The organism is Candidatus Rhodoblastus alkanivorans, assembly GCF_022760755.1.
Taxonomy (GTDB): Bacteria; Pseudomonadota; Alphaproteobacteria; order Rhizobiales; family Beijerinckiaceae; genus Rhodoblastus; species Rhodoblastus alkanivorans.
The window spans coordinates 1,953,100-2,062,669 of the sequence record NZ_JAIVFP010000001.1 but is presented as its reverse complement, the minus strand read 5'-3'; the positions used below and the strand labels follow the sequence as shown (position 1 = coordinate 2,062,669).

The following is a 109,570-nucleotide window of genomic DNA, read 5'->3' as shown; positions in this document are numbered from 1 at the left end:
CGGCCGCGTGATCGATTGCTCGATCGACGGCTTCACCCAGGCCATGCAGGTGTCGTGCTATTCCTTCATCGAAATGGCGCGCCTCGCCGAACCGCTGATGACCCGGGGCGGCGCCCTGATGACCATGAGCTATTACGGCGCCGACAAAGTCGTGAACCATTACAATGTCATGGGTCCGGTCAAGGCCGCCCTGCAAGCGACGACCCGCTATCTTGCCGCCGAACTCGGCGACAAGAACATCCGCGTCTACGCCGTGTCGCCCGGTCCCTTGAAGACCCGCGCGGCCAGCGGCATCGCCGAATTCGACGAGCTGATCGACATGGCGGTGAAGCGCAGCCCCACCCATCGTCTGGTCGATATCGCGGAGGTCGGCCGCGTCGTGGCCTTTCTGGTCGGCGGCGCGGCCTCCGGCATCACCGGCGACACGATCTATGTGGACGGCGGCCTGCACAACGTGGCGTGACGGCGCCTCGCACATCGACTTCCCCTCCGCCGCATGATAGGAGGCGAGAAACTGTCGGCGCGCCGACGGATCCCGTCTTGCCCAAGCGCCATGCTCGAAGGTTTGCCCCCCAACAACGCCGCTTTCCTCATGCGCCTGCGCTGCGGCGAGGACCAGGCGCGCTCCGTCGCCGATCTCGTGGTCGAAACCTTCGACCCCGCCGAAACCGCCGCCGCCGCCTTCGAGGAAAAATCCTCGACCGAGAGCTGGGCCGCTACGCCGTGGGTGGTCGAAGTCTATTTCGGCCATGCGCCTGACGAAGAAAATGTCCGCGCTCTGGTCGCGGCGGCCGTCGGCGAAGAATTGGCGCAACGGGTCGAATTCGGCCGGGTCGAGCAGAAGGATTGGGTGGCGGCCTCGCTCGAAGGCCTTTCCGCCGTGCGCGCCGGGCGCTTCCTGGTCCATGGCTCCCATGACCGGGCGCGCGTCAGGGCCAACGACATCGGGCTGGAGATCGAGGCGGCGCTGGCGTTTGGCACCGGCCATCACGGCACGACGCGCGGCTGCCTGCTGTTCATCGACGACATTCTCAAGCGCCGGCGTCCCGGCGCCGCGATCGACGTCGGCTGCGGCACCGGCGTCCTCGCCATGGCGCTGGCCCGAGCGTTGCGCGAAAAAGTGGCGGCGGGCGACATCGACGGCGGCGCGGTCGCGGCGGCGCGCGGCAACGCTTTGCTCAACGGCGCCGGCCCCTGGGTTCGCCCGGTCGTCGCCAAAGGCGTGGACCATCCCGCGCTCGACCGGCCCGGGCATTACGATCTGATCCTCGCCAATATTCTGGCCAGGCCCCTGCGCCGCCTCGCGCCGTCGCTTGCCCGCATCGCCGCGCCCGACGCCGAGATCGTGCTGTCCGGCTTGCTGGCGCGCGACGTGCCCGGCGTGCTGTCCGCTTATCGCGCGCAGGGCTTTTCCCTGTGGCGGCGGCGCGACCTCGAAGGCTGGGCGACCCTGTTGCTGCGCCGTTCCGGCGCCGCGCCGAAACCTGTTCAGGATTGAGTCGCGATCCGCACGTTGTAAGTCAGGGTCGAGGTCACTTCCGTCCCATCGAAATAATAGCCGCCCTCGACCGGCATGGTCGCCATTTGATCCGGCGCGGCGCAGAGCGCGACATGGCCGTCGCTCACCGGCAGGCCGTGGGTCGGATCGTAGCCCCGCCACCCCACACCCGGCAAAAACACTTCCGGCCAGGCGTGGAGATGGCGCTGGCCATCGGGCGTATCCGCCTCGGCCTGGTAGCCGCTAACGAAACGCGCGGGCAACCCGAGGCTGCGCGCGGCGGCGATGAACAACAGCGAAAGATCGCGGCAGGCGCCCTCGGCCTTCAGGAGCGTTTCTTCCGGCGACTGGGCATAGCCGTCGATCCGGATGCGCCGGTCGGTGCGGGCGAAGAGGGTCTGCGTGAGATCGTCGAGAAAGCCGAGAGCCCAGCCGCCCTGCCGGGCGGAGATTTCCGCTGCGAAGGCGCGAACGCTCGGATGGACGCCGCCGTCGCGATAGATCTGAAAACCATCCTCCGCCGCCCCCCATGGCAAGGGCGAAAGCAGCGCGCCCGGCGCCGGGACCGAGAAGGTTTCGACCTCGAATTCGCTGACGATGATGAAATCACGGGTCGTTCCCGCGAAGGCGACCTGCGTGACCGGGTTGCCGAACGGATCACGGAAATTGTCACGCTGGACCGGGCCCGGCTCGATGTGGAGCCCTTGCCTCCGAACAGCGACGTCCTCCGGCCTCGGCGAGAGTCGAAGAATATGGGGTGCGAGGGCGACCGGCGTCGAATAGGAATAATGGGTCTCGTGACGAACCTGAAAGCGCATTGGCCAAATCTTTGCTTATCGACAAACCGTTCGGCATTGACAGCTTTGCCGCTTTCATTCGCCTTTCGCCAGAAATTTGTTAGGCTGAAAAAATGTTCGACTCCCATTTCCAGACCTACGAGGAAGCCGCCGACCCCTCGCTCGGCGCGCCCCGCCTGAAGATGTTGCGCGCGCGGTTGAAGGCGATGAAGCTCGATGGCTTTCTCATCCCGCGCGCCGACGCCCATCAGAACGAATATGTCGCGCCCTGCGAGGAGCGGCTGGCGTGGCTGACCGGCTTTACCGGCAGCGCCGGCTTCGCCATCGTTCTCGCCGACAAGGCCGCTATGTTCGTCGATGGCCGCTATACGATCCAGGCGCGCGAACAGGTGGACGCGAAAGCTTTCGCGCTCGTCCCGCTCGGCGAAACACCGCCGAGCGAATGGCTGGCGAAAAACGCCAAGAAAGGCGCGCGGATCGGCTACGACCCCTGGCTTCACACCAATGGACAGATCGCCCGTTTCGAAACGGCGGCGAAAAAGGCCGAGGCCAGGCTCGTCGCGGTTGAGGAAAACCCGCTCGATTTGTTGTGGGAGGATCGCCCCACGCCACCGCGCGGCCGCGTCGTCCTCCATCCGCAAAAACACGCCGGCGAGGCCGCCGCGAAGAAGCTGAAGCGCGTCGCCGAAATGCTGAGCGCCGACGCGCTGCTCGTCAGCGACCCGCATGCGCTCGCCTGGGCGTTCAACCTGCGCGGCGGCGATGTCGCCCATACGCCCATCGCGCTCGGCTATGCGCTGATTCCGCGCCGGGGCAAGCCGCGCCTCTTTCTTGATCCAGAAAAGCTCAACAGCCGAACGGCCAATGCGCTCGGAAAGCTGGCGCATCTGTCGCCACCCGACTTTTTGCCCGACGCGCTGAAAGAACTCGGGGCCAAAAAGCAGAAAGTCCTGTTCGACGCCGGGACCGCGCCGGAACGCCTCGCCCGTCTTTTCACCGAAGCCGGCGGACAGGCCGAAATCGGGAACGACCCCATCGCGTTGATGAAGGCGCGCAAGAACGCGGCGGAACTCGCCGGCGCCCGGGCCGCCCATCTGCGCGACGGGGTCGCCATGGCGCGATTCTTATGCTGGTTCGACAAGACGGCGCCGAGGGGCCGGCTGACCGAAATCGCGGCGGCGCAGGCTCTGGAGACTTTCCGGCGCGAAAGCGGGGAATTGCGCGACATTTCCTTCCCCACCATCTCCGCCGCCGGCTCCCATGCCGCGTTGCCACATTACCGCGTCACCGAAAAATCCAACGCCCGCATTGGCAAGGGCGTCTATCTGGTCGATTCCGGCGCGCAATATCCAGACGGCACCACCGACGTCACCCGGACGCTTGCGGTCGGGCGCGCCAGCAAAGCGGCGTCGCGCGCCAACACACTGGTGCTCAAAGGCCATATCGCCATCGCCCGCGCAATCTTTCCCGAGGGGACCAGCGGCGCGCAGATCGACGCCTTCGCCCGCCGTCCGCTATGGGAAGCCGGGCTCGACTTCGACCACGGCACGGGCCATGGCGTCGGCTCCTATCTCTCGGTGCATGAGGGGCCGCAGCGCATTTCCAAGCTCGGCGGCGCGGCGCTTGAGCCGGGCATGATCCTCTCCAACGAGCCGGGCTATTATCGCGAAGGCGCCTTCGGCATCCGCATCGAAAATCTCGTTGCGGTCGAAAAGCGCAATATAGCCGGGGCCGAGCGCGAGATGCTCGGTTTCGAAACCCTGACCCTCGTCCCGATTGACCTGCGCCTGGTCGAGCCCAAGCTCCTGACCAACGAGGAAAAAGCCTGGCTCAACGCCTATCACGCACGGGTGCGCGCGGCCTTGTCGCCTTTCCTCGATCCCGCCGAACGCGCCTGGCTGAAAAAAGCCACGAAGCGGATTTCATAAGAGCGCTGGAAATGGCCGGGCCAAGTTCTATATTATTCAATGCGCCGCATATCTTCGGACTCTCGCGGATGCCCGCGGCGCCGAAAGCCGCGCTGAGTTTTTTCTGACGCGGCAGGCTCGCCTTGCCGTCCCCTCGCATGGGAGATGTTTGTTGGACGATCTGGTGCACTCCGCTTTGGCCCGGCCGCGCCGCCGCGCCGCCGCCAAGTCGCGCTCCCGGGCTCCCGAAGAGGGCGTAAAGACAATCAAGGCCAAGGCCCCCAAAGCAGAAACGCTCCTGCGTCCGAGCCGGGAAGAGGCGGAAGCCGCGGTCAAAACACTGCTGGCCTGGGCCGGCGACAATCCCGACCGCGAAGGGCTGCGCGACACCCCTGCGCGCGTCGTCAAGGCCTATGAGGAAATTTTCGCCGGCTACAAACAGGACCCCAGCCCCATTCTCGACACCGTATTCGAGGAGGTCGAGGGCTATGGGGAAATGGTGCTGGTGCGGGACATCCCGTTCTTCTCGCATTGCGAGCACCATATGGCGCCCTTCTTCGGCAAAGCCCATATCGCCTATTACCCGGACGGCGGCGTGTTCGGGCTGTCCAAGCTCGGCCGGCTGGTGGACGTCTATGCCCGCCGCCTCCAGACCCAGGAGGCGATGACCGCGCAGATTCTGGCGGCCCTCGATGCGCGCCTCCATTCGCGCGGCGCGGCGGTGCTGGTCGAGGCCGAGCATATGTGCATGTCGATGCGCGGCGTGCGCAAGCCCGGCGCGCTCACCGTCACCATGCAGTTCTCGGGCCCCTTCAAGACCGACCCCGCCGAACAGGCCCGCTTCCTGAGCCTCGTGCGCGGCCGTTGAAGCACCGCCCTGCCCCCTCTCCCCGCAAGCGGGAGAGGGGGTAAAATCATCTTTCGCGAACGAAAACCATGCCCTTCCCCCCACCCTCCGCCGACAAGAAAATCCTCGAAGAAGGCGCGGCCTTCACGCCGAAATTCGACGCTCACGGACTCATCGTCTGCGTGACGGTCGAGGCTGCGACCGGCGAAATCCTTATGCTGGCCTATATGAACGCGCTGGCGCTGGAAAAGACGCTCGAGACCGGGGTCGCCCATTATTGGTCGCGTTCCCGCAATGAACTCTGGCGCAAGGGCGACACCTCGGGGCAGGTCCAGAAAGTGGTCGAAATCCGCGCCGATTGCGACCAGGACGCGCTGCTTTTGCGGGTCGAGGCAGGCGGCGACGGCAAGGCCTGCCACACCGGACGCAAGTCATGCTTCTACCGCAAGATCGAGGCGACGCCGGAAGGCGTCAGCCTCCGGACGATTTAGGTTTCTGAAGCCGCCGCCGGCAACAGCGGCGCCGAAACGATCCATGGTTTCCCTGGCGCCATGGTCGGTCCCTCCATGCTCATGAGCTATTCCTCGAGCAGAAGCTCGACGATCGCGGCGAGATCGTCGGCGATGAGCGTTGGCGGCGTAAAGAGACCTTTCTCCTGCCCGGCGCGGTATTTTCCCGTCTTCACCAGGACGCCGAGCAGGCCGGCCGCCATGGCGCCGCCGACATCGGCCTCGGCGTCGTCCCCGACCATCAACACATTCCGCTCCGGAACGTTCAGGGCCTCGACGGCGGCGTGAAAGAATTCCCGCGACGGCTTGCCGATCACCGTCGCCTCGCGCGCGGAAGCGTATTCCAGCGCAGCGACGAAGCCGCCGACGTCGAGGCTCAATTCGCCGTCGGCGTCGAGGAAATTGCGGTTGCGCGCGAGCGCGAAAAATTCCGCGCCGTGACTGAGCGCGCGAAATGCGCCGTTGAGCGCGTCATAGGTGAAATTTTCGCCCGCGTCGCCAATCACCACAGCGTCGGCGCCCTCCGCGACCCCGACGAAATCTTCGCGCAGATCGGGATGGATGACGAGAAGCGGCGCGCGGCCCCGCTTGCCAAGCAGGTCGCGCGTAAGGCTGGCCGGAGTGAAAAGCTCGTCTTCCGCCACGACGAGGCCGAGGGCGAAAAGGCCCTCGACGATCTTGCGGCGCGGGCGGCGCGTGGTGTTGGTGACGAAGCGGAACGGGATTTTGGCGGCGCGCAGGCGGCCGATGGCCTCAAGCGAGCCGGGCACGGGCTTGTCGCGGACATGGACCACGCCGTCGAGATCGAGCAGCAGGCCCTCGACCTTGGCGAGATTTTTCGGAGCAGGCATCGCGGGCGCCTCCGGCGCGAAATTCCAACCGCAAATGTCGCCGAAAAACCAAAAACGCGCGACCTGAAATTGGTCGCGCTTCCGCTTCCGCTGCTTCCGTCAGGCCGCGCGAACCCGCGCCAGGAACGAGTCGCATTCGCGGCGCAGGGCGTCGGTCTGGCGGGTGAGATCGGTGACGGATTGCAGCACCTGCTCGGCGGAATCGCCCGACTGGCGCGAGGCCAAGCGCACCTCTTCGATGACCTGGGCGAGTTCCTTGGTGCGATTCGAAGCGTCCTGGACATTGCGCGCAATCTCGCGGGTCGCGTCGCCCTGCGAGCCGACCGAATTCGCAATGTTCGACGCGATCGAACTGACCTCGTGAGTCGCCCCGGCCATGCTCCCGATGCAGGCGCTGGCCTCCTGCGAGGCGCGCTGAATCTGGGCGATCCGGTCGGCCACGTCGGAAGTGGCGCGAGCCGTCTGCTCGGCGAGCGATTTGACCTCCTGGGCCACGACGGCGAAGCCCCGCCCCTGCTCGCCCGCGCGCGCCGCCTCGATCGTCGCGTTAAGCGCCAGCATGTTGGTCTGTTCGGCAATGCCGGCGATCATGGCGACAATGCCGCCGATATGGTCGATGGCGCCGACCAGCTCGCCCATGCGGGCGCGGGTGGTTTCGGCCTCGCGCGCGGCTTCCTCCGAAACGCTGCGCGAGCGGGCCGCGCTGGCGCCGATTTCGGCCACCGAAAAGCTCAGCTCCTCGGCCGCCGAGGCGACGGAAAGCACGTTCTGCGAGGCGATTTCGGACGATTTCGCGCCAATGTCGGCCTGATCGCCGGAATAGCGCGCCTCCTGAACGAGCGCGCGGGCGTGGTTTTCCAGAAGGCGCGCGGCGGCGGTGACGCCCGCGACGACCCCTCCGACCGCCGTTTCGAAATTCTGCGCCAACGCCCCCATCTCGTCCCCGCGGGCGCGGTCGGCGGCCTCGCGCCGCGCGGCGCCGTCGGCGTCCTGCTCCTGCGCCGCGCGGCGCAGGCCTTGCTTGATCGCTTCGACGGCCCGCGCCATGTCGCCCAGTTCGTCGCGAAGCTCCAGCCCCGGCAAGGCGATGTCGAAATCTCCCCGGGCCATGGCGTCGAGTCCTTTGGTCAGGGCCTGGAGACGGAGGCTGATCGTGCGGCCGATCAGAAAAGCGACGGCGACGAACAGGATCAGCAGCGGTGAAACCGCCAAAGAGATGGCGCGGGCGATCTCGACCAGATCATGGAAGCTGTCGTCGCGATATAGACCGGAGCCGACCATCACGCCCAATTCGGGAAGAGCCTTCACATAGGAGGTCTTCTCGCCGGGTTCGTTCGATCCCGGTTTTGGATAGGGATAGGTGATGAAGCCGGCTCCGTTCTTGCGGGCCATCGCGATCATCGCCTCGAACGGACGGCCGCCGGCGCTGTCGTGGATGGCGAGCAGGCTCTTTCCCTCGGCCTTCGGCGTCGTCGGCGCGAGCATGGACACGCCGTCGTCGGAGAGAACGAAGAAATAGCCGTGTTCGCCAAAACGCACAGGCCGTAAGCCCTCCAGCGCGTCGCGGATGTCGGCTTTCCTGCCGTGCGTCGCGCTCTCAAGCCATTTGGAGGCGATTTCGACCTCGGCGCGCCGTTCGGCGCGGCGCAGGTCGAACATGGCGCCGTTGAATCGAAAAAGCGCCACGCCCGTGCCCAGCGTCATGGTGACGAGGGCGAGCGCCGCCATCGCCCAGACGCGACGGTTCAATGTCAGATGAAAATCGAATTTCGGCACGGGCTTCGTCTCTGCGGTCGGTTCGCATGCGCCTCCGCGCCATGGAGCGCCAAGGTCGCAGTCACGATCTGGACACGTGAGACTTGCCCGAGCCTTTCGCCGCGCCGTCAGGCGCGCGCCCGCGCCTCGATCACATTATGCAGCGTATCTTCGGCGCCGTCGAAGAAGCGGCGAATTCCGCGCGCGGCCTGGCGTATACGCTGCTCGTTCTCGACCAAGGCGAGGCGGACGTAATCGTCGCCATGCTCGCCGAAGCCGACGCCCGGCGCCACCGCGACGTCGGCCTTCTCGATCAGCAACTTGGAAAACTCCAGGCTGCCGAGCGGGCGGAACCGCTCGGGAACAGGCACCCAGGCGAACATCGAGGCGGCCGGCGCCGGGATCTTCCAGCCGGCCTGCGAGAAGCTCTCGACCATCACGTCGCGCCTTTTCCTGTAAATGGCGCGCATCTCCTTGATGCAATCGTCGGGGCCGTTGAGCGCGGTCGCCGCCGCGACCTGAATTGGCGTGAAGGCGCCGTAGTCGAGATAGGACTTCACCCGCGCCAGCGCCGCGAGCAGACGCTCGTTTCCCACGGCGAAGCCGATACGCCAACCGGCCATCGAAAAGGTCTTCGACATCGAGGTGAATTCGACGCAAACGTCGACCGCGCCGGGGACCTGAAGCACCGACGGCGGCGGATTGTCGTCGAAATAGACCTCGGCATAAGCGAGATCGGAAAGAATATAGATGTCGTGCCTCTTCGCGAAGGTCACGAGGTCGCGGTAGAAATCCAGCGAGGCGACCGTGGCGGTCGGATTCGAGGGATAACACACCACGATCGCGATCGGCTTCGGGATGGAGTGCTGGACGGCGCGCTCGGCGGCGCGGAAAAATTCCTCGTTCGGCTCGATCGGCACAGAACGGATCACGCCGCCCGCCATCAGGAAGCCAAAGGCGTGGATCGGATAGGATGGATTGGGCGCCAGAATCACGTCGCCCGGCGCCGTGATCGCCTGGGCCATGTTGGCGAAGCCTTCCTTGGAGCCCAAAGTCGCGACGACCTGGGTCTCGGGATCGAGCTTCACGCCGAAACGGCGCTCGTAATAGGCCGCCTGGGCGCGGCGCAGTCCGGCGATGCCCTTGGAGGCGGAATAGCGGTCGGTGCGCGGCTTGCCGGCGGTCTCGACCAGCTTTTCGACGATGTGGCGTGGCGTCGGCAAGTCGGGATTGCCCATGCCGAGATCGATGATGTCGGCGCCGGCGGCGCGGGCTTTGGCCTTCAGACGATTGACTTGTTCGAACACATAGGGCGGCAGCCGCCGCACGCGATAGAAATCGCTCATCAGTTTCGTCCCTGCTTCGTCATCCGACCGGCGACACGCCATGGAAACGCCGTGATTAGCATGCGTTCGAAGCTGGTGTCAGCGGCCTTGCGATCAAAATTATTCGTCTTCGATGGGCGCGACCTTGGTGGGCGCGACGGGATCGACCTTGACGGCTTCGAGCTTCTTGCGCTGGGCGTCCGCCTTTTCGCGATCGGAGATGAGCGCCGCCTGATCGGCCTTGAGCTGATCCGGCGTTTTCACCGGAACGCGCTTCTTGTCCACGCCTGTGAGATTGGAAAAGCCCATCGTCTTGGTATCCGGACGGGAGTCGCGGACGAAATCCGGCCCGTCGCCCGCCGTCGCGGTCCAGCCCAGCGCGTTGGTCAGGCCGCGCAAAGGGTTCTGCTGCGCGCGCGCTCCGCTCGCCGAGAGGATCGCCGCAAAGGCGAGCGCCAATGCCGTAGCCACGCGCGCCGCGCGGCGGCCAGAAGCTGTGAGGGCCTTCATTTCCACGGACTTTCGTCAAGTGCGGCGCGCATCATCACAACGAGGCGCCACCATCGGATCATTGCTCAATCTGCCGCATAAAGTCTTATTATGTCGGAAACGGGACGACGGAGCGCATTGAAACGCGAACCCCGCCTGACATAAAAGGAAACGCCAAGGGGAAGCAAATGACCGCCAGTGAGGAACCGCGGCGCCAGCGCGCCGCCAAGGGCGTTGCCAAGGGTGTTGCCAAGGGTGTTGTCAAGGGTGCCGCGCCGCGCCCGAAGGCGGCGTCCGAGAATGAGGCGCCGCTCAAGAAAACGCCGGCAAAAAGGACCGCCGCGCCGAAAAGGCCCATCGCGCCACAGGAATCCGCCGCGCCCGCCTTGCCGGTCGAGGCCATCGCCGCGCCGCCCGCAGCCGCGCAGGCGAAAAAGCCGGCCGAAAAGCCCGCGGCCGCCAGCAGTGGCGCGCCAATGCCCAATTTCGAGCGCATGGCCGACAATTTCGCGATCGCCATGGAGCATGGCGGCAAGGCCATCGCCGCGATGATCCGGCCCGTCGAGGAAGGCAAGGTGAAGCCGACCTTCTCGGAGGATATCACCGACGCCGTCAAAACCTTCAGCCGCGTCGCCGAATATTGGCTGGCCGATCCGAAGCGCACGCTCGAAGCCCAGACCAGCATTTCCAGCAACCTGCTCGGCCTGTGGTCGAACACGCTGCTACGCCTCGCCGGCGACACGAAAGAGCCCTATATCGCCTCCGACCCGAAGGACAAAAGATTCGCCTCGCCGGACTGGCGGGACAATCCCTATTTCGATTTCCTGCGCCAGGCCTATCTGATCGCCGACGCATGGGCGAACAACATGGTCGAGAGCGCGGACCTCGACAAAAGCACCCATGACAAGGCGTCGTTCTACCTGCGTCAGCTTTCGGGCGCGGCGTCGCCGTCGAACTTCCTCCTCACCAATCCCGAGCTGCTGCGCACCACCTGGACGGCGGAAGCGGAAAATCTCGCCCGCGGCATGAAGATGCTGGCCGAAGACATAGAAGCGGGCGAAGGCAATCTGAAAATCCGCCAGACCAATGTCGATCAATTCGTCCTCGGCGTGAACATGGCCACGACGCCCGGCAAGGTCGTCTTTCGCAACGATCTGATCGAACTGCTGCAATATGCGCCGGCGACCGAGGAAGTCTATCGCCGGCCCTTGCTGATCGTTCCGCCCTGGATCAACAAATTCTATATTCTCGACCTCAACCCGGCGAAGAGCTTCATTCGCTGGGCGGTGTCCAACGGTCTCACGGTGTTCTGCATCTCCTGGGTCAACCCGACCGCGCGCCACGCCGACAAGGATTTCTATGCCTATATGACGGAGGGCATTTTCGCGGCGCTGGAGCAGATCGAGAAGATCACCGGCGAACGCCAAGTCTCCTCCATCGGCTATTGCGTGGGCGGCACGCTGACTGCCGCTACCTTGGCCTATATGGCCGCCACGGGCGACGACCGCATTGCGGCGGCGACCTTCTTCACCACCCAGGTCGACTTCTCCGACCCCGGCGATCTGAAAATTTTCGCCGATGAGGACCGGATCAAGAATATCGAATCCGAAATGCAGATGGCCGGCTATCTCGAAAGCCGCTCCATGGCCAACGCTTTCAACATGCTGCGGCCGAACGACATGATCTGGTCCTATGTCGTCAACAACTATCTGAAAGGCGTCGAGCCCATGGCCTTCGACCTGCTGGCGTGGAACGGCGATTCCACCCGCATGCCGCGCGCCAATCATTCTTTTTACTTGCGCAAGTGCTACCTCGATAACCTCTTGCCCAAGAAGAAAATGGTGCTGGGCGACGTCACCCTGGACCTCGGCAAGGTCAATATCCCGGTCTACAATCTTGCGGCGAAAGAGGACCATATCGCTCCGGCGCGTTCGGTCTTCAACGGCGCCAAGCTGTTCGGCGGCGAGATGCGCTATGTGCTTGGGGGCTCCGGCCATATCGCGGGGGTCATCAATCCGCCTGGGCCCAAGCCCAAATATCAATTCTGGACCGGGCCGCGTCCGTCCGGAACCTACGAGAACTGGGTCGCCCAGGCCGAGGAGCATCCTGGCTCGTGGTGGCCGGACTGGCTTCAATGGATCTCCGCCCAGGCCCCGGAAAAGATCCCCGCGCGCGAGCCGGGCGGCGGCAAGGTTCCTCTCCTCGGCGACGCCCCCGGCGAATATGTCCGCGTGAAATCTTGAACTTTTCCGCGCGCCGCGAAGTTATGCCATCTGGCGATTGACCGCGGCGCGGCGCCCTTCTTGCCCGGCTTTTGCCGGTCGCCCCGCCGCGGCCCAAAAATTTCCCTTTTTGGGGGGCGTCAGCGCCGGGGCCGTCTCGTTTCGGGACAGGAGTGCGAAAATGGGTCAATTCTTCAAAATCGGCGCCCTCGCTTTTGCAGGCGCGCTTCTGGCCGCGACGCCGCCTGCGCTCGCGGGCGGCCATTTCGGCGGCGTCCACATGGGGGGCGTTCATTACGGCGCCGGAATGGTTCCGGCGAGGCCCGTCGGAACGGGAGTCCGGCCCAACGCCGTCTATCGGCCCCACATGGCGCCCGGCGTCCGTGCGCCGGCCGTGACCGGCTATCGGCCCGGATTTTATGCCGGCAATCGCGCGGTCGCTAATGGATACCGCCGCGGATATTACGGCGCCAATGGCCAGCAGCGCGGCTATTATAACGGCTATGCCTATCCCTTCACCCGCTATTACGGCGCCGGTTATCGCCGAGGCTATTATGGCGGCGGCTATGGCGGCCTCGGCTATGGCGGGACCTATTACAATGGGGTGTATGGCGCCTGGCCGGCAGTCGGGGCGGCCATCGTCCTGCCCATGACCACGGTCTATGATGATTATCCCCCCTATCCCGTCGGCTATAACGGCGCGAGCTACACCCCGACGGGCAATGGCGTGATCTACAACCTTCCCCTCACGCCGGAACGTCTCGGGCCCAAGATCATCTATGTGTCCGGCCATCATCATGCGCATGGCTGCAAGGGCCGGCATCATCTGACCGTGATCCGGGGCGGCGAAGTCTCGTGTGAATGACAGCAGCCCCCGGCCAGTCCGGGGGCGTCCGCGTCACAACCCGAGCATCAGGTCCATGTTCTGCACGGCGGCGCCAGAGGCGCCCTTGCCGAGATTGTCGAGACGCGCCACGACCACGACATGCCGGCGCGTTTCATTGGCGAAGACGCGGATTTCCAGATCGTTCGTGCCGTTCAGCGCCTCCGGTTCCAGCTTGCCGTCTTCTTCCGCCGCGACCACCCGGACATGGGTCCGGCCGGCGTAATGGTCGGCCAGAACGGCTTCGAGATCGCCGGCATGCGGCTTGGTCGGGAGATCGTCCAGGGATAGCGGCAGGCTGACCAGCATGCCCTGGCGGAAGTTGCCGACCGAGGGGACGAACAACGGCCGCATCCTTACCCCCCCATAGGCCATGATCTCCGGCACATGCTTGTGTTCGAGGCCGAGCGCGTAAAGCTCGAAGGCCGGAGCGCGGCCCGCCTCGTAAGCCTCGATCATCGGCCTGCCGCCGCCGGAATAACCCGAGACAGCATTGATCGCCAGATAATGGCCGGGATCAATCAGCCCCGCCTCGACCAGCGGATGCAAAATGGCGATGGCCCCCGTGGCGTAGCAGCCGGGGTTGGCGACGCGCCGCGCGGCGGCGATTTCCTGCGCCTGCCCGGGGCTGAGTTCCGGAAAGCCATAGGTCCAGCCCGGCGCGACGCGATGGGCGGTCGAGGCGTCAAGCACGCGCGGACCTTGGGCGCCGAGGGAATCGGTCAAAGCGACGCTTTCCCTTGCGGCAGCGTCGGGCAGACAGAGGATGGTCAGATCGACCTGGCGCAGAATTTCGGCCTTGGCGGCGGAATCCTTGCGCTTGTCTGGATCGATCGAGACGATCTCGACATCCGCGCGCTGGGCGAGTTTTTCCCGGATTTGCAAGCCGGTGGTGCCAGCCTCGCCGTCGATGAAGATTTTTTTGGGCACGTCGGTCATGGCAGAATCCCCTGGGCGGATGGACGGCTTTAACTCAACATAATGACGGACAAAACAAAACGGCGGGCTTTTGGCCCGCCGTTTCGCGAAAGGATCGAAACGATCAGCGCTTCGAGAACTGGAAGCTGCGGCGGGCTTTGCGCTTGCCGTATTTCTTGCGCTCCACCACGCGCGAGTCGCGGGTGAGGAAGCCTTCCTTCTTCAGCGCCGGGCGCAGGCCCGGCTCGTAATAGGTCAGGGCCTTGGAAAGGCCGTGCCGCACCGCGCCGGCCTGTCCGGACAGGCCGCCGCCGGCGACTGTGACCATGATGTCATACTGGCCTTCGCGCTGGACGACGCCGAGCGGCTGCTGGACGATCATGCGCAGCACCGGACGGGCGAAATAGACGTCGAGTTCGCGGCCGTTGACCGTAACCTTGCCGGCGCCGGGCTTGATCCAGACGCGAGCGACGGCGTTCTTGCGCTTGCCGGTCGCATAGGCGCGACCGAGCTTGTCAAGCTTCTGGACGTGGACGGGGGCTTCCGGCGCCGGGGCGGCAGTCGCGCTTTTGAGGTCCTGGAGGGAAGAAATGGTTTCGGCCATGGTCAGTCGTTCCGCGAATTCTTGGAGTTCATGGCGGCGACGTCGAGAACGACAGGGTTCTGGGCCGCGTGGGGATGTTCGGCGCCCTTGTAGACGCGCAGATTGCCGAGTTGCTTCGCGCCGAGCGGACCGCGCGGCAGCATGCGCTGCACCGCCTTCTCGACGATGCGCTCAGGGAACCGGCCGTCGAGAATGAACTTGGCCGAACGCTCCTTGATGCCGCCCGGGAAGCCGGTGTGATGGTGATAGACCTTCTGGTCGCGCTTGCGGCCGGTGAAAACCACCTTGTCCGCATTGATGACGATGATGTTGTCGCCATCGTCCATGTGAGGCGTGAAGGTCGCCTTGTGCTTGCCGCGCAGGCGCAGCGCGATGATCGAGGCAAGGCGGCCGACGACCAGCCCCTTGGCGTCGATCAATAACCATTTCTTCTCGATTTCGGCGGCCTTTGCCGAATAGGTCTTGCCGTACATTGTCTCTTTTCCGGATTGACCGGGACGCTGGCGCCCGGCGGGAAGATGCGGGCTTTTACGGGCGCAGAGTCCCGTTGTCAACCGCCCTTTCGCGCCATCTCTACTGAATTCTCAATGGAGTCATGGTATAGGTATCAGGATACCTTATGCTTCGCCGCCGGGATGGAATAGGTTCCCACGGCATGGGCGACCGGCGCGTCCGCGCCGTCGGCGAAGAGCGTCGCCTCGCCGACCGCGAGCCTCTTGCCCAATTTCAGCAGGCGGCATTCGACGATCACATCGCCATGGGGCGGTTTACGCAGGAAATTGATGTTGAGATTGGTGGTCACCGCCGCCAGGGCCTCCTGCCCCATATGGGAGAAGATCGCGACCCAGATGCCGACATCGGCGAGAGTGAACATGGCGGGGCCGGAAACCGTCCCGCCCGGACGCAAATGGCGCTCATGAGCGATCAGCCGTAGCCGCGCGGTCATCGGCGCAACCTGCTCGACCATGATGGTGCGGCCGCCGTGGTGAAGCTGTGGGAAAACCTCGTCAAGAAGCTTTTCGATTTCGGCGACGGTCAGGACCGGCTCAGAAAAAGCGGATTTCGGCATGGAACGGACTCGGAATGGGAATGATGGAGAGCGTCATTCGGCGGAGGGCGGCAAGGATTGCGCAAAAGGTCGCGCTTTTCCAGCCGCGCCGCGCGCTCTCCAGGCGCACATCGGCTAGAACGCATATTCATCTTTCTGTTTCAATGCGATAGCGATAATTCTTGAAAGCAGCGCCCAACTTCATCCATTGCAGCAGGCATAGAAATTAATTGTTTGATCTTGAGTAGTTTTACTCCGCCGCGGCTCCTGACGAGGCGAGCATCAGGCCGCGGTCGAACTGGGTCTTGTGCAACAAGGCGTAAATGCCCTCGCGAGCAAGCAATTCGTCCTGGCGGCCGGTTTCCACCACGCGACCGCCCTCGATCACACAGATGCGTTCGGCGTTCGCGATCGTGCTGAGGCGGTGGGCGATCACAATGGTGGTGCGTCCGGCGCAAAGGGTTTTCAGCGCCTCCTGCACCGCCCGTTCGGATTCGGTGTCGAGCGCCGAGGTCGCCTCGTCGAGCAGGATCAGCGGGGCGTCCTTGAGGAAGGCGCGGGCGATGGAAATACGCTGGCGCTGCCCGCCCGAAAGCTGCATGCCCTGTTCCCCGACCGGCGAATTATAGCCGTTCTCGAAGGACATGATGAAATCATGGGCGAAGGCGGCCCTGGACGCGGCGATGATTTCCTCGTCCGAGGCGCCGGGCTTGCCGAAAGCGATATTTTGGCGGATCGAGCCTTTGAACAAAAAGGTGTCCTGCCCGACATAGGCGATCTGGCTGCGCAAGGAACGCCGCGAAAAGGCCGCGATTTCCTGGCCGTCGATGAGAATCCTGCCCGCGGTCGGCTCATAGAAGCGCAGAATCATGCTCATGGCGGTGGTCTTGCCGCCGCCGGAGCGGCCGACCAGCGCCGTGGTCTCGCCCGGTGCGGCCACGAGACTGAGCTTGTTCAGCACCATTTCGCCCGGACGATAGGAAAATTCGACATTGTCGAACTCCACCCGCCCCGCTGTGATCTGCAGCGCCGGCATGTCGTCCGGCTCGGTTTCCGGGGTCTTCTCATCGAGGAATTGATAGAGCATTTCGACGCCGAGCAGCGAGGTGCTGATGTCGACATGCAGGCGCGCGACGCGCTTGGCCGGTTCGGTCGCCAGCAGCATCGCGGTGATGAAGGCAAAGAAATTGCCCGGCTGCGCGCCGGAATTGATCACGCGATAGCCGCCATAGACCACGACCATCGCCACCGCGACGCCCGCGAGCGTCTCCATCAAGGGGCTCGAACGCGACTGCACCCGCGTCAGTTTGTTGGCCGCCGTCTCGAAACTCCGAATGGCGGCGACTTGCCGCTCGCGCATAAAGGGCTCGAGGGTAAAGGATTTCACCACGCGGATGCCCTGAGCGGTCTCTTGCAGGGATTCGAGAATGGCGGCGAAACCGTAAAACTCGGTCATGATCACGCGGCGGGCGCGATTGCCCAGCTTTCTGACGCCGACAATAGCGAGCGGCATGATCAGGATCGCGACCGAGGCCAGCACGGCGTCCTGCTGGAACATCGCGAAGGTCAGGCCGAGCGTGGTCAGCACGTCGCGGCCGAAGGCCGTGACCAGAGTGTTGAGGGCGCTGCCCGCCGATTGCGAAATGAACGCCTGGCGAGCGAGGAATTCGGTCGAATGGCGGGCGTTGTAGAAGCTGACGTCCATCGCCAGCATCTTGTCGAAGATCTTCGCCTGACTTTCCGCGATGATATTGTTGGCGATTCGCGACAAAATCACCTGCTGGCCATAAGTGGCGAAGCCCTTGGCGATATAGATCACGGTGATCGCGCCGCCGATCGCCCACATCGCCTCGATATTGCGATCGACAAAGATGCGATCGACAATATATTTCATCATATAGGCGGAAAGGGTCGTGGTCGTTGCGATAACGCCCATCATCCCGAAGGCTAAGACATAGCCCCAGAAATGCTTGGAGCCCTGCTCGCGCATCAGGCGCTCGATCAGGTGCATTTGTCCGGTGGTGAACCACCGCTTCCGTAACTTTTGCTTCAGGGCAGAGAACAAAATCCGGCCTCTCGGCGCTCGGCGGCTTGCAAATGGGCTTCCGCGTCTCCCGCCGCCTGTGGAACGCGCGCCCGGACGCTCCGGCAGCCTCCCCGTCGGGCGCCCACGCGACAAGACCCCTCTGTTAAAGGGAATGGCCGCTGTGTCAATGCCGCGTTCCCCCATGCGGCGCGGCGGCGGCGACGCCATTGCAAAAATGTCACGCGGAGCCCGGTCGCGCTCAAGCGGGGGCGTCAATGCCCGCGAACGAAGATGATTTCGAACAGGGAAATGGCGATTTCCGCGAGAATCAGCAGCACGATCGCCATTTCCATGAAGGACGAGCGGTCGGCGTCGATGATGTCGGTCAGGGCGCGGACGGTTTCGACGATGACGTCCAATTTGCGCTGGAGGGTCTCGCCGCGCTCTTTCAGCTCATATTCGTCCTCCAGCCGGGCGTAGAGGCGTTCGAGGTCCGGCCGGTCCCACAGAACGTCCGGCTTGTCGTCGACCGCGACGCGGCCCGAGACGCGATGCTGCACGCCGAGCGCCTGGCCGATCAGCTTGAGCATTTCCTTGCGGTTGCGGTTGGGCCTGCCAAGCCGCCCCAGAACATTGGCCAGAGGCTCGACTTTGTCAAAGACGATATTGACCTCGCGCTCGTCGCGCGCAAGCGCGACGCTTTTGGCGATGGCGTCGGCAAAGACGAGGAAACGCTCGTTGGACAGGTCCTTGAGCGCGATCTGCCCACCCGGCGTGATGCGCTCTTCTCCCTCCCCGACCAGCAGGGTCGCGATTTCGTCCTCCTTCCGCAAGGGCGAGCCGACCACCCGGCCCTTGAGCCGGGCGAGCACGTCCTCCTCCTCCAGGGGGGTCAGGCCGGCCATGACGGCGACGCCATAGCGGTAAAGCGCCACCTTGCCGTTCTGCCCGACGTGAAAGGCCAGGGGCGAGGGCGACGTCGAGATCGTGTCGGTCCGCTCCAGCCCGCCGAGGTCGATCCGGTCGCCGAGAAGGAGGGCGCGGGCGGTGAAGCGCAGGGGCGCGACGGGAGGCTGAGATTCGCTCATCACCTCCTTTTACCGCAGTTTCGCGACATTTGCGCGCTTCGCTTAAGGAGCTTGAACGCGGATTGACGTCCCCGGGCTTGACGGCGCTTCACGGCCCGGATTCGGAGCCCTGGATTGGCGTTAAATCGGGGGGTGGAAATCAATTCGACAGGAAAAACCCACTCGGACTTGCGAAGTTTTGTTCTTGTTTTGTTTCATGTGAAACATCCGCGACGAACCGCTGGCTCGGCAAGGCTGAGGCGATCAAGACCACTTGTTGTCGCAACATATTATTCTGACGAGAATTTTCGTCGGCGTGCGGGAATGGGAAACAAGCGCGCCCCCTGTTTCGCCGTACGCAAAAATTCGCTTGCCACGGGCGATGCGCGCACAACCGCGCGGTTGCAGGGGGTGGAAATCGAGGGGTTTTTTGCAACAAAATGCCCGGAATCTGCAAAAATCGCGCGATTTTTCACTGCATTTTCACGCCGTTTCACAACCAATGATTGAATTTTTCGCAGCACCAAAGAACCCCAGACGCCGCGACGACGACAACTGCCCCGCCTCCCTCCACGCCGCCGGAACGAGCCTCGCCTGCCACCAAAGCTTACACTTGCGGTAATTGGTGAATTAGTATCACGTCCCCGTAACTCCCGTAACTCCGGATGAAGGCGGGCTCCGGTCCGCCTTTTTTCGTTTCAATTGCATTACGGCGCCTGCCGGTCTTTCTGGTCCCCGCCATTTTCCACCTCGTCGGAATACCCTGGCATTACCGGCATTACGGCATTACGGCATTACCTGCATTACGGCATTACGGCATTACGGGGACATGATACGAAATCTCCAAATTATTTTGACTGCAGCCACATGAAATGAATCTCCTTCGGCTAATTTTACAATTCGCATCACGTCACGGTAATCCACGTCGCCGTAACCCCGAAACCGGCAGCGGGCCAGCCATCACCGCCACGGGTTGTTGCTGATCTGCGGTCGATGCGGCCGCTGGGATGAGAGCGAAAGCCCGCAGATCGACGCCCTTCTGGAGGAGGAAGCGATCAAGGCCGGCATTTCGGGGTGCCGTCCACACCGTCCCCGTAACCGCGAGGACGCGGGGTCAACTTTGTACCCTGCGAACAACAAAGCGCGTGCGGACTTCTTAGGGGAGACCAAATAGCCGAAGATCGAGGCGGCGAAAGACGCGGCGAAGGCGGCAGAACGCTAAAACTGACTTTTTAGCCTGGGTAGTTTCCGGGGGTGCTGTCTGAAATGAGAGTTTCGTAAAGTCGAGACGTCACACCCTCGCCAATTGGGCGAATATCGCAGTACACAGCCCCCTTACCGAGATCAAAGCCATGAATCGCGGCGCTATATTCTATCTGGTCATCGGCGGCCTCGTCGTGATCGTCAGCGTGCTCGGCTATCAGCTTTACCAGGACCGAAAGCAGCCACAGGGCGTGCAGATTCACGTCGGCCCCAAAGGGGTATCAATCGAAAATAAATAGCGTCAAGCTCCGTGTCGACGGTGTTGATCCCAGATCGTGGCGCAGCCTGGCGAGTAGCATCGCCGCTCGCGAAGCATTCTTCCCAAAGGCGTCGCCGGGAAAGAAAAGGCTGTGGAACAGCGTGAATAAGCGCGTTCGCGTGATCCGTCTGTTGATCGATGAGGACAAACCATGCGACACACGGAAAATAGAACAAAGCTCAAGGAAAGCATGACTACGACCGTGGAAGTCGAAGGCCGTGCGCAATTGCTCCAACATACCTTCGACGCGTTGAAAAAAAGTTCGCCGTGACCGACGACATGGTCCATATCACTCGTCATGGGTACGACGACAGGATCGACCGGGACAAAATCGTCGACGACCGCTTCGCCGCCACGCGCCATCTGAGTTTGACCAATTTCGACGATTCCGGCATGGCGCAGGCGGAACCAGCAGCCCGCATCGTCGTTACGAGAGCGCCGCCTCTCGGCAACGAGGCCGGCGCGAGGAGAGGATCTTGATCCGCCTTTTTCCGGAAATGATCCTGCGCCTCGTCTTCCTTCTCTGCGCCTTGTCCCTCCCCGAATGTTCCGCCGCCGCGGCGCCTGTTCGGCCGGCCGCACCCGCCTGCGACTATTCGTCGCTCGAACTGGGGCCGGCCTTCCAGCTGAACGCCGACGAACATGTGTTCGTCGATCAGGCCCGCGAGCGTCTCGCCGTTTCGTGGGACGGCGTCACCATCGGCTACGATCTCGACCGCGGCGGCCCGACCTCGGCCAAGGAGCCGCAACGCTTTTCGCGCGAAGCGGAAAGGCGGTTCGGACGGAAGGCCCGTCCGCCCGCGAGTCTGGCGCGCGCCGGGGAGGACGTGCCCATCGAGGGCCTCGCCGGCTCCGCGTGGCGAAAGACTTTGCCCAACGGCCGCAGCATTTCGATCTCACGGCTTTACGCCAACAACTACGTCATCAAGGTCGGCCCGAAGGACTCCGAAGTCTATCGGTCATTCGGCGACGCCCTTCTCGCCGGAAGCCTATGCGGGCGTCCGATCGCCCTCATGCCGCGTCCATTGAAGCGGAAGCTCAAGCCTCTCGTCGCCTATTTCCTGATGGACGCGCTGTCGTCAGGACGTCTCGACGACTATGCCGGATGGGTGGAGTACAGCCGCGTCTTCAAGGCCTTCATGTCGCGCAAGGAGATCGAGGCGTACCTTTACATCTATGGATACAGGTCGGCGGAACGCATTTCGAATGGGCCGGCCGCGATCACGATGGGGCCATATAAGGGGTGGGTGTTCGCGTGGAACGCAGCGACGCTGTTGTTCCATAAGAAGGATTCGATCAATTTCACTGACGTGTCCTCGTATCAACGGGACGGCAAGGTGACGTTCAAACTGCTAGGATCGCAGCCGATCCAGGGCGGCGCCGAAAACAGGTTCGGATTCTATACGAAGCCGCTCGGCGAGATCGACGTTCGCACGGCAGGGAGCGTGAAGAAATTTCACTGGAGCTGGAGGCAGGGCGATCGGGACTATGCCGCCGACATCAATGTCACCCCAGTCATGAACGACGGCGAGACCCCGCCGTCCGCCTTCCCAGGACACACGCGGCGCGGACTGGTTGCGCTCGACGCGACGCTCGCCCCCAACGACGTGCGGGATCTCGTCGCCGCCTATACGTCCTATTTCAGGTCTCTCGGGTTCAGGTTCACCAGGCGAATGGCCGTCGCCGTCGCGCCCGCCTTCGTCGAGAACGAAATCGCGAAAGGAAAGCTCGACTTTCTCGTCCGCGACGGCCATTCCGACGGCGACGACGACGACGCCATGGTCCTCTATCGAACGGGGTTCGATCTGGAGGGACGGAAAGTCGAGAAGGGAAGGACGATGAGAATCGACATCCTGTTCAACCTGAAAAAAAAGCCGCATCTTTGGCGCCTGCCCTATTCGAATTTCGCCATGCTGCTCGAAAGGCGATCCAGGGAGGCGAAAAATCCGCTCGTCTATCTCGACGGAAGCTGCTGGGGAGTCGAGAAGGCCAAGTTAGCGATCGCGCATGTTCCGGCGTCCCAACTCATGGAAATCGCCGCCAGTTCGCCGGTGAATTTCTTCCGCAACACCGGTCGCAACGCGATGCGAGCCGTTCTCGACGGCGTTATGCAAGGCGCATCCTTCGCCGGATTAAGCGCGCGCCTTTACAAGCTCGCCGGCTACGCCAGCGGCCGCGAGGACCGTTTCGTCCTGCCCGACGATCCGCTTTACCCGCGTTCGGAACCGCTGGCGCGCATCGACCGGCGGCTGCAAATGCGCCGCGGCCGCGCGCCCTTCAAGCCCTACACGCCCGATGGCTACATCTGACGCTGGCACATGTTCACCGTCTTGGACACGGTTGGTGAACGGGAATTACGGTGATGGGGTGGACGGCGGGAACAGCCCGCCCCCGCTATTTCCGAGCGGCAACCAGCAGAACAAAGCGCAAATCCCCGATGTCACCGGCGCCTCAGTGATCTCAACCGGCCCTTTACGGGCCGCATGAGTAGTTTCCGATTCTGCCGCCGAACGTGAGCTGGAGCAAAACTAACCCCTCATTGCACCGAGCGCGCCGCCTCAACATCGGCGCTGCGGCGTTAAAGAGGAAGAGCGAAAACTCATGCGAACATTCATCCTTGCGGCGGTGTCCGCGATTTCGCTTACGGGTGGCGCCAATCTCTACGCCAAATCTGCGGAAGCCGCGCCTTTGTTCAATGGGCTGCGCGGCGCAGTTCCCGTGAGCAACATCGAAAACATCCAGTATCGCTTCGGCGGCCATCGCTACTGCTGGTACCCGTTTGGGTGGCAAGGACCCGGTTGGTATTGGTGCGGCTATGCGAAGCGGCGTGGCATGGGTTGGGGCGGCGGCTATGGCTGGCAGGGCTGGATCTCTCCTGGTCATCGGAAAGGCGTCGATACGCGCCACAACCCCGCACGCGGGGTTGTGGCGCCTGGCGCTCCGAGAGGCGGCCTTGGCGCCGGGCCTGGAGCAGGCCCTGGAGCAGGGCCTGGAGCAGGGCCTGGAGCAGGCCCTGGCGGCGGCGCGAGAGGCGGTCATCCAGGAATCGGGCCGGCAGGAATCGGGCCAGGCGCTGGCCATGGCCGCGTGCCCGGAGGCGGCGGTCACGGAGGCGGCAGTCCAATGCGAGGCGGCGGCCCCGCTGTCGGCGGTCCAGGTGGTGGCGCCGGCCCAGGCGGCGCCGGGGGTGGCCCTGGCGGCGGGGGCGGAGGCCCCGGCGGCCAACGCTGATGGGACCTGCAGGCGCCGGAGCCTTTCTCCGGCTCCGAACCGCGAGAGGATGAGCCGCGAATGCGCGCGACAATGAAGCGGATATGCCGGAAATCAATATGGACAAAGTCTGTTTCATCGTGGTCAAGGCGCGCGAACTCCTGTCGGAGGACGAAGGCGTCAGACCTGATGCGTCCAATCCGTCAGACGATTGCTCGACCATCACCCTGACCGATGCCGCCGACCGGCATTTCATGCAGGAATTGCGGGAATTCATCGACGCCCTTGACGCGACGAGATGGACGCCCTCGTCGCGTTCGCCTGGATCGGGCGGGGCGATTTTACCCCCGAATGGCGCTCGGAGGTTCGGAATCCGGACGGAGCCGGGAGACGAATACAGCCGGCTATCTGCTCGGGACGGCGCTGCTGCCGAACTATATCGAGGACGCGCTTTCGGCCTTCGACGGCTCCTGCGGCGATTTCGAAGAGCGCGAGGTAACCGGCGTTCCTCCGGCGACAGGCGGCCTGGACTGAGCGCTTCGCGCGCAACGGAAATTGTGCGCGCAGGCGCGATGCACGAATGAAGGAGAATCTGAATGAAAACGATGTTGAGCGGCGCGCTGATCGCGCTTGGTCTGACTTTGGCCCTCCCTGCCGGAGCCATGCCTCTCGCGCCTTCATCGGGCGTGGTTGCGGGCCAATCCGAGGCGATGATCACGCAGGTTCATGGATATTACGGGCGCCAAGGCCGGCATGGCGGCTGGTCCCGTGGCCACCATTACGGCTGGGGGCGCGGGCATGGCTATGGCCATGGCTATCGCTATGGTCACGGGCATGGTTATGGGCGTGGCCGATACTGAACCCGGTTCACGAACACGATTTCGAACAGGCCCGCGCCCCACGTTTCCCTCGCCGCGCTGGCCCGACATGGATGGGTATTTTCCGAGCCTGTTCGCGATCCGTCGACGCCTCATATTGTCGGACCCGCGAACAGCAACCCAGGAGGCGATGCGCGGGAACGCTTCGCCTCAATCCCCGAGGAGATTGATCATGGGCAGTATGAGCGACAAAGTTAAGGGCGCAGCCAATCAGGTCGCCGGCGCCGTCAAGGAGGCCGCGGGCCATGCCGTCGGCAACCCGAACCTTGAAGTTGAAGGCGCCGCGCAGAAGCTCAAGGGCAAGACGCAGGAGGCCGTTGGCAAGACCAAGGACGCGATCAAGGAAATCGTAGACAAGGCTTGATCGGGGCCTCAGGCCAGTCGTGAAAAAGGGCGGCTCATTCGCGCCGCTTTTTCACGATAGCGCGTTCGGGCGAATGCGTCTCCCGCCGACTCCTTCGCCCGATCTCAGGATTGTCCAATTTCATTTGAGACAAGGTTATCGGCGAGGCGACGCCTGATCCGGATCGTCGCTTCCATAGAGGGCTGTGTGAACGGCATCATCTATATCGTCGGCCTCATCGTGGTCGTCATGTTCATCCTTTCATTCCTCGGCTTGCGCTGAGCAAGACAAGAAGAAAGACGCGGCCATGACCGACACATCAACGCCAGCCAGTCCAATTGCACGCGGTCCGTCCGGGGCGTCCTACGTCGAATGGTCGGCAATCTTTGCGGGGGCGATTCTTGCTTCCGCGATCATCGTGCTGATGACTGCCTTCGGCTCCGCTATCGGCCTTTCGCTTGTTTCCCCTTATCACGGCCCATCGCCAGCAATATTTTACGTCGCTCTGGCGCTTTGGTTCACCTGGATCACGGTCTCCAGCTTCGTCGCGGGTGGATATGTCACGGGCTGTTTGCGCCGTCCCATCGATGGCGCGACGCCCCATCAGGTCCATGTCAGGGATGGCGCGCATGGCCTTGTCGTCTGGGCAGTTGCAGTGGTCATCGGCACGTCGCTCGCGACATTTTCACTTTCATCCGCTGTCACCACGATGTCCTTGTCGTCCGCGATCAAAGGCGGCGCCGATCATGGAAAGTCCGCGTCATCGGCCATTGCGTCGAGCATCTCGCCTGGGGTCGATCCCATGGGCTACGAAGCCGACGCCCTGCTGCGAAACGATGGAGCGACGATGGGCGGGAGCGGGAACTCGGACTCGTCGCGTCAGGAAGTCGCGCGAATATTGAGGAAGGGCGCGGCCGATGGTTCTCTGAACGCCGATGATCGCGCCTATCTGGCGCGTATTGTCTCGGCGCGCGCCGGCCTCAAGCCGGCTGACGCCGAAAAACGCGTCGATGCAATTTCCGCTCAGATCAAAACTTCAGCCGACAAAGAGCGGGCAGCGACTGAAACCGCGCGCAAAGCCGGGATCCTCCTCGCATTCCTGACCGCCGCCTCGATGGTCCTCGGCGCTGCGGCGGCCTGGTGGGGAGCCAGCGTGGGCGGTCGCCACCGTGACGAAAACTTTGACGCCAGCCATCTGACACGCTGGCGAAACGCCTCCAACGCGGAGAAAAGTCATGGGCCGTTCCATCTTGCTCTGGATGCTCGGCGTTCCGATCCCGATCATCATTCTTCTAGCCCTGATCCGTCACTGAGGACCTGATTTGGCATTGCCCGGGGCCCGCGGGCATTACCGGGCATCAAGGGCATTAAGGGGACATGATACGAAATCCAACAATTATTTTGGCTGAAGCCACATGAAATGAATCCCCTTCGGCTAATTTTACAATTCGCATCACGTCGCCGTAACCCCGAAACCGGCAGCAGGCCAGCCATCACCCCCACGGGTTGTTGCTGATCTGCGGTCGATGCGGCCGCGGCGATGAGATCGAAGCCCGCAGATCGACACCCTTCTGGCGGAGGAAGCGATCAAGGCCGGGTTTCGACCGCAGCGGCAAGTATCTGAGATAGAGGGGCTTTGCCGCGCTTGCAGCGAAGTCGACGCCGCCCATGAATTGGCGTCCGGCGCAAGTCCCTGTTTCGTGTTCCCGCCCGACGCCGAACGAGTTGACAGGCCGTGGTCTCGATATGTTATGTTATAAAATAACATGCGGGCGACGGACTGGGACGGCAATGAAATACACGCGGGCGACCGGATGGCGACAATTGTTGATGCTGGGTGGTTCGATGGCGGCCTTGAGTTGGCATTGTGCCGCGCGCGCCCAGACCAACCTTCCGGAAGTCACCGTGCGCCAGCAAAAGCCGGCCGCGCCGAGGAGGAAGATCGCGGTTGCGCGCAAGCCGGCGCCGCATCCGAATATTCGGCGCATCGCCCATCGAGCGGCGGCGCCCCTGCCCCACCCGCGACAGCCAACGCCCGAAGCTGAAACGCCCGCAGCGGCCGAAGCGCGCGCTCTCGCTCAAAACACAACGGGCCTGAACAAAGCGCGCGCCAACATCCTCCCGCCGCTCGGCGTGAGTCCCTATGACATCAGCGGCGCGGCGATCGCACAGGCGCCGCAGGGCGCCAACGCGCCGCTCGACAAGGTCCTGCTCCAGGCGCCGGGCGTCTCGCAGGATTCCGCCGCGAGCGGATCGCTGCACATCCGCAACGAGCACGCCAATGTCCAATACCGCGTCAACGGCGTGCTGCTGCCCGAAGGTGTGGCGGGCTTCGGCACTCTGCTCGACACCCAGTTCATCGGCAATATGTCGCTGCTGACGGGCGCCCTGCCGGCGCAATTCGGCCTTCATACCTCGGGAATCATCGACGTCACCAGCAAGAACGGCGTCTTCGACGGCGGCGGCGCCGTCGGGGTTTACGGCGGCAGCCATGGAACGATCACGCCAAGCTTCGAATATGGCGGGTCGTCGGGCCAGACCCAATATTTCTTCACCGGCCAATATTCCCAGAGCAATCTCGGCATCGAGAACACGACGCCGGCCTATAATGCGATCCACGACCGCGACGCGCTGAACAAATTCTTCGGCTATGTCTCGACCATTCTCGAAGACGGCTCGCGGCTGAGCTTCCTCACCGGGAGCGCCGTCGGAACCTACCAAATTCCGGCGACCCCCTGGCAGACGCCTTTTCCCGGCGTCGCGGCGCTGCTGCCCAACTCGGCGGCCTTTCCGTCGTCGGCCGTCGCGGAAAACCAGTATGAGGCGAGCCTCTACAACGTTCTGGCGTGGCAGAAATCCGCCGGCGCGCTGGATTTCCAGTTCGCCTATTTCTCGCGCTACAGCGAGCTTCACTTCATGCCGGACACCTACGGCGACCTGCTTTACAACGGCGTCGCCTCCGACGTGCTGCGTGACAGTTTCCTGAATGGCGTCAGCGTCGACGCCGCATATCATTACAACGACGCGCACACGATCCGCGGCGGCCTCTACGCCAGCGGCGAAGACACTTATGTCCGCAATTCGTCCTTCGTCTTCGCCACGGACGCCGGTGGCGATCCCTATGGCGCGCCCTTTCCGGCGCCGGTCGATAAAAGCTCGAAATTCGGCTGGCTCCTCGGCGCCTATCTCCAGGACGAATGGAAGATCAGCCGGCAACTGACGCTCAACGCCGGGCTGCGTTTCGACCAGATGTATCAATATGTCGACGCCAATCAGTTCAGTCCGCGCCTCAGCCTGACCTATGCGCCGTTCGACAGCACGAATATGCACATCGGCTTCGCGCGCTATTTCACGCCGCCGTCGCAGGCGCTGAGCGCCCCCGTCAATCTCGCCGATTTCGCCAATACCACCGCCGCGCCGGCGGTCAGCCAGTCCGGTTCGGTCCTGCCCGAACACGGGACCTATCTCGACGCCGGGATAGAGCAGAAGGTCCTCCCCGGCCTGACCATCGGAATCGACGGCTATCTGAAATGGGCCCAGGACCTGCTCGACGACGGCCAGTTCGGCCAGGCTCTGGTCCTCACCGCATTCAATTACGCCAAGGGTTTCAACCAGGGCCTCGAATTCAAGGTGAATTACGAACAGGGCGACTTCCGGGCCTATGCCAATCTCGCGCTCGCCAAACAGATGGCGACCAATGTCGTCTCGAACCAATATCTGTTCGACCCGGATGAACTCGCCTTCATCTCGAACCATTACATTTATACCGATCATTCCCAGACGCTCACGGCGTCGGCCGGCGCCTCCTATCGCTGGCAGGGAACGCGATTCAGCGCCGACATGATCTATGGCAGCGGCCTGCGCGCCGGCTTCGCCAACACCCAGACCTCCGCGCCCTATGTGCAGTTCAATCTCGGCGCCATGCACCAATTCAAATGGGCGCCGGACATGAAGCCGGTGACGATCCGCTTCGACGTCGTCAACCTGTTCGACACGATCTACGCGATCCGCGACGGCAGCGGCATCGGCGTTTTCGCGCCGCAATACGGGCCGCGACGCGGCTTCTTCATCGGCATCTCGCAAAAGATCTGACGTCCATGACCCCTTTCCCCTCGCGCGCCCGCCTTCGGATGGCTGTTGCCCTGGCTCTTGCCGGAGGCGCATTTTTTGGCGCGGCCGCTCTGGCGCTTCCGGCGAATCCTCCTTCGCCGGAAGCGCCGGAGCTTGCCCGGGCGTCGCTTTTGCCCGACGGCCTGTCGCCTTGGAGCATGTTCCTTTCGGCGCATATCGTCGTCAAGGCGGTGATGGTCCTGCTCGTCCTCGCCTCCCTCGTCACCTGGACGGTCGCCATCGCCAAAGGGCTCGAACTGTGGAGCGGAAAACGCGCCGTAAAGCGCCAATGCCGTCTCCTTGCGCGATCGTGGTCGCTGGCCGAGGCGAATGACGCCCTCGCCGGTCAGGGCCGCCTCGATGAGGCGACGCGGGCGGCGCTGGAGGAAATCGCGCTTTCGCAAGGCGTGCGCGACAAGGGGGCGATCAAGGAGCGGATCGCCTCGCGCCTTGAACGCATCGAAGCGGGCCTTGGCCGCCGCATGGGAGCGAGCGCCGGCGCGCTCGCCACCATCGGGTCGATTTCCCCTTTCGTCGGCCTGTTCGGCACGGTCTGGGGCATCATGAACAGTTTCATCGGGATATCGCAACAGCATACGACCAATCTCGCCGTGGTCGCGCCGGGCATCGCCGAAGCCTTGCTCGCCACAGCGATGGGCCTGGTCGCGGCGATTCCGGCCGTGGCCATCTACAACGCCTTTTCGCGCGGGCTCGCGTCATATCGCGCGCTCTGCGCCGACGGCTCCGCGGAAATCCTCCGCCTCGCCAGCCGCGACCTCGACCGCGCGGAACAGGCGCTCCCGTTCCCTCGCCCCGTCGACGCCGCGGCGGAGTGAGCCATGAGCGCGCGTCTCGATCATGGCGGCGACGATCTGACCGAAATCCACGACATCAATGTCACGCCCTTCATCGACGTCATCCTCGTGCTGCTGATCATCTTCATGATCGCCGCGCCGCTGTCGACGGTCGACGTTCCGGTCAATCTTCCCTCGGCCAATGGGCAGCCGCAGCCCAAGGCCGACAAGCCGGTCACGCTCACCTTGAAGGCGGACCTGTCGCTCGCGCTCAGCAATCAGACCGTCGCGCGGACCGACCTCGCCGCGGCGGTGGCGCGGGCGACCGAAGGCGACAAAGATCCGCGCCTCTACCTGCGCGCCGATAAATCCGTTCCCTATGGCGAAGTCATGCGCCTGATGAACGAATTGCGCGCCGCCGGCTATCTCAAACTGGCCCTGGTCGGGCTCGAATCCGACGGCCCGCCATGACGCCCCGCCCCAGAGCGCCATGCGAAAAAGTGGACGCCGGTTTTTCGCAAAAACGTCGCGAAAACAGAGGACTCGAGAGTCGATCGCGATTTGAGGGAATCGCGATCGACTCTCGAGCCGGCTTGCGATGGGCGCTCGCCGTCGCCATCGCGGTTTTCGCCCATGGCTGCGCCGCCTTCATCATGCTTCCGGAGATGGCGCCGGCCGATCCCGACGCCGGGTCGCCGGCGGCCTTCATCGAACTCGCCCCCGTCGCCGTCGCGCTCGACTCGAAACGCGAGGACATCGAGCCGGGACCGCCGCAGGCGGAAGCGGAAAAACGCGACCAGATCGACGCCCGGGACCGGCAAAAGCCGGACCCCACGCCGCCGCTCCCGCCCGCCCCCGGGCCAGACCAGGCGCAACCGCCGCCGAAACCCGCGCCCGCCGAAACGCAGCAACAGGCGCCCCAACAGGCGCCCCAAGACGAAAGCGCGGCGACGGCCCCGCCCGAGGCCACGGAACACGCCGACCATGCGGCGGCTCCGGCGGTCGGCCGCGCGACCCAAAAACCCTCGGCGGCCGAGCTTCGCTGGGAGAGGCGGATCGCCGTGCGCCTGGAGCGCGCCAAGCGCTACCCTCATGACGCATCCGGGCGATCCGGCGTCGCCAAAGTGATGTTCCGCATCGACCGCGACGGCCGCCTGCTGACCAGCAGAATCGTGGAAAGCTCGGGCAGCGCCGCTCTCGACGCGGCGACCCTGGATTTGCTCAAACGAGCCGAGCCGTTCCCGAAGCCTCCGCGCGACCTCTCTGACGATCGGCTCGTCTTCATTGCCCCGATCCGGTATTTGGCTTCAGCGTCCCGCTCGTGATTACGCAGGCCTCAAAACCTGAAGAACCCGTCCTCTCAACAGGCGATCGATCACGGTCGAATCGGAACAGCCGCTGTCCCTCGTCAGATGAAATGGGCCAGCCCGCGGCTTTTACGGCCCGGACTCATAACCAGTAGGCGACAGTCGCCGCGATGGATACGGCGGCGAGGTCATTGCGTTACAGTGGCATGATACGAAAGCTCCAAATTACTTTGATTGCGGCCACATGTTAGGAATTCTCTTCAGGCCAATTGTGCAATTCGTATCATGTCAGGTCTGGACGGCGCCCCTTGATCAAGGGTTTGCTTGAAGCGGCGTGAAGTTATAGGGTGCGGTCATGTCTCCGGCCTGTTGACGCAGGTGTCTTCCCGCTGGCCCTGATGGATCGTCCGCCAGGCTCTTTGCCGGAATCACCGTAGCGCGCTCGTCTTGGCGCCGACACGATATCTGGCTTCCGAGCCTTTTCCGTTATTTCACATCACCTCGTGGTCACCCTCGATTCCTTCCCGTCGCAACGCGACGAACGCGAGAAAGCCGCTCGCGAAGCGCGCCCTACATAGCGCCGAAGCGAGCGAGCGGCTTTCGGCGGCGTTGGCCTCCTCACGCCGCCGCCGGACGGCCTTCGTAAACGCCGCCATGGCTCATCAGCGCGAACACGATGCGCGCAAGCTTGTTGGCGATCGCGACCGCCGTCAGCTTGTATCCGTATTTCTCCGGCCGGCGCGCCAGCAACGCCTTGGCCCAGCTGCGCAGCCCGTCGTCATGGCCTTGGGCGTGGCGCAGCACCGAGGTCGCGCCGACAACAAGGAGCTTGCGCAAGTAGCGGTCGCCCATTTTGGTGATGCGCCCGAGCCGCTGCTTGCCGCCCGTCGAATGCTGGCGCGGCGTCAGGCCGAGAAAGGCGGCGAACTCCCGCCCGTTGGCGAAGGCGCTCGTATCCGGCGTCGTCGCGACAAGCGCCGAGGCGATCACCGGCCCCACGCCGGGAATGGTCATCAAGCGCCGCGCCGTCGCGTGCGCCTTCGCCTCGCTCGCCAGTTCGTCGTCGATCGCGCCGATCGCTTCGTCCAGCGCGTCGATTTGCGCAGCCAGCGGCAACAGCGCGGCGCGCACGCAATCGGGAACGACGATTTCGCCGTTCTCGTCGGCGCGCCGGTCGAGAAGCGCTTTAAGCTCATAGGCGCGCTGCGCGCCTTGTGGGAGGATGACGCCGATTTCGGCCAGATGGCCGCGCAGAGCGTTGAGCAGCGCCGTGCGCTGGCCGGAAAGCCGCTCGCGCGCGCGATGGCGCATCAGCGCCGCTTGGTTCTCAATCGTGCGCACCGCCACGAAACGCTGGCCGGGGCGCTGAGAGGCCTCGCAGATCGCCGCCGCGTCGGCCGCGTCGTTCTTGCCCCGCCGCACATAAGGCTTGACATGCCCCGCCGGGATCAACCGAACCTCATGGCCCTGCGCGATCAGCAGCCGGCCCCAATGATGCGCCGAGGAACAGGTTTCCATGGCCACGACGCACGGCGGCAGGCGCGCGAAGAAATCAAGCAAGGCGCCGCGCCGAATCTTGCGCGCCACAATGATTTCGCCACCCGCATCGATCGCGTGAACCTGAAAGACGTTCTTCGCCAGATCGACGCCAACCCGCGTGACAGCGGCGGATTTCCCGTTAGACTTCACCATGGACGGCTCCCCGTTCAATGGTTGCGGCAACGACCACCATCATGGCGCATCGATCCCGCTCCGGGACGCCGTCCACCCCATCACCGTAACACCAAGGGCCTCTGTAGGCCCGTTTTGCCTTACCCCTTGCTGAGGATGATCCCAACAGCCACGAGAATCCCTGCTGCAAGCGCGACAAGACTAAATCTGCGCGGCTCGCGTTCCGCCCGCGGCAGAAGATGAGTCGCGCCCACGTAGATCAGGGCGCCGGCTGAAAACGCGAGCAGCAGGCCAAGCAGTGGTGGATGGATCTGGCTTATGAAGGGGTAGGAGGCGAGCGTGCCGACTGGCGTCGTCAGCGCTGCGGCAAGAAAGGCGAGGAGAAAAGACCGCCGCTCGGAGAATCCGCTGCGAATGAGCAAAGTATAGGTGACGATGCCTTCGGGGAACTCATGCAATACCATCCCGACCGCCACGAGCGCGCCCGTAAACATGCTGACGCTGAAGCTGATCGAGTATACGACGCCGTCGAGAAAGGAGTGAAAGCCAATCCCGATGAGAGGAACAAGCCCGAGAGCATACTCGGCAGTCTCCGGCTTGTCGCAGACATAGGCGGTCAGAAACCGGTTGAAGACGAGCATGAACAGATAGCCCGCAAACAGGTAGAACGGCGCCTGCGGGCTCATCGCGAATGACGTCGGAATAATGTGCAGAAAAGACACCGCAATCAGCACGCCGGCCGCAAAGCAGACGAAATATGTGATGTTCTGACGAGCCCATCCTCCGAAGCGGCGAATGGCAAAGATTCCGCTCGTCGTTACCCCGCCGGCGATCAGGCTGGCGGCGAACGCTATCCAAAAATTCTGATCCATATCGGCTCACCTTGTCGCCCAGAGCGCCTTCGCGCTGTTGACCGGAATGAACCCACCCCCTATTTCATGACGCGGACACTCGCGGTTCGGACCGCATTCAAACTAGGATGCCGACGATCACGGCGAAGGAGTTGGCGGCCTTTGAGCCCTGCGGTATCGACGGTTGTCGGGACGTCCGGTTCGGCTTCGGCGGCCCGCATCGCGCGGTAGCTGTTCGTTACTTTTCGCTTGATTACGCAGGGACGGAGCCTGCGTTCCGAGGCGTTGTTGGTGACGTCGACCTCGCCGGGATAGTCGCAAAAGGTGAGAAGCTGGTTTCGCGCGCGGCCGATTTTGGCTTGCAGTTCTCGCGCCAGACCGCACCCCGTCGGCGCGGACAGAAAGGCTTCGCGCTGTTTTTTCCAACTCCCGTTTCTTCCTCGCCAGGGTTGAGGCGGCGAAACCGGCAGCAGGCCAAGGCGGTCATTGTGGTGGAACGCGCCGTGCGTTACCCGGCGGGAGATCGCTGGAAGCCGCTCCAAGGCCCGCCGGCATGCATAATCTCGCTTCGATGTGATGAGGAGGAAAATGAATATGAGCAGTCGCCTCGCGTACCGCATCGTGAGCCGTGGCGGCATTTACCTCCCACTGTTCATGTGCTTCAGTCTCATCTTCAATCCACGTCGCCTTAACTAACCAGAGCGGCATGAGTGTTTCATCCCTTGCTGACGCCCTTAGGGAGCCGGATTGGTCGCTGGCATATGCATCGCAGGCCACCAGCCTGATCGCCACAATGCCAGAAAATGTCAGCTTCTTCCTTGACGAGCATCAAATCTGAACTTGCGGCCGGGAGCGTCAGCAGCGTCGGGTGGGATCAACATGAGGCGATCTTCGTAACCTCTCGCCTTGCTTTCGGCTCGTCGGAAGCGAGGCCGATGGCGCTTTTGGCTCAAGCCTTGCTTGCAATGGTTCGGCGGTCGCCAAAAGCCGACATTCCTCGGACCTTGCGCCAGCGCCGCGACGGATTGCCGTCGGAAAGGCGTCATGCGCGCGTTCATCCGCTCCCGTAACATGTGCGATTGGGAGGATTTCGACCAGCGTCAGGACTATGTCCGCGCGCGTCTGGCGGAACCCGAGGGCGAACGCCTTTCCCCTTTCCTGCTTCTCGCCGAGCCCGGCGTCACCGCGGCCGAGCAGCGCATTTCATCCGAACAATGGATGCGCCAGCGAATCGCCGCGGCGAGGCCTGAGCGGGAAAGGCTGGATTTCCAATTCCCGGACCGGCGCAGGAGCGGCGGCCCGATCAGACTGGGCTATCTGTCCAACGATTTTCACGACCACGCGACAGCGCTTCTCCTGATCGAAATGCTGGAGGCGCATGACCGCGCGCATTTCGAAACCCATGCTTTTTCCTACGGCGCGGACGACGGCAAATCCATGCGTCGCCGATTGGTTCAAGCGTTCGACCATTTCACCGACATCGGTCCGCTTTCCGACGTCCAGGCGGCCACGGCCATTCACGACGGCCGCATCGACATCCTCATCGATCTGAAGGGATTCACGCGAGAGTCGCGAACCTCCATCCTGGCCCTGCGCCCGGCGCCGGTCCAGGTGAACTTCCTTGGCTATCCCGGCACGCTGGGGCCTGGCCTGTGCGATTACATCGTCACCGACGCCTTTTGCACACCCGCCGCCAGCGCGCCGGATTTCGACGAATGCTTCGCCTGTCTGCCGCATTCCTATCAGCCGCGCGGACGGCGTTGCGGCCTTGGCGCCGCGCCGTCGCGCAGCGCACTCGGGCTGCCGGAGCAGGGCTTCGTCTTCTGTTGTTTCAATCAGGCTTACAAATTCACCCCGGCGGTCTTTCATCTCTGGCGACGACTGCTCTCCGCCGTTCCGGACAGCGTTCTCTGGCTTCTGGCCGCGCCTTCCGCCGAGGGCAATTTGCGGAACATGGCGCTCGCCCATGGCGTCGCCGGATCGCGCCTGATCTTCGCGCCGGACGTCTCTCAGGCCGATCACCTCGCCCGCCTGCAACAGGCCGATCTGGCGCTCGACACCGCCCCCTATGGCGCGCACACGACGGCCAGCGACGCGTTATGGGCCGGCGTTCCGATCGTCACGCTGCCGGGCGCGACCTTCGCTTCGCGGGTCGCCGGCAGCCTGTTGCACGCCGTCGGCATGCCCGAACTGATCGCCCGGGACGAAGACGATTTTTTCGCCCTCGCCTTGAGTCTGGCTCAGGAGCCCGCCACTCTGGCGCACAGCAAAGCCAAGCTCGCGAACAACAGGCTCAAGGAGCCGCTCTTCGACGTGGAGGCCTATACGCGGGCCATCGAAACCTTGTTCGCCACGATGTGGCGGCGATTTCAGGACGGCTTGCCGCCGGTCGCGATCTGAATGACGAGCGTGCGTTCAAAAAAGGCCCATAGAGCGGACTGCTTTTCCGTTGAACCGGGGGATTCCTCAATTGGTTGAGTTTTGATTCAACATGATGGCTGGGGAGAATCTCATTACTGTTACGGTGGGATGATATGAAAACTCTAAATTACTTTGGTTGCGGCCACATGATATGATTTCCATTCAGGCTAATTGTGCAATTCATATCATGTCACTGTAACCCCAGAAAGAACTCAGAACCCGACTCGAATTTCAATTCTGACTGGCTTTTGCCCTCGCCAGCCTTCGCATGAGAAGGAAAGCCAGGGCCAATTGCAGCCACGCGAGGGCGGATTCGATGGTCGCCTCGAAGTCTTTTGACAGACGGCGCGCGCGATTGATCCAACCGAGCGTCCTTTCGACGACCCAGCGTTTCGGCAGCACCGTAAATCCTTTCACCTCTTTATCGGTTCGCTTGACGACGGTGATGGAAATGCGGCTCGCCTCGAAGGCTGCGCGCTTGGCTTCATCACCCTGATAACCCCCGTCGACGAAGGACATTTTCACCCACGGGCTCTTGCGATGCACGGCCTTCAGCAACGGCGCGAGAGCGTCGCGGTCCTGCACGTCGGCGGTCGTGATCTGGCATTCGATGGGCAGACCGATCGTGTCGACGGCGAGATGGCGCTTGCGCCCCTTGACCTTCTTGCCCGCATCGAAACCACGGGGGCCGCCGGCTTCCGTCGTCTTGACAGATTGGCTGTCGACGACGACAGCCGTCGGCGCGGCCTCACGGCTTTCCGCTTCGCGGGCGTCCATCACGAGAACGCTGATGATTTGCGCCCACACGCCGCTGTCGCGCCACGCGTAGAAGCGGTTTTGCACGGTCGTGAACGGCGGAAAATCCTTCGGCAGATATCGCCATGGGCAGCCGCAGCGGATCAAATAAAACAAGGCGTTGAGAATGATCTGGGCATCTGTCGGCTTGCGTCCGCGCCGTTTGGGCGGCGGCAACAGCGGCGAAATCAGCGCCAGTTCGGCCTCCGACATATCGCTTGAATAGCGCGCCCGAATGACTTCATACTTCGCGCGATCGGCCTCGCTCCACGGCATCGCGAATCTCCCAAAGTTGTTGCAAACCAAGGGAATCAAGGGCCGCGAGGCCGGTCAACCAATTTCAGGTCAGGCTCTCATGTCGGAAAACAAGCTTCCGCCTTGAGCGGCATGGAGGCTGATTCGAAGACATTCGAGAAAAAGGGATAAGTATAGGAAGCCGAGACCAGGTTGCCGCAAGTTGACTGGCTATATGAAAAGGTCGATGCGGGCAGGTTGAGACCATAGGCTTGCGTCGCCGCATAAGCCTGAATCTCCGAGGCGCTGCCGCATGTCGAGGCGTTGACCGCCGAGCAGCGCGCCGCCGCTTCGACGGCGTGTTCGAGACCAAGCTGGGTCCAAAGCATCATGCCTCCCTGAAAGATCGCCAGCATCAGGCTGATGAAGATCGGGCCGACCATGGCGAACTCCACGGCCGAGACGCCGTCGCGCCGACGGAGGAAATTCAGGACTTTCATTGCATCCTCACTGTGGCCAAGCCGTTGAGACTGAAGCTGCTGGGAACGAGAGGATAGGGCAGCGCGGTCCTATATTGTCCGGACGCCCTGACCGTGAGATAGGTCCCCGCCGCCGTGCCATCGCTGCAGGTGGTTCCGCAGGTCGCCTTGACGACGCCGGATGCGGATGCGCAGCCGCAGAAAGAGCTTGGCGCCGGGTTGGCGGTAACGCCGAAAATGCTCGCGTTGGCCACGGCGTTCGAAATCGCTTGGGGCGAACTCGGATTGGGCAAAGTGGCGTTGGGGGTGAACCCGTGAATAACGGCATATTCCGCGCCGACCTGCGCCGCCTTGTTCACTTCCATCTTCCGATACAGGCCAATGCCGTAATCGACGACGCCAATGAAGAGATAGACCGCGATCGGGAGGACGAACGCGAACTCGACAGCGGAGGCGCCGCTGTTCGCGCGCGCAAATCCACAGACCGAGCGACAAGAAATTTCGGCTGGCCGGGCAGTCGGAAGTCGGGGGAGGAATTTCATCGGATTACTCGACAAGTTGCGCTATGGCGCCGATCTTCTTGATGCCCAGCGACGAGCAATTTGTCGCGAGCCCCGAATTTCCGACGAAGTTGACGGTGTCGCCGACGACTTGAGAGCAACCGTTGAAAGACGACGCGCCGCCGGCAAAAGACACCGCGCCCTTCGGGAAATAAGTGACGCCAGTGAGAATTTGCGAGCTGCCGCCAGCCAAATTGAAAGATGTCCCCACGGGCATATTTCGATCCCCATATAGAACGATTCCAGCGGTCGGTCCGGAGGTTGGCGCGGTCAGATTGATACTGGCGCCGCCGGCGATATTGGCCGTCGCGTAACTTTTGGGAGAGCTGGGGGTGCTCGACGTGAAAACGATGGTCACGCCGGTTCCGGTGAGCGTGGCGCTGCCGTTGACGGTGAACGATCCCTGATCGATGTAATAAATGCCGGGCGACATGGTGACATTGGCGCCGGCGTTGAGCGTCAGGCCACCGCAATAGACTCCAGGAGAAATGGTTTCGGTTTTCTTCGAACTGAAATTGTGTTCATCGCATCCCGAAAACATCGGGGGCGTGACATAAGCATAAGGATCGGCGATGACCGCGCCATGGGTGAAGCCATCGACCGTGGTCATGTTGCTCTGACCTGAAAAGTCGCCTACGGCGCCGATTTGCTGGGCTGAGATCCGCGCCGATCCGCCCGCGTTGACTGAGGTTGAGCTGTTGGAATCGCTGTAGATTGAACAGCCGTTGGCGTTGACGGCGACCGAACCTTGCGCAGAAATCGCGTTGGAGGCGGTTTGATCGAGCGCCAGGATGCATGCGTTGGAGGTTTGGAGCGCGACGGCGCGGGCGCGCTCGGCGACCGATTGCCCACCCAGAAGCGCGGAAAACATGCGCGCCTGCGGCTGGCTTATGATGACTTCGACTGCGGCGCTGTTGCCGGCGTAAGCGCCCCATTGCGGAGGGCGGTTCGCCGTCACCGTGGTTCCCGCGACGCCACTGACGAAATGGTAGCTCGCCGCCACGGCTTTGGCCTGAGTTGGAACGTCCACCCCCGCCTGAAAGCCGACAACGGCGCTGATCGCGGCCGAGTCGGCGGCGCTTTGGAGGCGCCTGTGGGCGGCCTCCCAACTACCGACGTCAGCGGCGAGGCCGACCGCGAGGATAAGGATGGGAGCGCTCAAGCTGAACAGCACAAGTACATTGCCGCCTGACTCCGCGCGGAAATTCCCAAATATCTCTGTGTTAACCAACCTGCAATCAGCCCAAGGCCGTCGCTTCGGCCCAAACTTTAGGGAACGGCGCATGGCGCAACCTCCGCGAACTAAAATTTTATATTTCGTTCTGACTTGCTAAAACGATATTTAACTCTGAGATGAGTGTTGGAATTTAAAATAATAATTAAAATTATATGGAAACGCTTTTAAGTTTTAGGACGATTGTATGATCTTCGCGCCAGGATTGAAGACCTATCCAAGCCCTCGCGGCGGACCGCAACTCTATGGGTTTCGGGAATTTCATCGCGGCGATCGCTGATCGCAGCGCCTCGCAATCGGCGCGAAATGGCTCGATATGCGCTCCGTGGAATTACGGAATTCCGGTGACATGATACGAATTCCCCAATTTATTTGCGCGGCTCACAATGATACGAATGAGCTGATTTCTTGTCTGGCATGCTGTCATGGCCCGTATTGCTCGCATCATCGCTCCCGATCTGCCCCATCATGTCACCCAGCGCGGCAACCGGCGGCAAAAGCTGTTTGTCGAGGAAAGCGATTATGCGCTTTATCGCGATCTGCTCGCCGAGTGCTGCCGCGCCAATGGCGTCGCCTGCTGGGCCTATTGCCTGATGCCCAACCATGTCCATCTCATTCTGACCCCGTCGAGCGAAACTGGACTGTCGCGCGCGGTCGGCGAGGCGCATCGGCGCTATACGGCGTTTTTCAACGCTCGCGCGCGGGTCACCGGCCATTTGTTTCAGGGGCGTTTCGCCTGTTCGGTCATGGACGAAGACCATTTGATAAGCGCCTTGCGCTATCTCGCGTTCAATCCCGTTCGCGCGAGGCGGGTCAAACGGCCGGAAGACTGGCCGCACAGCAGCGTCGCCGCGCATTTGGCGGGCAAGAACGACAAATTGGTCGATGTGACGCCGGGGTTGGCGCGGGCGCCGAAATTTCGGCAATTGCTCGGCGACAATTTACGGCCCGCCGAAGCGGCAGCCTTTGAACTCGCCGGCGCAAATGGCCGGCCCATGGGCGGAGAGGCATTTTTGAACGAAATCGAAGCCAGACTCGGGCGAATGGTGCGGCCACAGAAGCGCGGTCCGAAACCTGGCGCCATCGATAAATGAATCGGCCTGCCGCTGCGCCAACAGGTCACCTGCCTTGCGCGCGGCGCATTCGTGGCGTCCGGTTGCATTTTGGACGGCTTGGCAGAGATTTCCGATGCTGAATTTGAGCAATCGATTGAATTTTCGGCTGTTCCCGTTCCGCGCCGCAGATTCTGCAATTCTCCCGCATTCCGAAGATCGACGACCGCCGTTGCGCCTCCGTTGCTTCCCTTTTTCAAATTAGGGGATTCGTATCATCACCGTAACCGCCGAACCGCCGGCCGGGCACCGTAACCGCAACTACAGCCAATTAATTCCCGCCAGCGGCAACACCCGATGAAGTATGGCCGCCAGGCAAATCAGCCCCACGAGGAGTTTGAGAAGATTTGCCAACCGGCCATCATCAACAAATTTATCGATGGCCCAATAACAAATTGCGCCGACGACGATGATAATCAAAACCGCGATCAAAACCGAAAGCATAGACCCACCTGCGCTGGTAAGGTAGCGACACTCTTTCGCCACCGAGGATGAATGGAAATAGAAAGCCCTTGGTTTGGGTGTTGATGGCTCAAGAGTTCATGAATTGCAGGGGCGATGACGCCGCTGATGCGGTACAATGAGAAAACTGCGCCAGAACGGAGAAAAATCACAATCTGCCGTGTCCGAACAACAAATATACGACAAGCACGATCAGCAAGACACCGCCGATACCGATGCCGCCCCCATATCCCCACCGAGAATAGCCAAACCCGCCCCCGAAAAGGAGAAACAGTACAAGAATAATCAGGATCAGGTCCATCTGCTCCTCCGTTGAGTTATATCAACATCCGTTTTGCCCCCACGCGGGGAGGTACAGGCCCCCCTTGTGGGGGCGCCCTGCCAGCCAGATTAAACCGAAACATTTTGGACTCCAGCGGAAAGTTCGTCCCGCTGGTTACGGTGGCTACGGGGTTACGGTGACATGGGTTACAGTGGACGGCGCCCCGAAATAGCCCACGCCGGCGCGGACGTTTCATATTGAACAAACAAACAACAATGATCCGCAATTCCAGACGGGTTTTATCCTGTCCAAATGATTTCCACCCCCGCCGCTTTCGCCGGAATTGGCGCGCCGGGCGGCGAGACGAGCCAATCAGGACTTCGCCAAAGCCTCGATCATTACCTGCGCCTGGGCGAGCGGATATTCGTCGGTGAGCGTCAGATGGACGCGGGCCTCATGGCCCGGCGGCGTGAGACGCGCCAAGCGCTCGGCGGCGGCGCCGGACAGCTCCAGCGACGGCTTGCCGAAAGCGTCGTTCACCACGCCCATTTCCTGCCAGCCCACGCCCTGCCCCAGCCCGGTGCCGAGCGCCTTGGCGCAGGCTTCCTTGGCGGCGAATCTTTTGGCGTAGGTCGCGGCGCGGGCCTTGCGGCCGTCGGCCTTGGCGCGCTCGATGGCCGTGAAACAGCGGCGGGTGAAGCGGTCGCCATATTTCTCCAGCACCCGCTCGACGCGGCGGATGTCGCAAAGATCGACGCCAAGGCCGACGATCACAGGCCGCGCCCTTCCCCCAATAGCGGCGATGTTTCGCCGCGTCCCTCCGCCGATGGCGGCGATGTTTCGCCGCGTCGCTCCCCCAATTGCGGCGACGTTTCGCCGCGTCGCTCCCCCAATTGCGGCGACGTTTCGCCGCGTCCCTGGGAAATCGCCGCGATCATCCGCTGGATCGCGGCGTCGAGGCCGATGAAGATCGCCTCCGCGACCAGGAAATGACCGATGTTCAGCTCGACGATCTGGGGAAAGGCGGCGATTTCCCGGGCCGTGTCGAAGTCCAGCCCATGGCCGGCGTGACATTCGATGCCAAGCCGCTCGGCTTCCACAGCCGCGGCCCGCAGCCGCGCGAATTCGGCTACGGCCTTCTCCCTCTCACCGATTTCAAGCGCGTGGCACCAGGCGCCCGTATGCAGCTCGACCACCGGCGCCTTCACCTCTTTGGCGGCGGCGAGCGCCTCCATGGAAGGCTCGATGAACAAGGACACGCGCACGCCGGCGCGCGACAGCTCATCGACGAAAGGGGCGAGGCGGTCACGTCCGCCAACGACGTCCAACCCGCCTTCGGTGGTGCGCTCGGTGCGCTTCTCCGGCACCAGGCAACAGGCGTGAGGCCGGATTTTCAAGGCGATGTCGAGCATCTGCTCGGTCGCCGCCATTTCGAAATTCAAGGGCGCGTTGATTGCCTCCTTGAGGCGGCGCATGTCCTCGTCCTGAATATGGCGGCGATCCTCGCGCAGATGCGCGGTGATCCCGTCGGCGCCCGCCGCCAAGGCGATCTGCGCCGCGCGAACGGGATCGGGAACGGCGCCGCCGCGCGCGTTGCGCAGCGTGGCGACATGATCGACATTGACGCCGAGGCGGATTTTTTTCGCGGAACTCATCGCTTGGGCCTTTCGGACATTTTCAGCCGATCACCCTCTCGACGCTGTGGACCATCGGCAACATGCGCAGGCGAGAGAGAATATCATTGAGGTGTTTCAGGTCGAAGACCTGAACGTCGAAGCTGATCTCGCGGAAGTCCGGGGATTTCTTGTTGAATTTCACATCGTCGATATTGGCGCCCTGTTCGCCGATCAGAGCCGCCACCGCGCCGAGGCTGCCCGGCTCGTTGATCGCCGCGACCATGATCCTGGCCGGAAACAGGGCCTGGGCGTCCTCGACGTCCCAGCGCACATCGAGCCAGCGCTCCGGCTGGTCGTCGAAGGCTTCGAGCGCCGGCGACTGGATCGGATAGACCGTGATCCCCTCGCCCGGCGTCATGATGCCGACGATGCGGTCGCCCGGCACCGCGCCGTTGGGCGCGAAACTCACCGGCAGGTCGCCCTGGAGACCGCGGATCGGCACCGCCTCGCCATTATGTGGCGACTTGAACTCGACGCCCTGGGCCTTCTGCATGCGGAACCAGCCGGGCTCGGAGCGGTCGGGCGCCGGCGCCTTCCGCTCTTCCTTGAAATCGGGATAGACCGCCTTCACCACGTCGCCCGAGAACATTTCCCCCCGCCCGACCGCCGCCAGTACATCCTCGATGTTGGAGTGCGCAAGGCGCGGCAGGGACGGACGCAGCTTGTCCTCGGAGAATTTCTTGCCGGCGCGCTCGAAGGCGCGCAACACGATCTGGCGGCCGAGGCCGGCATATTGCGCGCGCACGGCGTCGCGGGTGGCGCGCCGGATCGCCGCGCGCGCCTTGCCGGTGACCGCGATCGTTTCCCACGCGGCCGGCGGGATCTGGCCTTCCGCGCGCACGATCTCCACCTCGTCGCCATTGTCGAGCGGCGCGAGCAAAGGCGCGATGCGCCCGTTGATCTTGGCGCCCACCGCCGAATTGCCGACGCTGGTGTGGACAGCATAGGCGAAGTCGATCGGCGTCGCGCCGCGCGGCAGCGCGATCAGGCGGCCCTTTGGAGTGAAGCAGAACACCTGGTCGTGGAACAGCTCCAGCCTTGTGTGCTCCAGAAACTCTTCCGGACTCGACCCTTCCGCCAGCATGTCGATCGTGCGCTTGAGCCATTGGTAGGCGCTGCTCTCGTGCGAGAGCACGGGCGCCGGCGCGTCGGGCTGGTCCTTGTAGAACGAATGCGCCGCAATCCCGTAGCGCGCGATCTCGTGCATCTCGCGCGTGCGCACTTGCAGTTCGACGCGCTGGCGGCCCGGCCCGACCACCGTGGTGTGGATCGAGCGGTAGTCGTTCTGCTTGGGCGTCGAGATGTAATCCTTGAAGCGGCCGGGCACCATGGGCCATTTGGTGTGGACGACGCCGATGACCCTGTAGCACTCGTCGACGTCGCCGACGACGACGCGGAAGCCGAAAATGTCCGAAAGCTGCTCGAAGGAGAGCGACTTGCGCTCCATCTTGCTCCATACCGAATAGGGCTGTTTCTGGCGCCCGTGGACCTCGGCCTCGATGCCGCGCAGCGCCAGCTCTTCGGTCAGTTCGTCCTCGATGGTCTTGATCAGCTCGCGGTTCGTTTCGCGCAAATCCTCGAGCCGCGTCGACACCATCGCGAAAGCTTCGGGCATCAGATATCTGAACGAGAGATTCTCCAGCTCGTTGCGCAGATTCTGCATGCCCATACGCCCGGCCAGCGGCGCATAAATGTCGAGCGTCTCCTGGGCGATCCGCGCCCTTTTGTCCGGCGAGACGTAATGCAGCGTGCGCATATTGTGCAGCCGGTCCGCGAGCTTCACCAGCAGCACGCGCACGTCCTCGGCGATCGCCAGCAGCAGCTTGCGGAAATTTTCCGCCTGCGCCGCGCGTTTGGAGACGAGATCGAGCTTTTTCAGCTTGGTCAGGCCATCGACGAGACGGCCGATCTCGTGGCCGAACAGGGAATCGATTTCGGCCTTGGTGGCGCCGGTGTCCTCGATCGTATCGTGCAGAACGGCCGCGACGATGGTCGCGTCGTCGAGCTTCAGTTCGGTGAGGATCGCGGCGACTTCGAGCGGATGGGTGAAATAGGGATCCCCGGAAGCGCGCTTCTGCTGGCCATGGGCGCGCATGGCATAGACATAGGCGCGGTTGAGCAGGTCTTCGTCGGTGTGCGGATTATATTTGCGAACGCGATCGACGAGTTCGTATTGCCGCATCATGCCGACGAAAATCTCCAGGACCGGAGTGGAAAAGCGTACTTCAGCAATATCAGCGGAGCGACGGTCCGCGGCAAGCGCGGCGCGCGCCGGAACGCTAAAAAAACTGATGGAAACCACACGACGGGGCGCGGGAAACAAAAAGCCTCCCGCGCGGCTTGCGCGAGAGGCGGCTGCGGCGCAAGCGACGCCTTATTCGGAATCGTCTTCGGTTTCCGCCGGCGGCACCAAGCCTTCCAGTCCGCGCAGCAGATCTTCCTCGGTCATGCGGTCGAACTGGACATCGCCAGCGGCGTCGCTGACCGGCGTGACAAGAGTGGGCACGACTTCCGCCTCGGGCTCGTCCACCTCGACATGCTGCTGCAGCGAATGGATGAAATCTTCCTTGAGGTCTTCGGGCGCGACGGTCTCGTCAGCGATCTCGCGCAGCGCGACGACCGGATTCTTGTCGTTATCGCGCGAAATGGTGATTGGCGCGCCGGATGAAATCATCCGCGCACGATGGCTGGCGAGTAGAACGAGGTCGAAGCGGTTGTCGACCTTGTCAATGCAGTCTTCTACGGTGACGCGAGCCATTCGGCCACACTCCTGGAGAACAGACGATGTAGGGAATTTGCCTGCATACATGAAAGGGGCTGTCAAGGCAAGTCCCGCGAATCTCCGCGTTCCTGGCGCTTTCGCAAAATAGCCAGATTCGAACTTTAGGCTCGAGCAGCGCCTCGCCATTGACAAAACGATTGACAAATCATTGTAGGAACACAATCTTCAGCGATATTCAATCATGTTGGCGCGGTTTCGACGCGAAGGCGGCGTCGGGCGGCCCCAAGCGACGGGAAACGGATTGCAGCAGCCTTGGCCCCGAATTTCCGTAAAATAACGACTCCGAACTTGCCACCTCCGATTTTTGGCGCCATCGCCGAAACTTCATAAAAACGTAACTTGCATTTCCCGTTTTTTGCGATAGAGCAATGTCAAAACATGAACCGCAAACAAACTGATTATCCATCAACTTCAACTAGAAGTGGAAATTGATAATGGCTGAACCGGAACGCATCGCGCTATTCATTGACGGAGCAAACCTTTACGCAACTGCGAAATCGTTAGGTTTCGACATTGATTACAAGCGCCTCCTGAAGGAATTTCAGTCCAAGGGACGTCTGCTCAGGGCTTTCTACTATACTGCCCTGGTCGAGGATCAGGAATATTCCTCGATCCGGCCACTGATCGACTGGCTCGACTACAATGGCTATGCCGTCGTCACCAAGCCGGCGAAGGAATTCGTGGACGCTCTGGGCCGCCGCAAGGTCAAGGGCAACATGGACATCGAACTCGCCGTGGACGCCATGGAAATGGCCGATCACATCGACCATATGGTGCTGTTCTCGGGCGACGGCGACTTCCGTTCGCTCGTCGAGGCCGTGCAGCGCAAAGGGGTGCGTGTTTCGGTTCTCTCGACCATTACGACGCAGCCGCCGATGGTCGCCGACGAATTGCGTCGTCAGGCCGACGAATTCGTCGACATCGTCCATATCGCCAACAAAATCGGCCGCGACCCGGCGGAACGCACCGAACGCATGCAGCGGTTCCAGGAACGGCGCCCGGCCAATGTCGCCTCGCCGCAGGAGCAGATGGCGGACGACGACGAGTGACGCGCGCGAGCAGCGCGAAAGCAGATCGACCAAACAGCACGAGCGCGGAACGACAAGGAGGCGCGCCGACGACGACCGCGGCGGCGCCTCTTTCCTTTTTGGAGCCCGATGCGGATTGCGGCCTCTGCCCGCGTCTCGGTGAATTCCGCCTTGAGAACCGCCGCGCGCTTCCCGACGGCTTCAATGCGCCCGTGCCCGCCTTCGGACCGCTCGACGCCGAACTGCTGATTCTCGGCCTCGCCCCGGGCTTGCACGGCGCCAATCGGACCGGGCGCCCTTTCACCGGAGACTGGGCCGGCGACCTGCTCTATCCCGCGCTGCTGCGCCACGGTTTTGCTGAAGGCGCTTATCGCGAACGCGCCGACGACGGATTGCAATTGCGTTCAAGCCGCATTTCCAACGCGGTGCGCTGCGTCCCGCCGCAGAACAAGCCGACCTCTCAGGAAATCGCGACCTGCCGCGAATTTCTGGAGCGCGAGATCGCCGCCATGCCTCGCCTGCGCGCGCTTCTCTGCCTCGGACGCATCGCCCATGACAGCGCGTTGCGCCTGTTCGGCGAAAAGGCCAAGGCCCTGCCCTTCGCCCATGGCGCCGTTCATCGCCTGAAATCGCGCGCCATCACACTTTACGACTCGTATCATTGCTCGCGCTACAACACGAACACTGGCGTCCTCACGCATGAAATGTTCGAGGCGGTCTTCGCGCGGATCGCAGCCGATCTGCGCGCCGGCTGAACCAACGCCTCACTCCCTCGCGGCGACCGTCTGCCGGAGGTCGCCCGCGACGAGATCGGGCGCCGGATCGTCGAGGCGCGCGCGATAGATGTGCAGGTTTTCGATGATCTTCTCGACGTAATAGCGCGTCTCGGTAAAGGGAATGCGTTCGATCCAGTCGATCGGATCGACATTGGCGGCGCGCGGATCGCCATAGGCCTTGATCCAGTCGCCGACATTGCCGCCGCCGGCGTTATAGGCCGCGAAAGCGAGAATATAATTGCCGCGATATTCTGTGAGCAACTGGCCGAGGTGGAAGGCGCCAAGCTGGGCGCTGAAGGCGGCGTCGCTCTTCAGCTTCTGCTCGTCATAGGCGACGCCGGCGCTCTGCGCCGCCTTGCGCGCCGTCGACTCGATCATCTGCATCAGGCCGAAAGCGCCGGCGCCCGACTTGGCCACGGCGTTGAAGGCGCTTTCCTGCCGCGCGATCGCCAGCACCACCGGACGGCTCGCGGAATTGGCCAGCTCGGAATATTGGGGCACGCCATTGAGGGGAAAAGCCAGGCTGTCGATGGCGAGGCCGCGGTGCAACGCCGCCTTGCCGGCGATCAGCGCGGTATGGGCGTCGCTGTGAGCCTCGATCAGTTGCGACAACGCCGCCATCTGGGTCGGATCGGTCAGCGTCGAGGCGCTTTCAAGCGCGAGCCGGCGCGCGGCGTCCTGCTCGCCCAGGTCGAACAGCAGTTGGACCGCACGCACGACCTCGGCGCGCGATTCGCCCTGGGCCGCCGTCGGCGCCGGCCGCAGCATCACCGGCTCCTCGCCGAGTTTTGCCCGCGCCATCTGGCCATAGAAGGTCTCGGTTTCATTGGCCGCCCGCGCGTAAAACCGCTTGGCGTCCTGGCCGCGCGCCTCGGCGGCGCGGCCCTGCCAATAGGTGGCGCGGGCGATGGAATGCGGCGTACGCGCGATCTGGGCCAGCTTGTCGAAATGCGGCGCCGCGAGCGCCGGATCGTTGAGGAAGCGCAGCGCGATCCAGCCGGCGGTGAACTCGGCCTCGACGTCGGCGGCGTTGGACGCCGGCGCATGTTCGGCGGCGATTTGATAGGCGCGACGGTTCTCTCCGGCGTCGAGCAATTTGCGCGCGAGCAGGCGGCGCTCGACCCACCAGTCGTCGGGGCTCGCCAGCACGGCGGGATCGCGCGGCGCGGCGAGCATGAGTTTGGCCGCCTCGTCGATATGATTGGCGTGGCGTTCCGAATGAATGCGCATGTAAAGCAGGCCGGGATCGCCGCGCAGGCTGGCGGGCGCGCGCCGCGCAACCTTGGTCCAGGAGGCGCCATGAGCGAGATCCGATTCGGCGCGATAGAGCGCCCGTCCATCCTTGCCGGCGAGCGCGGCGGCGCGCGACGCCGCCGAATATTGCTCGCGCTCCATCAGGCGGTCGAGCCGAAAGATTTTGTCCGCAACGGTCAGCGCGCCGGAGAAATTCTTGAGCAGGCGCTTTTCCAGGGCCGGCCCCAGATCGCTGCCGCGCCACAGATCGCGAGCGATCTGCGCCGCTTCGTCCGCCCGCGCCGGATCGTTGCGCAGAAGCTCGGCATAGACGAGACGACCGCCGGCGGTGGTCGGCGGAAATTCGGCGAAATAAGCCGCGGCGCGATCAGGCTTGGCGCCTTGCGAGCCGGCGAGTTCTTCAGCGCGCTTGCGCAACTGGGCGGTTGGCCAGTCCGGGTGGGAGCGCAGGAACGCGACGACCCGGTCGAGCCCCGCCTTGTCGGGATGGAATCGAATCAGGGTCCATTCCACGGCGTCGCGAACCATCGGATCCCTGGTCGCCAGCGCCGCGTCGCCGGACCTGACGTCGCCTTGCCCGTAATAGCGCAGCGTGTCGGCGACGCCAGAAAGATCATGCGCGGCCGCCTTCTCGGCGCCGGAATCGTCCTTCCGGCTCCCGGCGAATTTCGACGGATCGGGCGGGCCCCAATGGCCGTCGTCCTGCGCCGAGGATGGCGACTGCGACGGAAAATAGACGGGAAGCGACGGAATGATGGGGCGGCGGGACGCGTAATATTGCATGACCGGTATCGTCAGACAGCAGGTCGCGGCGAAAGCCGCGCCCGCCAGTCGTCGATCCATGGGCAATATCCGCATTTAAACGCCTTCTGCTTCGTGACGCCGGCAGCAGCCTGCGCCGATGAAATTAACGACGGGTTAACCACTCGCCTCGGCGCGAATTTCCTTCGCATCGCCCGAGCAGGATTTTCGGAAAGTTCGCCGGCTTTCGGACAAAATCCTGCTGAACAAGGAGCCTTCCGCATGTATTGGTTGGCGAATCAACGAATTCATGTTGCGGGCGCGACGCGCCCCTTTTCGTCGCCGTTTTCAGCCGCTATGAGTGACGCAGGCTAATAACCTGCCAAAAGCGGCGCCGGTTGGGCCACAAAGCGGCGATAAGCAGGACGGAAAATGGCGATGGCGACAGCAACGCGACTTCGGGGATGGATGACGGCGCTGGTGACGCCTTTCAAGCAGGGCGCCGTGGACGAGGCCGCGCTCCGCGCCCTGATCGGCTGGCAGATCGAGAGCGGAATCCATGGGCTCGTGCCGGTCGGGACGACAGGCGAGAGCCCGACGCTGTCGCATGACGAGCACAAGCGCGTCGTCGAGATCGCTGTCGCCGAGGCGAAAGGCCGCGTTCCCGTGATCGCCGGCGCCGGCTCCAACAATACGCGCGAGGCGATCGATCTCGCCGTCCACGCCGAAAAGGCGGGCGCCGACGCCGTGCTGGTCGTGACCCCCTATTACAACAAGCCGAACCAGGAAGGCCTGTTCCAGCATTTCAAGGCGATCGACGAGGCTATCGGCATCCCGATCGTGATCTACAACATCCCGCCGCGCTCGGTGATCGACATGTCGGTCGAGACGATGACGCGCTGTTACGGCGAATTGCGAAATATCGTCGGCGTCAAGGACGCAACCGGCAATGTCGCGCGCATTTCCATGCAGCGCCAGGCGATGGGGCCCGATTTCCTGCAGTTTTCTGGCGACGACATGACGGCGCTGGCCTGTTTCGCCGCCGGCGCCGTCGGCTGTATTTCGGTCGTCTCCAATGCGGCGCCGCGCCCCTGCGCCGACCTGTGGAAGGCGGCGCAGGGCGGCGACTTCGCCAAGGCCCTCGTCATTCAGGACAAGCTGACGCCCCTTCACGCCGCGACCTTTCTCGAAGCCGGCGTCACCGGCGCCAAGACCGGTCTGAGCCTGCTCGGCAAGGCTTCCGAGGAAGTCCGCCTGCCCCTGGTCGGCTCGACCGACAAGACGCGCGATGCGATCCACGCCGCGATGATTCACGCGGGCGTTCTCGCGGCCTGAGGCCTCACTGGCGGCGCCAATGCGCCGCCGCACCAACGGAGCGGGACGACCCGACAGCAAGTGGCGGAAAAACCGAAATCCAATTTCAAGATCGTCGCCGACAACCGCAAGGCGCGTTACAACTACGAAATCGGCGAGACTTTCGACGCGGGACTCGCCTTGACCGGGACCGAGGTGAAAAGTCTGCGCACCGGCCGCTCCAATATCGCCGAATCCTACGCCAGCGTGGACAAGAATGGTGAAATCTGGCTGGTGAACGCCAATATTCCCGAATATTTCGCCGGAAACCGTTTCAACCATGAACCCAAGCGGCTGCGCAAACTCCTGCTGAAACATCGAGAGATCGCCAAACTCGCGCAGGGCGTCCAAAGAGAGGGCATGACGATCGTGCCGCTCAAGCTATATTTCAACGACCGGGGCCGCGCGAAAATCGAGATCGCGCTCGCCCGGGGCAAGCAGACGCACGACAAGCGCGAGACCGAGAAGCAGCGCGACTGGAACCGCGAGAAAAGCCGGCTCCTGAAGCGGGGCGATTGAACGCCCGCGCCGGCCGACCGCATAGAAGACTTCGGGGGGCGCCGCGGATGAGCGGGAAACTGCAGAGCCTTTTCTTCCAATCCAGCGACGGGCTCAATCTTCATGCCCTGGTCCAGGAGGAGGAGCCGGGCCGGCGCAGCGGCGCCCCGCCCGTCGTATGCCTGCCGGGCCTGACCCGTCCGGCGCGCGATTTCGTGGTGCTCGGAAGCTTTTTGCGCGCGCGCTCCAATCGGCGGGTGGTCAGCCTGGATTATCGCGGCCGCGGCGGATCGGACTGGGATCCCGACTGGACCCACTATAATTTTCCGACCGAACTCGCCGACATTCTTACGGTTCTGGAGGCGCTCGGAATCGGCTCCGCGATTTTTGTCGGGCTGTCGCGGGGCGGGCTCCACGCCATCATTCTGGCGAACCAGCGGCCGGACATTGTGAAGGCGATGGTCCTCGCCGACGTCGGCCCGCAGATTGAGGTCGACGGTCTGGCGCGCATCCGTCAATATGTCGGCAAACTACCGCTACTGCGCGATCTCGACGCCGCCGTCGCGCATTACAAAAGCGTGTTGGGACCGTTCTTCCCGAGCGTCCCGGACGAGCACTGGCGATTCTATGCGCAGAACTCGCTGAACCAGACGCCGGAGCGGCTGCGCCTGTCCTATGACCCGCAACTGGCGCGGACGCTCGACAATTTCGACCCCACGAAGCCGCTGCCCGACTTCTGGCCGCAGTTCGCCGCCGTTCAGGCGCCGATTCTTGCCCTGCGCGCCGAACATTCCGACGTGCTGGCGCCGGAGGTTCATGCCGAAATGGCGGCGCGCCACCCCTTGTGCCAGACCCATGTCGTGCCCGGCCAGGGCCACGCGCCGTTCCTGCTCGATTTTCCGACGCTTGAACGGATCGCCGAGTTCATCGACGAAACCGACTCCGCCGCTTGATCTTTTTGCTTTAGCAGGATTTTTTCCGAAAACCGGCGACCGCTTTTCGGAAATCCTGCTTACGCCTCGCGCTGACCGGAAAAATCCGTCGCGCCCAGCGGCGAGGTGAAGGTTCCCGCGAGCGCGTCGCCGTCCGCTTTGACGCTGAAGCCGATCGCGAATTTCCCCATCGGCGTCGGAACCTGGGCGGTGAATTCGGCCGTGTCGTCGGTGATTTGCAGATCGTTCAGCGGCGCCTCGCCGATCGGCGAGATCAGTCCGCCGGTTCCGTCGGCATTGATGCGCAATGAAGGGGTCTGGACGCCAAAGGGCGTTTCCAGGTTCAGTTTCCAGATGCCGACAATTCTCATGCTGCCGTCCTTGGGCAAGTGCTTCCGCCGACGCCTCCCATCGAGGCCGGGCGCGCGGATCATAGCGGGGAGCGGAGCGCGCCGCCAGTTGCGGAAAAGCGAATCACCAGCCGGCGATGCGGGCGCAGGAGCGACCGGCGGCGCCAAACTCGTAGCGATCGCCGCAGGCATAGGCCACCGGCGGAATATGAGTGCGCTCGAATATGTCATAGCCCTGCTTGAGATTTCGCCAGAAGGCCGACCAGTCCTGATGCGGCCGCGCATTGCCCGGCGCGAGGAAGGAGAGGAATGTACGCGGCGCGCTTTCGCGCGCGATCGCCTGGTCGGTCATCCGGAACGGGAAGATATGCACCGGCACCTCGCGCTCGCCATCGCGCAGAGCCGCCGCGACGATCGGATAAATCTGGTCGATCCCGGCGTTGGTCATCGCGAAACAGCCGACCGATTTGCAGTCGCCATGGACCATGACGGCGTTGCCCGTGGCGCCATGGCGACGGTCATAGGCGTTGGGATAGCCGAGGTCGAACGCCAGATGAAAATGGGAATGCGGGTTCAGCTGGCGGGCGGAAACTTCATAAAAGCCTTCGGGGGACTGGTAATCCGCAAATCTCAACTTGGGCCCGAGCTGGCCCGACCATCGGCAGACGGGGAAGGTTTTGTAAAGCGCATAGCCGTCGCCGCGCTTCATCCAAAGCTCAAGCACGGATTCCTTCTTGAAGATACGGATATAGACGGGGTCGCCCATCTTGAAGCCGCCGCGCGCGACTTCCGGCGGAGCCGGCTCCAACTCGGCGGGCTTCATGACGGAACTGGCGCCGCCCACCGACGAGGTGACCGCGGCCAGGGCGTTGGCGAAGCCGGTAAACCCGCTCTGCGGCGCGGCGGCGGAGGGCGCGGCCGCCGGGGCGGAAAGGACCGGCGCGCGCCCCTGGCCGGGAACGGGCGGCGGCGCGGGCAGATTGGCGGCCGCAGGCGTGAGGGCCGCCTCAAGTTGCGACGCGGAGGAGGCGTCCAGCGACGTCGGACGGACTGGCGGCAGCGGCGCGGGCTTGCCATGGAACAGTTCGTTTTCGGCGGCGGCCTCGGGCGCCGCCGGGATCGGCTCCGGATTGGTCGGCGTCGCCATATCGCTGGCGGGAAGCGACGCCTCGACCACCGTCGCGTCCTCGCCCATGCGCAGGTCCAGCGGCAGGGCCAGAGCCATCGATGGGGAAAAGACCGGCGGCGCATCGGATTCGAGGCTCGCGACGATGGGGCCGCTCGGCCGCGCGGGAGCCGGAGCGGGCGCAGGCTCGGATACAGGCGCTTGGACCTCGGAAACAGGCGCTTGAACGTTGGAAGCTGGCGCTTGGACGGCGGCGAGCTTTTGAGGCGCCGGAACGGCGGGCGCCGCCGCCGCGACGGGCGCGCGAAGCGCAACCTGCGTCTCCAGCGGATTGGCCGCCTGCTGCTGCTGAATGGCGGCCTGATAGGACAGAAACGCGCCAAGGCAGAGCGACGCCGCGCTAGCGACGGCAAGCCCCAGGAAACGCGCCCATTTGCGATGTTTCACGGTCAACGCCTCCGATATCCGAACGAATCGAAAAACGCTGCAACCTGCCTGCCGCAGCCGGCTCAGAATCGAAGCCGAAACGAAGCATTTGCATCTTGCGCGACGCTTGCCTTGGTTCAAATCAATTCCTGAAAAATCCGTGACCAGAGCGGCGCTTTTTTGATAGGCGTTGTTTTTCTGCAACAGGCTTCACGGGATGCCGATCAGCTTGTGGGTCTGGAGGCTCAGGCGCCAGCGCGGATGCGCCAGGCAGAAGGCGATCGCGGCTTCGGTGGCGCGCGCGCGACCGGGGCCGTCCATCGGCTGAATGAAGAAACGTTCGAACTCCAGCGCTTCGAACTCCCGCGGGTCCAGGCCGGGCTGGGGGAACACCAGTTTCAGTTCCTGCCCTCGCCGCGCGCGCAAATCGGCGCCCGCCTTGGGGCTGACGCAGAGCCAGTCGACCCCAGGCGGCGGCGCCAGCGTCCCATTGCTCTCCACCGCGACGAAGAAGCCTTCGTCATGGGCGGCGGCGATCAGCGCGGGATCGAGTTGCAACAAGGGTTCGCCGCCGGTGAAGACCACGCAGCGGCCCTCCCTGCCCTCGCCCCAGGTTTCGGCAAGTCGGCGGGCGAGCGCTTGCGCATCGGCGAACTTGCCGCCGCCCCCGCCATCGGTTCCGACGAAATCGGTGTCGCAGAAGTCGCAAATCGCGGCGGCGCGGTCCTCCTCGCGACCGCTCCACAGGTTGCAGCCGGCAAAACGGCAGAACACGGCCACCCGCCCCGCCTGGCCGCCTTCGCCCTGCAGGGTCTTGAACATTTCCTTGACGCTATAGGCCAAGACGCGCCCTCGCCACATTGGCGTGAATTGATTGGCTCGCCAAAAGATTCACGCTTGGAATTCTACATTCTAGCAGGATTTTGACGCCGGAACCGGCGGCCGCCTTTCAGAGGTCCTGCTCAGCAATCGGCGGGGAAGCCGCCCGCGAAAACGATTTCCTCGATTTTCTTGCGCCGGTTGGGCTTTTCGAAAGCCCGGCGCTCCTCCGGCAGCAGCAACGGGTCGCCGCGCTTGCCGATCGCGATCATGGCTTCGAGTTTCAGGCTCTCGGGCGCTCCGGCCGCGGCGCGGGCAAGGTCATGGTCGAAGCCGCCCATGGCGCGCGTGCTCCAGCCCAGAAGCGCCGCCTGGAAGGCGAGGCTCGCCCAAGCCGCGCCGGTATCGAAGGAGGAGGAGCCGGACACGCGCGGTTCGCTCCCGCCCTCCGGCGTGAATGCGGCTTTGCTGGCGACCAGCGCCAGCGCCGACGCCTTGGAGGCCCAGACCCGGTTGGAATCGCTCAGGCAGGCATGAAATTTGTCGAATGCGGGCTTGCCGCGCCGCGCATAGGCGAAGCGCCAAGGCTGCGAATTATTGCTCGATGGCGCAAAACGCGCCGCCTCGAACAAGGCGAACAGCACCTTGTCCGGGATCGGCTCGCCGGTCATGGCGCGCGCCGACCAGCGGCCGATGAACAGCGACGAGACCGGCGTTCCGGCGGCGCGTTCGCCCGCCTGCGAGACGAGGGAGACAAGCAAGGGATTAGGCTCTGACATCAAGGCGTTCCGAGATTTGCGTTCCGCGATTGTCGCGGACCTGGTTCCCATCCGGCGCCGGTCGCGCGCGGACATTGCTGGCGCGGCCTTGACGATGACCGCAGACAATGCGGCGATTTTGTAATTTAATCCGAATTGACGCCACCTTACTCGCGAGAAAACCGTGACCGCCCTTTTTGTCGGACATTCCTACATCGATATGACGATGATCACCGATGACATGCCTACCGGCGACGAGAAATCCGTCGCCACGGATTACGCTGTCTCTTTCGGCGGCAATGCGGTCACCGCCGCCTTCGCCTGCGCCAAGCTCGGGATCCAGACCGACCTCCTCACGACCATGTCCGACGATTGGCTCGGCCAGATGTTCTGGGAAATGGCGCACAAATACGGGGTGTCGATCTATCCACGCAAGGTCGAGCGCTCGTCGCTTTCCTTCGTCCTGCCCAAGGGCGGCAAGCGCGCCATCCTGCGCGCCCGCGACAACAAATATCTGCGGCCTTTCATGAAGCTCGACGTGTCGAGCTACCAGGCCCTGCACCTCGACGGCCACCAGGCCGACGCCGCGCTCTTTTACGCCAAGGCCTTCCGCCAGCGGGGCCTGCTGACGTCGCTGGACGGCGGCGCCGTGCGCAGCAATACCGAAGAAGTGCTCCACAATACGGACGTGGCGGTGGTGGCCGAAGCCTTCTGCGAGCAACTCAAGCTGACCGCGCTCGATACGCTCGCCTATCTGGCCGCGCGCGGGGTCAAGATCGCGGCGGTCACCGAGGGCGAGCATGGCCTTTTGTGGAGCGACGAGAACGGGCTGATCTCGCGCATGCCGGCGCTTCCGGTGCCGTCGGAAAAAGTCATCGACACTTCGGGCGCCGGCGACGTCTTTCACGGCGCTTATCTCGCATCATATTTGCGTAATCGCACCGGGCGCTGGGCGGATCATTTCGATTTCGCCCGCGCCGCCTCCGCCTTCAAGGTCCAGCATCTCGGCAACGAGGCCGGCCTGCCGGCGGAAAGCGACATCGCCGAAATGCAACGCCTTTACGGCGAAAGCGCGGTTGCAATATGATCGGCGCGGCCGCCACGCCGGAGGGCCTGAATTAATACCTGTCGCAAAGAGGCGGAATCATGTCGCGCGTCTTCATCCCCACCCTGTTCTCGTTGGCCGGTCTCTGCGCCATGGCGGACACGGCGCAAGCGCAGACCAGAACATGCCAAAGCGAAATCACCCGCCTTCAGGCCCTGGTCGACCGGGCCGAGGCCGGCGGAGCGCCGGTGACGGACATGAGCGAGGGCGCCTTCGCCACCATGCACCATCAGCCGACGGCCGCCAGCGTGCTCGCCGCGGACAAGGACGCCATGGCCAGGGCCAAATCCTCGCTCGACCGCGCGCGCAAATTTCAGGCGCAGGGCAAGGACGCCGCCTGCCTCAAGGCGCTGGACGAAATCCCGTTCTGACGCTTTAGCCTTACAGCCCCGCCCAGGCCAGGGCGCCGCCGCTGACCGGTTCGCGGACGCCGGTTGTGCTCGGGAAGGTCAGCGGCAGCCCCTTGACCGAGCGCACCGCGAGAAAGGCGAAGGCCTGGGCTTCGATCGCCTGCGAGGCCCAGCCGAAATCCTCGGCGCAGCGCACGGCGCAGGGCGCGTGGTCGCCGAGCGCCCGGACGATGGCCGGATTGCGCGCGCCGCCGCCGCATAAAACAATCATGCGCGGCGGTTCGGGCAAAAAGGGCAAATGGGCGAGTATGGCGCGGGCGGTGAAGGCGGCAAGCGTCGCCGCGGCGTCGGGCGTCGACAAAGCCGCGACCGGCGCGGCCGAAAAAGCGTTGCGATCGAGCGATTTCGGCGGCTTCTGCGCGAAAAACGGATTGGCGAGCAGGACATCGAGCGCGCCCTCGTCCACCTTGCCCGAGAGCGCGCAGGCGCCGTCGGCGTCCATCGCCGCGCCGGTGCGGGCGCGCATCAGGTCGTCGAGCAAAGCGTTGCCCGGCCCGGCGTCGCAGGCGATCGGGTCCTGCCCGTCCGCCACATAGGTCAGATTGGCGACGCCGCCGATATTGACGAAAAGCAGGGGCAGGACGGCGCCCGAGGCTTCGGCCAGGGCGCGGTGATAGACCGGCACCAGCGGCGCCCCCTGCCCTCCAGCGGCCATGTCCGCCGCACGCAGATCATAGGCGACATCTATGCCGACGGCGCGGGCCAGAGCGGCGCCGTCGCCGATCTGCACGGTCAGGCCCCGGTCGGGACGATGCAGCACGGTCTGGCCATGGAAGCCGATGAGATCGACCGTTTCCGACCTGACGCGCTCGCGCGCCAGAAAATCGTGGATCGCCTCGATGTGGCGGCGGGTGACCAGATCCTCGGCCGGCTTGAGCGGACCGGGCCGGTCGTCGCGGCCGACGAGATATTTCGCGGCGTCGACCGCCGAGCGCAGCATCGCGCGCTCCCCGTCCGAAAAGGGATAGGACGCCACCGGACCGAATTTCAATGTCTGCCGGCCGTCGGTCTCCAGAAAGGCGAGATCGACGCCATCCATGGACGTGCCCGTCATTGCGCCGATGGCGCGGAAGATTTTCGGCATTGCAAACCCCGCCGGGAACCTCAACCCTTATCTTTAGGCGCAGGCTAACCCCAAATGGCGGGAAAGGCGAACATGATCGAGCTGTTTTACTGGCCGACCCCAAATGGTCACAAGATCACTATTTTCCTCGAGGAATCCGACCTTTCCTACCAATTGCGCCCCGTCAACATCGGCGCCGGCGACCAGTTCAAGCCCGACTTCCTGAAAATCTCGCCCAACAACCGCATGCCGGCGATCATCGACCATGCCCCGGCCGCTGGCGGCGCGCCGCTTTCCGTTTTCGAATCCGGCGCCATTCTTCAATATCTCGCCGAAAAGTCCGGAAAATTCCTCCCTCAGGCCCCGCGCGAAAAATATGCCGTCCTGCAATGGCTGTACTGGCAGATGGGCGGCCTCGGCCCGATGGCGGGGCAGAACCATCATTTCGCGATCTACGCCCCGGAGAAACTGCCCTACGCCATCGACCGCTATGTGAAGGAGACCAACCGCCTCTACGGCGTGCTCGACCGCCAGCTCGCCAAGACCCGAGACCAGGGCGGCTTCATCGCCGGGGCCTATTCCATCGCCGACATGGCGAGCTATCCGTGGATCGTACCCTGGAAACAGCAGGGCCAGAACCTCGACGAATTCCCCGACCTGCGCCGCTGGTTCGATACGATCCGCGCCCGGCCCGCGGTGCAGCGCGCCTATGAGATCGGCGATCGCATCCGGCCGCCGGAGCCGATGAGCGAGGAGGCGAAAAAGGTCCTGTTCGGCCAGACGGCTGAGAACACCCGGGCGAAAGCCTGACGAAACGCGGTCCGAAGGCGTTCCGATGTTCTATGAAACCGACCGGCGCGACCGCGCCCTTCTGCCGCATGACCCGTTCAAGGCCATGGTCGCGCCGCGGCCGATCGGCTGGATTTCCACGCGCGGCCTTTCCGGGGCGGTGAATCTCGCGCCCTACAGTTTCTTCAACGCCATCGGCGGCGCGCCGCCGCTCATCGCCTTTTCGAGCGAAGGCGCCAAGGACAGCGCGACTTTCGCCGAAGAGAGCGGCGAATTCGTCTGGAATCTGGCGACCTTTCCCCTGCGCGACGCAATGAATGCGACGTCCGCCTCCCTGCCGCGCGGAAAAAGCGAATTCGAACACGCCGGGCTCGCGAGCGCGCCCGGCGTGAAAGTGAAGGCGCCGCGCGTGGCGGCGAGTCCATGCAGCCTGGAATGCATGGTGACTGAAATCGTTCGGCTCAAGGATATTTCCGGCCAGCCGATGGGCGCGATCCTGACCATCGGCCAGGTTGTCGGCGTCCATCTCGACGAGGCTTTCATCCGCGACGGCAGATTCGACCTCGTCGCCGCCCAGCCGATCCTGCGCTGCGGCTATGCGGCGGATTACGCGACCATCGGAGCCTTGTTCCAGATGGCGCGACCAGGGTGATCGGCGCTCAGTGCAAAAGGCCGAGGCCGAGCACGCCGATGATGATCAGGTAAAACGCGACGATATAATTGAGGAGGCGGGGCGCGATCAGGATCAGGACGCCCGCGATCAGGGCGACGCCCGGCTGAAGATGTGTGATCGATAAATGCATGCCTTGAACTCCGGATTGGGACGTCTGCTGACGCTTACGGTATGAACGCCGCCGAAACGTTTCTGTACGATGCCGGTTGGATTCGTTGTTGGACGCCTCGGGCGGAGGCGCCGAAAGCGCCGCTATCCCCCGATCACGCTCGTAATCACCTGGCCGTCCCGGTTGATCTGGAGCTTCCAGACATAGGGATTTCCGCCGGCGACGCGCTGCAGGTCGCGGGTGTTGTGGATTTTCTCGCCGTTCAGCGAAAGAACGATATCGCCCTTCTGGACGCCCACGACCGATGCCGGAGTGTCGTCCGCGACGCCGATTACCGCCACGCCTTCATGGGCGTGAGCGATCGAGAATTCCTCGATCGTCGCCGGCGAAATATTGACCACCGTGGCCCCGGAGAAGGGCGACGAGCCGACGATGGTGAGCTGATCGCGAGGCGGACGCTCCGGCGCCGCCATCAGCTTCAGGGGTACGACCAGCTTCTTGCCGTCGCGCAGAATCGAGAGGGACGCCAAACCGCCGATCGGCTTGGCGCCGAGGCGATAGCCGACGCTGCCCGAATCGTAAACCTCCTTGCCGTCCACCGCGGTGATGACGTCGCCCTGGCGCAGTCCGCCTTCGGCCGCCGGCCCCTTCGGATCGACATCGGTGACCAGCGCGCCGGTCGGACGGTCGAGCCCAAGGGAATCGGCGATGTCGCGGTTCAGGTTCTGCAGACTCGCCCCGAGCCAGGGCCGATGGACTTCCTTGCCGCCCGCCCTGGCCGTGGCCACCACGTCCTTGACCATATTGACCGGAATGGCGAAGCCGATGCCGACCGAGCCGCCCGACTGTGAGAAGATCGCGGAATTGATGCCGATCAGCCGACCGTCGATACCGACCAAAGCGCCGCCGGAATTGCCGGGATTGATGGCGGCGTCGGTCTGGATGAAGAAGCCGTAATCGGAAATGCCGATCTCGGTGCGCGCCAGAGCCGAAATGATGCCCTGGGTCACGGTCTGGCCCACGCCGAAGGGATCGCCGATGGCCAGCGCGATGTCGCCGACTTGAAGCGTGTCCGAATCGCCCATTTCCAGCACGGGAAAGGTGGCGTCCTTGGGGGCCTTGATGCGCAGGATCGCGAGGTCGCTGCGCGGGTCGCGCAGCAGGATTTCCGCAGGAAATTCGCGGCGGTCCGACAGCGCGACCTTCACGTCGGTCATATTCGCGATGACGTGATTATTGGTCACCACGAGGCCTGACGGATCGACGATCACGCCCGAGCCGAGCGATTGGGCGGTCGCGCCGCCGGATCTTTGGCGATCGCCGAAAAAGCGACGGAAAATCGGATCGTCGAACAGGGGATTGCGCGGCCGGTTCCGTTCGACGCGCTGCGCATAGACATTGACGACCGCCGGCGCCGCCTTCTTCACCACCGGCGCGAAGCTCAGCTTGATCTGCGCGGCCGATTGCGGAACCACGCGCGATTCTTCCGCGCGCGATGGCGCGGACAGCGCGAGCGCGAGCCCGAGCGCGGCTAGAACGATGCGAGCGGACAGCAATTTGATCGGCGCCATGCGATTCCCCGGTTGAGTCGTCGGAATATAGGCGCGCGTTTGCCAATGAAAAAGGGCGACCGAATGGCCGCCCTTTGCGCGAAAGTTGTCGGAACTATTCCGCCGCTTCAGCCGGAGCGGCGCCCGCGCCCTTGGCGTTGACGTCGCGATCGACGAATTCGATCACCGCCATGGCGGCATTGTCGCCGTAGCGGAAGCCGGCCTTGAGCACGCGGGTATAGCCGCCATTGCGCTCCTTGTAACGGGGCCCAAGCACATCGAACAGCTTCCTCACCAGATCCACGTCCTTGATCTGGGCGATGGCCTGGCGGCGGGCATGCAGATCGCCGCGCTTGCCGAGCGTCACCAGCTTTTCGACCACCGGACGCAAATCCTTGGCCTTGGGCAGAGTGGTCACGATCTGCTCATGCTTGATGAGCGCCTGCGACATATTGGCGAACATCGCCTTGCGATGCTCGGCGGACCGATTGAAACGGCGTTTGGAACGACCGTGATACATGTGGCTTCTCCATATTGATTACGGCCGCCGTGCCAAGGAACGGCCGTCCTGTGCTTTGCCCTGGCGGGCGGCGAACCCGGCCCCGTTTCAGGGCCGTGGTAAAACTCAATAATGCTCCTCGAAGCGCTTCGCGAGCTCGTCGATATTCTCCGGCGGCCAGCCCGTGACTTCCATGCCGAGGTGCAGGCCCATCTGCGCCAGCACTTCCTTGATCTCGTTGAGTGACTTGCGGCCGAAGTTCGGCGTGCGCAGCATTTCCGCTTCGGTCTTCTGGATCAGGTCGCCGATATAGACGATATTGTCGTTCTTCAGGCAGTTGGCCGAACGGACCGACAGCTCCAGCTCGTCCACCTTCTTGAGCAGCGCCGGGTTGAAGGCGAGTTCGGGGATCGACGGCGCGTGCTCCTCGCGCTTCGGCTCCTCGAAATTGACGAAGACATTGAGCTGGTCCTGCAGGATGCGGGCAGCGAAGGCCACCGCGTCCTCCGGCGAAAGGGAGCCGTTGGTTTCGACCTGCATGGTCAGCTTGTCATAGTCGAGCACCTGGCCCTCGCGGGTCGGCTCGATCTTGTAGGAAACCTTCTTGACCGGCGAATAGATCGAATCGACCGGAATCAGCCCGATCGGGGCGTCCTCGGCGCGGTTGCGATCGGCTGGAACATAGCCCTTGCCGGTGTTGACGGTGAATTCCATGCGGATTTCCGCGCCCTCGTCGAGGGTGCAGAGCGGCAGGGTCGGGTTGAGCACCGCAATGTCGCCGGTCACGCCGATGTCGCCGGCATAGACCACGCCGGGGCCGACCTTTTTGAGGGTCATGCGCTTGGGGCCATCGCCATGCATCTTGATGGCCACGTCCTTGATGTTCAGGACGATGTCGGTGACGTCCTCGCGCACGCCGGGGATCGACGAAAACTCGTGCAGCACGCCGTCGATATGGACGGAAGTGATGGCGGCGCCTTGCAGCGACGACAGCAGAATGCGGCGCAAAGCATTGCCGAGGGTCAGCCCGAAGCCGCGCTCGAGCGGTTCGGCCACCACGGTCGCGACCCTTTTGGGGTCATCGCCGGAAGTGACCTGCAGCTTGTTCGGCTTGATGAGTTCTTGCCAGTTCTTCTGAATCATCTCGTTTCTTCCTTCGGCCGCCGGGCATATCGGTTCGTCAACCATGGCGCCGGGGCCGTTTGTCAGGAAAACACGCGACGCCTCCGTCGAGGCCTCGCGCGGCCTTCAAAAAATCAGACGCGCCGGCGCTTGCGCGGACGGCAGCCGTTATGCGGGATCGGGGTCACGTCGCGGATCGAGGTGACGGTAAAGCCCGCCGCCTGGAGCGCGCGGAGCGCCGATTCACGGCCCGAACCGGGGCCGGACACTTCGACTTCCACAGTGCGCATGCCGTGTTCGGCCGCCTTGCGGGCGGCGTCCTCGGCGGCCATCTGCGCCGCATAGGGCGTGGATTTGCGCGAGCCCTTGAAACCCATCGTGCCGGCCGAAGACCAGGAGATGGTATTGCCCTGGGCGTCGGCAATGGTGATCATCGTGTTGTTGAACGAGGAATGAACATGGGCGACGCCGGAGGCGATGTTCTTGCGCTCCCTGCGGCGAACGCGGGTGTTGTCCTTGGCCATTCTTTTTCAGTCCTTCTGGCGCGTCCGTAATTCCAGACGCTGGGGTGAGCGGGCGCTATAATGCAAAACGCCCTTATGATCATCCGATCGACGGGCGCTCTAAACGAGCGCCCCGCGGATATCGAAGCCGCGAGGCCCCGAACCTTATTTCTTCTTGCCGGCGATCGGCTTGGCCTTGCCCTTGCGGGTGCGGGCGTTGGTGTGGGTGCGCTGGCCGCGAACCGGGAGCTGGCGGCGATGGCGCAGGCCGCGATAGCAGCCGAGATCCATCAGGCGCTTGATGTTCATCGCGACTTCGCGGCGCAGGTCGCCTTCCACCATATAGTCGCGGTCGATGGTTTCACGAATCTGCAGAACTTCGGCGTCGGTGAGTTCGTTCACCCGGCGCGCGGCTGGAATATTGACCTTTTCGCAGATCTCTTCCGCCTTCTTCGAGCCGATGCCATGGATGTACTGAAGCGCGATGACGACGCGCTTGTTGGTCGGAATATTGACGCCGGCTATACGAGCCATTCTTCTCTCCATATCGGGCCGTGCGGCCCAGGGTTCGCCCGCGTCCGGTGGAGGCCGGCCCTTGCGGGAATTGGGAACTTCCGGGGTACAGAAAAACAGCGCTCCAGCCTTTTCAAGCCGGAGCGCGGAGTGAAGCCGATCCCATATAACGGCGACGGCTTTCCGTCAACCGCTCTTCAGGAAATTTTTACTTGCCGAGAATGGCGTCGATCTCGGCGGTGACGGCGTCGATCGCCGCCATGCCGTCCACCGTGCGCAATTCGCCGACCGAGCGGTAATAGTCGGAAACCGGCGCGGTCAGTTCGTGATATTGCGCCAGTCGCTTCTTGAAACTCTCAGGATTGTCGTCGGCGCGGACAGCTCCGCCCGCCGCAACCGTCTCCTTGGCGCGGTTTTCGATGCGCGACAACAGGATCTGGTCGTCAACGACCAGTTCAATCACCGCGTCGAGCTCCTTGTGATGGCGCTTGAGCATGGCGTCGAGCGCTTTGGCCTGGGCGACCGTGCGCGGAAAGCCGTCGAGAATGAAGCCCTTGGCGCAATCAGGCTCCGCGATGCGCCCCTCGATGATGCCGACGACGATTTCGTCGGACACCAAGCCGCCCGATTCCATGACCGCCTTGGCCTGCAGGCCGATCGGCGTTCCCGCCTTGACCGCCGCACGCAGCATGTCGCCGGTGGAAAGCTGCGGAATGCCATATTTCTGTTCCAGCCGCGACGACTGGGTTCCCTTGCCGGCCCCGGGCGGTCCGAGCAGAATCAGCCTCATTTCTTCTTCCCCCTGAGTTTGGCCTTTTTAACCAGCCCCTCATACTGCTGCGCCTGGAGATAGCCGTGAATTTGCGCAACCGTATCCATCGTGACGCTCACCACGATCAGCAGTGAGGTCCCGCCGAAATAGAACGGAAGCGCAAATTGGGAAATGAGCATTTCGGGTAGGAGGCAGATCAGCGCCAGATAGCCGGCGCCGAGAACCGTGATTCGAGTCAGGATGTGGTCGATGTAATGGGCGGTGCGATCGCCAGGACGCACGCCCGGGATGAAGCCGCCATGCTTCTTCAGATTGTCCGCCGTCTCGACTGGATCGAACACGATCGCGGTGTAGAAGAAAGCGAAGAAAACGATCAGCGCCACATACATGAACATGTACGCCGGCCGGCCGTGGCCGAGATAGGTCGCGAGAAAACCGAGCACGCCCCCGGCCCCGCCATTCGCCGCGAAATTCGCGATCGTGGTCGGCAGCAGCAGCAGCGAGGAGGCGAAGATCGGCGGAATGACACCCGAAGTGTTCAGCTTGAGCGGCAGGAATGAGGTCTGCCCCTCATAGATGCGGTTGCCCTGCTGGCGCTTCGGATATGTGATCAGCAGGCGGCGCTGGGCGCGCTCCATGAAGACGATGAAGGCCACCACCGCCAAGGACATGACCAGCAGGCCGAGCAGAACCAAAGGCGAGATCGCGCCCTGGCGCGACAGCTCCAGGGTGTTGCCGATGGCCGCCGGGAAAGCCGCGACAATGCCGGCGAAAATGATGAGCGAAGAACCGTTGCCGACGCCGCGCGACGTGATCTGCTCGCCCAGCCACATGAGGAAGAGAGTCCCACCCGTCAGGGTCAGCACGGTAGAGACGCGGAAGAACCAGCCCGGATCGGTCACGACATTGGCCTGGCCCTCAAGCCCGACCGCGATGCCATAGGCCTGGAACACCGCGATCACCACGGTGAGATAGCGGGTATATTGGTTCATGACCTTGCGGCCCTGCTCGCCTTCCTTCTTGAGCTGCTCGAGCGAAGGAATGACGGAGGTCATCAACTGCACGATGATAGAGGCCGAGATATAGGGCATAATGTTCAGCGCGAAGATCGCCATGCGCTGGACGGCCCCGCCCGCGAACATGTTGAACATTTCCAGCACGCCCTGCTGATGGCTCTGGAAATGTGCGGAGAAGGCGGCGGGATCGATGCCGGGCAGCGGAATATAGGTGCCCAGGCGATAGACGATCAGGGCGCCGAGCGTGAACCAGATCCGCTTCTTGAGCTCCTCGGCTTTGCCGAAGGCCGCAAAATTGATGTTAGCCGCAAGCTGTTCAGCTGCCGAGGCCATATTGTCGCTCCAGGATGCGCATGGGGCGCATGAGAGTTGGGCGGACGCCGCCCCGCCAGGGAGTTGAAAGAAACGGGGCGGAGACTCGTCGTCCGCCGCCCCGTGTAAATCTTCGCTACGGCAAAATCACGCCCTTTTCGACGAAATTTGCCGCAAAAAATTTCAGGCGCCGGCCGTTTCGACGGCTGCCGGAAGCTTGATCGCGCCGCCAGCCTTCTCGATCGCGGCAACCGCCGATTTCGACGCGGCGGCGACCTCGAAGGTCAGCTTGGCGGTCAATTCGCCGTTGCCGAGGATCTTCACGCCGTCGCGCGGCTTGGAGATCACGCCGGCGGCGAGCAGGGTTTCGAGCGTCACGGGCGCATTGGCGTCGAGCTTGCCGGCTTCGACGGCCTGCTGGATGCGACCGAGATTGACTTCATTGTAATCCACGGAGAAGGGATTCCAGAAGCCGCGCTTGGGCAGACGGCGATGCAGGGGCATCTGGCCGCCTTCGAAACCCTTGATGGCGACGCCGGTGCGGGCCTTCTGGCCCTTGACGCCGCGGCCGCCGGTCTTGCCCTTGCCGGAGCCGATGCCGCGGCCGACCCGCATGCGCTCCTTGGAGGCGCCGGGATTGTCGGAAATGCCGTTGAGCTTCATGTGCGTCGCTCCCTTCAGGCTTCGACGCGCACGAGATGCGCGACTTTTTCGATCATGCCGCGAATGGCGGGCGTGTCCTTCAACACCGCCTTGCGGCCGATCTTGTTGAGCTTGAGGCCGACGAGGGCCTGGCGCTGATGGGCCGGACGGCCGATCGGGCTCTTGGTCTGAACGACCGTGATGGTCTTGGCTTCAGTCATGGATCGCTCCTCCCTCAGCCTTCGGCCGTTCCATCCTCGCCGCCGGGGCGACGGGATTGCAACACCGAAACCTTCAAACCGCGGCGCGCGGCGACGGAGCGGGGCGAATCCTCGGCCTTCAGCGCGTCGAAGGTGGCGCGGATCATGTTGTAGGGGTTCGACGAGCCCTGCGACTTCGCGACCACGTCATGGACGCCCAGGGTCTCGAACACGGCGCGCATCGGGCCGCCGGCGATGATGCCGGTGCCGGCAGGCGCCGCGCGCAGAATGACGCGGCCCGCGCCATGGCGGCCGTTGACGTCATGATGCAGCGTACGGCCTTCGCGAAGCGGCACGCGGATCAGGCCGCGTTTGGCCGATTCGGTCGCCTTCCGGATGGCTTCCGGCACTTCGCGCGCCTTGCCATGGCCGAAGCCGACCCGACCCTTCTGGTCGCCGACGACGACGAGCGCGGCGAAGCCGAAACGGCGGCCGCCCTTCACGACTTTCGCGACGCGATTGATGTGGACCAGACGATCCACGAATTCGCTGTCGCGTTCTTCATCCCTGCGATCGCGCCCGCGACCGCCTTCACCTTCACGAGCCATTTTTCTGTCCGTCACTTGCGCGGGACGTTCTGCCGAACGCCCGCTCGCTGGGATTGCTCAAAGCCTGAGCCCGGAACGCCAGGCGTCCCGGGCGAAGGCTTTGAGCTGTTAAACCGGCGGGATTCCCGCCGATCAGAACTGCAGACCTCCTTCGCGCGCGCCTTCGGCCAGAGCCTTGACGCGGCCGTGGTACATATAGGCGCCGCGATCGAACACCACCTCGGTGACGCCCGCCGCGACCGCGCGCTCGGCGAGCAATTTGCCGATCGTCTTTGCAGCCTCGACATTGGCGCCGGTCTTGAGCGCGGCGCGATTGTCCTTCTCCAGCGTGGACGCCGAAGCGACGGTGACGCCCTTCTCGTCGTCGATGACCTGAGCGTAGATCTGCTTCGACGAACGGAAGACCGACAGCCGCGGCTTGCCATAGGCGCGGGCGCGGAGGGTGCGGCGAACGCGCGCCTTGCGGCGGCTTTCGGAGGATTTATCCTGAGCCATGACGCGGGTTCCTTACTTCTTCTTGCCTTCCTTGCGGAAGATGAATTCGCCGGCATATCTGACGCCCTTGCCCTTATAGGGCTCGGGGCCGCGATAATCGCGGATTTCGGCGGCGACCTGGCCGACCTGTTTCTTGTCGATGCCGGTGATGGTGATTTCCGTCGGCTTCGGCGTCGCGATCGCGATGCCCGCCGGTATCGGATAACTGATGTCGTGGCTATAGCCGAGCGACAATTGCAGGTTCTTGCCCGCGACCGCCGCCTTGTAGCCCACACCGGTGATTTCGAGCTTCTTCTCGAAGCCCGAGGTCACGCCGACCACCAGATTGTTGATCTGGGCCCGCGCCGTGCCCCAAAGCGCGCGCGCGCGCTTGGTTTCAAAGCGGGGGTCGACCTTGATCTGGTTGTCGTTCATTTCAACCTGAACGTCGTCATGGACGACGAAGGACAGTTCGCCCTTGGCGCCCTTGACGGAGACCTTCTGGCCCTCGACCTTGGCGGTGACGCCGGCCGGGACGGCCACGGGCTTCTTGCCGATACGAGACATGGTTTGCTCCTCCTCGTCTTCGGATCAGAAGACCGTCGCGAGCACTTCGCCGCCGACATTGGCGTCGCGCGCGGCATGATCCGCGAGAACGCCCTTCGGGGTCGAAATGATCGCAATGCCAAGGCCGTTGGCGACACGCGGCAGTGCGCCCACCGCCGCATAGACGCGGCGGCCGGGCTTCGAGACGCGGCTGATTTCGCGGATGACCGGCTGACCGTCGAAATATTTCAACTCGATTTCGAAATCGGTGCGGCCGTTGCCATATTCCGTGACGCTGTAGCCGCGGATATAGCCCTCGTCCTTCAGCACGTCGAGGACATGAGCGCGCAGGCGCGACCCCGGCGTGGAGACGGAAGACTTGCGACGCATCTGGGCGTTGCGAATACGGGTGAGCAGATCGCCCACAGGATCATTGATCGCCATGTCGGTCTCCTTACCAGCTCGACTTCACCAGGCCCGGGATCAGTCCCTTGGAGCCCAGTTCGCGAAGCGCAATGCGCGACATCTTCAGCTTGCGGTTATAGGCGCGCGGACGGCCCGTCACCTCGCAGCGGTTACGCACGCGGTTGATGCAGGAATTGCGCGGCATTTCCGCGAGCTTCAAGGTCGCCTCGAAGCGCTCTTCCACGCTGAGCGAGCGGTCTTTGGCGATCGCGCGCAGGCGCAGGCGCTTGGCGCCCTTCTGCACCGCGAGCATCGCTCGCTTCTTGTTGTTCTCGATCTTGCTTTTCTTGGCCATGGATTACCTCTGGTCTCCGCGTTTGAGGACGAGCCTCACTGCCGGAACGGGAAGTTGAACGCGCGCAGAAGAGCGCGCGCCTCGTCGTCGGTCTTGGCCGTGGTGCACACAATGACGTCCATGCCCACAACCGTGTCGACCTTGTCGTAGTCGATTTCCGGGAACACCAGGTGCTCCTTGATGCCCATGGCAAAATTGCCGCGACCGTCGAACGACTTCGGATTCAGGCCGCGGAAGTCGCGAACGCGCGGCAGCGCGACCGTCACCAGGCGGTCCAGAAATTCGTACATGCGGGTCTTGCGCAAAGTGACCTTGGCGCCGATCGGCATGTTCTCGCGCACCTTGAAGGTCGAGATCGCCAAGCGGGCGCGGGTGATCACCGGCTTCTGGCCGGCGATGAGCGCAAGATCGGCGGCCGCGGTCGTCACCTTCTTGGTGTCGTTGACGGCTTCGCCGACGCCCATGTTGAGGACGATCTTCTCGATCGACGGAACCTCGTTCGGATTCTTGTAGCCGAACTCCTCGATCATCTTGGGACGCACGACTTCATCGTAGTGCTTGCGCATCCGCGCGACATAGCCCTCGGGCGCGCCGGCGACCGCGCCGGCGGCGGCGACGGATTCGACGCCCTTGGCCTTCTCGGCCTTCTCGGCGCCCTTCTTGGGGGTCTTCGCCTCAGCCATCGATCATTTCTCCGGAACGCTTGGCGACGCGGACCTTGCGGCCATCGTCGAGAGTCTTGAAGCCGACGCGGGTCGCCTTGCCGTCCTTCGGATCGGCAATCGCGATGTTCGACAGTTGGATCGGCGCTTCCTTGGAAACGATGCCGCCTTCCTGGGTCTGGGTCTGTTTCTGGTGACGCTTCACCATGTTGACGCCCTGGACCACGGCCTTGCCGTCCTTCGGAAACACGAAGGTCACTTCGCCCTTGCGGCCCTTGTCGCGGCCCGCGATCACGACGACCTTATCGCCCTTCTTGATCTTCGCGGCCATTACAGCACCTCCGGCGCGAGCGAAATGATCTTCATGTGGTTCTTGGCGCGCAATTCGCGCGGAACCGGTCCGAAGATGCGGGTGCCCACGGGCTCTTTCTGGTTGTTGATGAGGACGGCGGCGTTGGTGTCGAAACGGATCACCGAACCGTCGGGGCGCTTGATGTCCTTGGCGGTGCGCACGACGACCGCCTTCATCACATCGCCCTTCTTCACGCGCCCGCGCGGAATCGCTTCCTTCACGGACACGACAATAATATCGCCAACGCCTGCATATTTGCGCTTGGAGCCGCCAAGCACCTTGATGCACATCACACGGCGCGCGCCGGAATTATCGGCGACGTCGAGAGCCGTTTGCATCTGAATCATGGCTTCGAGCCTTTCCCTCAGATCGGTTTCCGTCCGGGTTCATTCCCGTTCGGACTACGCCTGATACGGCTCCCTTCCGGGAATCCGTATTCCGCTTGCGCGGTCCTCCCTAAGTCCGGGGATTTCCGCACGATTCATTTTCGCAGCACCGCGGATCGCGATCCCGCGCAAATCCCTGAAAAAGGAAGCGAGTGCGCTTCCTCCTTCATTTCGACTCAAAAATCAAGCCTTGGCTTCGTCTTTCACAACGATCCAGCGCTTCAATTTCGAAATCGGACGGGTCTCCTCGATGGAGACCATGTCACCCACCTTGAATGCGCCCGCCTCGTCATGGGCGTGGTAGTTCTTGGTGCGGCGCACCGTCTTTTTCAGCAGCGGATGGGTGAAGCGGCGCTCCACCTTCACCACGAGAGTCTTTTGCTGCTTGTTGCTGACGACGACGCCCTGGAGAATTCTCTTCGGCATGGCAAAACCTTATTTCTTGGCGGCGTCGCGCTTACGCGCAGCGATCGTCTTGACGCGCGCGACCTCGCGGCGCACGACGCGCACGCGCGACGTATTTTCGAGCTGGCCGGTCGCCTTCTGAAAGCGCAGGTTGAACTGCTCCTTCTTCAGCTTCAGCAGCTCGTCGTTGAGTTGATCGTCCGACATGGCCTTGAGGTCGGACAGGCGCTGTTGGTTCTTCATCCTCTCGTCCTCACTCGGCGATGCGTTCGATGAAACGCGTCTTGATCGGCAGCTTCGCCGCGGCAAGCGCGAAGGCTTCGCGGGCGAGCGGCGCCGGGACGCCGTCGATCTCGAACATGATGCGGCCGGGGGCGACGCGCGCCGCCCAGAATTCCGGCGAGCCCTTGCCCTTGCCCATACGCACTTCGGTCGGCTTCGAGGAGACCGGGACGTCAGGGAAGATGCGGATCCAGACACGGCCGGCGCGCTTCATATGGCGAGTCATCGCGCGGCGCGCCGCTTCGATCTGGCGGGCGGTGACGCGCTCCGGCTCGAGCGCCTTCAGGCCGAATTGGCCGAAGGCGAGCTCAAACCCGCCCTTCGACACGCCTTTGATGCGGCCCTTGAAGGCCTTGCGGAATTTGGTGCGCTTGGGTTGCAGCATGGTTCAAACTCTCAAGCTCTGTCAGTGCGCGCCGCGCGGTTCGCGCGGTTCGCGACGCTCACGCCGTTCACGGCGATCGTGCGAATGGTCGCCGCCGATCTCATTGGCGCGGCGCTCCTGCGCCATGGGGTCGTGCTCCAGGATTTCGCCCTTGAAGATCCACACCTTGATGCCGCAGGCGCCATAGGCCGTATGGGCGGTGGCGACGCCGTAATCGACGTCGGCGCGCAGGGTGTGGAGCGGCACGCGACCTTCGCGATACCATTCGAGACGGGCGATTTCCGCGCCGCCGAGACGGCCGGAGCAGTTGATGCGGATGCCTTCGGCGCCGAGACGCATGGCCGACTGCACGGCGCGCTTCATGGCGCGGCGGAAGGCGACGCGGCGTTCGAGCTGCTGCGCGATGGATTCCGCGACCAGGGTCGCGTCGATTTCCGGCTTGCGGACCTCGACGATATTGATCGCGACTTCGCTCGCGGTGAGCTTCGCCACCATCTTGCGGATCTTGTCGATGTCGGCGCCCTTCTTGCCGATCACCACGCCCGGGCGGGCGGAATGAACGGTGACGCGGCACTTCTTGTGCGGGCGCTCGATCACGATCTTGGACACAGCCGCCTGCTTCAACGCCTTCATCAGCGTGTCGCGGATGGCGAAATCCTCATGCAGCAACTTGCCGTATTCGCCCTTGTTGGCGAACCAGCGCGAGTCCCACGTCCGGTTCACGCCCAGACGAAGACCGATCGGATTAACTTTCTGTCCCATCGTTCTCTCCTCAGGCCTGGGCCGAAGCTTCGACTTCGCGTACGACGATCGTCAGATTGGCGAAAGGCTTCTCGACGCGGCCGGCGCGGCCGCGAGCGCGGGCGTGGAAACGCTTCATCACCAGAGCCTTGCCGACATAGGCTTCGGCCACGACGAGATCGTCCACGTCCAGGTCGTGGTTGTTCTCGGCATTGGCGATCGCGCTCTCCAGCGTCTTCTTGACGTCGAGGGCGATGCGCTTATGCGAGAAGGTCAGGTCGGCGAGCGCGCGATCGACCTTCTTGCCGCGAATGAGCTGGGCGAGGAGGTTGAGCTTCTGCGGGCTGACGCGGATCATGCGGCAGACCGCCTTGGCCTCGTTATCCTTGAGCGCGCGGGGATTCTTTTCCTGCGACATGTCAGCCCCTCCTCGCCTTCTTGTCGGCCGCGTGGCCATGGAAGGTCCGGGTCGGCGAGAACTCGCCGAATTTGTGGCCGATCATGTCCTCCGTCACCTGCACCGGCACATGCTTGTGGCCGTTGTAGACGCCGAAGGTGAGGCCGACAAATTGCGGCAGAATGGTCGAGCGGCGGCTCCAGATCTTGATGATCTCGCCACGTTTGGCGGACTGCGCGGCCTCCGCCTTTTTGAGAAGGTAACCGTCGACGAACGGACCCTTCCAGATCGAGCGCGACATTGGGTTAGCCCTTCTTCTTCGCCTTGTGACGCGAGGTCACGATGAATTTCGTGGTGGTCTTGTTGGACCGGGTCTTCTTGCCCTTGGTCGGCTTGCCCCAGGGAGTGACCGGATGACGGCCGCCCGAGGTGCGGCCTTCGCCGCCGCCGTGGGGGTGATCGACCGGGTTCATGACCACGCCGCGGTTATGCGGACGGCGACCCAGCCAACGCTGCCGGCCGGCCTTGCCGATCGACGTGTTCATGTGGTCGGGGTTCGACACCGCGCCGACGGTCCCATAGCATTGGCCATGGACCAGACGCTGCTCGCCCGAGTTCAGGCGCAGGATGACATAACCCTGGTCGCGGCCGACGATCTGCGCATAGGAGCCGGCCGAACGGGCGATTGATCCGCCCTTGCCGATCTTCAGCTCGACATTGTGCACGATCGTGCCCACGGGAATCGCCGACAACGGCATGGCGTTGCCGGGCTTCACGTCGACCTGGGCGCCCGACACCACCGTGTCGCCCGCCGCGAGCCGCTGCGGCGCGATGATGTAGGACTGCTCGCCGTCCCCATAGGTGATGAGGGCGATGAAGGACGTGCGGTTCGGATCGTACTCGATCCGCTCGACCTTGGCCGCGCCTTCCTTGCGCCGCTTGAAATCGACGACACGATAGGCCTGTTTGTGGCCGCCGCCACGGAACCGGACGGTGATGCGGCCGGTGTTGTTGCGGCCGCCGGCGGAGGACTGGCCCTCCGTCAGTTTCTTGATTGGCTTGCCCTTGTAGAGCTCGCCGCGATCGACGATCACGAGCTGGCGAAGGCTCGGCGTGATCGGCTTGAACGTTTTAAGCGCCATCTGCCTGTTTCCTTACCTCAGCTCAGAGCCCGGTGGTGACGTCGATCTTGTGGCCTTCGGCCAAAGTGACGACCGCGCTCTTGACGTCGGAACGCACGCCGCGCGTTCCCTTGAAGACTTTCTTCTTGCCCTTGCGGACGAGCGTGTTGACAGCCTCGACCTTGACGTCGAACAGGCGTTCGACGGCGGTCTTGATCTGCTCCTTGGTCGCGTCGGGACGGACCTTGAAAATGACCTTGTTCTGTTCGGACGCGATGGTGGCCTTTTCGGTGATGACCGGGGCGACGATCACGTCGTAGTGACGCGGATCCTGGCTCATTTGAAGCGCGCCTCCAGCGCATCGATAGCCGCCTTGGTCAGCACCAGCGTCTCGCGGCGGAGAATGTCATAGACGTTGATGCCCTGAACCGGCAGCACGTCGATCTGCGGAATGTTGCGCGCGGCGAGCGCGAAATTGGCCTGGACCTCGGCGCCGTCGATGATCAGCGCGTTCTTGAGCCCGATCTTGGCGAAATTGGCCTTGAGCGCGGCGGTCTTGGGCTCGGAGGCGCTGGCCGCGTCCCACACCAGGATGGCGCCGTCCTTGGCCTTGGCCGAGAGCGCGTGCTTGAGCGCCAGGGCGCGAACCTTCTTGGGCAAGTCATGCGCATGGGAGCGCACCACCGGGCCGAAGGCGCGACCGCCGCCGCGGAACTGCGGCACGCGGGCCGAGCCGTGACGGGCCGAGCCGGTGCCCTTCTGCTTGTACATCTTCTTGCCGGTGCGGGCGATTTCCGCGCGGTTCTTGACCGCATGGGTCCCGGCGCGGCGCTTGGCGAGCTGATAGCGCACCATGCGGGCGATCAGGTCCTGACGCGGCTCCAGACCGAAGATGTCGTCGTTGAGGTCGAGCGAGCCAGCGGTCTGGCCGTCGAAGGAGGTGATGTCGATCTTCACGGCTCAGGCCTCCGAAGAATTGGTTTCGGCGGGCGCAGCCTGTTCGGCGGGCGCAGCCGGCGTCTCGGCAGCTTCTTCAGCCTTGCCCTCGACAATACGGAACTTGCCGGGCTTGGGGGCCTCGGCCGGGAGGGCCTTCTTGACCGCATCGCGGATGAAGATCCAGTTGCCGGCGTGGCCGGGAACCGAGCCCTCGACCAGAACCAGGCCGCGCTCGACGTCGGTCTGCACCACCCGCAGGTTCTGGGTGGTGACGCGCTCGGCGCCCATGTGGCCAGCCATCTTCTTGTTCTTGAAGGTCTTGCCTGGGTCCTGACGGCCGCCGGTCGAACCATGCGAACGGTGTGAGACCGACACGCCGTGGGTGGCGCGCAGGCCGCCGAAGTTCCAGCGCTTCATCGCGCCGGCGAAGCCTTTGCCCAGGGTGGTCCCGGTGACGTCAACGAACTGGCCGACGACGAAATGGTCGGCGGTGATCTCGGCGCCGATCGGCAGCAGACCCTCCGCATCGACGCGGAATTCGGCAAGCTTCAGCTTCGGCTCGACATTGGCGACGGCGAAGCGGCCGCGCTCGGCCTTGGAGACGTTCTTGACCTTCGCGCGGCCGATGCCGAGCTGAACGGCGGTATAACCGTTCTTCTCCATCGTGCGATGCGCGACGACCTGAACGCCGTCGAGTTTCAAAACCGTGACCGGAACATGCTCCCCGCTGTCGGTAAAGACGCGGGTCATGCCGACCTTCTGTGCGATGACGCCTGAGCGCATTGTTTCTTTCCCTTAAGGCGCGTTCACTGGGTAACGTTGACTTGGAAGAGGCGCCGCGAGCCGTTATAAAAACGTCTCGGAACTGACTTAGAGCTTGATCTCGACATCGACGCCGGCAGCAAGGTCGAGCTTCATCAGAGCATCGACAGTCTGCGGAGTCGGGTCGACGATATCGAGAACCCGCTTATGGGTGCGGATTTCGAACTGTTCGCGCGACTTCTTGTCGACATGGGGCGAACGGTTCACCGTGAACTTCTCGATCCGGGTCGGCAGCGGGATCGGCCCACGCACCTGAGCGCCCGTGCGCTTGGCCGTGGAGACGATTTCCTTCGTCGACGTATCGAGAATCCGATGATCGAACGCCTTGAGGCGGATGCGGATATTCTGGCCGTTCATTGATTGAATCCCTTGGGGTCCGGCGCCGGAAAGCCCAGCGCCGGCGCATCCAGCCTGATTACTCGATGATCGAAGCGACGACGCCCGCGCCGACGGTGCGGCCGCCTTCGCGGATGGCGAAGCGCAGCTTCTCTTCCATCGCGATCGGAACGATCAAAGCCACCGTCATCGTGACATTGTCGCCCGGCATCACCATTTCCGTGCCTTCCGGCAGGGTCACGATGCCGGTCACGTCCGTGGTGCGGAAATAGAACTGCGGACGATAGTTCGTGAAGAACGGCGTGTGGCGGCCGCCCTCTTCCTTGGTCAGGATGTAGGCCTCGGCCTTGAACTTGGTGTGGGGCTTCACCGAGCCGGGCTTGCACAGAACCTGGCCGCGCTCGACGTCCTCGCGCTTGGTGCCGCGCAGCAGACAGCCGACGTTGTCGCCCGCCTGGCCCTGGTCGAGCAGCTTGCGGAACATTTCGACGCCGGTCACCGTGGTCTTGATGGTCGGACGCAGGCCGACGATCTCGACTTCCTCGCCGACCTTGATGATGCCGCGCTCAACGCGCCCGGTCACCACCGTGCCGCGGCCCGAGATCGAGAACACGTCTTCGACCGGCATCAGGAAGGGCAGATCGACCGGGCGCTCCGGCTGCGGAATATAGTCGTCAACCGTCTCCATCAGCTTCAGGATGGCGTTGCGGCCAAGCTCCGGATCGCCATTGTCGAGCGCGACCTTCGCCGAGCCCTTGGTGATCGGAATGTCGTCGCCAGGGAATTCGTACTTCGACAGCAGTTCGCGAACCTCAAGCTCGACCAGCTCCAGAAGCTCCGGATCGTCAACGAGATCGACCTTGTTCAGGAACACGACCAGCGCTGGAACGCCGACCTGACGGGCGAGAAGAATATGCTCGCGGGTCTGCGGCATCGGGCCGTCGGCCGCCGAAACCACCAGGATCGCGCCGTCCATCTGCGCCGCGCCGGTGATCATGTTCTTCACATAGTCGGCGTGCCCGGGGCAGTCGACGTGGGCGTAATGGCGCTTCGCGGTCTCATATTCGACATGCGCCGTCGAAATCGTAATGCCGCGCGCCTTTTCTTCCGGCGCCTTGTCGATCTGGTCGTAAGCCGTGAAGGTCGCGCCGCCCGTCTCCGCCAGAACCTTGGTGATCGCCGCCGTCAGCGACGTCTTGCCGTGGTCAACGTGACCAATCGTCCCGATGTTGCAGTGCGGCTTCGTGCGCGAAAATTTTTCCTTGGCCATGGCCTGGACTCCTCAAAAGTTTCTCAGATGCTTCAGGCGTATTTCGCCTGAACCTTGGCGGCCTCGTTGGCCGGCACCTGCTCGTAGTGGTCGAATTGCATGGTGAAGTTCGCGCGGCCCTGGGTGAAGGACCGCAACTGATTGACGTAGCCGAACATATTGGCGAGCGGCACCATGGCGTTGATGACATTGGCGTTGCCGCGCATGTCCTGCCCCTGGATCTGGCCGCGCCGCGAGTTCAGGTCGCCGATGACCGAGCCGGTATATTCTTCCGGGGTCACCACTTCGACCTTCATGATCGGCTCAAGCAGAACCGAACCGCCCTTCTGCAGCGCCTCGCGGGTGGCGGCGCGCGACGCGATTTCGAAGGCGAGAACCGACGAGTCGACGTCGTGGAAGGCGCCGTCAATCAGGGTCGCCTTGACGTCCACCACCGGGAAGCCGGCGAGAATGCCCGCGCCCATGACCGACTGGATGCCCTTGTCGACGCCGGGAATATATTCCTTCGGCACCGCGCCGCCGACGATCTGGCTCTCGAACACATTGCCCGCGCCCGCCTCGTTCGGCTCGAACACGATCTTGACGCGCGCGAACTGGCCGGTGCCGCCGGTCTGCTTCTTGTGGGTGTAATCGATTTCCGCGCGCTTGGAGAGACGCTCGCGATAGGCGACCTGGGGCGCGCCGATGTTGGCGTCCACCTTGTAGGTGCGCTTCAGGATGTCGACCTTGATGTCGAGATGGAGTTCGCCCATGCCCTTCAGGATGGTCTGGCCCGATTCCTGATCGGTCGAGACGCGGAAGGACGGATCCTCGGCGGCGAGCTTCGACAGCGCGATGCCGAGCTTTTCCTGGTCAGCCTTGGACTTCGGCTCGATCGCGATCTCGATGACCGGATCGGGGAATTCCATGCGCTCCAGAATGACGGGCTTCAGCGTATCGCAGAGCGTGTCGCCGGTGCGGGTGTCCTTGAGGCCGGCGAGCGCGACAATGTCCCCCGCGAAGGCTTCCTTGATGTCCTCGCGGTTGTTGGCGTGCATGAGCAACATGCGGCCGACGCGCTCTTTCTTGTCCTTGGTCGAGTTCAGGACGGTCGTGCCCGATTCCACCTTGCCGGAATAGACGCGGCAGAAGGTGATGGTGCCGACGAAGGGGTCGTCCATGATCTTGAAGGCGAGCATGGAGAAAGGCTCGGAATCCGACGGATGGCGAACCATTTCCTCGCCGGTGTCCATGTCCACGCCCTTGATCGCCTCGCGATCGAGCGGCGACGGCAGGAAGTCGACGACGGCGTCGAGCAGCGGCTGCACGCCCTTGTTCTTGAAGGCCGAGCCGCAGAAAACCGGATGGAACGTAATGTTCTTGACCGCAAGACGGATCAGACGCTTCAGCGTCGCCTCGTCCGGCTCCTTGCCGTCGAGATAGTCGCCCATGGCGTCGTCGTCGAGTTCGACGGCGGCCTCGATCATGATCTGGCGATATTCCTCCGCCTGCTCCTTGAGCTCGGCAGGGATTTCCTCGTCATGATATTTGGCGCCGAGACCTTCGTCGTCCCAGACCACCGCCTTCATGCGGATCAGGTCGATCAGGCCCTTGAAGTTCGACTCCGAGCCGATCGGCAGCTGGATGCAGACCGGACGGCCGCCGACGCGAGTCTTGATGTCGTCGACGCATTTGAAGAAATCGGCGCCGATCTTGTCCATCTTGTTGACGAACACGATACGCGGCACATTGTACTTGTCGGCCTGGCGCCAGACGGTTTCCGTCTGCGGCTCGACGCCCTGGTTGCCGTCCAGCACGCAGACCGCGCCGTCGAGCACGCGCAAGGAACGCTCGACCTCGATGGTGAAGTCGACGTGCCCAGGGGTGTCGATGATGTTCAGGCGCTTGCCGTTCCAGAAGGTGGTGGTCGCGGCGGACGTGATGGTGATGCCGCGCTCCTGCTCCTGCTCCATCCAGTCCATCGTCGCGGCGCCTTCATGCACCTCGCCGATTTTGTGCGACTTGCCGGAGTAATAGAGGATGCGTTCGGTCGTCGTGGTCTTGCCCGCGTCGATGTGGGCCATGATGCCGAAGTTGCGGTAGTCTTCGATCTGATGACTGCGCGGCATGGTCGAAATTCCTTGGCTTGGCTGCGGGCTTACCAGCGGTAATGCGAGAAGGCGCGGTTGGCTTCCGCCATGCGATGGGTGTCTTCGCGCTTCTTCACGGCGGAGCCGCGATTGTTCGACGCATCCAGCAATTCCGCCGACAGGCGATCGACCATGGTCTTGTCGTTCCGGCCGCGCGCGGCGGTGATGATCCAGCGGATCGCGAGCGCCTGCCGGCGCTCAGTGCGCACTTCGACCGGCACCTGATAGGTGGCGCCGCCGACGCGGCGGGAGCGGACCTCGATCGCCGGCGCGACATTGTCGAGAGCCTGCTTGAAGACGCCAAGCGGGTCGGCCTTGGCCTTGCCCTCGATGATGTCGAAAGCGCCATAGACGATCGCTTCGGCGACCGCCTTCTTGCCGTCATACATGATCGAATTCATGAATTTGGCGACGATGACGTCGCCAAACTTGGCGTCCGGGATGACTTCACGCTTTTCGGCGCTGTGACGACGAGACATGTTCGTTCCTCGAAAATCTGAATCTTATTTCGGACGCTTGGCGCCGTACTTGGAACGGCGCTGCTTGCGGTCCTTGACACCCTGGGTGTCGAGCACGCCGCGCAGGATGTGATAGCGCACGCCGGGAAGATCCTTGACGCGACCGCCGCGGATCATGACGACGGAGTGCTCCTGAAGGTTGTGGCCCTCGCCGGGGATATAGCCGATGACCTCGAAGCCATTGGTCAAACGAACCTTCGCGACCTTGCGCAAAGCCGAGTTGGGCTTTTTCGGCGTGGTCGTATAGACGCGCGTGCACACGCCGCGCTTCTGCGGGGAAGCCTGCAGATGGCGGGCCTTTTCGCGATAGGTTTTCGGTTGCCGCGGCTTGCGGATCAACTGGGAAATTGTCGGCATCCTTCGCCCTTCCGAAGCGATGTTGAAACGGTGTCGCGGGACGTCGCCGCCCCGGTTTTGCTTCGCCACAGCCCGGACGGACGCGCGGCGAAACAAACGAGCGCCTTCAGCCCAAAGGGGCTTCCGGCGCTTGCCAGACAGAGGATCAACGCTTCAAGCGCCAATCGTGTCGATGAACGATCCCGCCAGGAAACCCCTGAGCGGAACCGGATGACTGTTCAGTCGCAAAGCTGGTCAACAGCGTTTAGACTGCCTAGGTTTCCCGCGTGGCGCTGGAAAACATGCCCGTCTACGGCCTGTCTGAAGTGGCGCGGAACATAGGAGCGAGTTTGAGTTCCGTCAATCGTTTTTATCGCTCCGCCGCCGAAATTACATTCCGCGACAGAACAAAAGCCTCGTCAAACTCCTCGCCGCCGCCAGCACAGGTCCGGACGCTCTCCGACGCGAGCCGGCGAAACTGTCTTCGGCGCCGCCTGGAAGCGCCGATGGATCGAGCTCTTGCGGGCGGCGCTCAGCCCTTTCGAAGAGACGCGGGGCGGCCCACGGCGTCGTGGCGAATCAAGCCTCGAAACCCTCGAAAATGATCTGGTCCGCATGTTTGCGGGCGGCGTCCGCCTGATGGGGAGAACGGATGGTCCAGGTCATGACGGGAATCGCGGCGACGGCGCGGGCGAATTCGACCACGGGCGCCGGGAGGTCCGTCGCGCGCCAGGAGAGGAAATCCGGCCGCGTCGCCGCGGCATGGGTGAAGCGCGTCAATTCCTCCCATTGCGCGGACGGGAGGCCGACGAATTCCGCGCCGTCATAATCGCTCTGCGCCACGATTCCGAGCGGCCAAGGCGCGGCGCGCGCGCGCAGGGCGGCGATCAGCGCGGGGTCAAAGCTCTTGAGCGCGACCAGGCCGCCGTAATCGGCCAAGGCGGCGGCAACGGCCCCGGCCAAGGCGAGGTCGCCGGAAAAGTCGCTTTTCAGCTCCAGGATCAGCGGAACGGCGCCCGCGACCGTCGCCAGGAATTTGGCGAGGCTCGGAATCGCCTCATCCCCACCGCGCAGCGCGATCCGCGCCAGTTCATGGCTGTCGTGTCGGGCGAAAGGGCCGGAAGCCTCGGTCAGCCGGTCGAGCAGGTCGTCATGAAAGACGAAGACGCTGCCGTCGCGCGACAGGCGGACGTCGCATTCGATCGCATAGCCGCGCCCGGCCGCCGCGCGCGCGGCGGAAAGCGAATTCTCGATGATTCCGCGCCCGCGATCATGCAGCCCGCGATGGGCGATAGGCCGGGCGACCAGCCAGAAGTTTTCGCCTTTCATGACGCGATTTCGAAGATCGCCTCGACCTCGACACAGGCGCCAAGCGGCAATTGGGCTACGCCGATGGTCGAGCGGGCGTGGGCGCCGGCGGCGCCGAGCGCCTCGCCGATCAGGTCCGAGGCGCCGTTCATCACGCCGGCGAGCCCGGTGAACGACTCGACGGCGTTGATAAAGCCGCCGAGGCGAATGCAGCGCTGGATCCGGCCGAGGTCGCCGAGCGCCGTTTTCGCCTGCGCCAGACAATTCAGCGCGGAAAGCGCCGCCGCCCCTGCCGCGTCGACTTCCGACACGCCGCCGCCGACCCTCCCGACATAGGCGGACGCCAGCTTGCCGTCGGCGCCGAAGGGCAATTGGCCGGAAACGAACAAAAGCGCGCCGCTGGCGACCGTCGGGACGTAATTGGCGAGCGGCGCGGTGGGCTGGGGCAGCACATGGCCCAGATCCCGCAGCCTTTGCTCGATGTCGCTTCCCGTCTGCCCCATCGCCGTCTCTCCTTCATCATCCAAGTTTCGCCACAGGCTTCCCCCAACAATAGCGGCAAGTTACGATTTCGCGACCGCGAATCGCTCGCCAGAAGCTTTTCCGATGCGTCCTGTCCTTGCAGCTTTCGCCCTGGCCCTGTCCTGCGCCGCGGCTCCCGCCATCGCGCAGATCAAGCCTCCTTCCGACCATGCGGCAGGCCTGGTCAGCCATCGCGCGATTTACGATCTCCGGCTTGCGGACGGAAGCGGCTCGAAGGCGCCCGCCAGCGCCACGGGCCGAATCGCCTATGATTTCGCCGCGGATTGCGGAGGCTACGCCCAGACGCTGCGACAAGTGGTGGATATGCAGCCGAACGAGGGCGATGAGCGGATCACCGAGACCCGCTCCACCACTTTCGAGGACGCCGACGGCGCGGATTTCAGGTTCAGCACGGCGCGGCCCGCGAGCCAAGGCGGGGACGTGGACGGTAGCGCCCAACGCGACGCCGATGGAATTTCCATCGCCCTGAGCCGGCCGGAGCCTTTCCGGCTCTCCACCCAGTCGGACGTGCTTTTCCCGACCCAGCACATCGAGCGAATCATCGAGGCGGCCCGGCGCGGCGACAAGGTCATGCTCGCCAGGGTCTATGACGGCTCCGACAACGGCCGCCACATTTACAATGTCACCACGATCATCGGCAAACCGGCGCGCGGGCCGGACGCCGACCAGGGCGCCCAGGGCCCCGCCTTCCGCAACGTCGCGCGCTGGCCGGTGGCGGTCGCCTATTTCCCTGCGGATCGGCGCGACGGCCTGCCGGATTACGTATTGTCGTTCGACCTTTATGAGAACGGCGTCTCGACCAACCTCAGGCTCGATTACGGCGACTTTGTCCTGAGGGGCGAACTGACCCGAATCGAGTTTCCACCCGCGGCCAGGTGCGGGCGCTGACCGGCGCCCCGGCCCGCGCCGTCACGCGCGCAAGCTCTGGCCCTCGTCCGCCTTCCTGTTGGCCGCGATCATTTCCGCCACCGCCTCCTGGCCGATCGGGGCGCCGAAATAGAAGCCCTGCACGACATTGCAGCCATAGTCGCGCAGGAGGTCGAGTTGCTCCAGAGTTTCGACGCCTTCGGTCGCGCAATTCAGTTTCAGATTGTCGCACAGGCTGATCACCGATTTGATGATGTCGCGCGCGGCGGAGTTGGCGTGCATTTCCTGGACGAAGCTGCGATCGATCTTGATTCGGTCCACCGGCAGCCGATGGATATAGGCGAGGCTGGAGTAGCCGGCCCCGAAATCGTCCAGCGAAATCCGCGCGCCGAGCGCCTTGAGCCGCTGGATCGCATGAGCGGCGTGCTCGAAATCGGAAATCAGGGCTGTCTCGGTGACTTCGATCTCGAGGCGGCCGGGATCGAACGCGCTGCGCTCGATCAGGGCGGCGAGCTGGGTCATCGCCACGGGCGAGGCGAGATCGCGCGCCGAAAGATTGAAGCTCAAGCCGATATCTTCGGGCCAGTCCCGCGCCGCGGCGAGGGCCTTCCGCAGAATCGTGCGCGTCACCAGATGGATGGTCTCGCCGCATTCCGCGACCGGTATGAACAGGTCCGGCGGCACGGGGCCGAGCTCGGGGCTCGTCCACCGCGCCAACGCCTCGAATGCGATGATGCGCTCGGACGGGACATCCAGAAGCGGCTGGAACTCGACCGAAATCTCCTTTTCCAGATCGGCGCTACGCAAGGCCTGCTGGATGCGCGCGTTAAGCAGCATTTTGCTTTCGTGGTCCGGCGAGAACAGGATCGGCTCGCCGCGCCGGTGCTGCTTGCCGTAATAAAGCGCGTAATCGGCCCGCTCATAAAGCCGGTGTGCATCCATCGCGTCCTGCGGATAGCGCGCGAAGCCGATCGACGCGGAAAGGCCGGCGTGGATCTCCGCGAGTTTCAACGGCGCTTTGAGCGCGGCGCAGATCTGGGCGCCGAGCTGAAGAATGTCGTCCTCGCTGGAGCGGCCGCGCATGAAGAGCGCGAATTCGTCGCCGCCGAGCCGGGCGATGGTGGTGGCGCCGCCCGAGAACAGCTCCAGGCGCGCGGCGCATTCCCTGAGCACGCGGTCGCCGAGGGCGTGGCCGTACAGGTCGTTGATCGGCTTGAAGCCATCGAGATCGATGACGCCGACGACAAGTCCGCCGCCAGCCGACTCGGCGTCGAGGGCGCTTTCGAGCCTCGCGAAAAATTCCCGCCGATTGGGGAGACCCGTCAGGCTGTCCCTATTGGCGAGCAGGCGGTTTTCGTCGGCAAGTTGGACAGACCTCAACTGGGCTTCCACCATTCTTTCGAAATCCCGCGCTGATCCAGCCACCATATAACCGAAAAACAGCGCGACCATCGCCAGATTGAGCGCGATCACCTTCGCATCGGATCCTCCGGAAAACGCCAGCAGCAGCAAAAAGGCGGGCAAAGTGATCGCCGATAAAGCCAGAGCCACGCGCGGCAGATGCGCCAGGGTAAAGCTGCAGATGATGTCGGTGATGACCACCGTATAGACAAGCTGGCTTTGACGGCCGGTGTCGCCATAGAGAAATAAAGCCAATGTCCAAGCCATATAGGCGAGGGCGAAGCCGACCGCGAAGCGATGGACGGATTGCAGCATGGCGCTCGCGCGATCCGGATCGACCGGCTTGTTGCGGCGCGATCGCCAGGAATAGGCGCGGATGGCCCCGGCGACGAGCAGGACCGAGGGCGCGACATAGATCAGGAATGGCGGCGCGACCGACGAAAAGACGAAAGCAATTGTTATGACATTAAGGCAAAGTATACTGTAAAGCAATGGAAGATGCGAAGCGAGTTGCGACAGCCGAGCTTTATCAAGCTCCCGTTGGAGACGGGACGGCGCTGTTGCCCCCCCGATCTGCGGTATGGCAGGCAAAATAAGCATTTCGTTAATCTCGAGCGATAAGCGGCGACGCCGACGCCGAACTGGAAAAACTCTCTCTTCTTTCAATTAATGGAAATCATTTAACTCAGCCTTACCATGGGCCGTACAATGCCCAAACGTCATGGTTAAACTCTTTCGTTAAAAACGTATAAGGCCTTCCGTTACGAACGGAAGGCCTTTCAAATCAAAGCGACACCTTGTTAAGAGCGCATTTACAATGGAATATTGTCGTGCTTTTTCCAGGGATTTTCCAGTTCCTTGTGGCGGAGCATGGCGAGCGCCCGCGACAGGCGGCGGCGGGTGCCGTGCGGCTGAATCACCTCGTCGATATAGCCGCGCTCGGCCGCGACGAAAGGCGACAGGAAGCGGTCCTCATATTCCTTGGTGCGCTCGGCGATCTTGTCCGGATCGCCCATGTCCTGACGGAAGATGATCTCCACCGCGCCTTTCGCGCCCATGACCGCGATCTGGGCGGTCGGCCAGGCGTAATTGACGTCGCCGCGCAGATGTTTCGACGCCATGACGTCATAGGCGCCGCCGAAAGCCTTGCGGGTGATGACGGTGATTTTCGGCACGGTGGCCTCGGCATAGGCGAACAAGAGCTTGGCGCCGTGCTTGATCAGGCCGCCATATTCCTGCGCCGTGCCGGGCAGGAAGCCGGGCACGTCCACGAAGGTGACGATCGGAATGTTGAAGGCGTCGCAGAAGCGCACGAAACGCGCGGCCTTGCGCGAGGCGTCGGAATCCAGCACGCCCGCGAGAACCAGTGGCTGGTTGCCGACGACGCCGACGGTCCGACCGTCGATGCGGGCGAAGCCGACGACGATATTCCTGGCGTGGGCTTCCTGAATCTCGAAGAAATCGCCCTCGTCCACCACTTTGACGATCAATTCCTTGATGTCATAGGGCTTGTTGGGATTGTCCGGGATCAGAGTGTCGAGCGACAGGTCCATGCGGTCGGAATCGTCGAAGCTCGGCCATTCCGGGAGTTCGTCGGTGTTCGAGGACGGCAGGAAGTCGATCAGCCGGCGCATCTGGAGCAGCGCCTGCACGTCGTTGTCATAGCCCTTGTCGGCGATCGAGCTTTTGGTCGTGTGGACCGAGGCGCCGCCGAGCTCCTCCGCGGTCACGGTCTCATTGGTGACGGTCTTCACCACGTCCGGTCCGGTGACGAACATATAGCTCGTGTCCTTGACCATGAAGATGAAGTCGGTCATGGCGGGCGAATAGACGTCGCCGCCGGCGCAGGGCCCCATGATGACGGAAATCTGCGGGATCACGCCCGAGGCCAGCACGTTGCGCTGGAACACCTCGCCATAGCCGCCGAGCGCGGCCACGCCTTCCTGGATGCGGGCGCCGCCGGCGTCGAACAGGCCGATGATCGGGGCGCGGTTGCGCAACGCCATGTCCTGGATCTTGATGATCTTTTGCGCGTGCGTTTCCGACAAAGAGCCGCCGAGCACGGTGAAATCCTTGGCGAAGACATAGACGACGCGGCCGTTGATCGTGCCCCAGCCGGTGACGACGCCGTCGCCGGGGATCTTTTCGCCCTTGTCCATGCCGAAATCGACGCAGCGATGCTGCACGAACATGTCGAATTCCTCGAAGGAATCCGAATCGAGCAGCAGTTCGATACGCTCGCGGGCCGTGAGCTTGCCGCGCTTATGCTGGGCGTCGATGCGCTTTTGACCGCCGCCGAGCCGCGCGCCCTCGCGGCGCTCGTCGAGGGCTTCGAGGATATGTTTCATGGAGATTTCCCGGTGTTCAGGCGGAGTTGGTTCGCCACTGCGCCGCAACAAGCATCGCGCCGGTTTAGCACGGCTTTTTGGGGGCCGGAACCCGCCAGATGACGAACGGATGAAATCCTTTGGGCTAATGCGGCGACGCGAAGTCGGCGAGCAGGAAGCCGCTCGCGATGACAGAACTGGCTTCAAGGCGCCGCTCGATGACCAAAAGTCAACGGTCTGACGAACGACTTCACCCCAACGCCGCGTAAAGCTCATAAGCCGCGCGCATTTCCTTGCGCCGGGCGGCGCGGCGGGCTGAAGCCTCTTCGTCATCGCCCCAGAGGCGCAATTCGTGGTCTTCGTCCACATGGGCGGCGTCCCATGCGGCGTCGAAACCCAGCGCGCCTTCGATCAAGGCGAGCGCGATCAGGACCGAGCCGGAGATAGTCGTCATGACGTGGAGCGCGGCCAACCGCAGCGCGCCGTCCGGCTTTTGCGCCTCGCGCGCCACCAGGCCCTCGACCGCCGCGCGCGATTCCGCCGGCTGGTCCACGAAAATCACGCCCTCGACGCAAAGGAAGCGGGAGCCGTGCGCGTCACGAAAATGATCGAGCACCGGCTCCCACGCCGCGTTCTGGGCCGTGACCAGGCTCTCCGGCTCTCCGGCGCGATAGCAGACGAGGTCCGAGCCCGCAAAGGTCGCAATCGCAGCCGCCGTCGCTTGCATTTCGCGGCTCACCCCGTCGAGCGCGGTGTTGACCATGCGCGTCATCGGCATGTCGGCGGGGTCGATATGGTCGCCCTGACGGCGCCATTCCGCCGCCAGCGCCTCGGCCAGCGCGCGCGTCGGCGCGACCAAAGGCGCCCGCGCCGGGGTATGGACCGGCTTGCCGTCGAGGGCCACGCCGAACCCCTCGCCCCGCGCCTCGACGCCGACTTCCGTATAGAATTTCTTCGGCAGCGGGCGTTTCATGTCCCGCTGCGCCGCCTTCAGGGGATCGCGTTCGCCGGATTCGACGAATAAGGCGCTCAGGTCGTCACGCATTGCATGAACTCGTCGAGTTGGACGCGCAAGGCGTCCAGATTGTCGGCGATGGTCACGGCGCCGGCTTTTGTCAGCTTTTCATGAGGATGATAGCCCCAGCCGACGCCGATGGCGTGGGCGCCGGCGGAGCGCGCCATGCGCATGTCGAACACGGTGTCGCCGACCATGCAGGCGTCGCGCGCAGTCATACTGGTCTCGGCCAGCGCCCGGTTGAACATGTCGGGAGCGGGTTTCGAAGGCGCGTCGTCGGCCGTCTGCACCGTGGCGAACATATCCCGCCAGCCATAGGCGTCAAACAGCCGGTCCACGCCGGCGCGCGACTTTCCGGTGGCGACGCCCAGTCTGCAATCGTCGCGCCGCGACATTTGCCTCAGGAATTCCTCCACCCCCGGATAGACCGGGCAGCGGTCCTCGATCCGCGATTCTCCGCGCAATTGCATCCAGGCCGCCTTATAGGCGTCGGCCAGCTCCTTGCTCGGGCCGCGCCCTTCGGTCAGGGCGTCGAAGGCCTCGACCAGCGACAGGCCGACCACCGACAGCGCCTTCTCGCGAGTCGGCGGGGCCGGAAGGCCGAGCGCGGCGAAAGCCCGCCGCTGCGCCTCGACGATGCAGTTCTGGCTATCGACCAACGTGCCGTCGATGTCAAAAATGATGAGCTTCACGGCTTGCCTCCTCACCTTTTCCCGCCATTCGCGCGCGGCGGATCGGATTGTTCCGTCCTTTATAGTCCCGCCGCGCGGCCGCGCCAATCGAATCGACGCCGTTCAATAACGCCAGCCGCGCCGCCAGAACGCCCAGGCCCAGGCGAGATCGTCGCGGAAGGTATTGGGGCGGCCGATCTCCACCGTCGCCGTCAAGCCGGCGACCGGGGTCACGTCGGACGGAACCGGATCGAGCACGATGCGCACGGGCACGCGCTGGGCGAGGCGCACCCAGGTGAAGACCGGATTGACCGAAGCGAGCCCCGTCCCCGCGCCGCCGGCGTCCTGATCGGCGACGCCACGGCTGACGCTTGCCACCCGCCCGGTCAGGACATGGTCGGGATAACCCATCAGGACATAGCGCGCCTCTTCGCCTGGATGAATGGAGGCAAGCTGCGTCTCCTCGAAATAGCCGGCGAGCCAGAACGAATCCCGGTCCACTATGGTCAGGCTGGACTGGCCGGCGGCGACGAAATCGCCCTCGCGCAGGCGCAAGTTGGTGACATAGCCGTTGACCGGCGAACGCACGATCGACCGTTCGAGGTTGAGCTTCGCCATGTCGAGCTGGGCGCGCGCCTGATCGACCGCGGCGTCGGCCACCTTGGCGCCGACTTCATATTGCTCTTTTTCTTCCTTGGAGATCGCGAGGTCGGTCAGCTTGGCGCGGCGCTGCGATTTGAGCTGCGCCAGCCGGGTCGATTGCTCCTGCCCGTCGAGCGCGGCCTCGGCCTGCGCGACCGCGATCTGGTAGGAGCGCGGATCGATGACGAAGAGAATGTCGCCCTTTTTCACCGGCTGGTTGTCGGAGACCAGCAATTTTCTGACATTGCCGGCGACCTCCGGCGCAACTGTCACCGTTTCGACCCGCACCCGCGCGTCGCGGGTCCAGGGCGCGATCATGTAATGGCGCCATAGAGCTGTGGCGAGGAGCAGGCCGCCGGCGGCGGCGCACAGGGTCAGCGCGATTCCCAACAGGCGGCGAAATTTGCGTTTCATACCAGATAGACCGTGAAACCGAGGACGGCGACGAACAGACAAAGCTCCACCAAAGCGACATGCCAGAACAGCGCGAACAGGCCGGCTCGCGCGAATAGCCAGCGCAGGGGCAGGAAAAGCAGGAAGGCGACGGCAAGATCGCCGACGAAGGGGGCGACATAGACGCCGAAGAAATTGATTTCCGTTGTCATTGCAGCGCCTGCTGGAAGAAGCGGCGACGCCCCGCGACCAGCGCGTCGATGGCGGGAAGGATGCTGGCCGCGCGCAGGATCGGCGCTGCGCGCTCCGGTTCGACCTCCGCCGCGCGGGCGCGCAGCCGGGCGCCGGTCTCGGCGAGGGCGGCGGCGCGGCCGGCGCCGGCGAGGCCGGCAAGCGCGTCGCGGGCGATCCGGTCCGATGCGGGATCGCCCGCCAGCAGGGTTCTCAGGCGCAGCACGTCGCGGCCGAGGCGCAGCGCGGCGAAGCCGCTGCGCAGCGCGGAGTCGCTCGCGACATTGGCGGCGCGCAGCCGCGCGATCAGCAGCCGCATCCGGTCGTGCATCCGCGCTTCCCATTCCGGCGCGGAGACCGCCTTGCGCCGACGCAGCAGATCGGCGAGGTCGCGCCGGATTTCTGCGAGCAGATGCTGCCGCAACGCCCGCGCGTCCACCGGCAGAATGATGCGATAGACGAGCGAGGTGAGCGCCGCGCCGGCGATGGTGGCGAGCGCGTTGTTCATGAATATCTCGGGCTCGAAGACCATGGGATTCGATGGCGCGACGAGAGTGATGAAGAACACGCCGAAACCGATGCCGACAAACATCAGGCGCGGCGCGGTCATGGCGGCGGCGCTGGCGATCAGCGGCGGCGCGAGCCACAGGACGAGCAACGGGAAGCCGGTGATCTGGGGCAGAACCCAGAGCAGGTAGAACAGGCCCAGCGCCGTCGCCAAGATCACGCCCCACACCATGTCCATGGCGTCGGCCGTCGGCCTTTCGCGCAGCGACATCAGGGCGACATTGGGCGCGACCGACGCCATCATGATCGCCCCGAACCGCGACCAGCCGAAGCCGAACCACAACGCGCCGGCGATGAGGACAGCAGCGCCGGCGCGCGCCGCGTTGAGCCAGGCCCAGCGCCAGTCGAGATGGGTGGCGTTGCGCAGAACGCGCGCGGGCGCGGCTGCGCTGGACAGCCCGAGCGCGGCGCGCTCCAGTTCTCCCAGCAGGTCGGCGAGGCGGTCGATCGCGACGACGGATCGCGGCGACAGTCTCTCCCCTCCCGCCGCGAAAATGGATTCGAGCCGCGCCCGCGACAGGCCGAGCCGGCGCGTCGCCTCGGCGAAGGCGGAATCGTCGCGCGCGGCCAGGGCGGCGCCCGCCGCGTCGAGCGCGTCCTCCGTGTCGCGCAGATTTTCCGCGAGAAAGGGCTCGGGCGCCTCCGCGGCGTCGAGCGCTTCCGACAGAGCCGGCGCCGCCGTCAGCGCGCCGTAAAAGGCGGCGCCGGCGTCGCGCAAGGCGGCGAGTCGCGCGCCCTGTTTCGGGCTTTCGGCGGCGGCGAAGGGGATCGAGGCCTCGAACGCGCCGACGCGAAGGGCCAGCGCCCGCCGCTGCGGTTTCAACGCAAGCCCCTGCCCCGGCCGCAGCGCGATCCGCGCATGGGCGAACAGGTCGGCCAGCATCGCGCGCAGCATCCTGTCGAGCCCGCGCGCGGCGCCATGGCCGCTCAGCAGCGCCCCGACCAGCGCCGAACTGGCGATTCCGAGCGAAACCACGGCGACGCGCGCCATGGCGAGAGTGAAGATCGATTCCGGCCGATCGACCGCCGGCATGGCGATGAGCGCGACGGTATAGCCGGCGAGCACCGCGCCATAGGAGCGGAAGCCGCGCAAAAGCGTCGAGGCCGCCGTGCATAGCGCCAGCCACAAGGCGAAGCCGAGCAGGAACAGCACGGGGGCCTGGGCGAACAGCGCCATCAGGATCACGCCGGCCGCGCCGCCGATCAGGGTGCCGCCGAGCCGGTAGAGGCTCTTGGCGAGAATCATGCCCTGGACGGGATTGGACACGATCAGGACCGTCGTCATCGCCGAATAGGGCGTGTCGAGCTGGAGCTTGAACGCGACCCACAGCGCGAGCAGCGCCGCGACCGCCGTGCGCGCGCCATGGACCCAGACAGTGGGGGCGGCCAGCGGCTCGAAGGCGGCGCGCGAAGCGGCCGCGAATCCGGCGCCGGCCGTCGTCGTCGCCGCGCTCATTTCCGGGCCTTCGCCGGCGCCGCCAGTTCTTCCTCCACCCGCGCGACATTGGCGAAAATCCGCGCGAAAACCCGCTCGCAGACCTCGATGTCGGCTTCGGCGACGCCCTCGAACAGGCGAGCCGCCATCCGATCGACGAGGTCCTTGGTCAGCTCGAAAATCTTACGGCCCTCCGCTGTGAGATGCAGCGTCTTGCCGCGCCGGTCGTGCGGGTCCTCGCGCCGCTGGACCATCCCACCCTCCTCCAGCCGGTCGAGCAATTGCGCCAGCGAGGGCCGCTCGATTTCGAGGATTTCGGCGAGGTCCTTCGGCCGGACGCCCTCGCCGAGCCGGCCAAGATAGAAAAGGGGCCGGCAGGTGGCGCTGGTCAGGCGGTAGCGCGAAACCTCGGCGTCCATGGCGGCGCGCCAGCGGCGAGGCAGCAGCAGAGCGGAGGCGAAGAATCGTTCGTAGATCATGGCCGATATCATTATGGTCCTAATTATTAGTCTACTAACTAATATCGGTCAGCGCCGCTGTCAAGAACGCCCTGCCCTTGCGCGCACTGGCCCCGGCGCCCAAATTCAAGCTTGGGGGGCTTTTCATTCAGCCAGAGAGGCCCAGATGACCAACGCCTCAACTCTCGCCGACAGCGACGTCCACGCCCCGACCCGGCGCGATTTCCTTTATATCGCCACCGGCGCCTTCGCCGCCGTCGGGACCGCCGCCGCCGTGTGGCCGCTCATTTCGCAAATGTCGCCGGACGCGCAGACGATCGCCGCCGGCGCCCCATTCGACGTCGATATCGGCTCCATCGCGCCGGGCCAGCAGATCTCGGTTTTGTGGCGTGGGCATCCGGTCTTCATCGTCAACCGGCCGCCCGCGGCGCTGGCGACCCTCAAGGACCCGAAGCTCGCCGCGCATTTGCGCGATCCGGATTCGGCGGTCGCGCAACAGCCGCCCTACGCCCGCAACTGGCACCGTTCGATCGAGCCGCAATGGTTCGCGGTCGTCGGCGTCTGCACCCATCTCGGCTGCATTCCGCTCTACGAGCCCAACAAGGGGCAGCAGGGCCCGGATTGGCCAGGCGGCTATTTCTGCCCGTGCCACGGCTCGAAATACGACCTCGCCGGCCGCGTCTACACCAATGTGCCGGCGCCCTATAATCTTCCGGTGCCGCCCTATCGCCTGGTCGACGCCAAGACCCTGCGCATCGGCGAAAATCCGCCGGGCCAGAATTTCTCGTTCGATTCGATCGTCCAGCTGTAACGCGCCTTCGCGCGGCGCGCTCACCGGCCTTGCGGCAAACCACGACTTGCGGAAACGCCGACAGGAATGCGCCGCGCGGCGCGGACTTCATTTTTCGTCGCAAACAGCGCGCCGCCGAAGCTTATTCCCAATTGTGATTGTTTCCAAAATCTTGACGTCCGGCTAAATTCATTGCGTAAAAATTCGCCCGCCCGGTCAAGGGCGTGTCTGGAGGAATCGCCAATGACCATTGCCCAGCCCGCCACGGGCTCCCCCAAGGGCTCTCCCTTGTCGTGGGCCGCTTGGATTCTCGTCGCGCTCGTCGGCGCCATTTCGCTCGGGACGGTCGCTCTCCATCGCGGCGAGACCATCAACGCGCTCTGGCTGGTGACCGCGGCGGCCTGCGTCTATCTCATCGCTTATCGTTTCTACAGCGTGTTCATCGCTGAAAAGGTGCTTCAGCTCGACGACGCGCGCGTGACGCCCGCCGTGCGCCGCAACGACGGCCTCGATTACGTGCCGACGGACAAATATGTGCTGTTCGGGCATCATTTCGCGGCCATCGCCGGCGCCGGACCTCTGGTCGGCCCCGTTCTCGCCGCGCAAATGGGCTATCTCCCCGGCACGCTCTGGCTGCTCGTCGGCGTGGTCTTCGCCGGCGCGGTGCAGGACATGGTCATCCTGTTCATCTCGACCCGCCGCGACGGCCGCTCGCTCGGCGACCTGATCAAGACCGAAATGGGCGAGACCGCCGGCATGATCGCGCAGTTCGGCGTGCTGGCGATCATGGTCATCCTTCTCGCCGTGCTTGCGCTCGTCGTCGTCAAGGCCCTCGCCGGAAGCCCGTGGGGCACGTTCACGGTCGCCTCGACCCTGCCGACCGCCTTGCTGATGGGCGTCTACAGCCGTTTCATCCGGCCGGGCCGCATCGCCGAAATGTCGATCATCGGCTTCGTGCTGTTGATCCTCGGCATCGTCTATGGCCAGACCGTCAGCCAGAGCCCGACGCTCGCCCCCTATTTCACCTTCAAGGGCCCCCAGCTCGCGCTCATGCTGATCGCCTATGGCTTCGTCGCCTCCGTGCTCCCGGTCTGGCTGCTGCTCGCGCCGCGCGACTATCTCTCGACCTTCCTCAAGATCGGCACGATCCTCGCGCTCGCCATCGGCATCGCCATCGTCAGGCCGGAACTGCATATGCCGGCGGTGACCAAATATATCGACGGGACCGGGCCGGTGTTCAAAGGCGCGCTGTTCCCCTTCCTGTTCATCACCATCGCCTGCGGCGCCGTCTCCGGCTTCCACGCCCTGATCTCGTCCGGCACCACGCCGAAAATGATCATGCGCGAGAGCGAAATCCGCACGATCGGCTATGGCGCGATGCTGATGGAAAGCGCCGTCGGCGTCATGGCGCTGATCGCCGCGACCCTGCTGGAGCCGGGCGTCTATTACGCCATGAACTCCGCCCCGGCGCTGATCGGGACCACGCCGGCGCAGGCCGCGCAGACGATCTCGTCCTGGGGATTCGCGGTCACGCCCGACATGCTGGCCGCGGCCGCCAAGGAGGTGGGCGAGCACACCATCCTGTCGCGCGCCGGCGGCGCGCCGACGCTCGCCGTCGGCATGGCTCACATCCTGTCGGGCTTCCTCGGCGGCTCGGCGGCGAAGGCCTTCTGGTACCATTTCGCCATCCTGTTCGAAGCCTTGTTCATCCTCACCACGGTGGACGCCGGCACCCGCGTCGCCCGCTTCATGATCCAGGACCTGCTCGGCCATTTCGTCCCGGTCATGCGTCAAACCCGGAACTGGGGCGCCAATATCGCCGCCACGGCGCTGGCCGTCTCCGGCTGGGGCTATTTCCTCTATCAAGGCGTCGTCGATCCGCTCGGGGGCATCAATACGCTTTGGCCCTTGTTCGGCATCGCCAACCAGATGCTCGCGGCCATCGCGCTCATTCTCTGCACCGCCGTGCTGTTCAAGATGAAGCGCGAACGCTACGCCTGGGTCACGGTCATGCCGACGATCTGGCTGATCATCTGCACGCTGACCGCCGGCTGGCAGAAACTGTTCGACGCCAATCCGGCGATCGGCTTTCTGTCCAATGCGCAGAAATTCTCGGCCGCTGTCGCCCAGGGCAAAGTGCTTGCCCCGGCCAACAGCATGGATGAGATGAACCGGGTGATCACCAATAATTACGTGGACGCCGGTCTCACCGCCATATTCATCGCAGTGGTCGTCGCGATGATCGTCGCGGGCTTCGTCACGATCCGCAACGCCCGCTCCAACCCCAATGTCACCACCAGGGAGGTGGGCGATGATCTGTCTGGATTGCAGCCCGTCAAGGCTTAGAGGAATAGGTCGCAAATTGCGCCAGACGGCCTCGCTCATGATCGGTCAGCCCGATTACGAGACCTATGTGGCGCATTGGAAGCAATTCCATCCCGATGAGACGCCGATGAACCGCACGGAATTCTTCCGCAACCGCGAGGAGCGGCGCTACGGCGGCGGCGTCTCGACCGGGGGGTTCCGCTGCTGCTGAAAGGAGCGGCGCTTTGAAAAAAGCGCCGCTTCTCGCTATGTAAGCCGAATGCGTGTTTCCGATCTCGACATTCTCATCGTTCCCGGCCTCGGGGGCTCGGGGCCCGATCATTGGCAGAGCCGCTGGGCGCAGAAGCTTTCCACAGCCCGCCTGGTCGAACAGGACGACTGGGTGAACCCGGCGCGCGACGCCTGGGTCGCAGCAATCTTACGCGAAATCGACGCCGCCGCGCGTCCGGTCGCCCTCGTCGGGCACAGCCTCGGCTCGCTCGCCGCCGCCAGCGCCATCGCGGAAACGCCGGCGCGCGAAAAAATCGCCGCCGCTTTTCTGGTCGCGCCGCCCGACCCGGACGCCGAAAAGCTGCCGCCCGGCCTGATTGACCCTGCCTTCAAGGAAAAAGCGCCGCAAACGGCGCTGGGCGTGCCGGGCGTCCTCGTCGCCAGCCGCAATGATTCCTTCGCGGATTATGCTTTTGCGGAGCAGCTCGCCCAGCAATGGGGGCTGGACCTCGCGGATGCGGGCGAGGCGGGCCATATCAACGCCGAAAGCGGCCATGGCCCTTGGCCCGAGGGCCTGATGCGGCTGGCGGGCCTCTTTTCCCGCCTGTCCCGGTAACCGCCCGCGCCGCCAATATTTCGCGGGGGGTGACTATCGAAAGCTCAAGCGCCGCGCGGGTCCGGCGCGGCGCTCCCATTGCGGCGTTCAGCTTGCGCGATGTTGGGTGATCGCCTTGGCCGCCAGCAGCGCCAGCGGAATCGCGACGATGAAGCCCGCGGCCGCGGCGATGAGAATATAGCGCATCGCTTCGAATTGCAGCGACGGGACCATGAGGACGACGATGATCAAAACCCCCGCGAGGGTAGCGCCGCCCATGACCCACAACAATGCCGCCAATCTAATCATCGTTGCCTCCTGCAAAGCCTACGGCGATGCGGTCAAATCGCCGTAGGCTTCTTCTCTCGCTTTTCCAGGGAGCGTAAAGGCGTCAATTTCACCGCCTTTGCGCCGCTGGTGGCTTGCAGCGTCGCGCTGGCCGCGATTGCGGTCGTTGACTTAAATCAATTTTGGCGCAATCGCGTCTTTTAGACGCAGAGGGAAGGAAATTCAGGCCGGACGAAAGACCTCGTCGGCGCGCGTCTCGAAGGCGAAAGCGAATTTCCGGAACGCGGCGTCGAACATCGAGCCCATCAGCGCCGCCAGCATCCGGCTGCGGAATTCATAAGCAATATAGAATTCGATCCGACACTTCCCTTCGTCCGCGTCGACGAAGCGCCATATGTTTTCCAGATGGCTGAACGGACCATCGACATATTCGACATCGATGCGCCGCGCCGCGCGGTTCAAGGTCACCCGGCTGGTGAATCGCTCCCGAATCGCCTTGTAGCCGACCTCCATCTCCGCAAGAACGACCTCGGCGCCGTCCGCGCCCGAAAAGCGTCGTTTGACCCGCAACGCCTGACACAAGGGCACGAATTGGGGGTAGGCTTCCACATCCGCCACCAGATCGAACATCTGCTGCGGCGTATGATTGACGACGTGGCTGGTGCGGAAGCTTGGCATCGGCGCCTCATCCGCGCGCGCCGCGCCGGCGCGCGCGCAGCCGTTCGAAATCCTCGCCCGCGTGATGCGACGAACGCGTCAGCGGCGAAGAGGCGACGAGCAGAAAGCCCTTGGCGTAGGCGATGGATTCATAGGCCTTGAATTGCTCGGGCGGCACGAAGGCCTTGACCGGATGGTGTTTGCGGGTCGGCTGGAGATATTGGCCGATGGTGAGGAAATCGACCTCGGCCGAGCGCAGGTCGTCCATCAACTGCAGGACCTCGTTGCGCTCCTCGCCCAGCCCCAGCATGATTCCCGACTTGGTGAAAATGTCCGGGTCCAGCTCCTTCACCTTCTGCAACAGGCGCAAAGAGTGAAAATAGCGCGCGCCCGGGCGGACGGTAAGATAGTTCGAGGGCACGGTTTCGAGATTGTGGTTGAACACGTCGGGCTTGGCTTCGACCACGCGCTCCAGCGCTCCCGGCTTGCGCAGGAAGTCGGGCGTCAGAATCTCGATGGTGGTTGACGGGCTCATCGCCCGGATCGCCGCGATCACCGCCGCGAAATGGCCGGCGCCGCCGTCGTCGAGGTCGTCGCGATCGACCGAGGTGATGACGACATGGCTCAGACCGAGCCGCGCCGTCGCCTCGCCAATATGGGCGGGCTCGCCGGCGTCGAGCGGCGCCGGGAGGCCGGTCTTGACGTTGCAGAAGGCGCAGGCGCGGGTGCAGACATCGCCCATGATCATGAAAGTGGCGTGCTTCTTGTCCCAGCACTCGCCGATATTGGGGCAGCCCGCTTCCTCGCAGACGGTGACCAGCTTGTTGGCCTTGACGATGGCGTTGGTCTCCGCCCAGCCGGGGGAGCCCGGCGCCTTGACGCGGATCCATTCCGGCTTGCGCGCGATCGGCTGGTCGGGCTTGTGCGCCTTTTCCGGGTGACGCGGGCGCGAATCGTCCTTCTTGCGGGGATCATCATTGAGAAGGTCGAGCACGACAGCCATCGCGAGGCTCCAGGAAATCTTTCGATTTCAAATAGACTCTAATGCGGCCGGCCGCAACGAATCGCTGAAGGAGATCGGCTTCCGCCACGCCGGGAATCGCCTCGGTCGCGCAGGCATGGTTTCGACCTCGCCGCGGCGCGCCCAGTTGTTCGTCTGGAAATATAGTTTTTGCGGGGGCTTGTTTTCCAGCCTGAAAGCCTTTATTTAACGAACATCGAACTTTTCGGTCGTCGAATTCGCGTTGCATCAACAGCGCAGCTATCGCTCCCCCAAAAAATCTCGATATCGCTAGACTCACTTCTTGAATTGAGTCGTTTTTTGCTCGCTTTAAGGAGAGTCAATATGGCTACGGGCACTGTAAAATGGTTTAATGGTCAAAAGGGCTTCGGCTTCATCCAGCCCGACGATGGCGGCACGGATGTTTTTGTCCATGTCAGCGCGGTGGAACAAGCCGGGCTCACGGGCCTGGCGGAAGGCCAGAAGATCAGCTACGAAATCGCAGTTGACCGCCGGAGCGGCAAGTCTTCCGCGTCACGGCTTCAGGTCGTCTGACGAGGGAATCGATTTCGCGCGCTTCGCTGGTCATGGATGTAATGGCGCGAGCCGTCGTGCGATCTGGAAGCCCTGGGCGACGCTCAGGGCTTTTTATTTGCGTTTTCGGCGCGCGAAACGGCGGATGCCGGGTCGTCGCAAAAAAATGCCGTGAAATTCAAAGAATTTAGAGGCGGTCACAATCGCTCGCCCCCGATGTCGTCGCCGATGGCGCGCTCGACGACGCAAGCGCCGGAACCTTCCGGAGAAGGATGACAGCACATGAGCAATTATCCGAAAAAGCCGGCCGCCGATCCGCCGTCCCGCCCGTTGCGCTCGCTCAGCCACAAATATTCGATCGGGTCCGTCGTGGTGTTGAGCGGCGGGTCCGATCAAACCGCCTTCAAGATCACCCGCCATCTGCCGGACGGCGGCTCCGGACCACAATACCGGATCAAGAGCGAGCGAGAGAACTACGAACGCGTTACGACCGAATCGCGCCTTACTCCACTGTCAAAATGACGCCAGGCCGACCTGCGAAACAGGGCTCCGCGCGGTGGCCGGAAAGCGAAATCGCCAGGCGTCGATCTCGGGAGACAGAATGGATAAATGGTCGGTCGAGCCGCTGCTTCTGACCTCGACGCGCTTTTCGACCTTTCGACAGGGCCAGATCCTTACCGGCGCGAGCGGCTTTTTCTTCCTGCGCGATGATCGCCTGTTCGTCGTCACGAGCCGGCATGTTCTCGTCGATAAAGCCAGCGGCCACTTTCCCGACAGCATTGAGATCGAACTTCACATCGACGGTGACGATCTGGCGAAAGCCACCGGCTTTTCCGTGCCGCTCTATGACGACGGAAAACCGGCCTGGCGACAAGGCGCCGATAAATCCGGCGACATCGACGTCGCGGCGATCGAAATCGAGCGCGAGGCCCTGCCGGACTCGACGATCTACCGCGCCTTCACGCCCGATCATTTGCCGGGCCCCTCCGAAACGATCGAAACCGGCGCATTTATACTGGTCGTCGGGTTTCCGCTCGGCTTCCACGACACCCTGCATCATTTGCCGGTGGTGCGTCAGGGCGTGATCGCGTCCTCCTTCGGGCTGCGCTTTCAGGGCCAGGGCTTTTTCCTGACCGACGCCCGAACACATCGCGGCGCGAGCGGTTCGCCGGTCGTGACCCGCGCGGTCAGCCGCGAAGGAGCCGCGCTCGATCCGCCATGGCTGCTGCTCGGCGTGCATTCGACCCGGTTCGACGTCGCGCGCGACCTCGACCGCGACGAGGCGCTGGGCCTGAATTGCGCCTGGTACGCCGATATTCTGATGACGCTCACGGAGTAATCCGGCGCCCGTCCTGTCCGGTCGGCGCCACTAAACCAGCTCCACTTCCGCCACGCCCGGAATCGCCTTGATCGCGCTGGAGGCTTGCGGATTGACGGGATAGCGGCCGGGCAGCCTGATTTCGACCTCGCGCTCGGGGGCGTCGAGCCGCAGCACCAGCGTCACCTCGCCTTCCGGCCGGCCCTTCAGCCGCTCCGAAAGGCGCGGCAAGGGCGCCGGATTGCGCAGAATAATGCGCAGGCCCTTCTGGATGCGCGCCGCCGCCTCGTCCAGTTTCTCGGCCATGGTGATGCGGGCGCGCACGTCTTCGCCATCGAGATTGGCCTGAAGCGTGACCAGCACGCAGGCGCCCTTCTCCAGCAGGTCGCGATATTGGTTCAGTCCTTCCTGAAACATAATCGCTTCATATTGCCCGGAAGGGTCGGACAGGGTCACGATCCCCATCTTGGACCCAGATTTGGTGCGGCGCTCGGCGCGGTCGAGCACGGTGGCGGCGAGTCGCCCCGCCGAGGCGCCCTGCTTCACCGCCCTCGCGAAATGGGCCCAATTATCGACCCGCAGCCTTTTCGTCACGTTCTGATAGGCGTCGAGCGGATGGCCGGAAATGAAGAAGCCGATCGCCTCGAATTCGCGGCGCAGACGCTCTTCCGCCGACCAGTTCTCGTAATTGGTCAGGCGCAGGGCCTCCGGCTCGGCGGCGCCGAACAGCGCCGACTGGCCGACAAGGCTTTCCTCCTGCGCGCGATTGGCAAGGGCGAGAATCGGCTCGACCGCGGCAAAAGCCTTGGCGCGGTCGCGCTCCAGCTCGTCGAAGGCCCCGGCGGCGGCGAGCGCCTCCAGCACCTTCTTGTTGACCTCGCGCGGATTGAGCCGGGCCGAGAGGTCGGACAGGTCGCGGAACGATCTTGCGCCGCGCGCCCGCACCAAAGCCTCCGCCTGCCCCTCGCCCACACCCTTCACCGCCGACAAGGCATAGCGGATCGTGAGGACGCCCGAGGCGTCGCGATGAACGTCAAAATCCACGCCGGAGCGGTTGACCGAAGGCGGCTCGACCTTGATGCCGAGACGCGTCGCCTCGTTGCGGAATTCCGCCAGCTTGTCGGTGTTGCTCTTGTCGAGCGTCATCGAGGCGGCGAGGAATTCGACCGGATGATTGGCCTTGCACCACGCGGTCTGATAGGCGACCAGGGCATAGGCTGCGGCATGGCTCTTGTTGAAGCCGTAATCGGCGAATTTCGCCAGCAGGTCGAAGATTTCATCGGCCTTGGCTTTTTCAATCCCACGCTCCACCGCGCCGTCCACGAAACGGGCGCGCTGCTTGTCCATTTCCGCCTTGATTTTCTTGCCCATCGCGCGGCGCAGCATGTCCGCCTCGCCGAGCGAATAGCCCGACAGGATCTGGGCGATCTGCATCACCTGTTCCTGATAGATGATGACGCCGAATGTCTCCTTCAGCACGGACTCGATTTTGGGATGGAGGTAATCGGCGTCCTCCTCGCCATGTTTCACGGCGCAATAGGTCGGGATATTGGCCATCGGCCCGGGACGGTAGAGCGCGACCAGCGCGATAATGTCCTCGAAACGGTCGGCGCGCATTTCGGCCAGCGCCTTGCGCATGCCCGCGCTTTCCACCTGGAACACGCCGACCGTCTCGCCGCGCCCGAGCATGTCGAAGGTTTTCTGGTCGTCGAGCGGGATTTTCGACAGATCGACCTCGATCCCACGCTGTTTCAGCAACGCGACGCAGGTTGAAAGCGTCGTGAGCGTCTTGAGGCCCAGAAAGTCGAATTTCACCAATCCGGCCTGTTCGACCCATTTCATGTTGAACTGGGTCGCCGGCATGTCGGATTTGGGATCGCGATAGAGCGGCGTGAGTTGATCCAGCGGCCGATCGCCGATGACAATGCCCGCGGCATGGGTCGAGGCGTTGGAGTAAAGCCCTTCGAGCTTCTGCGCGACCTCCAACAGCTGCCGCACTCGCGAATCCTGCTGCGCGGCTTCCTGCAGGCGGGGCTCGGAATCGATCGCCTGTTTGAGCGAGACCGGCGCGGCCGGGTTCTGCGGCACAAGCTTGGCGAGCTTGTCCACGAGGCCAAGCGGCATTTCCAGCACCCGCCCTACATTGCGCAACACGCCGCGCGCCAGGAACGAACCGAAGGTGATGATCTGCGCCACCCGATCCTCGCCATAGCGGCGGCGGACATAGGCGATGACCTCGTCGCGGCGGGTCTGGCAGAAATCGATGTCGAAATCCGGCATCGAAACGCGCTCGGGATTGAGGAAGCGCTCGAACAGCAGCGAAAAGCGGATCGGATCGAGATCGGTGATGGTCAGGGCATAGGCGACCAGCGAGCCCGCGCCCGAGCCGCGCCCCGGCCCGACCGGAATCCCTTGCGCCTTCGCCCATTTGATGAAGTCCGACACGATCAGGAAATAGCCGGGGAACTTCATCTTCTCGATGATCGAAAGCTCGAATTCGAGCCTTTTCCGATAATCCTCCTCGGTGTGGCCGGGCGCCGGGCCATGGGCGCTGATCCGGTCGGCGAGGCCGGATGCGGCCTGAGCGCGCAATTCCGCCGCCTCGTCGACGCCTTCGTTGAAATTAGGCAGGATCGGCTTGCGGGTGCGCGGCCGATAGGCGCAACGCAGCGCGATTTCGACGCTGTTCCGCGTCGCCTCGGGCAGGTCCGCGAACAAAGCGACCATTTCCGCGCGGGTTTTGAAGCGATGCTCGGGCGTGAGCTTGCGCCGGTTGTCCTGGCCGACGACGGCGCCGTCGGCGATGCACATGAGCGCGTCATGGGCGTCATAATCGGCGGCGACGGCGAAATAGGGCTCATTGGTCGCAACCAGCGGCAGGCCTTCGCGATAGGCCATGTCGAGCAGGAAGGGTTCGACCTTCTGCTCGCTTTCGAGCCCGTGGCGCTGGATTTCGATATAGAATCGATCGGCGAACAAGGGCGCCAAAGCGGCGAGCCGCGCCTGCGCGACCTCGGGCTTGTCGAGCGCGAAAGCGCGGTCGAGCGGTCCGGTCGGACCACCGCTCAGCGCGATCAGACCTTCGCTCGCCGCCGCAAGCTGTGCGATTCCGACATGGGGCGAATCGCCGGGATCGACCATGAGCCAGGCCTGCGAGACCAGCCGCATGAGATTGGCGTAGCCCTGCTCGCTTTGCGCCAACAGCACGATATTGCCCTTGCCGGCGTCCAGCGCCAGACTCTCGCCGCGCGTGCGAAAATTTTCCACGTCGCCAAAATCCAACGTGAGCTGGCATCCGACGATGGGCTGCACGCCCTCCTTCGCGAATTTTTCGGAAATCTCCAGGGCGCCGAACAGATTGTTGACGTCCGTCACCGCGACCGCGGGCTGGACGTCGGCGAGCGCGAGCTTCAGCAATTTGCTCACGCCGATCGCGCCTTCGCGCAAGGAAAAAGCGGTATGAACATGGAGATGAACGAAGCCGACTTTCTCGATCATCCGCTCGACCATTGCCCGCCTCCCACGCCTGAATTGGATTACGATAATGCGGCCGTGAACCGCAAAGGTCCCGCCCCAATATAATCTTTCGACAAAAACATGTGGATAACGTCTGTTTTCGTAATGTTCGCTTGATATTCTATATTTATTCCGATGACGACGAACTGTTCAAGATTTGTTGCCTTCATGACATATCACGTAAAAACAAGAGATTACGAAGCAGCATCCTGTGGATAAGCTGGGAAGCGCCTTGTGGATAAGTTGCGTGGCCGAACATCCGCTTTTGCGGCTAGATTGCGGCAATCCTGAGGTTTTACGGCGGTCAAGAGCGCCATAACGCATTGCACGCAAATGTGGCGGCAGGGCCACAGCCGGTTTCAGTTCACGGCATTTCCGCCAGCAGTCCGTTGCGCAAGGTCAGGCGCCTGTCCATGCGCGCGGCAAGGTCGACGTTGTGAGTCGCGATCAGCGCCGCAAGGCCAGTGGCGCGCACCAGCGACATCAGCGCCGAGAAAACTCGGTCGGCCGTTTCGGGGTCGAGATTGCCGGTCGGCTCGTCGGCCAGCAGCAAGCCCGGCGCATTGGCGACCGCACGGGCGATGGCCACGCGCTGCTGCTCGCCGCCGGACATTTCCGACGGCCTATGATTGGCGCGCGCCGCCAGGCCGAGATAATCGAGCAACTCCAGCGCCCGGCGCCGCGCCTCCTGGCGCGGCAGGCCGGCGATCATCTGCGGCGTCATGACATTTTCCGTCGCGGTGAACTCCGGCAGGAGATGGTGAAACTGATAGACGAAGCCGATTCGGTTTCGCCGCAGGGCCGTGCGCTGCGAATCGTTCAGGCCCGAGGTCGGCTGGCCCTCGATCTCGACCTCGCCGCCGTCCGGCCGCTCCAATAGCCCCGCGATATGGAGCAGGGTCGATTTGCCGGCGCCCGAAGGCGCAACCAACGCCGCCGCCTGGTGCGGCCACAGCACGGCGTCGGCCCCGCGGAGAATTTCGAGAAAGCCGTCGCCCTCGCGGTAGCGCCGCGTGACCCCGGTCAGTTTCAGCGTCGGCCGCCGAGCGTTTTTTGAAGCCTCGTCATTCATGGCGCAGGGCCTCGACCGGATCGAGCCGGGCGGCGCGCCACGACGGATAGAGCGTGGCGAGGAAGGACAGGCACAGGGTCAGCACGGCGATCCCACCGACCTCGTGAAGATCGAGCGACGACGGCAGTTGCGACAGATGGTAGATGTCGGCCGGGAACAGGTTGAGGTTGAAGGTCCGGTTCACGAAAGTGCGGATGTTTTCGAGCTGCAGCGCCAGCGGCACGCCCAAAGCCGTGCCGAGAATCGCGCCCGTGGCGCCGATGGAGAGGCCGGTAAGGATGAAGACGCGCAGGATCGAGCCGCGCGTCGCCCCCATGGTCCGCAGGATGGCGATGTCGCGGCCCTTGTCCTTGACCAGAAGAATCAGCCCCTGGACGATCAGCAGCGAGGCCACCGCGACGATGATCGCGAGAATGAGGAAGATCGAATCGCTCTCGACCTTGAGCACGTCGAAGAAGCTCTTGTAGCGCTGCCGCCAGTCCGTCAGCATGATCGGACGGGTGATGGCCTGGACGATCCGCTCGCGCACCGCATCGACCTTATCGGGATGGGCGACGAAGCCCTCGATGATATTGGCCTCGTCGGGGCGGTTGAAAAAGGCCTGGGCCTCGGCGAGCGGCATGAAGACGATCAGCTGGTCGAAGTCATAGAGGCCGGACTGGTAGATCGCCTTGACCGGATAGGCCTTGAGGCGCGGCGTGACGCCGAACGGCGTCTGCGCCCCTTTCGCGGTGAGGATCGAAACTTTGTCGCCGACCTGAACGCCGAGCGTCTCCGCCAGTTTTTCGCCGATCACCACGCCCACTTTGTCGTCGAAATGGTCGAGCGTCCCCTGCCGGACATTGCCGACAATGCCCGGCAGGCGCTTGAGGTCGGCCTCGGTCACGCCGCGGACCAGCGCCCCGGTCTGCTGCTGGGGCGAGGAAATGCCGGCCGCATTCTCCACCATGGGAAAGGCGAAGGTGATTCCGGGGATTTTCCTGAGCTGGGCCGTCACCTCGCGGTAATCGGTGAGCGGCGTGTCGATCGGCTGGATGAAAATATGGCCGTTGACGCCGATCAGCTTGGAAATCATCTCGTCGCGCATGCCGTTCATCACCGACATGACGACGATCAGGGACATCACGCCGACGGTGATTCCGGTGACGGAAAGCCCGGCTATGGCCGACGGCAGCCAGCGATTGCGGCGCGAGCGCATGTAGCGCAGGGCCAGCATGCGCTCATAGGCGCCGAAAGGCGCGGCGCCCGATCCTTCGGCGGCGGCGGCGCCGAATCGCGCAAAAAACCGGGTGAAATGGATCATGACCTCTCTTTCGACGCCCGTGGACCAAGATGGGCGCCGGCGAAAGGGGCCCGATGCGGCTCACGCGCCGGGACCGGCGCGTGAGCCGCAGATAGACCCGAATTGCGCGCAAATGAAGACCCCTTGCCCATGAATTGCCGCGCATTTTAGTCGTTTTCCAAACCGGCCCGCAATCCGGACGTGCAAGGTTAACTGCCGTAACGTCTGGAGCGAAAAGTGACCAACCCCCGTCTCTTCGAACTGGCGCGCATGCCGCTCAATGTGCGGGCGGCCCGCATCGCCGAATTGTTCGCCGAGGGAAACGAGGAAGGACCCGCGGCCCTCGGACGCGCGAAACGGCGCGCCGCGCGCCGCGAGGCGCTGCGCGGAACGCCTCTGGCCGACCTGCGCCGCAGGTTTCGCAGCCTGCGCCATTGGCTCTCGCCCCGTCATTTCGTCGAAGCCGCTCTGGTGCTCGCCTGCATGGCGCGCGACTGGGCGACCGACGGCGCAACGCCCTCGACCAAGGCCTGCGGCCAGCGGCCGCTGGGGTTCTGCGGACGCGCCGCGTCCCTTGCGCCCGATTATCTGATCGAGGCTTATTCGCGCGGTCTGAGCCCCCGAAATTTCCTCGGCGTTCCGACACTCTGGTCGCCGGCGACCCATGCCGTCCTGCGCCCCTGGGATTTCCCGCGCGGCATATCGGGCGCCGATTCGGCCGCCGTCCACATCAGCCTCGACCAGTCATTCGACCAGATTCTGCTGGCGAGCGCGCGGGCGTCCCGCGACGTCTGGCGCCATCCCGTCCTCGATCTCGCCCTCGGCGACCTTTACGACGCCGGATTCGCCCATTCGCTCGAAGTCCGCGACGCGGACGGCGATCTGCTCGCCGGTTTGATCGGAGTCGCAGTCGGCGGCGTCTTCACCATCGAACGGCTGTTCGCCCGCGACGAGGAGGCGCTGGCGCGCGGCGTGAACAACCTTGCTTTCCAGTTGCAGCGCTGGAATTTCGCGCTAATCGCGATCAAGGCGCCCTCCGAGCTCGCCCTGCGGCTGCGCTGCGCCACGATGACCCGCGCCGCCTATGCAGCCGAACTCGCCAGCAACGGCTGCGGCGGCCGTCACGGACGCTGGCGCATGTCCGACGACCTGCGCCGCCCCGCGAGCCTCCTCGGCGATTATGCGATGGGCGCGTGATATCGACGCTCCCACGTCGTCATCGCGAGCGCAGCAAAGCAATTCATCTCTCAACACACTGAAAGCACGACAGGATTTCTCCGCCACAGCGAGCGCCTGATGACTCGGATCGGCGATTTTGGCGCCGGTCAGCCGGCCGCCCGAAGCAGGACGACGGCGTAAAAGCCGTCCGTATCATGGCGCGCGGGGGTGAGCCGAAGGCCCGGGCCGTGAGGCGAAGCGGCGGCGTCGAGACCGGCGAGACCCGCCTTGGCAAGGCTTTCCGCCGCCGGCTCGGCTGCGAAATCAATGTGGCCGGCGAGAAAGGCCGCGATCCGGTCCTCGTTTTCCTCGCACAGCAGCGAACAGGTGACATAAACGAGGCGGCCGCCCGGCTTCACATAAAGCGCGGCGCGAGCGAGCACATCGTCCTGCGCCTTGATCCTCTGCTCCAGCGCGCCGGGCCTGATGCGCCATTTGGCGTCGGGATTGCGCCGCCACGTGCCGGTCCCGGTGCAGGGCGCATCCACCAGCACGAGATCGCAGGCGCCGGCGAGGTCGCCTGCGGGATCGTGATTCGGCCCGCGCGGCGCGCGGACCTGGACATTGCGGGCCCCCGCCCGCTCCAGCCGGGGAAAGATCGGCGTCAGCCGCCGGCCGTCGGAATCGGTGGCGTAAATCTGGCCGCGATTTTCCATGTCGCCGGCCATTGCGAGGCTCTTGCCGCCGCCGCCGGCGCACAGGTCGAGAACCTGCTCGCCGGGCGCGGCGCGCGCGATGCGCGACGCGATCTGCGAACCCTCGTCCTGGATTTCGACCAGCCCGCGCGCATAGGCCGGCTCGCCCGACAGCGCCGTCGCCCGTCCGTCCGCCCCTTGCGCGATTCTCAAGCCCAGCGGCGCGAAACGGCACGCCTGCGCGCCGAGATGCGCCAGTTCTTCGAGCGACTGCTGGCGCGTCGCCTTCAGCGCATTCACCCGCAGATCGAGCGGCGCGCGGGCGGCGAGCGCCCGGCCTTCCTCGACGGCTTTTTCGACAAAGGCGCGGGCGAAATGAGGCGCCAGCCATTCGGGGAAGTCGCCGGCGACCCAGATCGGCGCGCCGGAAAGATCGGGCGCCGCGAGCGCCGCTTTCTCGTCCTCGCTCAATGGCGCGGGCGCATGGCCCTCGCCACTGAAATGGCCGGCGATCTCTTGCGCGCTCAGGCCGCGCGCCAGAAGGAGCGCGCCGATCATTTCCGCACGCGGCGTCTCCGCCTTCATGACCCAGCGCGCCGAGGCGCGGCGGCGCAGGACGTCATAGACCAGCGAGGCGATCCCCGCCCGGTCCTTCGACCCGGCGAAACGATGGGCGAGCCCCCAGTCCTTCAGCGCGTCGGCAGCGGGGCGACGACGCGTCTCAAGATCGTCAAGAACTTCAATCGCGGCGGCGATCCGGGCGGAGGGGTGCATGCTGGCCTTGAGGAGAAGGAACGACGCCAAGCCGGCGCCTCACGGGCGGCCGTCGTTTCACACTCGGGACGCCCAGGCAAGAACGAATTGGCGTGTCGCGCGATGGCGGCGCCTCAAAGAGAGGATGTGGAAATCGACGAAAATCGGCGGCCTTTTTGCGAAAACGACGCGAATTCGGCAAAAATCGCGGGGCTATAAGGCGGAAATCGCCAGCGTGCGTCGACGGCCTCTATCGACGAGATCGCGTTTTGCGCACGGGCGCCGGCTGAAAGGGCGCCGATTAACTCTTGGCATTGTCGCGGTGCGCCGTCATCTTCGCGGCGGGGGCCGCGCTCGGGAGCATTGGGATGAAACCCTTCTGGACAAAGCCGCGATCAAGCCCGCCGATCCTTCCGCTGGCTTTCGCGATCCTGCTGGTCGGGGGAGCGGCGCTCGCCAAGGCTCCGGAGCAGAAGTACGAACCTCTGCCCGCGCCGTCGGTCACCGAACAGAGCATCGAGATCGGCGGCCGCAAGCTCGGGTTCAAGGCGACGGCTTCGGCCGTGCCGGTCAAGGATGCTCGATCGGGCGAGGTCCTTGCCGAAATCGCCACCCTCGCCTTCACGGTCGAACCGCCGAAGGCGGAAGCGGGCGGCGGCGGCGGCGCCGCTTGTCGTCCCATCGTCTTCGCTGTCAATGGCGGCCCTGGGGCCGGGTCGGCATGGCTCAACCTCGGCGCCATCGGACCCTGGCGCCTGCCCTTCGCCGGCGCCGTTCCGTCCACGCCGCCGCGCCTCGTGGACAATCAGGAAAGCTGGCTCGACTTCGCCGATCTCGTCTTCCTCGATCCGCCCGGAACCGGCTACTCGCGCCTGCCGACCAATGAAGCCGCGCGAAAGAGATTTTTGTCGGTGGACGGCGACATCGACATGCTCGCCGTCGTCATCCGGCGCTGGACCGTGCGGGAGCATCGCCAAGCCTGCCCCAAATATCTGCTTGGCGAAAGCTATGGCGGCTTCCGTGCGCCCAAAATCGTCCGCGTCTTGCAGGAAAAGGAGAATATCGGGATGGATGGCCTGATCCTGCTGTCCCCGGTCCTCGACTTCTCCTGGATCCATGGCCGCAACAATCCGCTGCTCGACGCCTCCCGCCTGCCATCGCTCGTCGCCAGCCACACGGGCGCAAAGGACCGCGCCGCTTTGGCCGAGGCGGAGGCCTATGCGCAAGGCGACTACCTCGCCGATCTGCTGCGCGGCCCGCGG

Annotated in this window: 121 protein-coding genes and 2 pseudogenes (2 of these 123 running past the window's edge); 42 read left to right on the top strand and 81 right to left on the bottom strand. The window is 63.8% G+C overall.

The features are described from left to right. Window positions 1–463: the 3' portion of an enoyl-ACP reductase FabI gene (gene fabI / locus K2U94_RS09640; RefSeq protein ID WP_243067002.1), read on the top strand. It extends 365 nt beyond the left edge of the window; only the last 463 of its 828 coding nucleotides appear in the window; its start codon lies beyond the left edge, outside the window; it ends in the stop codon at window positions 461–463. Between the two features lie 90 nt (window positions 464–553). Continuing rightward, window positions 554–1,498 carry a 50S ribosomal protein L11 methyltransferase gene (locus tag K2U94_RS09635; RefSeq protein ID WP_243067001.1) on the top strand — a complete coding sequence of 315 codons (945 nt, stop codon included), beginning with the start codon at window positions 554–556 and terminating at the stop codon, window positions 1,496–1,498. On the opposite strand, the gene K2U94_RS09630 is transcribed toward K2U94_RS09635, so the two are convergent. Beyond that, window positions 1,489–2,316 (bottom strand): transglutaminase family protein, encoded by an 828-nt coding sequence (locus K2U94_RS09630; protein ID WP_243067000.1) that lies wholly within the window; start codon window positions 2,314–2,316, stop codon window positions 1,489–1,491. The genes K2U94_RS09635 and K2U94_RS09630 overlap by 10 nt on opposite strands. A 92-nt stretch (window positions 2,317–2,408) precedes the next feature. Between K2U94_RS09630 and K2U94_RS09625 the strand changes: the two genes are divergently transcribed. From K2U94_RS09625 to hisI, 3 genes are all read left to right on the top strand, one after another. After that, window positions 2,409–4,223, top strand: coding sequence for an aminopeptidase P family protein (locus tag K2U94_RS09625; protein WP_243066999.1), 1,815 nt, complete (start codon window positions 2,409–2,411; stop codon window positions 4,221–4,223). Between the two features lie 244 nt (window positions 4,224–4,467). Continuing rightward, window positions 4,468–5,070 carry a GTP cyclohydrolase I FolE gene (gene folE / locus K2U94_RS09620; RefSeq protein ID WP_243068842.1) on the top strand — a complete coding sequence of 201 codons (603 nt, stop codon included), beginning with the start codon at window positions 4,468–4,470 and terminating at the stop codon, window positions 5,068–5,070. A 68-nt stretch (window positions 5,071–5,138) separates the two neighbouring features. Continuing rightward, the gene (gene hisI / locus K2U94_RS09615; protein ID WP_243066998.1) at window positions 5,139–5,540 is read left to right on the top strand and encodes a phosphoribosyl-AMP cyclohydrolase; all 402 of its coding nucleotides are present in this window, start codon (window positions 5,139–5,141) and stop codon (window positions 5,538–5,540) included. Window positions 5,541–5,626: 86 nt separating this feature from the next. On the opposite strand, the gene K2U94_RS09610 is transcribed toward hisI, so the two are convergent. The 4 genes from K2U94_RS09610 to K2U94_RS09595 form a co-directional block, all read right to left on the bottom strand. Next, entirely contained in the window at window positions 5,627–6,409 is a 783-nt protein-coding gene (locus tag K2U94_RS09610; protein ID WP_243066997.1) for a TIGR01458 family HAD-type hydrolase, read from the bottom strand. Window positions 6,410–6,508: 99 nt separating this feature from the next. Then, window positions 6,509–8,185, bottom strand: a complete 1,677-nt coding sequence (locus tag K2U94_RS09605) for a methyl-accepting chemotaxis protein (RefSeq protein ID WP_243066996.1) — start codon at window positions 8,183–8,185, stop codon at window positions 6,509–6,511. Window positions 8,186–8,292: 107 nt separating this feature from the next. Next, complete coding sequence (locus tag K2U94_RS09600) at window positions 8,293–9,510, bottom strand: LL-diaminopimelate aminotransferase (RefSeq protein ID WP_243066995.1); 1,218 nt, start codon at window positions 9,508–9,510, stop codon at window positions 8,293–8,295. 99 nt (window positions 9,511–9,609) lie between these two features. Further along, window positions 9,610–9,999, bottom strand: a complete 390-nt coding sequence (locus tag K2U94_RS09595) for a hypothetical protein (protein WP_243066994.1) — start codon at window positions 9,997–9,999, stop codon at window positions 9,610–9,612. A gap of 167 nt (window positions 10,000–10,166) precedes the next feature. Between K2U94_RS09595 and phaC the strand changes: the two genes are divergently transcribed. Together phaC and K2U94_RS09585 are read left to right on the top strand one after the other, a co-directional pair. Further along, window positions 10,167–12,221: a class I poly(R)-hydroxyalkanoic acid synthase gene (gene phaC / locus K2U94_RS09590; RefSeq protein ID WP_243066993.1), complete on the top strand. Its 2,055-nt coding sequence runs from the start codon at window positions 10,167–10,169 to the stop codon at window positions 12,219–12,221. Between the two features lie 160 nt (window positions 12,222–12,381). Further along, window positions 12,382–13,065: a hypothetical protein gene (locus tag K2U94_RS09585; protein ID WP_243066992.1), complete on the top strand. Its 684-nt coding sequence runs from the start codon at window positions 12,382–12,384 to the stop codon at window positions 13,063–13,065. A 33-nt stretch (window positions 13,066–13,098) separates the two neighbouring features. Here the strand turns inward: K2U94_RS09585 and argC are convergent, their stop codons facing one another. From argC to K2U94_RS09555, 6 genes are all read right to left on the bottom strand, one after another. After that, window positions 13,099–14,022 carry an N-acetyl-gamma-glutamyl-phosphate reductase gene (gene argC / locus K2U94_RS09580; RefSeq protein ID WP_243066991.1) on the bottom strand — a complete coding sequence of 308 codons (924 nt, stop codon included), beginning with the start codon at window positions 14,020–14,022 and terminating at the stop codon, window positions 13,099–13,101. Between the two features lie 103 nt (window positions 14,023–14,125). After that, window positions 14,126–14,605 (bottom strand): 30S ribosomal protein S9, encoded by a 480-nt coding sequence (rpsI, locus tag K2U94_RS09575; RefSeq protein ID WP_243066990.1) that lies wholly within the window; start codon window positions 14,603–14,605, stop codon window positions 14,126–14,128. Between the two features lie 2 nt (window positions 14,606–14,607). Further along, window positions 14,608–15,078 carry a 50S ribosomal protein L13 gene (gene rplM, locus K2U94_RS09570; RefSeq protein ID WP_243066989.1) on the bottom strand — a complete coding sequence of 157 codons (471 nt, stop codon included), beginning with the start codon at window positions 15,076–15,078 and terminating at the stop codon, window positions 14,608–14,610. 134 nt (window positions 15,079–15,212) lie between these two features. Next, window positions 15,213–15,674 carry a PaaI family thioesterase gene (locus K2U94_RS09565; protein WP_243066988.1) on the bottom strand — a complete coding sequence of 154 codons (462 nt, stop codon included), beginning with the start codon at window positions 15,672–15,674 and terminating at the stop codon, window positions 15,213–15,215. A 229-nt stretch (window positions 15,675–15,903) separates the two neighbouring features. Next, window positions 15,904–17,664, bottom strand: coding sequence for an ABC transporter ATP-binding protein (locus K2U94_RS09560; RefSeq protein ID WP_243066987.1), 1,761 nt, complete (start codon window positions 17,662–17,664; stop codon window positions 15,904–15,906). 287 nt (window positions 17,665–17,951) lie between these two features. Continuing rightward, window positions 17,952–18,767 (bottom strand): RMD1 family protein, encoded by an 816-nt coding sequence (locus tag K2U94_RS09555; protein WP_243066986.1) that lies wholly within the window; start codon window positions 18,765–18,767, stop codon window positions 17,952–17,954. 303 nt (window positions 18,768–19,070) lie between these two features. Between K2U94_RS09555 and K2U94_RS09550 the strand changes: the two genes are divergently transcribed. From K2U94_RS09550 to K2U94_RS09490, 13 genes are all read left to right on the top strand, one after another. After that, window positions 19,071–19,256: a hypothetical protein gene (locus tag K2U94_RS09550; protein ID WP_243066985.1), complete on the top strand. Its 186-nt coding sequence runs from the start codon at window positions 19,071–19,073 to the stop codon at window positions 19,254–19,256. 842 nt (window positions 19,257–20,098) lie between these two features. Beyond that, entirely contained in the window at window positions 20,099–20,248 is a 150-nt protein-coding gene (locus tag K2U94_RS09545) for a hypothetical protein (RefSeq protein WP_243066984.1), read from the top strand. 287 nt (window positions 20,249–20,535) lie between these two features. Beyond that, the gene (locus K2U94_RS09540) at window positions 20,536–20,748 is read left to right on the top strand and encodes a hypothetical protein (RefSeq protein ID WP_243066983.1); all 213 of its coding nucleotides are present in this window, start codon (window positions 20,536–20,538) and stop codon (window positions 20,746–20,748) included. After that, window positions 20,745–22,577, top strand: a complete 1,833-nt coding sequence (locus K2U94_RS09535) for a hypothetical protein (RefSeq protein WP_243066982.1) — start codon at window positions 20,745–20,747, stop codon at window positions 22,575–22,577. The genes K2U94_RS09540 and K2U94_RS09535 overlap by 4 nt, the downstream gene beginning before the upstream one ends. A gap of 518 nt (window positions 22,578–23,095) precedes the next feature. After that, the gene (locus tag K2U94_RS09530) at window positions 23,096–23,575 is read left to right on the top strand and encodes a hypothetical protein (protein WP_243066981.1); all 480 of its coding nucleotides are present in this window, start codon (window positions 23,096–23,098) and stop codon (window positions 23,573–23,575) included. A 254-nt stretch (window positions 23,576–23,829) separates the two neighbouring features. Next, the gene (locus K2U94_RS09525; RefSeq protein WP_243066980.1) at window positions 23,830–24,012 is read left to right on the top strand and encodes a hypothetical protein; all 183 of its coding nucleotides are present in this window, start codon (window positions 23,830–23,832) and stop codon (window positions 24,010–24,012) included. 62 nt (window positions 24,013–24,074) lie between these two features. Next, complete coding sequence (locus K2U94_RS09520) at window positions 24,075–24,338, top strand: hypothetical protein (protein ID WP_243066979.1); 264 nt, start codon at window positions 24,075–24,077, stop codon at window positions 24,336–24,338. Beyond that, on the top strand, window positions 24,289–24,720 hold the full coding sequence (locus K2U94_RS20750; protein ID WP_425332513.1) for a CsbD family protein: 432 nt from the start codon (window positions 24,289–24,291) through the stop codon (window positions 24,718–24,720). The genes K2U94_RS09520 and K2U94_RS20750 overlap by 50 nt, the downstream gene beginning before the upstream one ends. A 286-nt stretch (window positions 24,721–25,006) precedes the next feature. Beyond that, on the top strand, window positions 25,007–26,020 hold the full coding sequence (locus tag K2U94_RS09510) for a hypothetical protein (protein ID WP_243066978.1): 1,014 nt from the start codon (window positions 25,007–25,009) through the stop codon (window positions 26,018–26,020). A gap of 509 nt (window positions 26,021–26,529) precedes the next feature. Then, window positions 26,530–28,791, top strand: coding sequence for a TonB-dependent receptor (locus tag K2U94_RS09505; protein WP_243066977.1), 2,262 nt, complete (start codon window positions 26,530–26,532; stop codon window positions 28,789–28,791). 38 nt (window positions 28,792–28,829) lie between these two features. Then, window positions 28,830–29,645 (top strand): tonB-system energizer ExbB, encoded by an 816-nt coding sequence (gene exbB, locus K2U94_RS09500; RefSeq protein ID WP_243066976.1) that lies wholly within the window; start codon window positions 28,830–28,832, stop codon window positions 29,643–29,645. Between the two features lie 3 nt (window positions 29,646–29,648). Next, window positions 29,649–30,074, top strand: coding sequence for a TonB system transport protein ExbD (gene exbD, locus K2U94_RS09495; protein ID WP_243066975.1), 426 nt, complete (start codon window positions 29,649–29,651; stop codon window positions 30,072–30,074). Window positions 30,075–30,196: 122 nt separating this feature from the next. Next, window positions 30,197–30,928 (top strand): energy transducer TonB, encoded by a 732-nt coding sequence (locus K2U94_RS09490; protein WP_243066974.1) that lies wholly within the window; start codon window positions 30,197–30,199, stop codon window positions 30,926–30,928. A 600-nt stretch (window positions 30,929–31,528) separates the two neighbouring features. Here the strand turns inward: K2U94_RS09490 and K2U94_RS09485 are convergent. The 3 genes and pseudogenes from K2U94_RS09485 to K2U94_RS09475 all read right to left on the bottom strand — a co-directional run. Next, window positions 31,529–32,602, bottom strand: a complete 1,074-nt coding sequence (locus K2U94_RS09485; protein WP_243066973.1) for an IS110 family RNA-guided transposase — start codon at window positions 32,600–32,602, stop codon at window positions 31,529–31,531. A 119-nt stretch (window positions 32,603–32,721) separates the two neighbouring features. Beyond that, on the bottom strand, window positions 32,722–33,453 hold the full coding sequence (locus K2U94_RS09480) for a ZIP family metal transporter (protein ID WP_243066972.1): 732 nt from the start codon (window positions 33,451–33,453) through the stop codon (window positions 32,722–32,724). A 59-nt stretch (window positions 33,454–33,512) separates the two neighbouring features. Further along, window positions 33,513–33,891 (bottom strand): annotated as a pseudogene (locus K2U94_RS09475) (IS66 family transposase); the annotation flags it as partial. Window positions 33,892–34,476: 585 nt separating this feature from the next. Here K2U94_RS09475 and K2U94_RS09470 point away from each other — a divergent pair. Next, on the top strand, window positions 34,477–35,832 hold the full coding sequence (locus tag K2U94_RS09470) for an O-linked N-acetylglucosamine transferase, SPINDLY family protein (RefSeq protein ID WP_243066971.1): 1,356 nt from the start codon (window positions 34,477–34,479) through the stop codon (window positions 35,830–35,832). A gap of 252 nt (window positions 35,833–36,084) precedes the next feature. Here the strand turns inward: K2U94_RS09470 and K2U94_RS09465 are convergent, their stop codons facing one another. From K2U94_RS09465 to K2U94_RS09450, 4 genes are all read right to left on the bottom strand, one after another. Beyond that, window positions 36,085–36,924, bottom strand: coding sequence for an IS5 family transposase (locus tag K2U94_RS09465; RefSeq protein WP_243065792.1), 840 nt, complete (start codon window positions 36,922–36,924; stop codon window positions 36,085–36,087). Between the two features lie 77 nt (window positions 36,925–37,001). After that, window positions 37,002–37,382, bottom strand: a complete 381-nt coding sequence (locus K2U94_RS09460; protein ID WP_243066970.1) for a TadE/TadG family type IV pilus assembly protein — start codon at window positions 37,380–37,382, stop codon at window positions 37,002–37,004. Then, the gene (locus K2U94_RS09455) at window positions 37,379–37,903 is read right to left on the bottom strand and encodes a TadE/TadG family type IV pilus assembly protein (protein ID WP_243066969.1); all 525 of its coding nucleotides are present in this window, start codon (window positions 37,901–37,903) and stop codon (window positions 37,379–37,381) included. Before K2U94_RS09455 ends, K2U94_RS09460 begins: the two co-directional genes overlap by 4 nt. A gap of 4 nt (window positions 37,904–37,907) precedes the next feature. Further along, window positions 37,908–39,206 carry a pilus assembly protein TadG-related protein gene (locus tag K2U94_RS09450; RefSeq protein ID WP_243066968.1) on the bottom strand — a complete coding sequence of 433 codons (1,299 nt, stop codon included), beginning with the start codon at window positions 39,204–39,206 and terminating at the stop codon, window positions 37,908–37,910. A 374-nt stretch (window positions 39,207–39,580) separates the two neighbouring features. Here K2U94_RS09450 and K2U94_RS09445 point away from each other — a divergent pair, with 374 nt between their 5' ends. Further along, complete coding sequence (locus tag K2U94_RS09445) at window positions 39,581–40,249, top strand: transposase (protein ID WP_243066967.1); 669 nt, start codon at window positions 39,581–39,583, stop codon at window positions 40,247–40,249. A gap of 279 nt (window positions 40,250–40,528) precedes the next feature. Here the strand turns inward: K2U94_RS09445 and K2U94_RS09440 are convergent, their stop codons facing one another. The 6 genes and pseudogenes from K2U94_RS09440 to rpoZ form a co-directional block, all read right to left on the bottom strand. Further along, window positions 40,529–40,711, bottom strand: a complete 183-nt coding sequence (locus K2U94_RS09440; RefSeq protein WP_243066966.1) for a hypothetical protein — start codon at window positions 40,709–40,711, stop codon at window positions 40,529–40,531. A gap of 166 nt (window positions 40,712–40,877) precedes the next feature. Next, window positions 40,878–41,030 carry a DUF3309 family protein gene (locus K2U94_RS09435; protein ID WP_243066965.1) on the bottom strand — a complete coding sequence of 51 codons (153 nt, stop codon included), beginning with the start codon at window positions 41,028–41,030 and terminating at the stop codon, window positions 40,878–40,880. A gap of 333 nt (window positions 41,031–41,363) precedes the next feature. Then, window positions 41,364–41,765: a holo-ACP synthase gene (acpS, locus tag K2U94_RS09430; RefSeq protein ID WP_243066964.1), complete on the bottom strand. Its 402-nt coding sequence runs from the start codon at window positions 41,763–41,765 to the stop codon at window positions 41,364–41,366. Window positions 41,766–41,902: 137 nt separating this feature from the next. After that, window positions 41,903–42,646, bottom strand: a pseudogene (locus K2U94_RS09425) (pyridoxine 5'-phosphate synthase); the annotation flags it as partial. Between the two features lie 22 nt (window positions 42,647–42,668). Beyond that, the gene (locus K2U94_RS09420; RefSeq protein WP_243066963.1) at window positions 42,669–44,852 is read right to left on the bottom strand and encodes a RelA/SpoT family protein; all 2,184 of its coding nucleotides are present in this window, start codon (window positions 44,850–44,852) and stop codon (window positions 42,669–42,671) included. 189 nt (window positions 44,853–45,041) lie between these two features. Beyond that, window positions 45,042–45,425 carry a DNA-directed RNA polymerase subunit omega gene (rpoZ, locus tag K2U94_RS09415; protein WP_243066962.1) on the bottom strand — a complete coding sequence of 128 codons (384 nt, stop codon included), beginning with the start codon at window positions 45,423–45,425 and terminating at the stop codon, window positions 45,042–45,044. Window positions 45,426–45,883: 458 nt separating this feature from the next. On the opposite strand from rpoZ, the gene K2U94_RS09410 reads away from it, so the two are divergent. After that, window positions 45,884–46,498 carry a LabA-like NYN domain-containing protein gene (locus K2U94_RS09410; RefSeq protein WP_243066961.1) on the top strand — a complete coding sequence of 205 codons (615 nt, stop codon included), beginning with the start codon at window positions 45,884–45,886 and terminating at the stop codon, window positions 46,496–46,498. Between the two features lie 98 nt (window positions 46,499–46,596). Beyond that, window positions 46,597–47,232: a uracil-DNA glycosylase gene (locus tag K2U94_RS09405; protein ID WP_243066960.1), complete on the top strand. Its 636-nt coding sequence runs from the start codon at window positions 46,597–46,599 to the stop codon at window positions 47,230–47,232. Between the two features lie 9 nt (window positions 47,233–47,241). Here the strand turns inward: K2U94_RS09405 and K2U94_RS09400 are convergent, their stop codons facing one another. Next, entirely contained in the window at window positions 47,242–49,290 is a 2,049-nt protein-coding gene (locus K2U94_RS09400; RefSeq protein WP_243066959.1) for a lytic transglycosylase domain-containing protein, read from the bottom strand. Here K2U94_RS09400 and K2U94_RS09395 point away from each other — a divergent pair. From K2U94_RS09395 to K2U94_RS09380, 4 genes are all read left to right on the top strand, one after another. Beyond that, window positions 49,285–49,623, top strand: coding sequence for a hypothetical protein (locus K2U94_RS09395; RefSeq protein WP_243066958.1), 339 nt, complete (start codon window positions 49,285–49,287; stop codon window positions 49,621–49,623). The genes K2U94_RS09400 and K2U94_RS09395 overlap by 6 nt on opposite strands. A 63-nt stretch (window positions 49,624–49,686) precedes the next feature. Beyond that, window positions 49,687–50,583: a 4-hydroxy-tetrahydrodipicolinate synthase gene (gene dapA / locus K2U94_RS09390; RefSeq protein ID WP_243066957.1), complete on the top strand. Its 897-nt coding sequence runs from the start codon at window positions 49,687–49,689 to the stop codon at window positions 50,581–50,583. A 60-nt stretch (window positions 50,584–50,643) separates the two neighbouring features. Continuing rightward, window positions 50,644–51,120 carry an SsrA-binding protein SmpB gene (gene smpB, locus K2U94_RS09385; RefSeq protein WP_243066956.1) on the top strand — a complete coding sequence of 159 codons (477 nt, stop codon included), beginning with the start codon at window positions 50,644–50,646 and terminating at the stop codon, window positions 51,118–51,120. 47 nt (window positions 51,121–51,167) lie between these two features. Then, the gene (locus K2U94_RS09380) at window positions 51,168–52,052 is read left to right on the top strand and encodes an alpha/beta fold hydrolase (RefSeq protein ID WP_243066955.1); all 885 of its coding nucleotides are present in this window, start codon (window positions 51,168–51,170) and stop codon (window positions 52,050–52,052) included. A gap of 59 nt (window positions 52,053–52,111) precedes the next feature. Here the strand turns inward: K2U94_RS09380 and K2U94_RS09375 are convergent, their stop codons facing one another. The 4 genes from K2U94_RS09375 to K2U94_RS09360 all read right to left on the bottom strand — a co-directional run bounded on the left by K2U94_RS09375 (window position 52,112) and on the right by K2U94_RS09360 (window position 55,531). After that, the gene (locus K2U94_RS09375; protein WP_243066954.1) at window positions 52,112–52,402 is read right to left on the bottom strand and encodes a hypothetical protein; all 291 of its coding nucleotides are present in this window, start codon (window positions 52,400–52,402) and stop codon (window positions 52,112–52,114) included. A gap of 103 nt (window positions 52,403–52,505) precedes the next feature. Further along, on the bottom strand, window positions 52,506–53,954 hold the full coding sequence (locus K2U94_RS09370) for a L,D-transpeptidase family protein (RefSeq protein WP_243066953.1): 1,449 nt from the start codon (window positions 53,952–53,954) through the stop codon (window positions 52,506–52,508). A gap of 189 nt (window positions 53,955–54,143) precedes the next feature. Next, entirely contained in the window at window positions 54,144–54,776 is a 633-nt protein-coding gene (gene queE / locus K2U94_RS09365; RefSeq protein ID WP_243066952.1) for a 7-carboxy-7-deazaguanine synthase, read from the bottom strand. Between the two features lie 119 nt (window positions 54,777–54,895). Continuing rightward, the gene (locus K2U94_RS09360; RefSeq protein ID WP_243066951.1) at window positions 54,896–55,531 is read right to left on the bottom strand and encodes a nitroreductase family protein; all 636 of its coding nucleotides are present in this window, start codon (window positions 55,529–55,531) and stop codon (window positions 54,896–54,898) included. Between the two features lie 163 nt (window positions 55,532–55,694). Here K2U94_RS09360 and K2U94_RS09355 point away from each other — a divergent pair, with 163 nt between their 5' ends. Then, window positions 55,695–56,597 (top strand): PfkB family carbohydrate kinase, encoded by a 903-nt coding sequence (locus K2U94_RS09355; protein WP_243066950.1) that lies wholly within the window; start codon window positions 55,695–55,697, stop codon window positions 56,595–56,597. Window positions 56,598–56,656: 59 nt separating this feature from the next. Beyond that, the gene (locus K2U94_RS09350; protein WP_243066949.1) at window positions 56,657–56,986 is read left to right on the top strand and encodes a hypothetical protein; all 330 of its coding nucleotides are present in this window, start codon (window positions 56,657–56,659) and stop codon (window positions 56,984–56,986) included. Between the two features lie 10 nt (window positions 56,987–56,996). Here the strand turns inward: K2U94_RS09350 and K2U94_RS09345 are convergent, their stop codons facing one another. Continuing rightward, window positions 56,997–58,109 carry an anhydro-N-acetylmuramic acid kinase gene (locus tag K2U94_RS09345; protein WP_243066948.1) on the bottom strand — a complete coding sequence of 371 codons (1,113 nt, stop codon included), beginning with the start codon at window positions 58,107–58,109 and terminating at the stop codon, window positions 56,997–56,999. Between the two features lie 72 nt (window positions 58,110–58,181). Here K2U94_RS09345 and K2U94_RS09340 point away from each other — a divergent pair, with 72 nt between their 5' ends. Continuing rightward, complete coding sequence (locus tag K2U94_RS09340; protein WP_243066947.1) at window positions 58,182–58,898, top strand: glutathione S-transferase N-terminal domain-containing protein; 717 nt, start codon at window positions 58,182–58,184, stop codon at window positions 58,896–58,898. 25 nt (window positions 58,899–58,923) lie between these two features. Beyond that, window positions 58,924–59,529, top strand: coding sequence for a flavin reductase family protein (locus tag K2U94_RS09335; RefSeq protein WP_243066946.1), 606 nt, complete (start codon window positions 58,924–58,926; stop codon window positions 59,527–59,529). Between the two features lie 7 nt (window positions 59,530–59,536). Here K2U94_RS09335 and K2U94_RS09330 read toward each other — a convergent pair whose 3' ends face one another. The 35 genes from K2U94_RS09330 to K2U94_RS09160 form a co-directional block, all read right to left on the bottom strand. Then, on the bottom strand, window positions 59,537–59,680 hold the full coding sequence (locus K2U94_RS09330) for a DUF3096 domain-containing protein (protein WP_243066945.1): 144 nt from the start codon (window positions 59,678–59,680) through the stop codon (window positions 59,537–59,539). A 122-nt stretch (window positions 59,681–59,802) separates the two neighbouring features. After that, entirely contained in the window at window positions 59,803–61,230 is a 1,428-nt protein-coding gene (locus tag K2U94_RS09325) for a DegQ family serine endoprotease (RefSeq protein ID WP_243066944.1), read from the bottom strand. A 94-nt stretch (window positions 61,231–61,324) separates the two neighbouring features. Continuing rightward, window positions 61,325–61,729 carry a 50S ribosomal protein L17 gene (gene rplQ / locus K2U94_RS09320; protein ID WP_243066943.1) on the bottom strand — a complete coding sequence of 135 codons (405 nt, stop codon included), beginning with the start codon at window positions 61,727–61,729 and terminating at the stop codon, window positions 61,325–61,327. A 105-nt stretch (window positions 61,730–61,834) separates the two neighbouring features. Continuing rightward, window positions 61,835–62,896, bottom strand: a complete 1,062-nt coding sequence (locus K2U94_RS09315) for a DNA-directed RNA polymerase subunit alpha (protein ID WP_425332512.1) — start codon at window positions 62,894–62,896, stop codon at window positions 61,835–61,837. A 68-nt stretch (window positions 62,897–62,964) separates the two neighbouring features. Beyond that, a complete protein-coding gene (gene rpsK, locus K2U94_RS09310; protein ID WP_184429257.1) occupies window positions 62,965–63,354 on the bottom strand; it encodes a 30S ribosomal protein S11 in 390 nt (129 codons plus the stop codon). A gap of 144 nt (window positions 63,355–63,498) precedes the next feature. Beyond that, window positions 63,499–63,867 carry a 30S ribosomal protein S13 gene (gene rpsM / locus K2U94_RS09305; protein WP_243066941.1) on the bottom strand — a complete coding sequence of 123 codons (369 nt, stop codon included), beginning with the start codon at window positions 63,865–63,867 and terminating at the stop codon, window positions 63,499–63,501. 187 nt (window positions 63,868–64,054) lie between these two features. Further along, window positions 64,055–64,636, bottom strand: a complete 582-nt coding sequence (locus K2U94_RS09300) for an adenylate kinase (protein ID WP_243066940.1) — start codon at window positions 64,634–64,636, stop codon at window positions 64,055–64,057. Further along, window positions 64,633–65,967, bottom strand: a complete 1,335-nt coding sequence (gene secY, locus K2U94_RS09295; protein WP_243066939.1) for a preprotein translocase subunit SecY — start codon at window positions 65,965–65,967, stop codon at window positions 64,633–64,635. Before secY ends, K2U94_RS09300 begins: the two co-directional genes overlap by 4 nt. 162 nt (window positions 65,968–66,129) lie before the next feature. Continuing rightward, window positions 66,130–66,609: a 50S ribosomal protein L15 gene (rplO, locus tag K2U94_RS09290; protein WP_243066938.1), complete on the bottom strand. Its 480-nt coding sequence runs from the start codon at window positions 66,607–66,609 to the stop codon at window positions 66,130–66,132. Between the two features lie 14 nt (window positions 66,610–66,623). After that, the gene (gene rpmD / locus K2U94_RS09285; RefSeq protein ID WP_243066937.1) at window positions 66,624–66,809 is read right to left on the bottom strand and encodes a 50S ribosomal protein L30; all 186 of its coding nucleotides are present in this window, start codon (window positions 66,807–66,809) and stop codon (window positions 66,624–66,626) included. 14 nt (window positions 66,810–66,823) lie between these two features. Further along, window positions 66,824–67,396 carry a 30S ribosomal protein S5 gene (rpsE, locus tag K2U94_RS09280; RefSeq protein ID WP_243066936.1) on the bottom strand — a complete coding sequence of 191 codons (573 nt, stop codon included), beginning with the start codon at window positions 67,394–67,396 and terminating at the stop codon, window positions 66,824–66,826. A 132-nt stretch (window positions 67,397–67,528) separates the two neighbouring features. Further along, window positions 67,529–67,891 (bottom strand): 50S ribosomal protein L18, encoded by a 363-nt coding sequence (gene rplR / locus K2U94_RS09275; protein ID WP_243066935.1) that lies wholly within the window; start codon window positions 67,889–67,891, stop codon window positions 67,529–67,531. Window positions 67,892–67,903: 12 nt separating this feature from the next. Continuing rightward, entirely contained in the window at window positions 67,904–68,437 is a 534-nt protein-coding gene (gene rplF, locus K2U94_RS09270; RefSeq protein ID WP_243066934.1) for a 50S ribosomal protein L6, read from the bottom strand. A gap of 24 nt (window positions 68,438–68,461) precedes the next feature. Beyond that, entirely contained in the window at window positions 68,462–68,860 is a 399-nt protein-coding gene (rpsH, locus tag K2U94_RS09265; RefSeq protein WP_243066933.1) for a 30S ribosomal protein S8, read from the bottom strand. A 10-nt stretch (window positions 68,861–68,870) separates the two neighbouring features. Next, complete coding sequence (gene rpsN / locus K2U94_RS09260; protein ID WP_243066932.1) at window positions 68,871–69,176, bottom strand: 30S ribosomal protein S14; 306 nt, start codon at window positions 69,174–69,176, stop codon at window positions 68,871–68,873. 35 nt (window positions 69,177–69,211) lie between these two features. Further along, on the bottom strand, window positions 69,212–69,859 hold the full coding sequence (rplE, locus tag K2U94_RS09255) for a 50S ribosomal protein L5 (RefSeq protein ID WP_425332511.1): 648 nt from the start codon (window positions 69,857–69,859) through the stop codon (window positions 69,212–69,214). Continuing rightward, the gene (gene rplX, locus K2U94_RS09250; RefSeq protein WP_243066931.1) at window positions 69,852–70,169 is read right to left on the bottom strand and encodes a 50S ribosomal protein L24; all 318 of its coding nucleotides are present in this window, start codon (window positions 70,167–70,169) and stop codon (window positions 69,852–69,854) included. The genes rplE and rplX overlap by 8 nt, the downstream gene beginning before the upstream one ends. After that, window positions 70,169–70,537 (bottom strand): 50S ribosomal protein L14, encoded by a 369-nt coding sequence (rplN, locus tag K2U94_RS09245; RefSeq protein ID WP_155447600.1) that lies wholly within the window; start codon window positions 70,535–70,537, stop codon window positions 70,169–70,171. Before rplN ends, rplX begins: the two co-directional genes overlap by 1 nt. 222 nt (window positions 70,538–70,759) lie before the next feature. Then, window positions 70,760–71,002: a 30S ribosomal protein S17 gene (gene rpsQ, locus K2U94_RS09240; RefSeq protein WP_243066930.1), complete on the bottom strand. Its 243-nt coding sequence runs from the start codon at window positions 71,000–71,002 to the stop codon at window positions 70,760–70,762. 9 nt (window positions 71,003–71,011) lie between these two features. Next, window positions 71,012–71,224 carry a 50S ribosomal protein L29 gene (rpmC, locus tag K2U94_RS09235; RefSeq protein WP_243066929.1) on the bottom strand — a complete coding sequence of 71 codons (213 nt, stop codon included), beginning with the start codon at window positions 71,222–71,224 and terminating at the stop codon, window positions 71,012–71,014. A gap of 10 nt (window positions 71,225–71,234) precedes the next feature. Beyond that, window positions 71,235–71,648 carry a 50S ribosomal protein L16 gene (gene rplP / locus K2U94_RS09230; protein WP_243066928.1) on the bottom strand — a complete coding sequence of 138 codons (414 nt, stop codon included), beginning with the start codon at window positions 71,646–71,648 and terminating at the stop codon, window positions 71,235–71,237. A 21-nt stretch (window positions 71,649–71,669) separates the two neighbouring features. Continuing rightward, window positions 71,670–72,410, bottom strand: coding sequence for a 30S ribosomal protein S3 (gene rpsC, locus K2U94_RS09225; protein WP_243066927.1), 741 nt, complete (start codon window positions 72,408–72,410; stop codon window positions 71,670–71,672). Between the two features lie 10 nt (window positions 72,411–72,420). Next, a complete protein-coding gene (gene rplV, locus K2U94_RS09220) occupies window positions 72,421–72,807 on the bottom strand; it encodes a 50S ribosomal protein L22 (protein ID WP_243066926.1) in 387 nt (128 codons plus the stop codon). 1 nt (window position 72,808) lies between these two features. Beyond that, window positions 72,809–73,087, bottom strand: coding sequence for a 30S ribosomal protein S19 (rpsS, locus tag K2U94_RS09215; RefSeq protein ID WP_243066925.1), 279 nt, complete (start codon window positions 73,085–73,087; stop codon window positions 72,809–72,811). Window positions 73,088–73,091: 4 nt separating this feature from the next. Further along, on the bottom strand, window positions 73,092–73,928 hold the full coding sequence (gene rplB / locus K2U94_RS09210; protein ID WP_243066924.1) for a 50S ribosomal protein L2: 837 nt from the start codon (window positions 73,926–73,928) through the stop codon (window positions 73,092–73,094). 22 nt (window positions 73,929–73,950) lie between these two features. Continuing rightward, entirely contained in the window at window positions 73,951–74,247 is a 297-nt protein-coding gene (locus K2U94_RS09205; RefSeq protein ID WP_243066923.1) for a 50S ribosomal protein L23, read from the bottom strand. Continuing rightward, window positions 74,244–74,864 (bottom strand): 50S ribosomal protein L4, encoded by a 621-nt coding sequence (rplD, locus tag K2U94_RS09200; RefSeq protein ID WP_243066922.1) that lies wholly within the window; start codon window positions 74,862–74,864, stop codon window positions 74,244–74,246. Before rplD ends, K2U94_RS09205 begins: the two co-directional genes overlap by 4 nt. 3 nt (window positions 74,865–74,867) lie before the next feature. Continuing rightward, a complete protein-coding gene (gene rplC, locus K2U94_RS09195; RefSeq protein WP_243066921.1) occupies window positions 74,868–75,629 on the bottom strand; it encodes a 50S ribosomal protein L3 in 762 nt (253 codons plus the stop codon). Window positions 75,630–75,716: 87 nt separating this feature from the next. Then, window positions 75,717–76,025 carry a 30S ribosomal protein S10 gene (gene rpsJ / locus K2U94_RS09190; RefSeq protein ID WP_085773755.1) on the bottom strand — a complete coding sequence of 103 codons (309 nt, stop codon included), beginning with the start codon at window positions 76,023–76,025 and terminating at the stop codon, window positions 75,717–75,719. Window positions 76,026–76,083: 58 nt separating this feature from the next. Further along, window positions 76,084–77,274: an elongation factor Tu gene (tuf, locus tag K2U94_RS09185; RefSeq protein ID WP_243066920.1), complete on the bottom strand. Its 1,191-nt coding sequence runs from the start codon at window positions 77,272–77,274 to the stop codon at window positions 76,084–76,086. Between the two features lie 32 nt (window positions 77,275–77,306). After that, window positions 77,307–79,382: an elongation factor G gene (fusA, locus tag K2U94_RS09180; RefSeq protein WP_243066919.1), complete on the bottom strand. Its 2,076-nt coding sequence runs from the start codon at window positions 79,380–79,382 to the stop codon at window positions 77,307–77,309. Between the two features lie 29 nt (window positions 79,383–79,411). After that, window positions 79,412–79,882 carry a 30S ribosomal protein S7 gene (gene rpsG, locus K2U94_RS09175; RefSeq protein WP_243066918.1) on the bottom strand — a complete coding sequence of 157 codons (471 nt, stop codon included), beginning with the start codon at window positions 79,880–79,882 and terminating at the stop codon, window positions 79,412–79,414. 24 nt (window positions 79,883–79,906) lie between these two features. After that, entirely contained in the window at window positions 79,907–80,278 is a 372-nt protein-coding gene (gene rpsL, locus K2U94_RS09170) for a 30S ribosomal protein S12 (protein WP_088520448.1), read from the bottom strand. 558 nt (window positions 80,279–80,836) lie between these two features. Further along, entirely contained in the window at window positions 80,837–81,586 is a 750-nt protein-coding gene (locus tag K2U94_RS09165; protein WP_243066917.1) for a glycerophosphodiester phosphodiesterase family protein, read from the bottom strand. Beyond that, on the bottom strand, window positions 81,583–82,068 hold the full coding sequence (locus K2U94_RS09160) for a RidA family protein (RefSeq protein WP_243066916.1): 486 nt from the start codon (window positions 82,066–82,068) through the stop codon (window positions 81,583–81,585). Before K2U94_RS09160 ends, K2U94_RS09165 begins: the two co-directional genes overlap by 4 nt. Window positions 82,069–82,171: 103 nt before the next feature. On the opposite strand from K2U94_RS09160, the gene K2U94_RS09155 reads away from it, so the two are divergent. Beyond that, window positions 82,172–82,996 carry a cell envelope integrity EipB family protein gene (locus K2U94_RS09155; protein WP_243066915.1) on the top strand — a complete coding sequence of 275 codons (825 nt, stop codon included), beginning with the start codon at window positions 82,172–82,174 and terminating at the stop codon, window positions 82,994–82,996. 21 nt (window positions 82,997–83,017) lie between these two features. Here the strand turns inward: K2U94_RS09155 and K2U94_RS09150 are convergent, their stop codons facing one another. From K2U94_RS09150 to K2U94_RS09115, 8 genes are all read right to left on the bottom strand, one after another. Next, window positions 83,018–84,868 (bottom strand): putative bifunctional diguanylate cyclase/phosphodiesterase, encoded by a 1,851-nt coding sequence (locus K2U94_RS09150; protein ID WP_243066914.1) that lies wholly within the window; start codon window positions 84,866–84,868, stop codon window positions 83,018–83,020. 320 nt (window positions 84,869–85,188) lie between these two features. Further along, window positions 85,189–86,724, bottom strand: coding sequence for an acyl-CoA carboxylase subunit beta (locus K2U94_RS09145; RefSeq protein ID WP_243066913.1), 1,536 nt, complete (start codon window positions 86,722–86,724; stop codon window positions 85,189–85,191). 229 nt (window positions 86,725–86,953) lie between these two features. Next, window positions 86,954–87,748, bottom strand: coding sequence for an ATP12 family chaperone protein (locus K2U94_RS09140; RefSeq protein WP_243066912.1), 795 nt, complete (start codon window positions 87,746–87,748; stop codon window positions 86,954–86,956). Beyond that, entirely contained in the window at window positions 87,733–88,410 is a 678-nt protein-coding gene (locus K2U94_RS09135) for an HAD-IA family hydrolase (protein ID WP_243066911.1), read from the bottom strand. The genes K2U94_RS09140 and K2U94_RS09135 overlap by 16 nt, the downstream gene beginning before the upstream one ends. Window positions 88,411–88,512: 102 nt before the next feature. After that, window positions 88,513–89,445, bottom strand: a complete 933-nt coding sequence (locus K2U94_RS09130; protein WP_243066910.1) for an efflux RND transporter periplasmic adaptor subunit — start codon at window positions 89,443–89,445, stop codon at window positions 88,513–88,515. Further along, a complete protein-coding gene (locus K2U94_RS09125; protein WP_243066909.1) occupies window positions 89,442–89,636 on the bottom strand; it encodes a DUF1656 domain-containing protein in 195 nt (64 codons plus the stop codon). The genes K2U94_RS09130 and K2U94_RS09125 overlap by 4 nt, the downstream gene beginning before the upstream one ends. After that, the gene (locus K2U94_RS09120; RefSeq protein ID WP_243066908.1) at window positions 89,633–91,678 is read right to left on the bottom strand and encodes an FUSC family protein; all 2,046 of its coding nucleotides are present in this window, start codon (window positions 91,676–91,678) and stop codon (window positions 89,633–89,635) included. Before K2U94_RS09120 ends, K2U94_RS09125 begins: the two co-directional genes overlap by 4 nt. After that, window positions 91,675–92,136 (bottom strand): MarR family winged helix-turn-helix transcriptional regulator, encoded by a 462-nt coding sequence (locus tag K2U94_RS09115; RefSeq protein ID WP_243066907.1) that lies wholly within the window; start codon window positions 92,134–92,136, stop codon window positions 91,675–91,677. The genes K2U94_RS09120 and K2U94_RS09115 overlap by 4 nt, the downstream gene beginning before the upstream one ends. Window positions 92,137–92,281: 145 nt before the next feature. Between K2U94_RS09115 and petA the strand changes: the two genes are divergently transcribed. Beyond that, window positions 92,282–92,926: a ubiquinol-cytochrome c reductase iron-sulfur subunit gene (petA, locus tag K2U94_RS09110; RefSeq protein WP_243066906.1), complete on the top strand. Its 645-nt coding sequence runs from the start codon at window positions 92,282–92,284 to the stop codon at window positions 92,924–92,926. 20 nt (window positions 92,927–92,946) lie between these two features. Here petA and K2U94_RS09105 read toward each other — a convergent pair whose 3' ends face one another. Then, a complete protein-coding gene (locus tag K2U94_RS09105; protein WP_243066905.1) occupies window positions 92,947–93,156 on the bottom strand; it encodes a hypothetical protein in 210 nt (69 codons plus the stop codon). On the opposite strand from K2U94_RS09105, the gene K2U94_RS09100 reads away from it, so the two are divergent. The 3 genes from K2U94_RS09100 to K2U94_RS09090 are packed head-to-tail and all read left to right on the top strand — an operon-like array spanning window position 93,149 to window position 96,056. Continuing rightward, on the top strand, window positions 93,149–95,251 hold the full coding sequence (locus K2U94_RS09100; protein ID WP_243066904.1) for a carbon starvation CstA family protein: 2,103 nt from the start codon (window positions 93,149–93,151) through the stop codon (window positions 95,249–95,251). The two genes, K2U94_RS09105 and K2U94_RS09100, sit on opposite strands and share 8 nt — an antisense overlap. Before the next feature lie 16 nt (window positions 95,252–95,267). After that, the gene (locus K2U94_RS09095) at window positions 95,268–95,441 is read left to right on the top strand and encodes a YbdD/YjiX family protein (protein WP_369334836.1); all 174 of its coding nucleotides are present in this window, start codon (window positions 95,268–95,270) and stop codon (window positions 95,439–95,441) included. Window positions 95,442–95,489: 48 nt separating this feature from the next. Further along, window positions 95,490–96,056 (top strand): RBBP9/YdeN family alpha/beta hydrolase, encoded by a 567-nt coding sequence (locus tag K2U94_RS09090; RefSeq protein WP_243066902.1) that lies wholly within the window; start codon window positions 95,490–95,492, stop codon window positions 96,054–96,056. Between the two features lie 87 nt (window positions 96,057–96,143). On the opposite strand, the gene K2U94_RS09085 is transcribed toward K2U94_RS09090, so the two are convergent. From K2U94_RS09085 to lipA, 3 genes are all read right to left on the bottom strand, one after another. Beyond that, window positions 96,144–96,344, bottom strand: coding sequence for a hypothetical protein (locus K2U94_RS09085; RefSeq protein WP_243066901.1), 201 nt, complete (start codon window positions 96,342–96,344; stop codon window positions 96,144–96,146). 201 nt (window positions 96,345–96,545) lie between these two features. Further along, complete coding sequence (locus K2U94_RS09080) at window positions 96,546–97,001, bottom strand: type II toxin-antitoxin system RatA family toxin (protein WP_243066900.1); 456 nt, start codon at window positions 96,999–97,001, stop codon at window positions 96,546–96,548. A 7-nt stretch (window positions 97,002–97,008) separates the two neighbouring features. After that, on the bottom strand, window positions 97,009–97,983 hold the full coding sequence (gene lipA, locus K2U94_RS09075) for a lipoyl synthase (RefSeq protein WP_243066899.1): 975 nt from the start codon (window positions 97,981–97,983) through the stop codon (window positions 97,009–97,011). Between the two features lie 342 nt (window positions 97,984–98,325). On the opposite strand from lipA, the gene K2U94_RS09070 reads away from it, so the two are divergent. From K2U94_RS09070 to K2U94_RS09060, 3 genes are all read left to right on the top strand, one after another. Continuing rightward, complete coding sequence (locus K2U94_RS09070; RefSeq protein WP_243068839.1) at window positions 98,326–98,535, top strand: cold-shock protein; 210 nt, start codon at window positions 98,326–98,328, stop codon at window positions 98,533–98,535. A 261-nt stretch (window positions 98,536–98,796) separates the two neighbouring features. Continuing rightward, complete coding sequence (locus tag K2U94_RS09065) at window positions 98,797–99,036, top strand: hypothetical protein (RefSeq protein WP_243066898.1); 240 nt, start codon at window positions 98,797–98,799, stop codon at window positions 99,034–99,036. Between the two features lie 79 nt (window positions 99,037–99,115). Then, window positions 99,116–99,853, top strand: coding sequence for a S1 family peptidase (locus K2U94_RS09060; protein ID WP_243066897.1), 738 nt, complete (start codon window positions 99,116–99,118; stop codon window positions 99,851–99,853). Window positions 99,854–99,883: 30 nt separating this feature from the next. Here the strand turns inward: K2U94_RS09060 and dnaE are convergent, their stop codons facing one another. The 3 genes from dnaE to K2U94_RS09045 form a co-directional block, all read right to left on the bottom strand. Next, complete coding sequence (dnaE, locus tag K2U94_RS09055) at window positions 99,884–103,342, bottom strand: DNA polymerase III subunit alpha (RefSeq protein ID WP_243066896.1); 3,459 nt, start codon at window positions 103,340–103,342, stop codon at window positions 99,884–99,886. A 370-nt stretch (window positions 103,343–103,712) separates the two neighbouring features. Continuing rightward, entirely contained in the window at window positions 103,713–104,420 is a 708-nt protein-coding gene (locus tag K2U94_RS09050; RefSeq protein WP_243066895.1) for an ABC transporter ATP-binding protein, read from the bottom strand. Further along, a complete protein-coding gene (locus tag K2U94_RS09045; RefSeq protein ID WP_243066894.1) occupies window positions 104,413–105,723 on the bottom strand; it encodes a lipoprotein-releasing ABC transporter permease subunit in 1,311 nt (436 codons plus the stop codon). The genes K2U94_RS09050 and K2U94_RS09045 overlap by 8 nt, the downstream gene beginning before the upstream one ends. 216 nt (window positions 105,724–105,939) lie before the next feature. Between K2U94_RS09045 and K2U94_RS09040 the strand changes: the two genes are divergently transcribed. Beyond that, entirely contained in the window at window positions 105,940–106,899 is a 960-nt protein-coding gene (locus K2U94_RS09040; protein ID WP_243066893.1) for a hypothetical protein, read from the top strand. 128 nt (window positions 106,900–107,027) lie between these two features. Here the strand turns inward: K2U94_RS09040 and K2U94_RS09035 are convergent, their stop codons facing one another. After that, entirely contained in the window at window positions 107,028–108,329 is a 1,302-nt protein-coding gene (locus K2U94_RS09035; protein WP_243068838.1) for an RsmB/NOP family class I SAM-dependent RNA methyltransferase, read from the bottom strand. Between the two features lie 347 nt (window positions 108,330–108,676). Here K2U94_RS09035 and K2U94_RS09030 point away from each other — a divergent pair, with 347 nt between their 5' ends. Next, window positions 108,677–109,570, top strand: the 5' portion of a protein-coding gene (locus tag K2U94_RS09030; RefSeq protein WP_243066892.1) for a S10 family peptidase. The gene runs 612 nt beyond the window's last position; the window shows 894 of its 1,506 coding nt (coding positions 1–894); the start codon lies at window positions 108,677–108,679; the stop codon falls past the right edge of the window.

Excerpts from the sequence above, each read along its gene's own strand:
- K2U94_RS09635 (WP_243067001.1), top strand. The coding sequence starts at position 554 with ATGCTCGAAGGTTTGCCCCCCAACAACGCCGCTTTCCTCATGCGCCTG.
- K2U94_RS09630 (WP_243067000.1), bottom strand. The coding sequence starts at position 2,316 with ATGCGCTTTCAGGTTCGTCACGAGACCCATTATTCCTATTCGACGCCG.
- K2U94_RS09625 (WP_243066999.1), top strand. The coding sequence starts at position 2,409 with ATGTTCGACTCCCATTTCCAGACCTACGAGGAAGCCGCCGACCCCTCG.
- hisI (WP_243066998.1), top strand. The coding sequence starts at position 5,139 with ATGCCCTTCCCCCCACCCTCCGCCGACAAGAAAATCCTCGAAGAAGGC.
- K2U94_RS09610 (WP_243066997.1), bottom strand. The coding sequence starts at position 6,409 with ATGCCTGCTCCGAAAAATCTCGCCAAGGTCGAGGGCCTGCTGCTCGAT.
- K2U94_RS09600 (WP_243066995.1), bottom strand. The coding sequence starts at position 9,510 with ATGAGCGATTTCTATCGCGTGCGGCGGCTGCCGCCCTATGTGTTCGAA.
- K2U94_RS09595 (WP_243066994.1), bottom strand. The coding sequence starts at position 9,999 with ATGAAGGCCCTCACAGCTTCTGGCCGCCGCGCGGCGCGCGTGGCTACG.
- phaC (WP_243066993.1), top strand. The coding sequence starts at position 10,167 with ATGACCGCCAGTGAGGAACCGCGGCGCCAGCGCGCCGCCAAGGGCGTT.
- K2U94_RS09585 (WP_243066992.1), top strand. The coding sequence starts at position 12,382 with ATGGGTCAATTCTTCAAAATCGGCGCCCTCGCTTTTGCAGGCGCGCTT.
- argC (WP_243066991.1), bottom strand. The coding sequence starts at position 14,022 with ATGACCGACGTGCCCAAAAAAATCTTCATCGACGGCGAGGCTGGCACC.
- rpsI (WP_243066990.1), bottom strand. The coding sequence starts at position 14,605 with ATGGCCGAAACCATTTCTTCCCTCCAGGACCTCAAAAGCGCGACTGCC.
- rplM (WP_243066989.1), bottom strand. The coding sequence starts at position 15,078 with ATGTACGGCAAGACCTATTCGGCAAAGGCCGCCGAAATCGAGAAGAAA.
- K2U94_RS09565 (WP_243066988.1), bottom strand. The coding sequence starts at position 15,674 with ATGCCGAAATCCGCTTTTTCTGAGCCGGTCCTGACCGTCGCCGAAATC.
- K2U94_RS09560 (WP_243066987.1), bottom strand. The coding sequence starts at position 17,664 with ATGCACCTGATCGAGCGCCTGATGCGCGAGCAGGGCTCCAAGCATTTC.
- K2U94_RS09555 (WP_243066986.1), bottom strand. The coding sequence starts at position 18,767 with ATGAGCGAATCTCAGCCTCCCGTCGCGCCCCTGCGCTTCACCGCCCGC.
- K2U94_RS09550 (WP_243066985.1), top strand. The coding sequence starts at position 19,071 with ATGGGAAACAAGCGCGCCCCCTGTTTCGCCGTACGCAAAAATTCGCTT.
- K2U94_RS09545 (WP_243066984.1), top strand. The coding sequence starts at position 20,099 with ATGAATCGCGGCGCTATATTCTATCTGGTCATCGGCGGCCTCGTCGTG.
- K2U94_RS09525 (WP_243066980.1), top strand. The coding sequence starts at position 23,830 with ATGGCGCTCGGAGGTTCGGAATCCGGACGGAGCCGGGAGACGAATACA.
- K2U94_RS09520 (WP_243066979.1), top strand. The coding sequence starts at position 24,075 with ATGAAAACGATGTTGAGCGGCGCGCTGATCGCGCTTGGTCTGACTTTG.
- K2U94_RS20750 (WP_425332513.1), top strand. The coding sequence starts at position 24,289 with ATGGCTATCGCTATGGTCACGGGCATGGTTATGGGCGTGGCCGATACT.
- K2U94_RS09510 (WP_243066978.1), top strand. The coding sequence starts at position 25,007 with ATGACCGACACATCAACGCCAGCCAGTCCAATTGCACGCGGTCCGTCC.
- K2U94_RS09505 (WP_243066977.1), top strand. The coding sequence starts at position 26,530 with ATGCTGGGTGGTTCGATGGCGGCCTTGAGTTGGCATTGTGCCGCGCGC.
- exbB (WP_243066976.1), top strand. The coding sequence starts at position 28,830 with ATGGCTGTTGCCCTGGCTCTTGCCGGAGGCGCATTTTTTGGCGCGGCC.
- exbD (WP_243066975.1), top strand. The coding sequence starts at position 29,649 with ATGAGCGCGCGTCTCGATCATGGCGGCGACGATCTGACCGAAATCCAC.
- K2U94_RS09485 (WP_243066973.1), bottom strand. The coding sequence starts at position 32,602 with ATGGTGAAGTCTAACGGGAAATCCGCCGCTGTCACGCGGGTTGGCGTC.
- K2U94_RS09480 (WP_243066972.1), bottom strand. The coding sequence starts at position 33,453 with ATGGATCAGAATTTTTGGATAGCGTTCGCCGCCAGCCTGATCGCCGGC.
- K2U94_RS09470 (WP_243066971.1), top strand. The coding sequence starts at position 34,477 with ATGCGCGCGTTCATCCGCTCCCGTAACATGTGCGATTGGGAGGATTTC.
- K2U94_RS09465 (WP_243065792.1), bottom strand. The coding sequence starts at position 36,924 with ATGCCGTGGAGCGAGGCCGATCGCGCGAAGTATGAAGTCATTCGGGCG.
- K2U94_RS09460 (WP_243066970.1), bottom strand. The coding sequence starts at position 37,382 with ATGAAAGTCCTGAATTTCCTCCGTCGGCGCGACGGCGTCTCGGCCGTG.
- K2U94_RS09455 (WP_243066969.1), bottom strand. The coding sequence starts at position 37,903 with ATGAAATTCCTCCCCCGACTTCCGACTGCCCGGCCAGCCGAAATTTCT.
- K2U94_RS09450 (WP_243066968.1), bottom strand. The coding sequence starts at position 39,206 with ATGCGCCGTTCCCTAAAGTTTGGGCCGAAGCGACGGCCTTGGGCTGAT.
- K2U94_RS09445 (WP_243066967.1), top strand. The coding sequence starts at position 39,581 with ATGGCCCGTATTGCTCGCATCATCGCTCCCGATCTGCCCCATCATGTC.
- K2U94_RS09440 (WP_243066966.1), bottom strand. The coding sequence starts at position 40,711 with ATGCTTTCGGTTTTGATCGCGGTTTTGATTATCATCGTCGTCGGCGCA.
- K2U94_RS09435 (WP_243066965.1), bottom strand. The coding sequence starts at position 41,030 with ATGGACCTGATCCTGATTATTCTTGTACTGTTTCTCCTTTTCGGGGGC.
- K2U94_RS09420 (WP_243066963.1), bottom strand. The coding sequence starts at position 44,852 with ATGATGCGGCAATACGAACTCGTCGATCGCGTTCGCAAATATAATCCG.
- rpoZ (WP_243066962.1), bottom strand. The coding sequence starts at position 45,425 with ATGGCTCGCGTCACCGTAGAAGACTGCATTGACAAGGTCGACAACCGC.
- K2U94_RS09410 (WP_243066961.1), top strand. The coding sequence starts at position 45,884 with ATGGCTGAACCGGAACGCATCGCGCTATTCATTGACGGAGCAAACCTT.
- K2U94_RS09400 (WP_243066959.1), bottom strand. The coding sequence starts at position 49,290 with ATGCAATATTACGCGTCCCGCCGCCCCATCATTCCGTCGCTTCCCGTC.
- dapA (WP_243066957.1), top strand. The coding sequence starts at position 49,687 with ATGGCGACAGCAACGCGACTTCGGGGATGGATGACGGCGCTGGTGACG.
- K2U94_RS09380 (WP_243066955.1), top strand. The coding sequence starts at position 51,168 with ATGAGCGGGAAACTGCAGAGCCTTTTCTTCCAATCCAGCGACGGGCTC.
- K2U94_RS09375 (WP_243066954.1), bottom strand. The coding sequence starts at position 52,402 with ATGAGAATTGTCGGCATCTGGAAACTGAACCTGGAAACGCCCTTTGGC.
- K2U94_RS09360 (WP_243066951.1), bottom strand. The coding sequence starts at position 55,531 with ATGTCAGAGCCTAATCCCTTGCTTGTCTCCCTCGTCTCGCAGGCGGGC.
- K2U94_RS09350 (WP_243066949.1), top strand. The coding sequence starts at position 56,657 with ATGTCGCGCGTCTTCATCCCCACCCTGTTCTCGTTGGCCGGTCTCTGC.
- K2U94_RS09345 (WP_243066948.1), bottom strand. The coding sequence starts at position 58,109 with ATGCCGAAAATCTTCCGCGCCATCGGCGCAATGACGGGCACGTCCATG.
- K2U94_RS09340 (WP_243066947.1), top strand. The coding sequence starts at position 58,182 with ATGATCGAGCTGTTTTACTGGCCGACCCCAAATGGTCACAAGATCACT.
- K2U94_RS09335 (WP_243066946.1), top strand. The coding sequence starts at position 58,924 with ATGTTCTATGAAACCGACCGGCGCGACCGCGCCCTTCTGCCGCATGAC.
- K2U94_RS09330 (WP_243066945.1), bottom strand. The coding sequence starts at position 59,680 with ATGCATTTATCGATCACACATCTTCAGCCGGGCGTCGCCCTGATCGCG.
- K2U94_RS09325 (WP_243066944.1), bottom strand. The coding sequence starts at position 61,230 with ATGGCGCCGATCAAATTGCTGTCCGCTCGCATCGTTCTAGCCGCGCTC.
- rplQ (WP_243066943.1), bottom strand. The coding sequence starts at position 61,729 with ATGTATCACGGTCGTTCCAAACGCCGTTTCAATCGGTCCGCCGAGCAT.
- K2U94_RS09315 (WP_425332512.1), bottom strand. The coding sequence starts at position 62,896 with ATGGTTGACGAACCGATATGCCCGGCGGCCGAAGGAAGAAACGAGATG.
- rpsK (WP_184429257.1), bottom strand. The coding sequence starts at position 63,354 with ATGGCCAAGGACAACACCCGCGTTCGCCGCAGGGAGCGCAAGAACATC.
- rpsM (WP_243066941.1), bottom strand. The coding sequence starts at position 63,867 with ATGGCTCGTATAGCCGGCGTCAATATTCCGACCAACAAGCGCGTCGTC.
- K2U94_RS09300 (WP_243066940.1), bottom strand. The coding sequence starts at position 64,636 with ATGAGGCTGATTCTGCTCGGACCGCCCGGGGCCGGCAAGGGAACCCAG.
- secY (WP_243066939.1), bottom strand. The coding sequence starts at position 65,967 with ATGGCCTCGGCAGCTGAACAGCTTGCGGCTAACATCAATTTTGCGGCC.
- rplO (WP_243066938.1), bottom strand. The coding sequence starts at position 66,609 with ATGAAGCTCAACGGCATTTCCGACAATCCCGGCGCCTCCAAGGAGCGC.
- rpmD (WP_243066937.1), bottom strand. The coding sequence starts at position 66,809 with ATGACTGAAGCCAAGACCATCACGGTCGTTCAGACCAAGAGCCCGATC.
- rpsE (WP_243066936.1), bottom strand. The coding sequence starts at position 67,396 with ATGGCTCGTGAAGGTGAAGGCGGTCGCGGGCGCGATCGCAGGGATGAA.
- rplR (WP_243066935.1), bottom strand. The coding sequence starts at position 67,891 with ATGGCTCAGGATAAATCCTCCGAAAGCCGCCGCAAGGCGCGCGTTCGC.
- rplF (WP_243066934.1), bottom strand. The coding sequence starts at position 68,437 with ATGTCTCGTATCGGCAAGAAGCCCGTGGCCGTCCCGGCCGGCGTCACC.
- rpsH (WP_243066933.1), bottom strand. The coding sequence starts at position 68,860 with ATGGCGATCAATGATCCTGTGGGCGATCTGCTCACCCGTATTCGCAAC.
- rpsN (WP_243066932.1), bottom strand. The coding sequence starts at position 69,176 with ATGGCCAAGAAAAGCAAGATCGAGAACAACAAGAAGCGAGCGATGCTC.
- rplE (WP_425332511.1), bottom strand. The coding sequence starts at position 69,859 with ATGGCTGAGGCGAAGACCCCCAAGAAGGGCGCCGAGAAGGCCGAGAAG.
- rplX (WP_243066931.1), bottom strand. The coding sequence starts at position 70,169 with ATGGCCGCGAAGATCAAGAAGGGCGATAAGGTCGTCGTGATCGCGGGC.
- rplN (WP_155447600.1), bottom strand. The coding sequence starts at position 70,537 with ATGATTCAGATGCAAACGGCTCTCGACGTCGCCGATAATTCCGGCGCG.
- rpsQ (WP_243066930.1), bottom strand. The coding sequence starts at position 71,002 with ATGCCGAAGAGAATTCTCCAGGGCGTCGTCGTCAGCAACAAGCAGCAA.
- rpmC (WP_243066929.1), bottom strand. The coding sequence starts at position 71,224 with ATGAAGAACCAACAGCGCCTGTCCGACCTCAAGGCCATGTCGGACGAT.
- rplP (WP_243066928.1), bottom strand. The coding sequence starts at position 71,648 with ATGCTGCAACCCAAGCGCACCAAATTCCGCAAGGCCTTCAAGGGCCGC.
- rpsC (WP_243066927.1), bottom strand. The coding sequence starts at position 72,410 with ATGGGACAGAAAGTTAATCCGATCGGTCTTCGTCTGGGCGTGAACCGG.
- rplV (WP_243066926.1), bottom strand. The coding sequence starts at position 72,807 with ATGTCGCAGGAAAAGAATCCCCGCGCGCTCAAGGATAACGAGGCCAAG.
- rpsS (WP_243066925.1), bottom strand. The coding sequence starts at position 73,087 with ATGTCGCGCTCGATCTGGAAGGGTCCGTTCGTCGACGGTTACCTTCTC.
- rplB (WP_243066924.1), bottom strand. The coding sequence starts at position 73,928 with ATGGCGCTTAAAACGTTCAAGCCGATCACGCCGAGCCTTCGCCAGCTC.
- K2U94_RS09205 (WP_243066923.1), bottom strand. The coding sequence starts at position 74,247 with ATGAGCCAGGATCCGCGTCACTACGACGTGATCGTCGCCCCGGTCATC.
- rplC (WP_243066921.1), bottom strand. The coding sequence starts at position 75,629 with ATGCGCTCAGGCGTCATCGCACAGAAGGTCGGCATGACCCGCGTCTTT.
- rpsJ (WP_085773755.1), bottom strand. The coding sequence starts at position 76,025 with ATGAACGGCCAGAATATCCGCATCCGCCTCAAGGCGTTCGATCATCGG.
- tuf (WP_243066920.1), bottom strand. The coding sequence starts at position 77,274 with ATGGCCAAGGAAAAATTTTCGCGCACGAAGCCGCACTGCAACATCGGG.
- fusA (WP_243066919.1), bottom strand. The coding sequence starts at position 79,382 with ATGCCGCGCAGTCATCAGATCGAAGACTACCGCAACTTCGGCATCATG.
- rpsG (WP_243066918.1), bottom strand. The coding sequence starts at position 79,882 with ATGTCTCGTCGTCACAGCGCCGAAAAGCGTGAAGTCATCCCGGACGCC.
- rpsL (WP_088520448.1), bottom strand. The coding sequence starts at position 80,278 with ATGCCGACAATTTCCCAGTTGATCCGCAAGCCGCGGCAACCGAAAACC.
- K2U94_RS09165 (WP_243066917.1), bottom strand. The coding sequence starts at position 81,586 with ATGAAAGGCGAAAACTTCTGGCTGGTCGCCCGGCCTATCGCCCATCGC.
- K2U94_RS09160 (WP_243066916.1), bottom strand. The coding sequence starts at position 82,068 with ATGGGGCAGACGGGAAGCGACATCGAGCAAAGGCTGCGGGATCTGGGC.
- K2U94_RS09155 (WP_243066915.1), top strand. The coding sequence starts at position 82,172 with ATGCGTCCTGTCCTTGCAGCTTTCGCCCTGGCCCTGTCCTGCGCCGCG.
- K2U94_RS09145 (WP_243066913.1), bottom strand. The coding sequence starts at position 86,724 with ATGAAACATATCCTCGAAGCCCTCGACGAGCGCCGCGAGGGCGCGCGG.
- K2U94_RS09140 (WP_243066912.1), bottom strand. The coding sequence starts at position 87,748 with ATGCGTGACGACCTGAGCGCCTTATTCGTCGAATCCGGCGAACGCGAT.
- K2U94_RS09130 (WP_243066910.1), bottom strand. The coding sequence starts at position 89,445 with ATGAAACGCAAATTTCGCCGCCTGTTGGGAATCGCGCTGACCCTGTGC.
- K2U94_RS09125 (WP_243066909.1), bottom strand. The coding sequence starts at position 89,636 with ATGACAACGGAAATCAATTTCTTCGGCGTCTATGTCGCCCCCTTCGTC.
- K2U94_RS09120 (WP_243066908.1), bottom strand. The coding sequence starts at position 91,678 with ATGAGCGCGGCGACGACGACGGCCGGCGCCGGATTCGCGGCCGCTTCG.
- K2U94_RS09115 (WP_243066907.1), bottom strand. The coding sequence starts at position 92,136 with ATGATCTACGAACGATTCTTCGCCTCCGCTCTGCTGCTGCCTCGCCGC.
- petA (WP_243066906.1), top strand. The coding sequence starts at position 92,282 with ATGACCAACGCCTCAACTCTCGCCGACAGCGACGTCCACGCCCCGACC.
- K2U94_RS09100 (WP_243066904.1), top strand. The coding sequence starts at position 93,149 with ATGACCATTGCCCAGCCCGCCACGGGCTCCCCCAAGGGCTCTCCCTTG.
- K2U94_RS09105 (WP_243066905.1), bottom strand. The coding sequence starts at position 93,156 with ATGGTCATTGGCGATTCCTCCAGACACGCCCTTGACCGGGCGGGCGAA.
- K2U94_RS09090 (WP_243066902.1), top strand. The coding sequence starts at position 95,490 with ATGCGTGTTTCCGATCTCGACATTCTCATCGTTCCCGGCCTCGGGGGC.
- K2U94_RS09085 (WP_243066901.1), bottom strand. The coding sequence starts at position 96,344 with ATGATTAGATTGGCGGCATTGTTGTGGGTCATGGGCGGCGCTACCCTC.
- K2U94_RS09080 (WP_243066900.1), bottom strand. The coding sequence starts at position 97,001 with ATGCCAAGCTTCCGCACCAGCCACGTCGTCAATCATACGCCGCAGCAG.
- lipA (WP_243066899.1), bottom strand. The coding sequence starts at position 97,983 with ATGGCTGTCGTGCTCGACCTTCTCAATGATGATCCCCGCAAGAAGGAC.
- K2U94_RS09070 (WP_243068839.1), top strand. The coding sequence starts at position 98,326 with ATGGCTACGGGCACTGTAAAATGGTTTAATGGTCAAAAGGGCTTCGGC.
- K2U94_RS09065 (WP_243066898.1), top strand. The coding sequence starts at position 98,797 with ATGAGCAATTATCCGAAAAAGCCGGCCGCCGATCCGCCGTCCCGCCCG.
- K2U94_RS09060 (WP_243066897.1), top strand. The coding sequence starts at position 99,116 with ATGGATAAATGGTCGGTCGAGCCGCTGCTTCTGACCTCGACGCGCTTT.
- dnaE (WP_243066896.1), bottom strand. The coding sequence starts at position 103,342 with ATGGTCGAGCGGATGATCGAGAAAGTCGGCTTCGTTCATCTCCATGTT.
- K2U94_RS09050 (WP_243066895.1), bottom strand. The coding sequence starts at position 104,420 with ATGAATGACGAGGCTTCAAAAAACGCTCGGCGGCCGACGCTGAAACTG.
- K2U94_RS09045 (WP_243066894.1), bottom strand. The coding sequence starts at position 105,723 with ATGATCCATTTCACCCGGTTTTTTGCGCGATTCGGCGCCGCCGCCGCC.
- K2U94_RS09035 (WP_243068838.1), bottom strand. The coding sequence starts at position 108,329 with ATGCACCCCTCCGCCCGGATCGCCGCCGCGATTGAAGTTCTTGACGAT.